The 115343-nt window shown below is 52.6% G+C and carries 93 protein-coding genes, 1 tRNA gene, 1 other RNA gene and 3 pseudogenes (1 of these 98 running past the window's edge); 65 read left to right on the top strand and 33 right to left on the bottom strand.

Annotated features, from left to right (window positions below):
- Nucleotides 1-298: pseudogene (locus tag BLU70_RS09140) on the top strand (RNA-guided endonuclease TnpB family protein) (its annotated part extends 59 nt beyond the left edge of the window); the annotation flags it as partial.
- Between the two features lie 256 nt (nt 299-554).
- Here BLU70_RS09140 and BLU70_RS14610 read toward each other — a convergent pair.
- On the bottom strand, nt 555-692 hold the full coding sequence (locus tag BLU70_RS14610; protein ID WP_176780869.1) for a hypothetical protein: 138 nt from the start codon (nt 690-692) through the stop codon (nt 555-557).
- Nucleotides 693-870: 178 nt separating this feature from the next.
- On the opposite strand from BLU70_RS14610, the gene BLU70_RS09135 reads away from it, so the two are divergent.
- The 4 genes from BLU70_RS09135 to BLU70_RS09120 are packed head-to-tail and all read left to right on the top strand — an operon-like array spanning nt 871 to nt 4435.
- Nucleotides 871-1803, top strand: a complete 933-nt coding sequence (locus BLU70_RS09135) for an ABC transporter ATP-binding protein (RefSeq protein WP_074693277.1) — start codon at nt 871-873, stop codon at nt 1801-1803.
- A complete protein-coding gene (locus tag BLU70_RS09130; protein ID WP_040288156.1) occupies nt 1800-2549 on the top strand; it encodes an ABC transporter permease in 750 nt (249 codons plus the stop codon). Before BLU70_RS09135 ends, BLU70_RS09130 begins: the two co-directional genes overlap by 4 nt.
- Nucleotides 2550-2594: 45 nt before the next feature.
- Entirely contained in the window at nt 2595-3836 is a 1242-nt protein-coding gene (locus BLU70_RS09125) for a sensor histidine kinase (protein ID WP_176780873.1), read from the top strand.
- On the top strand, nt 3833-4435 hold the full coding sequence (locus BLU70_RS09120; RefSeq protein ID WP_074693276.1) for a response regulator transcription factor: 603 nt from the start codon (nt 3833-3835) through the stop codon (nt 4433-4435). The genes BLU70_RS09125 and BLU70_RS09120 overlap by 4 nt, the downstream gene beginning before the upstream one ends.
- Before the next feature lie 8 nt (nt 4436-4443).
- Here BLU70_RS09120 and BLU70_RS09115 read toward each other — a convergent pair whose 3' ends face one another.
- The gene (locus BLU70_RS09115; protein ID WP_244885165.1) at nt 4444-5895 is read right to left on the bottom strand and encodes an MFS transporter; all 1452 of its coding nucleotides are present in this window, start codon (nt 5893-5895) and stop codon (nt 4444-4446) included.
- A gap of 126 nt (nt 5896-6021) precedes the next feature.
- Between BLU70_RS09115 and BLU70_RS09110 the strand changes: the two genes are divergently transcribed.
- The gene (locus BLU70_RS09110) at nt 6022-6750 is read left to right on the top strand and encodes a metallophosphoesterase family protein (RefSeq protein ID WP_006445378.1); all 729 of its coding nucleotides are present in this window, start codon (nt 6022-6024) and stop codon (nt 6748-6750) included.
- 2 nt (nt 6751-6752) lie between these two features.
- Here BLU70_RS09110 and BLU70_RS09105 read toward each other — a convergent pair whose 3' ends face one another.
- Complete coding sequence (locus BLU70_RS09105; RefSeq protein ID WP_040288161.1) at nt 6753-7436, bottom strand: hypothetical protein; 684 nt, start codon at nt 7434-7436, stop codon at nt 6753-6755.
- A 431-nt stretch (nt 7437-7867) separates the two neighbouring features.
- Here BLU70_RS09105 and coxB point away from each other — a divergent pair, with 431 nt between their 5' ends.
- The 6 genes from coxB (at nt 7868) to BLU70_RS09075 (ending at nt 14313) form a co-directional block, all read left to right on the top strand.
- Nucleotides 7868-8710: a cytochrome c oxidase subunit II gene (coxB, locus tag BLU70_RS09100; protein WP_074693274.1), complete on the top strand. Its 843-nt coding sequence runs from the start codon at nt 7868-7870 to the stop codon at nt 8708-8710.
- Nucleotides 8711-8795: 85 nt separating this feature from the next.
- Nucleotides 8796-10724 carry a cytochrome aa3 quinol oxidase subunit I gene (qoxB, locus tag BLU70_RS09095; RefSeq protein ID WP_074693287.1) on the top strand — a complete coding sequence of 643 codons (1929 nt, stop codon included), beginning with the start codon at nt 8796-8798 and terminating at the stop codon, nt 10722-10724.
- Between the two features lie 2 nt (nt 10725-10726).
- Nucleotides 10727-11362 carry a cytochrome aa3 quinol oxidase subunit III gene (gene qoxC / locus BLU70_RS09090; RefSeq protein WP_052012144.1) on the top strand — a complete coding sequence of 212 codons (636 nt, stop codon included), beginning with the start codon at nt 10727-10729 and terminating at the stop codon, nt 11360-11362.
- Between the two features lie 2 nt (nt 11363-11364).
- Entirely contained in the window at nt 11365-11685 is a 321-nt protein-coding gene (gene qoxD / locus BLU70_RS09085; RefSeq protein WP_006445383.1) for a cytochrome aa3 quinol oxidase subunit IV, read from the top strand.
- 40 nt (nt 11686-11725) lie between these two features.
- On the top strand, nt 11726-12721 hold the full coding sequence (locus BLU70_RS09080; RefSeq protein WP_006445384.1) for a COX15/CtaA family protein: 996 nt from the start codon (nt 11726-11728) through the stop codon (nt 12719-12721).
- A 218-nt stretch (nt 12722-12939) separates the two neighbouring features.
- The gene (locus tag BLU70_RS09075; protein WP_006445385.1) at nt 12940-14313 is read left to right on the top strand and encodes a D-alanyl-D-alanine carboxypeptidase family protein; all 1374 of its coding nucleotides are present in this window, start codon (nt 12940-12942) and stop codon (nt 14311-14313) included.
- Nucleotides 14314-14340: 27 nt separating this feature from the next.
- On the opposite strand, the gene BLU70_RS09070 is transcribed toward BLU70_RS09075, so the two are convergent.
- On the bottom strand, nt 14341-14982 hold the full coding sequence (locus tag BLU70_RS09070) for an O-methyltransferase (RefSeq protein ID WP_143027506.1): 642 nt from the start codon (nt 14980-14982) through the stop codon (nt 14341-14343).
- Between the two features lie 254 nt (nt 14983-15236).
- Between BLU70_RS09070 and BLU70_RS09065 the strand changes: the two genes are divergently transcribed.
- Complete coding sequence (locus BLU70_RS09065) at nt 15237-16292, top strand: phosphodiester glycosidase family protein (protein ID WP_074693273.1); 1056 nt, start codon at nt 15237-15239, stop codon at nt 16290-16292.
- Nucleotides 16285-17187, top strand: coding sequence for a hypothetical protein (locus BLU70_RS09060; RefSeq protein ID WP_040288166.1), 903 nt, complete (start codon nt 16285-16287; stop codon nt 17185-17187). The genes BLU70_RS09065 and BLU70_RS09060 overlap by 8 nt, the downstream gene beginning before the upstream one ends.
- Nucleotides 17188-17239: 52 nt before the next feature.
- Here the strand turns inward: BLU70_RS09060 and BLU70_RS09055 are convergent, their stop codons facing one another.
- From BLU70_RS09055 to BLU70_RS09040, 4 genes are all read right to left on the bottom strand, one after another.
- A complete protein-coding gene (locus BLU70_RS09055; RefSeq protein WP_006445389.1) occupies nt 17240-18148 on the bottom strand; it encodes an aldo/keto reductase in 909 nt (302 codons plus the stop codon).
- 23 nt (nt 18149-18171) lie between these two features.
- Entirely contained in the window at nt 18172-19332 is a 1161-nt protein-coding gene (locus tag BLU70_RS09050) for an iron-containing alcohol dehydrogenase (RefSeq protein ID WP_006445390.1), read from the bottom strand.
- The gene (locus BLU70_RS09045; RefSeq protein ID WP_074693272.1) at nt 19329-20114 is read right to left on the bottom strand and encodes a glucose 1-dehydrogenase; all 786 of its coding nucleotides are present in this window, start codon (nt 20112-20114) and stop codon (nt 19329-19331) included. Before BLU70_RS09045 ends, BLU70_RS09050 begins: the two co-directional genes overlap by 4 nt.
- 123 nt (nt 20115-20237) lie before the next feature.
- Nucleotides 20238-20696 (bottom strand): DUF420 domain-containing protein, encoded by a 459-nt coding sequence (locus BLU70_RS09040; protein ID WP_074693271.1) that lies wholly within the window; start codon nt 20694-20696, stop codon nt 20238-20240.
- A gap of 248 nt (nt 20697-20944) precedes the next feature.
- Between BLU70_RS09040 and pstS the strand changes: the two genes are divergently transcribed.
- The 4 genes from pstS (at nt 20945) to BLU70_RS09020 (ending at nt 26468) form a co-directional block, all read left to right on the top strand.
- Entirely contained in the window at nt 20945-22024 is a 1080-nt protein-coding gene (pstS, locus tag BLU70_RS09035) for a phosphate ABC transporter substrate-binding protein PstS (protein WP_074693270.1), read from the top strand.
- Nucleotides 22025-22180: 156 nt separating this feature from the next.
- Entirely contained in the window at nt 22181-22486 is a 306-nt protein-coding gene (locus BLU70_RS09030; RefSeq protein ID WP_074693269.1) for an antibiotic biosynthesis monooxygenase family protein, read from the top strand.
- On the top strand, nt 22483-22863 hold the full coding sequence (locus tag BLU70_RS09025) for a hypothetical protein (RefSeq protein WP_083341229.1): 381 nt from the start codon (nt 22483-22485) through the stop codon (nt 22861-22863). The genes BLU70_RS09030 and BLU70_RS09025 overlap by 4 nt, the downstream gene beginning before the upstream one ends.
- A gap of 5 nt (nt 22864-22868) precedes the next feature.
- Nucleotides 22869-26468 carry a chemotaxis protein CheB gene (locus BLU70_RS09020; protein WP_074693268.1) on the top strand — a complete coding sequence of 1200 codons (3600 nt, stop codon included), beginning with the start codon at nt 22869-22871 and terminating at the stop codon, nt 26466-26468.
- 33 nt (nt 26469-26501) lie between these two features.
- On the opposite strand, the gene BLU70_RS09015 is transcribed toward BLU70_RS09020, so the two are convergent.
- The 4 genes from BLU70_RS09015 to BLU70_RS09000 all read right to left on the bottom strand — a co-directional run bounded on the left by BLU70_RS09015 (nt 26502) and on the right by BLU70_RS09000 (nt 29320).
- Entirely contained in the window at nt 26502-27062 is a 561-nt protein-coding gene (locus tag BLU70_RS09015) for a hypothetical protein (protein ID WP_074693267.1), read from the bottom strand.
- A 13-nt stretch (nt 27063-27075) separates the two neighbouring features.
- On the bottom strand, nt 27076-27723 hold the full coding sequence (locus BLU70_RS09010) for a cobalamin B12-binding domain-containing protein (RefSeq protein WP_074693266.1): 648 nt from the start codon (nt 27721-27723) through the stop codon (nt 27076-27078).
- Between the two features lie 498 nt (nt 27724-28221).
- The gene (locus BLU70_RS09005; protein ID WP_074693265.1) at nt 28222-29082 is read right to left on the bottom strand and encodes a YihY/virulence factor BrkB family protein; all 861 of its coding nucleotides are present in this window, start codon (nt 29080-29082) and stop codon (nt 28222-28224) included.
- Between the two features lie 162 nt (nt 29083-29244).
- A tRNA-Pro gene (locus BLU70_RS09000) sits at nt 29245-29320 on the bottom strand.
- A gap of 213 nt (nt 29321-29533) precedes the next feature.
- On the opposite strand from BLU70_RS09000, the gene pcrA reads away from it, so the two are divergent.
- Both pcrA and ligA read left to right on the top strand, forming a co-directional pair.
- Complete coding sequence (gene pcrA / locus BLU70_RS08995; RefSeq protein ID WP_074693264.1) at nt 29534-31810, top strand: DNA helicase PcrA; 2277 nt, start codon at nt 29534-29536, stop codon at nt 31808-31810.
- A gap of 78 nt (nt 31811-31888) precedes the next feature.
- A complete protein-coding gene (gene ligA / locus BLU70_RS08990) occupies nt 31889-33919 on the top strand; it encodes an NAD-dependent DNA ligase LigA (RefSeq protein ID WP_074693284.1) in 2031 nt (676 codons plus the stop codon).
- Between the two features lie 47 nt (nt 33920-33966).
- On the opposite strand, the gene BLU70_RS14605 is transcribed toward ligA, so the two are convergent.
- Entirely contained in the window at nt 33967-34113 is a 147-nt protein-coding gene (locus BLU70_RS14605; RefSeq protein WP_006445404.1) for a hypothetical protein, read from the bottom strand.
- 154 nt (nt 34114-34267) lie between these two features.
- On the opposite strand from BLU70_RS14605, the gene BLU70_RS08985 reads away from it, so the two are divergent.
- The 5 genes from BLU70_RS08985 to rlmD all read left to right on the top strand — a co-directional run bounded on the left by BLU70_RS08985 (nt 34268) and on the right by rlmD (nt 39979).
- Nucleotides 34268-35248, top strand: a complete 981-nt coding sequence (locus BLU70_RS08985; RefSeq protein WP_006445405.1) for an MraY family glycosyltransferase — start codon at nt 34268-34270, stop codon at nt 35246-35248.
- Between the two features lie 146 nt (nt 35249-35394).
- Entirely contained in the window at nt 35395-35697 is a 303-nt protein-coding gene (gene gatC / locus BLU70_RS08980) for an Asp-tRNA(Asn)/Glu-tRNA(Gln) amidotransferase subunit GatC (RefSeq protein WP_040288172.1), read from the top strand.
- On the top strand, nt 35694-37151 hold the full coding sequence (gene gatA / locus BLU70_RS08975) for an Asp-tRNA(Asn)/Glu-tRNA(Gln) amidotransferase subunit GatA (protein WP_006445407.1): 1458 nt from the start codon (nt 35694-35696) through the stop codon (nt 37149-37151). The genes gatC and gatA overlap by 4 nt, the downstream gene beginning before the upstream one ends.
- The gene (gatB, locus tag BLU70_RS08970) at nt 37148-38581 is read left to right on the top strand and encodes an Asp-tRNA(Asn)/Glu-tRNA(Gln) amidotransferase subunit GatB (RefSeq protein ID WP_074693263.1); all 1434 of its coding nucleotides are present in this window, start codon (nt 37148-37150) and stop codon (nt 38579-38581) included. Before gatA ends, gatB begins: the two co-directional genes overlap by 4 nt.
- Before the next feature lie 30 nt (nt 38582-38611).
- Nucleotides 38612-39979, top strand: a complete 1368-nt coding sequence (gene rlmD, locus BLU70_RS08965; protein ID WP_074693262.1) for a 23S rRNA (uracil(1939)-C(5))-methyltransferase RlmD — start codon at nt 38612-38614, stop codon at nt 39977-39979.
- Between the two features lie 841 nt (nt 39980-40820).
- Here the strand turns inward: rlmD and BLU70_RS08960 are convergent.
- Together BLU70_RS08960 and BLU70_RS08955 are read right to left on the bottom strand one after the other, a co-directional pair.
- Complete coding sequence (locus BLU70_RS08960) at nt 40821-41351, bottom strand: hypothetical protein (protein ID WP_074693261.1); 531 nt, start codon at nt 41349-41351, stop codon at nt 40821-40823.
- A 32-nt stretch (nt 41352-41383) separates the two neighbouring features.
- Entirely contained in the window at nt 41384-41845 is a 462-nt protein-coding gene (locus BLU70_RS08955; protein WP_074693260.1) for a hypothetical protein, read from the bottom strand.
- A 300-nt stretch (nt 41846-42145) separates the two neighbouring features.
- Here BLU70_RS08955 and BLU70_RS08950 point away from each other — a divergent pair.
- Nucleotides 42146-42376, top strand: a pseudogene (locus tag BLU70_RS08950) (transposase); the annotation flags it as partial.
- Nucleotides 42377-42707: 331 nt separating this feature from the next.
- Nucleotides 42708-43559, top strand: a complete 852-nt coding sequence (locus BLU70_RS08945; RefSeq protein WP_074693259.1) for an aldo/keto reductase — start codon at nt 42708-42710, stop codon at nt 43557-43559.
- A gap of 694 nt (nt 43560-44253) precedes the next feature.
- Here BLU70_RS08945 and BLU70_RS08940 read toward each other — a convergent pair.
- Nucleotides 44254-45459 (bottom strand): iron-containing alcohol dehydrogenase, encoded by a 1206-nt coding sequence (locus BLU70_RS08940; RefSeq protein WP_074693258.1) that lies wholly within the window; start codon nt 45457-45459, stop codon nt 44254-44256.
- Nucleotides 45460-45584: 125 nt separating this feature from the next.
- The gene (locus BLU70_RS08935) at nt 45585-47105 is read right to left on the bottom strand and encodes an aldehyde dehydrogenase family protein (RefSeq protein WP_074693257.1); all 1521 of its coding nucleotides are present in this window, start codon (nt 47103-47105) and stop codon (nt 45585-45587) included.
- A gap of 1360 nt (nt 47106-48465) precedes the next feature.
- Here BLU70_RS08935 and BLU70_RS14975 point away from each other — a divergent pair.
- The 4 genes from BLU70_RS14975 to BLU70_RS08915 all read left to right on the top strand — a co-directional run bounded on the left by BLU70_RS14975 (nt 48466) and on the right by BLU70_RS08915 (nt 51284).
- Nucleotides 48466-48930, top strand: a complete 465-nt coding sequence (locus tag BLU70_RS14975; protein WP_074693255.1) for a CBO0543 family protein — start codon at nt 48466-48468, stop codon at nt 48928-48930.
- A gap of 269 nt (nt 48931-49199) precedes the next feature.
- On the top strand, nt 49200-49286 hold the full coding sequence (locus BLU70_RS14970) for a sensory rhodopsin transducer (protein ID WP_420168591.1): 87 nt from the start codon (nt 49200-49202) through the stop codon (nt 49284-49286).
- Nucleotides 49287-49363: 77 nt separating this feature from the next.
- Nucleotides 49364-50128, top strand: a complete 765-nt coding sequence (locus BLU70_RS08920) for a DeoR/GlpR family DNA-binding transcription regulator (RefSeq protein ID WP_040290805.1) — start codon at nt 49364-49366, stop codon at nt 50126-50128.
- A gap of 352 nt (nt 50129-50480) precedes the next feature.
- Nucleotides 50481-51284 (top strand): hypothetical protein, encoded by an 804-nt coding sequence (locus BLU70_RS08915; protein WP_074693254.1) that lies wholly within the window; start codon nt 50481-50483, stop codon nt 51282-51284.
- Nucleotides 51285-51391: 107 nt separating this feature from the next.
- Here BLU70_RS08915 and BLU70_RS08910 read toward each other — a convergent pair whose 3' ends face one another.
- From BLU70_RS08910 to BLU70_RS08895, 4 genes are all read right to left on the bottom strand, one after another.
- Complete coding sequence (locus tag BLU70_RS08910) at nt 51392-52069, bottom strand: LutC/YkgG family protein (RefSeq protein WP_074693253.1); 678 nt, start codon at nt 52067-52069, stop codon at nt 51392-51394.
- A complete protein-coding gene (locus BLU70_RS08905; RefSeq protein WP_074693252.1) occupies nt 52062-53492 on the bottom strand; it encodes a LutB/LldF family L-lactate oxidation iron-sulfur protein in 1431 nt (476 codons plus the stop codon). Before BLU70_RS08905 ends, BLU70_RS08910 begins: the two co-directional genes overlap by 8 nt.
- Complete coding sequence (locus BLU70_RS08900) at nt 53489-54235, bottom strand: (Fe-S)-binding protein (RefSeq protein WP_074693251.1); 747 nt, start codon at nt 54233-54235, stop codon at nt 53489-53491. Before BLU70_RS08900 ends, BLU70_RS08905 begins: the two co-directional genes overlap by 4 nt.
- A gap of 230 nt (nt 54236-54465) precedes the next feature.
- Nucleotides 54466-54897 (bottom strand): DUF2243 domain-containing protein, encoded by a 432-nt coding sequence (locus BLU70_RS08895; protein ID WP_074693250.1) that lies wholly within the window; start codon nt 54895-54897, stop codon nt 54466-54468.
- Nucleotides 54898-55033: 136 nt separating this feature from the next.
- On the opposite strand from BLU70_RS08895, the gene BLU70_RS08890 reads away from it, so the two are divergent.
- The 7 genes from BLU70_RS08890 to BLU70_RS08860 all read left to right on the top strand — a co-directional run bounded on the left by BLU70_RS08890 (nt 55034) and on the right by BLU70_RS08860 (nt 61191).
- Complete coding sequence (locus tag BLU70_RS08890) at nt 55034-55240, top strand: DUF1657 domain-containing protein (protein WP_006448173.1); 207 nt, start codon at nt 55034-55036, stop codon at nt 55238-55240.
- A 66-nt stretch (nt 55241-55306) separates the two neighbouring features.
- Complete coding sequence (locus BLU70_RS08885) at nt 55307-56167, top strand: DUF421 domain-containing protein (RefSeq protein ID WP_040290798.1); 861 nt, start codon at nt 55307-55309, stop codon at nt 56165-56167.
- Nucleotides 56168-56178: 11 nt separating this feature from the next.
- On the top strand, nt 56179-56652 hold the full coding sequence (spoVAC, locus tag BLU70_RS08880) for a stage V sporulation protein AC (RefSeq protein WP_006448171.1): 474 nt from the start codon (nt 56179-56181) through the stop codon (nt 56650-56652).
- A gap of 3 nt (nt 56653-56655) precedes the next feature.
- Nucleotides 56656-57687 carry a stage V sporulation protein AD gene (gene spoVAD, locus BLU70_RS08875; protein WP_074693249.1) on the top strand — a complete coding sequence of 344 codons (1032 nt, stop codon included), beginning with the start codon at nt 56656-56658 and terminating at the stop codon, nt 57685-57687.
- Entirely contained in the window at nt 57684-58034 is a 351-nt protein-coding gene (gene spoVAE, locus BLU70_RS08870; protein ID WP_006448169.1) for a stage V sporulation protein AE, read from the top strand. Before spoVAD ends, spoVAE begins: the two co-directional genes overlap by 4 nt.
- A 141-nt stretch (nt 58035-58175) precedes the next feature.
- Nucleotides 58176-60101, top strand: coding sequence for an acyltransferase family protein (locus BLU70_RS08865; RefSeq protein WP_074693248.1), 1926 nt, complete (start codon nt 58176-58178; stop codon nt 60099-60101).
- A 28-nt stretch (nt 60102-60129) separates the two neighbouring features.
- The gene (locus BLU70_RS08860; RefSeq protein ID WP_006448167.1) at nt 60130-61191 is read left to right on the top strand and encodes an Ldh family oxidoreductase; all 1062 of its coding nucleotides are present in this window, start codon (nt 60130-60132) and stop codon (nt 61189-61191) included.
- 19 nt (nt 61192-61210) lie between these two features.
- On the opposite strand, the gene BLU70_RS08855 is transcribed toward BLU70_RS08860, so the two are convergent.
- The gene (locus tag BLU70_RS08855) at nt 61211-62248 is read right to left on the bottom strand and encodes a glycoside hydrolase family 5 protein (RefSeq protein ID WP_074693247.1); all 1038 of its coding nucleotides are present in this window, start codon (nt 62246-62248) and stop codon (nt 61211-61213) included.
- 200 nt (nt 62249-62448) lie between these two features.
- Between BLU70_RS08855 and BLU70_RS08850 the strand changes: the two genes are divergently transcribed.
- Nucleotides 62449-64296, top strand: coding sequence for a bifunctional diguanylate cyclase/phosphohydrolase (locus BLU70_RS08850; RefSeq protein WP_074693246.1), 1848 nt, complete (start codon nt 62449-62451; stop codon nt 64294-64296).
- Nucleotides 64297-64317: 21 nt separating this feature from the next.
- Here BLU70_RS08850 and BLU70_RS08845 read toward each other — a convergent pair whose 3' ends face one another.
- Together BLU70_RS08845 and BLU70_RS08840 are read right to left on the bottom strand one after the other, a co-directional pair.
- Entirely contained in the window at nt 64318-65133 is an 816-nt protein-coding gene (locus BLU70_RS08845) for an SGNH/GDSL hydrolase family protein (protein WP_074693245.1), read from the bottom strand.
- 88 nt (nt 65134-65221) lie between these two features.
- Nucleotides 65222-66052 (bottom strand): SGNH/GDSL hydrolase family protein, encoded by an 831-nt coding sequence (locus BLU70_RS08840; RefSeq protein WP_052012421.1) that lies wholly within the window; start codon nt 66050-66052, stop codon nt 65222-65224.
- A 232-nt stretch (nt 66053-66284) separates the two neighbouring features.
- Between BLU70_RS08840 and BLU70_RS08835 the strand changes: the two genes are divergently transcribed.
- Both BLU70_RS08835 and BLU70_RS08830 read left to right on the top strand, forming a co-directional pair.
- On the top strand, nt 66285-67523 hold the full coding sequence (locus BLU70_RS08835; RefSeq protein ID WP_074693283.1) for an acyltransferase: 1239 nt from the start codon (nt 66285-66287) through the stop codon (nt 67521-67523).
- A 76-nt stretch (nt 67524-67599) separates the two neighbouring features.
- Nucleotides 67600-69135: an AMP-binding protein gene (locus tag BLU70_RS08830; RefSeq protein WP_074693244.1), complete on the top strand. Its 1536-nt coding sequence runs from the start codon at nt 67600-67602 to the stop codon at nt 69133-69135.
- A 4-nt stretch (nt 69136-69139) separates the two neighbouring features.
- On the opposite strand, the gene BLU70_RS08825 is transcribed toward BLU70_RS08830, so the two are convergent.
- Nucleotides 69140-69619, bottom strand: coding sequence for a hypothetical protein (locus BLU70_RS08825; protein ID WP_040290793.1), 480 nt, complete (start codon nt 69617-69619; stop codon nt 69140-69142).
- A gap of 186 nt (nt 69620-69805) precedes the next feature.
- Between BLU70_RS08825 and BLU70_RS08820 the strand changes: the two genes are divergently transcribed.
- Nucleotides 69806-70774: a peptidyl-prolyl cis-trans isomerase gene (locus tag BLU70_RS08820; protein ID WP_074693243.1), complete on the top strand. Its 969-nt coding sequence runs from the start codon at nt 69806-69808 to the stop codon at nt 70772-70774.
- 84 nt (nt 70775-70858) lie between these two features.
- Here the strand turns inward: BLU70_RS08820 and BLU70_RS08815 are convergent, their stop codons facing one another.
- Nucleotides 70859-71068: a DUF378 domain-containing protein gene (locus BLU70_RS08815; RefSeq protein WP_006448155.1), complete on the bottom strand. Its 210-nt coding sequence runs from the start codon at nt 71066-71068 to the stop codon at nt 70859-70861.
- Between the two features lie 197 nt (nt 71069-71265).
- On the opposite strand from BLU70_RS08815, the gene lysA reads away from it, so the two are divergent.
- From lysA to BLU70_RS08800, 3 genes are all read left to right on the top strand, one after another.
- On the top strand, nt 71266-72621 hold the full coding sequence (gene lysA / locus BLU70_RS08810) for a diaminopimelate decarboxylase (RefSeq protein ID WP_420865896.1): 1356 nt from the start codon (nt 71266-71268) through the stop codon (nt 72619-72621).
- A 108-nt stretch (nt 72622-72729) separates the two neighbouring features.
- Nucleotides 72730-74256: a fumarate hydratase gene (locus tag BLU70_RS08805; protein ID WP_058095385.1), complete on the top strand. Its 1527-nt coding sequence runs from the start codon at nt 72730-72732 to the stop codon at nt 74254-74256.
- Nucleotides 74257-74617: 361 nt separating this feature from the next.
- Entirely contained in the window at nt 74618-75913 is a 1296-nt protein-coding gene (locus tag BLU70_RS08800; RefSeq protein ID WP_074693242.1) for an Nramp family divalent metal transporter, read from the top strand.
- 23 nt (nt 75914-75936) lie between these two features.
- Here BLU70_RS08800 and BLU70_RS08795 read toward each other — a convergent pair whose 3' ends face one another.
- Nucleotides 75937-77256, bottom strand: a complete 1320-nt coding sequence (locus BLU70_RS08795; protein ID WP_074693241.1) for a lipopolysaccharide biosynthesis protein — start codon at nt 77254-77256, stop codon at nt 75937-75939.
- Nucleotides 77257-77432: 176 nt separating this feature from the next.
- On the opposite strand from BLU70_RS08795, the gene BLU70_RS08790 reads away from it, so the two are divergent.
- The gene (locus BLU70_RS08790) at nt 77433-79184 is read left to right on the top strand and encodes a pyrimidine-nucleoside phosphorylase (RefSeq protein WP_074693240.1); all 1752 of its coding nucleotides are present in this window, start codon (nt 77433-77435) and stop codon (nt 79182-79184) included.
- Complete coding sequence (pepF, locus tag BLU70_RS08785; RefSeq protein WP_083341224.1) at nt 79181-81037, top strand: oligoendopeptidase F; 1857 nt, start codon at nt 79181-79183, stop codon at nt 81035-81037. Before BLU70_RS08790 ends, pepF begins: the two co-directional genes overlap by 4 nt.
- Before the next feature lie 68 nt (nt 81038-81105).
- Here pepF and BLU70_RS08780 read toward each other — a convergent pair whose 3' ends face one another.
- Entirely contained in the window at nt 81106-82392 is a 1287-nt protein-coding gene (locus tag BLU70_RS08780) for a sensor histidine kinase (protein ID WP_176780872.1), read from the bottom strand.
- Between the two features lie 159 nt (nt 82393-82551).
- Nucleotides 82552-83400 carry a pyrroline-5-carboxylate reductase dimerization domain-containing protein gene (locus BLU70_RS08775; protein WP_006448145.1) on the bottom strand — a complete coding sequence of 283 codons (849 nt, stop codon included), beginning with the start codon at nt 83398-83400 and terminating at the stop codon, nt 82552-82554.
- Nucleotides 83401-83563: 163 nt separating this feature from the next.
- Between BLU70_RS08775 and BLU70_RS08770 the strand changes: the two genes are divergently transcribed.
- The 9 genes from BLU70_RS08770 to ssrA all read left to right on the top strand — a co-directional run bounded on the left by BLU70_RS08770 (nt 83564) and on the right by ssrA (nt 94216).
- Nucleotides 83564-84751: a phosphoglycerate kinase gene (locus BLU70_RS08770; RefSeq protein WP_074693239.1), complete on the top strand. Its 1188-nt coding sequence runs from the start codon at nt 83564-83566 to the stop codon at nt 84749-84751.
- Between the two features lie 30 nt (nt 84752-84781).
- Complete coding sequence (gene tpiA, locus BLU70_RS08765) at nt 84782-85549, top strand: triose-phosphate isomerase (protein ID WP_074693238.1); 768 nt, start codon at nt 84782-84784, stop codon at nt 85547-85549.
- Complete coding sequence (gene gpmI / locus BLU70_RS08760; protein WP_040290783.1) at nt 85549-87120, top strand: 2,3-bisphosphoglycerate-independent phosphoglycerate mutase; 1572 nt, start codon at nt 85549-85551, stop codon at nt 87118-87120. Before tpiA ends, gpmI begins: the two co-directional genes overlap by 1 nt.
- 118 nt (nt 87121-87238) lie before the next feature.
- Nucleotides 87239-88519 (top strand): phosphopyruvate hydratase, encoded by a 1281-nt coding sequence (gene eno / locus BLU70_RS08755; RefSeq protein WP_074693237.1) that lies wholly within the window; start codon nt 87239-87241, stop codon nt 88517-88519.
- 53 nt (nt 88520-88572) lie between these two features.
- A complete protein-coding gene (gene secG, locus BLU70_RS08750; RefSeq protein ID WP_006448140.1) occupies nt 88573-88815 on the top strand; it encodes a preprotein translocase subunit SecG in 243 nt (80 codons plus the stop codon).
- 142 nt (nt 88816-88957) lie between these two features.
- The gene (locus tag BLU70_RS08745; protein ID WP_074693236.1) at nt 88958-90097 is read left to right on the top strand and encodes an MFS transporter; all 1140 of its coding nucleotides are present in this window, start codon (nt 88958-88960) and stop codon (nt 90095-90097) included.
- Between the two features lie 120 nt (nt 90098-90217).
- Entirely contained in the window at nt 90218-93028 is a 2811-nt protein-coding gene (gene rnr, locus BLU70_RS08740) for a ribonuclease R (protein ID WP_074693235.1), read from the top strand.
- A gap of 155 nt (nt 93029-93183) precedes the next feature.
- Nucleotides 93184-93654: an SsrA-binding protein SmpB gene (smpB, locus tag BLU70_RS08735; protein WP_040290781.1), complete on the top strand. Its 471-nt coding sequence runs from the start codon at nt 93184-93186 to the stop codon at nt 93652-93654.
- Between the two features lie 191 nt (nt 93655-93845).
- Nucleotides 93846-94216: a transfer-messenger RNA gene (gene ssrA / locus BLU70_RS08730) on the top strand.
- A gap of 515 nt (nt 94217-94731) precedes the next feature.
- On the opposite strand, the pseudogene BLU70_RS14965 reads toward ssrA, so the two are convergent.
- From BLU70_RS14965 to BLU70_RS08715, 3 genes and pseudogenes are all read right to left on the bottom strand, one after another.
- A pseudogene (locus BLU70_RS14965) lies at nt 94732-95913 on the bottom strand (recombinase family protein); the annotation flags it as partial.
- Complete coding sequence (locus BLU70_RS14600) at nt 95891-96058, bottom strand: hypothetical protein (protein ID WP_176780871.1); 168 nt, start codon at nt 96056-96058, stop codon at nt 95891-95893. The pseudogene BLU70_RS14965 and the gene BLU70_RS14600, both read right to left, overlap by 23 nt.
- Nucleotides 96059-96245: 187 nt before the next feature.
- Nucleotides 96246-96722 (bottom strand): recombinase family protein, encoded by a 477-nt coding sequence (locus BLU70_RS08715; protein ID WP_074693234.1) that lies wholly within the window; start codon nt 96720-96722, stop codon nt 96246-96248.
- A gap of 266 nt (nt 96723-96988) precedes the next feature.
- Here BLU70_RS08715 and BLU70_RS14595 point away from each other — a divergent pair, with 266 nt between their 5' ends.
- From BLU70_RS14595 to BLU70_RS08700, 4 genes are all read left to right on the top strand, one after another.
- Entirely contained in the window at nt 96989-97156 is a 168-nt protein-coding gene (locus tag BLU70_RS14595) for a hypothetical protein (RefSeq protein WP_176780870.1), read from the top strand.
- Between the two features lie 185 nt (nt 97157-97341).
- A complete protein-coding gene (locus tag BLU70_RS08710; protein ID WP_074693233.1) occupies nt 97342-97527 on the top strand; it encodes a hypothetical protein in 186 nt (61 codons plus the stop codon).
- Nucleotides 97528-97530: 3 nt separating this feature from the next.
- Complete coding sequence (locus BLU70_RS08705) at nt 97531-98940, top strand: recombinase family protein (protein WP_074693232.1); 1410 nt, start codon at nt 97531-97533, stop codon at nt 98938-98940.
- Entirely contained in the window at nt 98891-100477 is a 1587-nt protein-coding gene (locus BLU70_RS08700) for a recombinase family protein (protein WP_083341222.1), read from the top strand. The genes BLU70_RS08705 and BLU70_RS08700 overlap by 50 nt, the downstream gene beginning before the upstream one ends.
- 216 nt (nt 100478-100693) lie before the next feature.
- Here the strand turns inward: BLU70_RS08700 and BLU70_RS14365 are convergent, their stop codons facing one another.
- Entirely contained in the window at nt 100694-101554 is an 861-nt protein-coding gene (locus BLU70_RS14365) for a hypothetical protein (protein WP_143027504.1), read from the bottom strand.
- Between the two features lie 1347 nt (nt 101555-102901).
- Between BLU70_RS14365 and BLU70_RS08690 the strand changes: the two genes are divergently transcribed.
- From BLU70_RS08690 to BLU70_RS08670, 5 genes are all read left to right on the top strand, one after another.
- Nucleotides 102902-105721, top strand: a complete 2820-nt coding sequence (locus BLU70_RS08690) for an SNF2-related protein (RefSeq protein WP_074693229.1) — start codon at nt 102902-102904, stop codon at nt 105719-105721.
- A 22-nt stretch (nt 105722-105743) separates the two neighbouring features.
- Nucleotides 105744-107615: a site-specific DNA-methyltransferase gene (locus BLU70_RS08685; RefSeq protein ID WP_083341221.1), complete on the top strand. Its 1872-nt coding sequence runs from the start codon at nt 105744-105746 to the stop codon at nt 107613-107615.
- A gap of 12 nt (nt 107616-107627) precedes the next feature.
- Nucleotides 107628-110267 carry a restriction endonuclease gene (locus tag BLU70_RS08680; protein WP_074693228.1) on the top strand — a complete coding sequence of 880 codons (2640 nt, stop codon included), beginning with the start codon at nt 107628-107630 and terminating at the stop codon, nt 110265-110267.
- A 484-nt stretch (nt 110268-110751) separates the two neighbouring features.
- Nucleotides 110752-113517: a TrlF family AAA-like ATPase gene (locus BLU70_RS08675; protein ID WP_074693227.1), complete on the top strand. Its 2766-nt coding sequence runs from the start codon at nt 110752-110754 to the stop codon at nt 113515-113517.
- Nucleotides 113518-113584: 67 nt separating this feature from the next.
- Nucleotides 113585-114253 (top strand): UPF0489 family protein, encoded by a 669-nt coding sequence (locus BLU70_RS08670; protein ID WP_074693226.1) that lies wholly within the window; start codon nt 113585-113587, stop codon nt 114251-114253.
- Nucleotides 114254-115343 lie beyond the last annotated feature (1090 nt).

Raw genomic sequence — 115343 nt, 5'->3', positions numbered from 1 at the left:
TCAAAACATGCAGAAGAACCACCGCTTAGCGAAAAGTATTTCAGATGCCAGTTTGTCTGAGTTTCGTCGGCAACTGGAGTACAAGGCGAAATGGTATGGAAGGCAAGTGGTGATTGTGGCGCTGAAATTTGCGTCCAGCCAACTTTGCTCCAATTGCGGATATCGAAACTCTGAGACAAAAAATATGTCTGTACGCGACTGGACGTGCGAAAGCTGCGGGAAACACCACGATCGCGACGTGAACGCAGCCAAAAACATTCTTTGCGAAGGTCTGCGACTGCTGAACACATCTGCGTAAAACGCTCAACCGTGGGACACACGGGGGTAGCTTGGAGCCATAAGGCAGAACTCTTGGTTGCGGGAGTGCTTCCAAGAATCCCACGGCTTTAGCCGTGTGGAGTGTCAAACAGAAACATCGATGGGCCAATTAAGAAGGGATTGACCCGGGATCTCCTCTTGGGAAGTGGTGAATATAACATAGTCGCCCAACTATCCTGTCTCGGCTGGCCGCGCTTGGCCGAATCGAGGTGGTTTAGTGTTTGACTTTCTTGTTTCTACGGATGTTGCTCGCCACAGGCCTGCTCATCCTGCTTAAATCCAGGCAGATCCTCCGCCATTTCCAGTAGTGCCTCGTCATTGTCCTCTTCGTCAAAGTGGGGCCGTACGTCTTCATGTTGCCTGCGGATATGCACAACCATCTGCCTCCCTTATTCATCTCTAAGTGTTTAGCATTATACATCTTCCACCAAGTCACCGTCACGATATGACAAATGTCATTGCAAATGAATGACAAACTCCACTGCAGACGGCAGTCGCACAATCTGTACAATAGAGCTAACTTTGGTTCACTAGAGTGGAGGAGATGGATGCGTGGCAACAGCCATTTCGTTTGAACACGTGATCAAGCGATACCACGACATTTATGCGGTGAATGATGTATCGTGCGAGATCGAAGCCGGTTCCATTGTCGCCTTGCTGGGGCCAAACGGCGCTGGCAAAACGACGGCGATTTCGATGATGCTGGGCTTGACAAAACCCACCTCGGGGCAGGTGCGGGCATTCGGAGAGGACCCGATGCGTCGAGTTGCGCGCCGACATTACGGAGTCATGTTGCAGCAGGTTGGCTTACCGCAGAAAGTGCGTGTTGGCGAACTTATTGACTGGTTTCGTAGCTTTTATGACGAACCAATTGCTAAAGACACCCTTCTAGACATGGCGGATTTGCGCGATCTCGCTCGCAAGGAAGCCGTAAAATTGAGTGGTGGCCAACAGCGACGACTACAGTTCGCAATGGCCATGGCAGGCAATCCACGCATTCTATTCCTCGATGAGCCGACAACTGGTATGGACATTGCATCGCGGCGGGGATTTTGGGATTATCTTCGCAACTTCGCGAAGGAACGGGATCGAACGATCATTCTTACGACTCACCACTTGGATGAGGCAGAAACGATAGCGGATCGAGTTTTGGTCATGCAAAAGGGACGCGTGATTGCCGACGGGTCTGTCGACGCACTCAAACGTCAAGCGGGCAATCGGTATGTAAGCTTTTGGGCAGGCGGTTCCGTGAGCGAAGACACCATCGCAGCCTTGCCCAACGTGAACGAGGTGCGCTGGAGCGGGCGGCACGTGCGCATTACAACCGACTCGCCAGACGAGGTATTGCGCGCAGTGATTCGCGCTGATTTGGATGTATCTGGGTTCGAGGTGTCGCAAGGACAGCTTGAGGATGCGTTTGTATCCTTGACGGCCAAGGATGGCGGGGAAGATGAAACAATAACTGATAGGAGGCGGGGGCGGTGAAGGCATGGCTGCTTCAGTGTAAGTTTGAGGTTTTGCGCAATTTGCGCAATCGACGATTTTTCTTCGTCAGTATCTTGTTGCCGGTAGGTTTTTACTTTCTCTATGTGCATCTGATTGGCAAGTCTATCGTGATCGATGGGGTGGCGTGGCCCAAATATTATATGGTCTCCATGGCGACCTTTGGCGTCGTCGGCACAGGGCTAAATGGACTGTCGTCACGCGTTGCCTACGAACGAACACAAGGTTGGGTCAAGTTGATGCAAACGACCCCACAACGCGCCAGTAACTACATCACGACGAAGATCGCGGCCAATCTCCTGCTCAATATCTTGGAAGTCGCCATTCTGTTTGTGGCCGGAGCCGCATTTGAGCATGTGACCATGAGTCTTGCTGCATGGATATTGGTGGCGATCACGACGATTCTAGGCGGTCTGGTCTTTATTGCGCTTGGCATTCTCGTTGGCCACTTGGCAGGCAGTGATGCGTCACAAATTGTGGCATCCATTCTATACTTCCTCATGTCTATAACCGGTGGACTCTGGATGCCAGTTTCTACGATGCCACCTGTCATGCGGCATATCGCCAATTTCATGCCGACGTATCACCTTGCGCATATCGCGTGGAGTGTGATGGGGAACAAAGGTGTTTCGATCACGGACGTTTGGGTGTTATTTCTATACCTTGTTGTCTTTACGGGGTTGGCTGTGTATCTTGCCAATCGCCGCAGTGACGTGCGGGTGGCATAGAAGATTTGACCAAGGGCGATGGGTCAGGGAAAGGAGAATATCCTGTTGCGACAAGGCCGAATAACATTGCAACTTGCGGGCGGGGGAATTACTCGCGTTTGGAGGAACGGCAACAACCGCATGCTGCTTTTTTTTCTCGCACAACTCCTGTATCCGGCCTCGTACCTCATTGGTTTGCCTATTCGCAGGGTTGGCCTTGGTCTGTTTATGATGCTCATCTTTGGCATCGCTTATGCCTGCACGTTCCGGGCCGAGGAAAGGCCGCGAGTCCGCCTTCTTGGCTGCTTTATCATGGTTGCACTGCTATGGACCATGATGGCGACTTTTAGTCTCAATTTTATATATCTCGCTTATTATCCGGTTGCTGGGCTAGCCACGTTTCCGTTGCGGAAAAGTCTATTACTCTACGTTGCTTGCCTGACGGGTACAATCGTGCTCATTGCGCTCGACATGTCGCTGGGCCAACCTCTTCCCGCTCATTTCGCCTATGCCCTTGCGGGTCTTGTGTTTATCACGTCGACGATGATCTTTATGCTCCGTTGGCATCATCAAGTGCGTGCGATGAACGAGCAGTTGGCCGTCGCACACGAGGAAATTGCGAGGCTTTCGAAACAAGCGGAACGAGCCAGAATTAGCCGCGATTTGCACGACGTCATGGGGCATCAATTGTCTCTCATTTCGCTTAAGGCGCAGGTTGCGGCACGAGTGCTTCGCAAAACGGGAGATGCGGATCGGGTTCTTATGGAAATCGAACTGATTGAACGATCCGCACGCGAGTCACTGGGCAAAGTGCGAGATTACGTAGCGAACATGCGCCAGCCTGATTTCTTCGAAGAGTGGCAAAGCGCGCGCACGCTTTTGGACGCGGCAGGCATCGTGGTTACGATGGAAGGTGTTCATGGCATCAAGGCTGACGCAGAGGTATGGCAGACGTTTGCGATGTGCTTGCGAGAAGCGGTGACCAACGTCGTGCGCCATAGCCAGGCTTCACGATGTGCCATTTTCTTGCGGCAAACTGGCGGAGTTGTCTGGATGGCGATCGCGGACGATGGCCGCGGACTCGTTCAGTATAGGGATTTGCGACCAGACGGCACGGGTTGCAACGGGATCGCAGGCATCAAGGCAAGAGTGGAAAGACTTGCGGGTACGTGTCATGTCTTCAGCCATACCGGTGGACCCATTCATCCATTTCCGTCGACGTGGCCGGGATTTCAGATCGGGTGCTGCGTCGTTGTCAGCGCCCCAACTTCAGAACGGACGCCACACGAAAGGAAGGCGATGTTGTGATTCGTATTTTGCTCGCCGAGGATCAAATGTTGGTTTGTGATGCCCTGGCCACATTGCTCGACTTTGAAGACGATATGACCGTGATCGCACGTGCATCCGACGGTCTCGCGGCCGTTCGCGAGGCGAAACGTGCACAACCGGACATTGCCTTACTGGATGTAGAAATGCCTCATCAGGGTGGGTTGGATGCCGCCGAGGAAATATTGCAGTCTGTGCCTGATTGCAAGGTCATTTTGCTCACGACATTCGCTCGCCCTGGCTATATGCAGCGCGCGATTCAGGCTGGTGCACATGGTTATTTGTTAAAGGACGGGGAGGTGGAGCAACTGGCGGCAGCTATCCGCGCCGTCATGCGCGGAGAGCGAATTTTCCACCCCGCATTGATGATGGCCGCCATTGCTTCCGAAAACCCATTGTCCATGCGCGAGCGCGACGTGCTGCGGGGCGTCAAGAATGGCTTGACGACGAAGGAACTCGCACGTGACTTATCTTTATCTGAAGGAACTGTGCGCAACTATTTGTCTGAGGCCATTTCCAAAATGAACTGTACATCGCGGCAAGATGCCGTTCGTCGAGCAGAGAGCATGGGCTGGTTGTGATGCTCGGGTTAAGGCGTCTGCGCTGGCCTTGGACCGCGTACCAGCGATGCGATGACACCAAGCAAAGTCGCGAGCAGCAAGGCTCCCAAAGACATGCGAAACCCACCTGTAAGTAACGGAAGATCATGTACAGGTAGGTCTGCTCCGTTTCCCTGGTAAATGGCACTTTGCAGTGTTGGAGGCAATTTAGCTGCGACAAGCGTGAGTGACAAGGCTGTACTCATGACCTGCCCCATGTTTTGCAGCATGGACCGCAGCCCATTGGCACTTCCCCGATACGCCGGATCGACCGTTGACATGATGGATGATGTGTTGGGTGTCATGAACAGTGCACTCCCGGCGCCAACGAAAAACATGCCCACTCCCTGCCAGAGATATGGACTTGTAGCTGCAGAATAAGGTATCAGCAACAGCACACCAACGCCTGATATGCCTAACCCAACACTGGAGAGCAAGCGCGCGTCAAAACGGCCAGCGAGCCAACCCGCCACCGGCGAGAGAAGGATCATGCCGATGGTTACCGGCAACACGGCGATACCTGCAAGAAATGGATTTCGTTGGTGTACTGTCTGCTCGAACAGCCCAAATAACAGTACGACGGCCGAGCGGGCGAAGGCATTCATAAAGGTTGCAGCGTACGCGGCCGCATACCTGCGTTGTCCGAACAGCCGCAACTGCATAACGGGAGATGAATGGTTCCACTCGTACGCGAGGAAAATTGGGGTCAACAAAATAAACGCCGCAAAACTCACGAGTACAGGTGTACTCGACCAACCAAGCGTTGCCCCTTCCGAGAGTCCGAAAATCAGTCCACTTAAGGCCACAAACAGCAACACATTGCCCCACCAATCGAGATGTTCCCCTGTTCCCGAGGTGGGCAGTGAACGGAGAGTGATGGCGGCCCAGATCACACCGGGAATGCCAATTGGAACATTGAACCAAAAGACCCACTGCCAACCAAGCGTTGCCGCAAAGAAGCCACCGATGACGGGCCCGAGCAATTGAGCGACAGATGCAACAAGCACATTGATACCCAGTCCTTTCGCCAAGGAACCCTCGGGAAACGCATCTGTAATGAGTGGCGTCGTGTTGGTAATGACAATGGCACCCCCTGCAGCCTGAATGGCCCGAAGTATCAAGATTACCCAAATGTTGGGTGATAGGCCAATCAACAAACTCACTATGGTAAATAGAGACAAGCCAATGATGTAGAGCTTACGCCTACCGAAGAGGTCCGCAATACGACCGAAGATCAGAATAAAGACGGTGTTAAACAACATGTACGAAAGTAAAATCCAATTTGCCGTTGTCGCAGTTGCATGAAAATGTTTCACAATGACAGGCAGAGCCACATTCAGCGAACCTACATTTAACATGGTTAACAGTACGCCCAGACTTGTCACGGAGAGTACCATCCAGCCGTAGTTCTCCGATTTCTGTTGCGTTGCGGTCACGGCCACGTAGAACACCCCTAGGCTTTGTATTTCGATACTAGAAATATAGCACAGCGAAGAGCTTTGCAGATTTGACCCTCCTGGGCGGTACAATAGAAAGTGTATCCAAATTGGAATAAAGGGGTAATTTTCGTGCGAGTTGCGTTTTTTTCAGACGTGCATGGCAACGAACTGGCACTGGATGCTGTTTTACATGACATCCGTGAGATGGGGTGCGACAAGGTCTATATGCTCGGGGACATCTGCTTTCGTGGATATGCACCGAAAGCTTGTCTGGACAAAGTGATGGATGTTGCGGACGTTGTAGTCCGTGGTAACGCGGACGAGTGGATAGTGCGCGGTGTGCGAGAGGGGGAGGTACCCCCTGAACGGTTGGATGTAATGAACGGGGAGCGGGCGTTTGCCTTGCATCAGCTTACGACCGAGGATGTGCGGCAACTCAACGATTTGCCCACAACGTGCGAAAGCCTGGACCCCGACCTCGATTCCACATGGCTTGCGTTTCATGCAACGCCTGACGATACGTTTGCCATCGTCCCGGAAGGGGTCTCGGACAGCGTGATCGAGCAGTCTATCATTGGGAGCTATCCGCACAAACTGTTTTTCTATGGCCATATTCACATTCCGTATGTTCGTCGAATAGGCGACAGAACCATCGTTAACATCGGCAGTGTCGGCATGCCATTTGACGGCATCGCACAAGCCTCTTATGCCATTGTCGACAACAGCCGTTTCGATACGCAAATCCATCTGCGCCGCATCCCGTACGATGTAGAGGCCGCCTGCAAACGGTACGATGAAGTGGGCTATCCACTGGCGACGGCGATGGCGAACGTGCTACGTACGGCCCGTCCGCTTTAACCTTACGTGAGCAGAGCGGCTGCCTGTTCGATCGCGCTGATTACAGCAGCCACTTGCGCTTGGTAGGCGGTCCGGTCCCAACTGTTATAGGACGGATGAGGCACGTCTTCGATGATATGCCATGCGGGATCGGACAGGCCCGTTAAGCGAAGGAATTTCTGGGCAAAGCGACCGCATGGAATCCATGTGATGGCCCGTCCCGCGTAGGTTTGCAGCTTCGTGCGCAGGGTGTCGATCAACCAGTTTTGGATGTCTTGTTGGCGCGGATTAGGGAATGACAGCCGCTGGTTTTGTGTGCGTACGACGTTCATGTCCGCGAGCCAGTCGGAAAACTGCCGTCGTGTGTCCGGATCGTACGCCTGTGCCTGCAGCGGGATGTTGCAGACGTTGATAAGACCGATTCGGCTAAGCCGCGGACGACCTGCATGGGCCTCGGCGTTCTTCTTGACCATGCGACCAAGTGGTATACGGGAGTATTCGGGTCCGAAAATATGCTTGCTCATCGTTGCTCCGGAAGCGCCCGCGACTGGTGCCCCAAACTTGAGTTCCTGAATATGGGGAGACTCAAGGATGAAGAGGCACGTAGACGTTTCTAACACGATGTCAGGGACTTGATACTTGGGGGACAAGAGTGCGACGACATCTGCGAACGACACGATAGAATGGGCCAACGATTTGGACGCCATCTGCAAACCCGCCTTATGAAAGGAATTGATGATATAGAATTACGTGATTCACACTGGTCGAATTGATTGTAACATGGTTTAAATTGCCTGCCTACAAGCAATACTAGTGCCGAAGTGGACCATGCTAATTGGCGTGCAACGAACCATGGGTTTCATGACGATGCTCAACTGACACTGTTGGCAGGCCGTTGACCGGGTGACCAATGAACCTTTTTCAAAATCGTCATATTGTGTGCGTGGGCAAGGGCGCGAAATCTGTCGGGACTTTGGTATTATCGAATGTGGCACGCTGGACCAAGCCGCTGAGGCCAAGCAGACAACGATTACGCGTAGTACCCAGGCTTAATTCTTGGTTTCGTTGTCGATCGGCGTCTGCTTGCAGGGGGCACCGTTCTACATATCTCAGAGACAGAAAGGAGACGTAAGCGACGATGAAGCCATCTGGGCGTCGAGTTCGCAGCCTGTTTTTCATTGTTGGGCTATCCATGCTCGCTATGGCAGGCTGTGACGACCCGAAGTACATGCCCGTGCTCAGTCCGCAGGGGCCGGTTGCAAGAAGTGAGTACTACCTGATTCTCTACTCCTTCATTGTGATGTTGCTTGTCGTCCTGGGCGTGTTTGTGATCTACTTCTACGTGATCACAAAATACCGCGCTCGCCCTGAAAACAAAGACTACGTTCCACCTGAAATCGAAGGCAACACGAAATGGGAGACCATTTGGACAGTCATCCCCATTATCATCGTCATTGCCCTTGCCATTCCGACGGTGGCTGTCACGTACAAGCTCGTCAAGCCGCCAAAGGTTGAAGCTGCAACGACGGCTGCTGTAGGCAAGTCGCTGACCATTGATGTCATCTCGGAACAGTGGAAATGGGTGTTTAAGTATCCGGGGCAAAACATTGAAACGGTCAACTACGTCAATATTCCTGCTGGTGTTCCGGTCAATTTCGAATTGACGGCAAGTGGCCCTATCAATGCGTTCTGGGTACCGGCACTTGGTGGTATGGAATACGCCATGCCTGGGATGAACCTCAAATTGTGGTTGGAGGCGGACCACCCAGGGACCTATCAAGGTCGCAGTGGCCAGTATTCAGGCCGTGGTTTCGCTCACATGACGTTTAATGTAAACGCGCAGTCGCCTGCGGACTTCGCCAAATGGGTGCAGACGACACAACGTACGGCACCTAAGTTGACGCAACAGGCACAAGACCAGATCCAAAAACCTGGTCTGTTGAACAAGCCGTTGACGTTCTCGTCGACGGAGCCACAGTAATGAAGTCGGTCTGTTAGATTCGGATCAAGCACTAAGGGAGGATGCGAGCGTGAACGGTTTTGCAAATTGGGCCGTACATTTTTTCATGCTCGATGAAGGTCCGCTGATTTGGCTGTCCGACTTTTTGATTGGATGTGCCACAATCGGTATTATTGTCGCCCTTACCTACTTCAAATTGTGGAAGTGGCTTTGGGACAATTGGTTGACGACGGTGGACCATAAAAAAATCGGGATTATGTATTTGGTTGCCGCTGTGTTGATGCTCTTCCGCGGCGGTACCGACGGTCTGTTGATGCGCGCACAGCTTTCATGGCCGAACCTGCATTTTCTGAATGCAGATCACTATGACCAAATCTTCACCACGCACGGCACCATCATGATTCTGTTCATGGCGATGCCGGCGATTATCGGTTTCTTCAATGTGGCGGTGCCATTGCAAATTGGGTGTCGCGACGTTGCGTTCCCGTATTTGAACGCCATTTCATTCTGGCTGTTCTTTGCTGCGGCGCTGTTGTTCAACCTATCGTTTGTCGTCGGTGGTTCGCCAGACGGCGGCTGGACCAGCTATCCACCGTATGTGGAAAACGCCTTTGATCCAGGACCGGGTGAAAACTACTTCCTCGTTGCCCTGCAGATTACGGGTATCGGTACCATTGCGACAGGTGTGAACTTCTTGCTCACCATCCTGCGCATGCGCGCACCTGGCATGACCATGATGCGCCTGCCGATGTTTACATGGTCGGTGTTCATTACGTCTATTATCATTGTCTTCGCCTTCCCGGTGTTGACAGTCGCCCTCGCACTGTTGCTGATTGACCGCGACTTCGGGTCACACTTCTTTACAGTAACAGGCGGCGGCATGCCGATGCAGTACATTAACCTATTCTGGATCTGGGGCCACCCAGAGGTGTACATCGTCATTTTGCCGGCGTTTGGTATTTTCTCGGAAGTGGTCAGCACGTTCTCGCATAAGCGTCTGTTTGGCTATTCAGCGATGGTCGTTTCCATGATCGCAATCGCCATCTTGAGCTTTATCGTTTGGGTGCACCACTTCTTCACGATGGGTGCAGGGCCTGGTGTTAACTCGTTCTTCGGCGTTTCGACTATGGCCATTGCCATCCCGACAGGTGTTAAGATTTTCAACTGGCTCTTTACAATGCATAAAGGCCGCGTCGAATTTACTTCGGCGATGCTATGGGCCGTAGGGTTTATTCCAAACTTCTTGATCGGTGGTTTGACGGGTGTCATGCTCGCCGTGCCGCCAGCGGACTACCAGTATCACAACTCGTACTTCCTGATTGCGCACTTCCACTATGTGCTTATCGGCGGTACGGTATTCGGTGTATTCGCTGCCATCTATTACTGGTGGCCAAAGATGTTTGGCGTGTTACTGGATGAGAAGCTTGGACGTTGGCATTTCTGGACGTTCATGATTGGCTTCAACATTTGTTTCTTCCCACAGTTCTTCCTCGGGTTCATGGGCATGCAACGCCGCATGTACACGTATCCCGCAGGCTATGGCTGGGGCATCATCAACTTGATTTCGACCGTCGGTGCAGTACTCATGGGCGTTGGTTTCCTCATCTTCGTGTGGAACGTGCTTTGGAGTGCGCGTTTCGGTCAGCGCGATACGACTGGCGATCCATGGGATGGCCGCTCGCTTGAGTGGGCGACGACGTCGCCGGCGCCGGAGTACAACTTCGCCATCATTCCGACCATCAAGGGTCGCGACGCTTGGTGGTTGATGAAGAAGACTGGCGAGTCCATCAATGGACCCAAGGGCGTTCCGTTCCGGCCTATTCATATGCCAAACAACTCTGGGCGTCCGATTATCATGAGCCTTTTCTTCTTCATTGCTGGCGCTGGATTCATTTTCCAGTGGTGGATTCTCGCGATCATTGGTTTGCTCGGCGTCTTGGTCACCATGGCCCAGCGCTCCTTTGAATACCATGACCACCACTACATCCCGGTCGAAGAAATTGAGAAGACCGAGGCTGCGGCAGGGAGGTTGTGAAGATGTCGAATGCACATACGGCCGTCCACGGGGATCACCACCCCGTGGATCCGTCCATCCCGGTCGAGTATCACGAGGAAGAAAACAGTCTGCGTATTGCGGGATTCTGGGTCTTCCTCGGTTCCGACTTGGTTTTGTTCTCGTGTCTGTTCGCGACCTATGTGGTCATGCACGGCCGTGTTGCCGGCGGTCCCACGTCGCAGCAACTATTTGACGTTACGGGCTTTACCATTGAAACGATTGCGCTGTTGTTCTCTTCCTTTACCTGCGGCCTTGCTACCTATGAGATGCGCCGCGGCAATCGCAACGCGATGGTCACTTGGCTTTTCATTACGGTTGCCCTTGGCCTCGTGTTCTTAGGCTTTGAAATTGACGAGTTTGTGCACAACGTCTCAATCGGTGCAACCATGCAACGTAGCGGCTTCTTGTCCGCGTTCTTCACGTTGGTCGGTACACACGGATGTCACGTGACAATGGGTACGTTGTGGATGCTTAGCGTCATCATTCAATTGATCCGCTACGGCATTACGCCGATCACGGCGCGCAAAGCGTTTATCGTCAGTATTTATTGGCACTTCCTCGACGCTGTCTGGATTTTCATCTTCACCGTCGTATATTTGACTGGGAAGGTGGTATAAGCGTGGAAACCAAAGAACACAAGTTTCACCAAGAGACCGGTTTTCCTTGGAAGCACGTTATCGGGTTGCTTTTGTCACTCGTTTTGACCGCCATCGCCTTCTGGCTCGCTTTAGCGACGCATCAGCCGCCGGCGGTCGTCATTACCATTATCGTCGTGTTGGGTTTCGGTCAATTGCTGGTTCAGTTGTATATGTTTATGCACTTTACAGAAAGTGACGATCGCGCCTGGCAGGTGCCCACCATCTACTTCGCGTTATTTATCGCGTTTACTGTCGTCGGCGGATCCATTTGGATTATGTCATTCCGTTCCATCGTTTCGTAGGTGAAGGGTTTGCGCTTCTAAGCTGAGGGGAGGTGAGGAGATGGTGAAAAGCCGCGGTTTTGGCGTGTTCGTCTTCGTCGTTTGCATTCTTGCGTCCGTTCAGAACTTCGTCGTGAACTCGATCGGATTCCTGGATGCGTACACGGGATCGGCATTTGGCTGCGGGCACCAGTGGTTTGAGTGCAATGGCCGCTGGATTCCCGTCATTCAATCGCTTCAGACATTCATTGAGTTTTCGCACCGTGTCGGTGTCCCGATTCTCACCATATTGCTGTTGGTGGCGGCGGTCAGCTCCATCATGCGGTATCGTCGGTGGCGGGAAATTTCGCTATTTGTCGGCTTAAGCATCTTTTTCGTCCTCCTCGAAGCGGTCTTAGGAGGGCTTGCCGTCGTCTACAATGAGCCTGCATCGGTTATTGCGACACACTTCGGCGTCTCCTTGCTCGCGTTTGCAAGCACCGTCTTGTTGACCATTTACGTCCGTCGTGCTGAGCGGGTGTATGGTACGTACCTTGCCAGTGGTGAGCGCAAACCGCTGCGCGATGCGGCGCCATCGCGTGGCTTTCAGTGGTTCGCGTGGCTCGGTTTACCGCTCATCTATTTGGCGATGTACGTCGGTGCGTATATTTCCAGCAGTGGTGCGGGAGACGCGTTCCGTGGGTTCCCATTTCCCGATGAGTCGGGGATCGATAATTTCCACCATGCTCGTCTGCTTGATTGGACGCACCGCTCCATTGCGATGATCTTGGTCATCTGGATGGTCGCGCTTGTCGCGCGCACATATCGGACGAGGCGCGACCGGCCCGATTTATATCGCGGTGCTTGGTTCGCCATGATTTTTGTGGTCTTGCAGGCGTTTAGTGGCGTTTATCTTGTGCTCTCACACGTGAGCATCCAAGCGTTTATGTTGCATGTGTCGATTGTCACAGGGCTATTCGTATCACTTTGTTACGTTGCTATCCAAAGCCTCCCTCCGTTTGTGCCTGTTCACAAAGGAGAAGCATATCCAGTAGGAGAGCGAAGCCCGGCACATTAAAGGGTAAACGCAAAAAGGGCCGTTCGGTGCGAATCGCGCATCGGATGGCTCTTTTTGCGTGGGGAGAGGGATCGCCCCTTATCAGAAATCGCATGATGGAGTGTTTCTCCTCTAGTCAACCGAGGGTTCGACATTCTATGATAGAAGAATAGGCTAAATCGACCTGCGTCGACAGCGCGTCGGCGTCATGCACGAAGATATGGAGGTGTCTGGCCGCAATGCCAGCAAATCGTCGCGCCGCGCGTGTCGCCGTGATCGGATGTCTGATTCCTGTTTTGACAAGCTTGTGTATTCCCAGTTGGGCTCACGCCGCCACTCAAAATGAGCCGGTGCACACGCATTCGCTCATACCTGACCAGGTTGTCCTCAATCAACGTCCGGGTAGTGTCCCATACATAGATGGCGTTGACAATGCAAAATGGCCTTCGATTGTCTCGCAAAGTGCAGTCGTCATGGACATGGATACTGGCACGGTGGTGTATGGTAAAAATCCGCTTGCACTTCATTACCCCGCAAGTATTACAAAGATCATGACGGCGTTGCTGGCACTCAAGTTAGGCCATCTCACTGACGTTTTGACGGCGAGTCAGAATGCCGTCAATCAACCTCCGGACAAGCTGTATCTTGAAGTTGGGGAGCAGGAGGAACTTGGGCCGCTGCTCACCGCCATGATGCTTGATTCTGCAAACGATGTGGCGGTGGAAATTGCCGAACACTACGGCGGCTCGGTCGCACGTTTTGCGCAAATGATGAACGCCGAAGCCAAGGCGCTTGGCGCAGATCATACACATTTCGTCAATCCAAACGGCTTGCCCAATCCGGACCATACGACGACCGCTTATGACATGGCCGTCATCACCCGGGCCGCGATGCAGGAACCGGAGTTCCGTAAAATTGTCGATACCAAATACGACAATTGGCAGGGCGAGGCCTGGCACGCCCGGCTCGTCAACCTCAATCGAATGCTTTTCACATATCCAGGGGCTATTGGTGTAAAAACGGGATTTACCAGCGTGGCGCACGAGACGTTGGTCGTTGCAGCTCGCCGCGGGACCACCACATTTCTTGCCGTGCTGATGGATTGTCCGACAGATACGCAAATTCGTGCGGACGCTACGGCGCTTTTGAATTACGCTTTTGCGCATTATGAAACCCAGACGGTTTTGCCCGCTGACAAGGTTGTAGGTTCTGTCATGGGGAAAGCCGGTGCTGATCCGGTTGTCACGGCTCTGCCCGTTCTTGGCACTGTTCCTCTCGAGGCACCCATGCAAGTGGCAAGCAAACCAGTGTATGAGGCACCGCAGACGCCCATGGCCGCGAGTGGGCGAATCGGGGAACTACGGTTGCTTTCGTCGTCAGGCCAGCAAATTGGCGAAGTACCCTTGGTTCTGGAGAAGCCGTATCAACCTGTGCCACAACCCGTCGTCTGGCCGCGCAACGCTGGTATCGCGGCAGGCATCCTTGTGGTGTTGTCAATTCTTCTCTACTGGCGTCGAAAAGTCGTTCGCCTCCGTCGTGCGCGAGCCGCATTGATCGCAAAGGCGCAACCCTGGAGGGTGGGATGGGAGTTGGCGAAGCGCGAACGGCGCTAGTCAACTCGTGTCTCAACAGGAAGGCGGTCAGCCGGAAGTGGGCCCTACACGGGCAAGTGCAATCCCGTCATATATCGGCAGAAGTGCGGACGTCAGTCGGGGATGGTGAAACAAGCCCTGATTAAATCTCCGCATGGCTGCCGGTGTTGGGTTCTGATCATTTGGATCAAGTACTCGATCACGTGCCAACACATTGTCACACACAATCCATGCACCTACCCGGCACAATGGCAGCACAGTCTCGAGATACTTGCCGTAGCGCGGTTTGTCCGCGTCGATAAAGACAAGATCAAACGGTTCTCCGCTTTCCTTCATTAACGATTCCAATTGCTCTAACGCATCCCCCACACGAATTTCCACCACCTCTGCCAATCCAGCATCCCGGAAGTTGCGAGCCGCGAGCTCGGCATGGTTCGCGCGTTGCTCGATAGTCACAAGTCGTCCTTCAGGCGTGAGGCCACGTGCAATACAAATTCCGCTGTAACCGGCATACGTTCCGATTTCAAGCGCCCGTTGACAGCCTTTGCTCAAGACGGTGAGCAATTGCCCGAGCATTGGGCGCACGGACATCTGTGGCAGGCCGTGCGCATCCAGTACGTGTAATACCTGCGTCAGATTAGGGTCCTTTGGAAGAAGCTGTTCTGCATAACTCGTCCGATCCATCCACATGTCTACCCTTCCTGCATCATATAGGATGAGTGTAACCCATCCGGAAACGCGTATCATGCCGGACACTCATGACAATTTGTGAACAATAGGTCTAAGACGTTCGTCTATGAGTTGTGTCCCACGGATTTGCGATTACAATGTATAGAGGGGAAATATGTCGACGCCCCTTCATGTTTGTGTGTGAATATTCGTGTCGAACACGAAATGTACGCGATGACCGGACAACCCTTGAACAAGTAGGTGTGAGAACAACTATGGACAATCCAAATCAACACCGTACTCGCCGGGAGAAGCGGAAGCAGGAGCAGCCGCCGCAAAAGCGGCGTGGGCTACGCGTATTGATATATATCGCCTTCACCTCCGTCTTTGCGTATGTGTCTACGGTATTGTGGATCTTCGTTGGGCCGTTTTCCAACTTGCGCAACTACTTAATTCAAAGTATTGATGAGACTCGGCATGCCTATCTATTGCGACCACTGTCCTTGTTTACTGTCTCGGAAGCCACCATTAAAAAGTATGCGCTTCCGAATAACTTAAGCGGTCCGACAATTCCCATTGCCGATTTACAACACCGCGACTTCAGCAAAATCAAGGACGGCACAATCAAGGAGATTACTCTGCAAGAACCGACGTTCAAGGCTTTTATCCTGCTCGTCAATGACCCAAAGCGGATCCGCGTCGTCGCGACGAAATACCTCCATGTTCGCGGCGAGACGGTGCAAGAAATGGTGAGTGACACAGGAGCGGTAGCCGGGATTAATGCGGGCGGATTTGTCGATACCAACTGGCAAGGAACAGGTGCGTACCCAGAGGGCATTACCATTACCGACGGTAAGCTCGTTTCGATGACCGGATCGGCAAGTGAACCACAGCCCGTGATCGCGTTTACGAAAGAGGGCCAGATGATCGCCGGAACGTACTCGTTGCGTCAGTTGCAGAGTCTCGGTATCGCACAATGCGTCGGCTTTGGTCCCGTTTTAGTTGAAAACGGAAAGGAAACGCCGGTTGCTGGTCAATATGACAGGAACCCGCGAACTGCCATTGGCCAAACCAAAGATGGCACCGTCATTTTAATTGTGACGGACGGCCGCTATGCAACTGGACCGAACGATGCAGGCGCGAGCTACCAAGACATCGCCGACTTGATGTTGAAGTATCATGCGGACATCGCGGCCAATCTCGATGGTGGGTCCTCGTCGACCATGGTTTACCAGGGGAAGGTTCTGAACCGACCTGTGGACATCCTCGGCGAGCGGAGCGTCGCGACTTCCATTGTCGTGATGCCGGAAGGCGGTGGCAGCCATGGCTAAAAAGATGGGCCGGAGAATGCTTTTGATCGCGTTGGTGATCACGGTTGTTCAAGTGCTTGTCTTTTATCACTACAATAAATTGTTCAGCAGCAACAATTTGTCGACACCTGATCGCATCTCGTCGTCGCCGTCCATGCAACGGTCGATTGCTCGGGAGATCGCGACGCTTAAACAGAAATACAAATTTGTTACGCCCTCGGCGGACGATCAGTACGTCGCATACCTGGGTAACAACAATGTCCTGCATGTGATGGACTTGCAGACAAAGCAGGACGTGTGCGAGGCCAACAATCCATATTCAGTGGAGTACGTCGAGTGGATTCAAGATGAACGCGTATTTGTTGGGGAACAGGTCATGCCGGGTGATCTCGAGCTCAAGACCGTCGACGTTCCGTCTGGCATGCAAACCATCGTCACGCGTTTCCAGGGCCTCGAACCAGACGCGGCGTTTGCCAAGATTACATTTAGTACGTTGACCAACGATATTTACATCTTGATCAACACCAGTTCGACCAGCGCACTGTATCATATCGGCACGATGAGCCACGTGACACAAGTGCCGATTGGCGGGCGATTCATCAAGAATATCGCGCTGACGGCCACTGGGGACAATCTGTACTTCGAGGACTATATGGGCGGGTCTTTCAACGTTTTATACTTCGATAGCCAGGACGTCGCGCATCTCGTCAAATTAAATGCGGCGCTCGTCGATGTTGTGGGAAACACGCTTTACTATGGCGACATCAACCGTGACGGGTTGGTAACTGCCGTGTATCGCTACAGCAATCAAAGCGGGCAATCGGCGTTGGTGAAGACACTCGCTACGCCGACTTTGGCCGCGAACATCGACATCACGGATGCAGGCGGGGTGACGGTCGATTCGTCGTCGACCTGAAAGCCCGAAGTCGCAAAGTCCGAACCAATTTGACCGCTAACGGAACACCGGCTCAAAACGGCCGGTGTTCTTTGTATTGTGCGGCGGGGAAGGCCTGTTTCAATTCACGAAGTGCATCATCAGTCAACCCGGACAGCTTACCAGCCTCCACATTTTCGGACAACTGATCTGGCGAACTCGCGCCAGGAATTGCGCATGCGACGACTTCCGGATGTAAAGAAAAGGCTAAGGCGGCTTGCCCGGGTGTTCGCTCCGGCGCAGCCTTTTGCAACAGGGCAATCGCACGCGTCAAATCCGCCGCAGACCACTCGAGGTATGTGTCGTCATCGTTCACCTCTTTACGTCCTGTCAACCATCCCCTGGCAACCGGTCCACGTGCGATGACGCTGACGTCGTATGACCGGATTTCAGCAAACCATTCCTCTGGCCGCCTATCCAGAAGGCTGTACTGCATCATGATGGAGTCAATGTTTGCGCCCTGCAGGTAACGTTGAATGACATTCGGCCGGATGGAAGATATGCCGTACGCCCGAATCCAACCTTTTTCCTTAAGACGTTCAAGGACATCGACGATCTCGTCAAACGGATCATCCATTGTGCCACCGTGCAGTTGGTACAAATCGATATAGTCGGTGCGCAGGCGGCGCAAGCTGGCCGCGATCGCCTGCTCGATGTATGCAGGCGAAGGGTCCCACTGCCAACCAGGTTTCCCTGGCTCAAAGCGATTTCCCACTTTCGTTGCGATCACGACCTCGCTGCGCATCCCGGCAAATGCTTGACCGACCAATTCTTCATTGCGGCCTTGACCATACAAATCCGCGGTGTCAAAAAACGTAATACCCGCCTCAAAAGCCTGACGCAACATAGGCAGGGAGACGGATGGATCAGGGGGTAAGGACATACAGCCCAAGCCGACGGCGCTAATCTGAATGCCACTTTTTCCGAGTTCGCGCGTTTTCAATAAAGTCCACCTTCCGGTTAGATTTACATTCGATACGCTTCTTCGAGAATTGACCGGTAGTCATCCGCGCTGAGTGTGCGTGGATTACTCGAGGTAGAGCCGTTCAAGAGGGCAAGGTTCACCAACCGCTCATCGTCTGCACGGCGAACTTCGGGAAGTTGCGAAAGAGTTGGGATGGATAGATCTCGCAACCATTCGGCAAGCGCGTCCAGAAGTGCCGCCACCGCGTCATCGTCACTCTGTTTTGCATCGGCAACACGCATATGACGCGCGACCTCGGCGTAGAGCCATCCGCATGTGGTTGCGTTGTAGCGGAGCACGGGCAACAGGAAAACGGCGTTAGCGAGGCCGTGTGGCGTATCATACAGACTGCCGAGCGCTTCTGCGAGGCAGTGCACCGCCGCCACGTCGCTGCTGCCAAAGCACATTCCGGCCAGCAAGCTGCCAAGTAGCATGTCGCTGCGGGCGGCGAGATCGTCAGGATGGTGGTACGCTTTTGGTAACGCTCGATAAATCCGCGGCATAGCGGATGCGCCGAACGCCTGCGATAGAGGCTGCGTCAAGGTACACGTGTAACCCTCAATCGCGTGCACCAGGGCGTCAACGCCAGTGGCCGCCGTGACGGCTGGAGGTAAGGAACGGGTGAGCAGCGGATCGAGCACGGCAAGTGCAGGGCGCAAACGTTCGTGCTTTAAGGTCAATTTGCGATGGCTTTTGCTTTCGGTGATTACTGCCGAGCGGGTGACTTCTGAGCCGGTCCCCGCGGTGGTAGGCACACATGCGATGGGCGCTGTCGCTCCATAGCTGCGGCGTCCATCCGCGTAATCCAAGGGGGCACCGCCTTGGCGCCCGAGAAGTGCGATGGCTTTTGCGGTGTCCATCGCACTACCGCCACCTACAGCGACAACCGCATCGGCGCGATAGCGCTGGAAGGCCTGTGCGCCACGCAAGCAATCTTCGTCGCGCGGGTTGGCTTTGACTTCCGTGAAAAGTTGCGGCAGAAAACCAGATGCTTGTAGATTTTTGACGATGGTTTGCGGAATGCCCGTCGCCATCAGGCCCTCATCGGTCACCAGCAACAAACGGCGCCCAAAGCCGAGGCGCAATAAGTGATGCGCCAACTGCTGGCTGACGCCTTCGCCAAATTGAATATCGGTGGCAATCGAGTAAGTAAACGATGTCATGCGTTCACCTCGTCATCGGGTTCATAAATCATCTTAATCGTCATGCCGCCGTCGATCACGAGATTTTGCCCGGTCATGAATGACGATGCGGAAGATGCGAGAAACAGGCAAGCTTGCGCGATATCGTCAGGAACGCCGACGCGCCCAACTGGATGTTGCTCGCGATCAACCGGACGGTGCACCGGGTGTGTGCGCCGACTTTGCTTCTGCCAGTCGCCAACTTCAATCCAACCTGGCGAGATGGCGTTGACACGGACATCGGGGCCGAGACTGACGGCAAGCGCGTGCGTCAGGGCGAGAATGCCTCCCTTTGACGCCGAGTATGGCTCCGTGTTTGCTTCTGACATCAGCGCGCGTGTTGATGCAATGTTGACAATACATCCCCGCGACTGACGTAGCCAGGGAGCCGTATGCTTCGCCATAAGAAAAGGCCCACGCAGATTGACGCCGAGAATTTCGTCCCAGACGGCGACAGGCAGTTCCTCCACCGGGACGTTGGGGGCCCCAAGCCCCGCATTGTTTACGACGACGTCGATCCGGCCGTAGCGGTGAGTCACATGTTGCACCAATGCAGAGACGGATTCCTCCACAGCGACATTTGTTTGTACAAACCATGCGTCACCCGGGCATTGACGCTTGGCTAATTCCATTTCCACCTCACGGCCGGCCTCTTCGTCAATTTCGGCGATCACGACATGATCGCCTACGTTGCTGAACGCTTCGACGAGACCACGGCCAATACCTTGGCCGCCACCGGTGACAATGACGACACGGTCGCCCATGCGATGCACCTCCACGTGAACAGGAGATGTCTCCTGTATATGTACCTTCTACCATAACGCAAATAAGGCCTGTCCCCAAGTGAGGGCAGGCCCTATGTTGGAACCGTCGCGAAGCTCGCGATATCAGTGTCCGAGATATGAGTGTAGCAAACTCGCCGCCTGTCCTGGTGTGTATAGTATATACAGGAGGATGAAGACGACGAGCCCTGTCGCCGCCGTCACGAACCAAGTGACGACGGTCCACGGGCCAATTTTGCGGTGCCTTGAAAACCGGCCGCGCAGAGCGAAGACGAGCGTCACGATACCAAGCACCGCCGCGACAGTTGCGAGGATGGAGTGTGCCTGCAAAAACGTGTAGTAAAAAACGCGCTGGGACTTTGGTCCGCCGAACTCGTTGTCGCCAATGATGAAGGTCTTTAGAGCGTAGATGATGAAGAACAACGCGGCAAATACGACTCCGGTCAGCATCCAGCGGCGATGTACCCGCACTCGATGCTTTCGGATTTGTACCCAGCCGATAGCAAAGCACAGTGCGCTCAGTAGAATACAAGCTTCATTCAGATAGGAAACAAATACGGCCAATCACCGCACCACCTTTCAAAGCCTTCGCAAATTGTAGCAGATGAATCTCGCAAATACATTCAACTTATCGCGTGCAGATGACAATGTCAGTCTTTGTTCGCAATTGGCGCAACCAAACCTGGATCAAGAAGAAAATAAAGAATTTCCATGCAGGAACTTCACAAAACGGTCACGGTATATTTACCAACTTTGTCTACTCTGTCTACGTCAAGCGTTACTGCAAAACACATTTCAGGAGGGTCATACAAATGCGCACGACGAAACAGATGTGGACTGTTGGCATGGTAACGGCAGGTATCCTTTTGAGTGGCACTGCGGCTCCTGTGTTCGCAAATCAATCGTTGACGGAGACAGGGTCATCTCTCATGTATCCACTTTTCCAACAAGAGTGGATTCCTGCCTACAGGGCCGTCGCGCCAAACGTATCGATAAGCGCTGCCGCAACCGGTAGCGGTACTGGCATTTCGGACGCCATCGCGGGCACGGTGAACATCGGTGCTTCCGATGCATACCTTGCTCCTTCAGAGGCCGCCTCTGCCCCGGGCGTAGAGAACATTCCAATGGCGATTTCTGCCCAAACCATTATGTACAATTTGCCGGGTTTGAAGCCATCTCAGCACTTGAAACTGTCAGGCAACGTGCTTGCTTTGATTTACGAAGGGAAAATTACGAAGTGGAATGACGCGCGTATTGCAGCTTTGAATCGGGGGCTTCCGCTGCCCAATAAGCCCATTGTGACCGTGCGTCGCTCAGACGGCAGTGGCGACACATTTCTCTTTACAACCTTGCTATGCGATACAAATCATTGGTGGGCGGCAAACGTGGGGTATGGCACGAGTGTGTCATGGCCAGCGGTGCAAGGGCAGATCGGTGCGAAAGGCAACAGCGGTATCGTCGACGCCTTGGCCAAAACGCCGTACTCCCTCTCCTATGTGGGCATTAGTTATCTGAAACAGGCGTTGGCAACGAGCCCGACCATGGGTGAAGCGGCTATGCAAAATCGTGCAGGCAAGTTTGTGTTGCCGACACCTGCAACGATTCAGGCAGCGGCAAAAGTTGGAGCCCAACACGTTCCGCAGAACGAGGCGATCTCGCTCATCTACGAGCCGGGAATCGATTCGTATCCGCTCATTAATTTCGAGTATGTCATCGTCAACCGCAAGCAGCCGGACACCGATACGGCGACTATGCTAAAGGATTTCTTGCAGTGGGCGATCAGCCCTAGTGGCGGCCAGCAGGCGAAGTACATGACGCCTGTCAATTTTTTGCCGTTACCACCCAGTATCAGCGCGCTGAGCAAAGCGCAAATCGACCATATTCATGGCTGATTTCCGTCATTTGGTCACTCTTTCAGGCCCATGCGAGTTGGCATGGGCCTTTTTTTGTGGCACAACGGGTATAGGCGTCCAGACAAAAGGTGACAACAGACGTTTCATATTTCATAATGATGCTCATGCAGTCAGGCCTGAGGAATGAGAGTGAATATGTATATCGTGCATTCAACCATTGTCGTGCCGTTGGAGAAGGTGAGCGAGGTTATTGCTATCTATCGCCACCGCACCGGAAGCGTCGACAAGTGGCCAGGTTTTCTTTCATTTCAATTGTTGCAGAACGAACGTCGCCCGGAAGAGCTGACCGTGCAATTGACCTGGCAAGACAAAGACTCGTATTTGGCGTGGGCGCGGAGCGACGATTTTCGCCGCGTGCACGAACTCGAGAAGCGTTATCCGGACGCCGAGTTAAGATCCGTGCGACCGACAGTCCGCAAGTATCAGGTGGTGGCGGAGTGATTGAACGAATTTGTGCAGCGTGGATAGATGACGTCGTGGCAAATTTGTATCGGGATCATCCCGAATGGTACGAGCGATACGGTGAAGTGGGTAGGATCAAGTGTCGCGAGGATAACGTTCATCACGTGCGCCATCTCGAGACTGCGTTTCAACTTGAGAACATGGACATATTCACGGATTATGCAATTTGGCTGAATGGGATATTAGAAGCGCATGGAATGTCCGTGGAGCATTTGATGGACAACCTGTGCAAGATGGTGGAAACTGTTTCTGAGAGGACAGAGTTGACGGCGGAAAGGCGGACGTTTTTCGCGAAAGCTTTATCGGTCGCCGTGGAAAGATTGAGGTCGCAATGCCGTTTTGCAGACAAGGGGTGAGACGCATGACTTCATCCGAACTGCGACCGTCCTACATCGTAGGGATTGGTGCATCTGCCGGGGGGCTGGAAGCGCTCACGGCTTTGTTTGAACATCTTGCACCGGATACAGGGATGGCATTCGTCGTAATTCAACACTTATCACCTAACTATCGAAGCTTTATGGCGGAGTTGCTTGGCACGCACACGTCGATGCGCATTGTTCAAGCCGAACACGATATGCCCATCGAACCCAACGTTGTCTATTTAAATCCACCGCGTAAAAATCTCTTTATTGAAAATGGACGTCTCGTTGTCCACGACCACACGGCAATCAAGGGAGAATTGCATCTTCCTATCGATGGCTTTTTTCATTCGCTTGGGCAGGATATTCGGGAGCGGGCAGTGGGTGTGGTGCTCTCCGGCACTGGCAGCGACGGTTCGCGCGGGATTGTCACCATCAAGCGCAACGGCGGCAAGGTCTTTGTTCAGAACGAGTCGGCGAAATTTGACGGTATGCCGCGCAGTGCGTTGGCCTCAGGCGTCGTCGATGCGGTACTGCCGCCAGACCAGTTGGCCGCTCAACTAGAAAGTCTCGGGCGCGGTGAGCAGATGGTCGGGACCACGCGATCGAATGAGCATGTATCCGGCGAGGATTATGACGATGAGGTGGATTCACAAAAATATCAGCGGATACTGGATCTGCTTTTTCAAAATACTGGTATAGACTACCAGGTGTACAAGCGCGATGGCGTCATTAGGCGTTTAAAACGAAGGATGGGCATCGAGAATATCCCGGACGTTGAGCAGTACCTTGAGCTATTGCAGACGCACCCCGAGTCGGTGCAGGATTTGCACAAAGACCTGCTCATTGGTGTAACGAGTTTTTTTCGCGATCCGAAGGCGTTTCAAATCATATATGAGCAAGTGTTGCCCCACATCTTTGCAAACCGGTCACGCGAGCGGGAAGTGCGTGTCTGGGTGGCCGGCTGTTCGACGGGTGAAGAGGCCTATTCCATCGCCATCTTAATGCAAGAATATATGGCGGCAACCGGGACGAAGTATAACGTGAAGATCTTTGCGACCGATTTGGATAGGGATGCTATTTCCTTCGCGGGGAATGGCGTGTATCCCGTCGAAATCGAAAAAGTCGTGAATCGGACACGACTACAAGCGTTTTTTACGCGCGTCGACGCAGGCTACCAGGTCAAGCCCGAGATTCGCAAAATGATTATCTTTGCGCCGCATAACATCACGAAAGATCCGCCGTTCATGAATACCGATTTGATTACGTGTCGCAACATGTTGATCTATTTACAATCGGACGTGCAGCATCGGATATTGTCACTGTTTCACTTCGCGCTGCATTCTCATGGGTTTTTGTTTCTGGGGCCCAGTGAAAGCATTGGCCGGTTGGCAAAACTGTTTGTGCCCGTGAATGCGAAATGGAACATCTTTCAGCACGCAGATGCGAGCGGTGCACTCGCATTGTATCAGCAGGCGCCATCCTTGCCCACGGGTATCAAAGGGGTGTCGACACACGTCGATTTAGCGCCGCGCGCGGAAGCCGTAAAGCAGCAAACACGGGCGGGTGGGTCATCGCACACGGACGAATTGTACCGGATTTTTGTTGAGGAGCACATGCCTCCTTGTGTCGTGATTGACGACAAACAGGACGTCGTGTCTTTACACGGGAATGTTAACAAGTATCTAGCTCTTGCCAATGGTAGACCCAGTAACAACGTTCACAAGATGTTCGATTCGTCGATTTCCGTGGCTATCGTGACGGCTATAAGTAAAATCAGAAAGGGCAGCCTGGAAGTCGTTTACGATGACGTACATATCAAAGATGGCAACGATGTGCGCATCACTTTGGTGGTTCGCCCACTTTCCCGCAATGTGGATCGCTTTCGCAATCACGTCTTGGTTCTCTTCAAAGAGGTGGAACGTAGGCCGCATTCGGTGTCTACCTATGGCGATATGGTGACAAGCGTCAACCAGCACGTGATTGAACTGGAACGGGAACTGCAGATGTATCAAGAAAAGTTGCAAGTGACGGTCGAGGAGTTAGAGACATCGAATGAAGAACTGCAGGCAACCAATGAAGAAATCGTTGCTGCCAACGAAGAGTTACAGAGTACAAACGAAGAATTACATTCCGTCAACGAAGAGCTACTGACGATCAATGCGGAATACCAACTCAACATTCAGCAGTTGACCGAATTGAACAATGACATGGACAACTTCCTCGCAAGCACGCAAATAGGAACGTTGTTCCTGGATCGAGAGATGAAGGTCAGACGGTTTACGCCAGCTATTACAAAAGAGATCAATTTGCTTGAAGTCGACATTGGGCGCCCCATCTCGCATATCTCGCACCATCTCAAGTACGATGAAATGATTCAGGATGCGGAAAAAGTATTGGCTACCAGCCTACCGATTGAACGCGAGATCGAGAGCAAGACAGGGTATTGGTACAGTGTCCGGATTTTGCCGTATCGCACGGCTGAGCAACCGATTAAGGGCATAGTGCTGACATTCGTCGATATCACAAGCATGAAGAAGATGAACGAAGAGCTGCGCAAGTTGTCCTATGCCATTGAGCAAAGTCCGAGCATCGTCGTCATTACCGACCCATCCGGCGCGATCGAATACGTGAATCCCAAGTTCTGTGAGTGCACGGGTTTTACACACGACGAGATAGTTGGCAAGGATATCGCGTCACTGCACGTATGGGGCAGTGGTGAGACAAGTTATGCGTCCATCTGGAACTCGGTGGCGGGCGAGAGTCGATGGGCAGGCGAGTTGCCAACCTTGCGCAAGGACGGTACGACATATTGGGAGTCGTTGTCGCTCGTTCCCATTCTGAGCGATCAGGGTGACACGATTCATTACTTGAAGGTTGCGGAGGATATTACGGAAATCAAGGAAACGGAAGAACTTCTGCGCAAGTCGGAAATGCTGTCCGCTGTCGGGGAGTTGGCGGCGGGCATCGCGCATGAAATTCGCAACCCGCTGACGGCGTTAAAGGGATTTACGAAGTTGATTCGCACTGGTTCGCACAGCGAATCATATTTGGAAATCATGCATCAGGAATTAGAGCGGATCGAGACGATTATTAACGAGTTGCTTGTGCTGTCCAAGCCACAGGCGTTACACTTCAAACCAGCCAACTTGGTCGACGTGATTCGAGATGTTGTGATGCTGTTAGAGACTCAGGCCTTGCTTAATCAGGTTGAGATTGTGTTTGAAACGGCGATGGAAGAGTTGATGATGGAGTGCGTGGAAAACCAGTTGAAGCAGGTGTTTATCAACCTCGTGAAAAATGCCATTGAGGCGATGCCAAATGGCGGCGTCGTATCCGTGCACTTAGCGTTGACTGCTGACGAAGACGTGCTTTTGACCGTGCAGGATCAAGGGGTAGGCATTCCTGAGGAGAAGCTGGCGCGACTCGGCGAGCCCTTCTACACGACGAAAGACAAGGGGACAGGCCTTGGCCTTATGGTGAGCTTCAAAATTGTTGAACAGCACGGTGGAACGATCCGCTATCGCAGTGCCCCCGGGCAGGGTACGACGGCAGAAATCCGCTTGCCATTGCACAAATCGCCGACTGCGGACGCCCCGTAAACGGGCGCTCACGGTCGGCGAGCGTCATGCCCATCACAATGGCACTTCTGCGTGTTCTTGAATCAATGTGCGCAGGCTATCCAGTTCTTTCAGAATCAGTTCAGCATAGATGCCTTTGCCGACTTCAATCAAGTCGCCATGGAAGATTCCCAACAATTCTTCAATAGTATGAATAGATTGGTCGATGTGGTTCCAAATCCCGTCCTGTAATTCCCGGGGCCTTTGTACAGATTCTCTGCTGATAAGATGCTGTTCCAGTCGCGCCACCGAGTGTAAGACTTCTTCCAAATCGGATTGCCGCGGTACGCAGGCAAGAAAGCCAATCGTATCTCCAACCTCGGTCGTGCGCCAACGGTGATACACATCGAACAGGCCAATGCCTTGCGGCATGCAGAAGTTTAACTCGACTTTAATTCCCGCCATCGATGGGCACAAAAAGCGGGACAACTTTGTGCGACTGCCGTGATCGATCACGTCAAGGATATTTGCTACTTTTTTGCCAAAGGTCGCTTTTGCCGTGTCGGACATTTGGATCACGTCATAGTTTTCAAAGACGAGGAATCCAGGAACAGGTAGATGTTCCAAGGCGTGCATTGTGTTCAGACTCCTATTGTGCGTGGGCTTTGGACTGTGCGCGTAGCGCCAGCCACTCTTGCAATCGTAAGATGTCGCTTATGATCAATGCGCTGTCACCAACATACGGGCGCAAATCATACATTTGTGTCAATCTGCCGCCGATTAAGAGCGTCGGATGATGGGCGAGGGAGCCCAGTTCTTGCACATATGTCTTCAGCTTCGGTAGATGATAGACGATCGACACAGACATGCCAATGATGTCTGGGTGCCAACGCAAGGCTGCCAGCAAGGCGTATTCGAGAGGAAGGTCTTTGCCGTACAGGCGCGTTTCCAATCCGCATTCTTCAAAACACGATGCTACCATTTTGATGCCGAGATCATGTTGTTCACCTTCAATACAAAATAACATAGCTTTACCTTGAGTCGGGGGGACCGCTCTGCTCGGTTTGCACCGCTTGAGTAGTGCATCGCAGACAGATGACGCCAGGTGCTCATCAGCCACAGAAATCAAATTTGCCTCCCAAAGTTCGCCGATGTGCCGCATCGCCTTGCACAGCAAAACGTCGTAGATATAGGCAAGGTTTGCACCGCCCTGCACGTACGTTTGAATGACTCCCCATGCGGCTGCCTCGTCGCCTTCTAGCAGAGGCTTTACCAGTTTGAGTGCGTCAAATACCATGGCGGTCTCCTTACTTATCCGAGTGCTCTATACGTCGGCATGCAAATTCATAAAGTAGGCATAGGTGTGAAAGGGATATAGCATCAATAGTTTAAGCATAGTCACCCAGTCCAACTGAAGCAACAGGAAGCTTCCGCTCACGGCGCGCGACGCGGTCGGTGACCTCGTCAAAGGTTTCATGGGGGGAGCCGACGATTTTTTGGTGAAACCATTTTGTTTTCAGGAACTGCTCGCTCGCATTTACACTCGCGTATGTAATCCGTTTCCACAACTTCTGATGCGCCGCTAGATTGGTCCCTTTGTCATCGACGACGCTCGTAAGGGAATCTGGTATCGCGACGAATTGTTGCGGCTATCGACGACAGAGTATGAACTTCTATACTATCTGGTACGCAACAACGGTATTGTGTTTTTTAGAAAAATATTCCTAGACGACGTAACCAGGAAATACCGGTCCGGGACAAAACAATTCGCTTTTAAGGTGAAAACAGGCATCTGTCAGGCTGGCGAGCGATGAAGTTTCCTCGTTTTCTGGTTACCCGGCTCCCTCATGAGTTCGTGTACTGTCACTGCAACCTCCGCCCCTATCAGTAGGATGATACAGACAATGTAAATCCAGAATGTAAGCAACATGACGAAAGTAAAGGCGCCGTACAGAATGGAATAGGATCCTAAATGGTGGGTATAAATCACATAGCCGAAGCGGCTCAGGTAGATAAAAACCGTTGCAATCAGCGCGCCCACGACTAAGGGTACATTGCGCAAACTACGGGAAGGTAGGATTCGGTAACAACAGTAACATGTGATAAACAGGACAATGGGAAATACTATCTGCCCGAGATGATGCAATACATGTGTTGCTGATGCGTTCGTTAGGTGCGTGATGGTAACCAGGAAGATTGGGGATATCCACGTTATGAGTGATGACGCGACGGTGAGTACGAGCAAAATCCCCATCATGACAAAACCAACGACGTACTGAATCCAAAATGAACGGCGTGTTTTCACTTCGTAAATTGTATCAAGCACCTGTTGAAGGGTTACAAATCCACCAATGGCACCCCATAATAATCCGATGATTCCAATGACTCGAATGTCTGCGCGATACATGGTGAGATGGTGAATGGTTGTCGCTGCGAATGTTGCCCCCGTGGGTATGGGCGGTATGTATGACTGCAAAACACCTTCGATGAACCGGGCAACTGTGGTATTTGGGACAAACAGCGAAGCAATGAATATCAGCAAGGCGCACACCGGCATGAGTGAAGAGAACCCGAAGAAAGCGATGATGGCAGCCAATGAGCCGATATTATGTTTGATCACGGCATGAATAAGCCTTATAAAAAATGTTTTTATCATATGTACAGTATTACCCAATCGCGTTTGGAAATTGTATGTAAGGCTCATGATGAAAATCCGTAGAACTTGTTTATGAACAGCAAAGTCCACTTACCTGTTAGGTAAGTGGACTTTAATCCGTGATACAGAGCTAGCAGGAAGACTTTCCGCAGCACTTGCATATGGTCGGAATGACAGGACTCGAACCTGCGACCTCACGGTCCCGAACCGTGCGCTCTACCACCTGAGCTACATTCCGTCGCATCCACGCTTATTTACGTCCTTCAAAAACGGACAAGTAGTAATATAGCAGATGGCCATTTCAGAGTCAACACATTTAATTCATACGGATTTGTCCAACGGCGTGTTCGAAAACCGACGGAATGAGGCGAACAAATGATCGCCTTGGGTGGACGAAACTGTTATACTCGTGTGTAGTATAGCGCAGCGGCGCGCGAAAGGTGATGCGTACGTGGCACGGACGGAGCTGGATACAAACTCGATTGTGCACGGTTTAAACGATGAACAAAAACGGGCGGTGCAAACCACAGACGGCCCGCTGTTGATTCTGGCGGGTGCTGGCAGTGGTAAAACAAGCGTATTGACGCGGCGAATTGCCTATTTAATTGCCGAACGACGGGTGCCGCCTTGGGCTATTCTCGCCATTACGTTCACAAACAAGGCTGCCCGCGAGATGCGCGAGCGGATCGAGCAGCTGGTGGGGGCAGTAGCGAGTGACATTTGGACGTCGACATTCCATGCGTTGTGTGCTCGTATTTTGCGCAGAGACATACAACATCTCGGCTACTCGACTGCCTTTACAGTGCTTGATGCGGCGGATCAGCTTTCCGTCGTCCGCCGCGTGATGCACGACATGAATATCGATGTGAAAAAGTATGATCCACGGGCGGTGCTTCACCAAATCAGCCAACATAAAAATGAATTGCGATCCGCCACGCGGGTTGTGGACCAAGCCGGATCGCCCTATGAAAAGCTGGTCGGTCAGGTTTATCAAGAGTATGAACGCAGACTCAGAGAGAATCAGTCGCTCGATTTCGATGATCTCTTGCTGAAAACCGTAGAACTTTTTCGATCCGTCCCGGATGTGCTGAACTACTACCAAAACCGCTTTACACACATCCACGTCGACGAATACCAGGATACGAACCATGCACAGTATGTGCTGGTCAAGATGCTTGCAGAGAAACGCAAGAATCTGTGTGTAGTCGGCGATTCGGATCAGTCCATTTACGGATGGCGAGGTGCGGATATCCGAAATATTCTCGATTTCGAGCGGGACTACCCGAATGCGACGGTCATTCGCCTTGAACAAAATTATCGTTCTACGGGACGGATACTGCGCATTGCCAACCAGGTGATTCAAAACAACCAGTTGCGGCGCTCGAAGAACTTGTGGACAAGCGCGGGTGAAGGCGAAAAAGCGCGCCTGTATCACGCCGCGGACGAACGGGCTGAGGCTCAATACGTCGCAGATCAGATCGAACGACTCGCGCAGAACGGACGTACTTATGCGGACTTTAGCGTCTTGTATCGGACAAATGCCCAATCGCGCGTGATCGAAGAAATGTTTCTGCAGAGGGGTATTCCATATCGGATTTATGGCGGCGTGCGGTTCTACGAACGCAAGGAAATCAAGGATGTCCTTGCGTATCTTCGGTTGGTCGCCAATCCAGACGACGACGTTTCGTTTTTGCGCGTGGTCAACGTGCCAAAGCGGGGAATCGGCGATACATCTTTAGAACGGCTCGAAACCTATGCACGTGAACACAGCACATCGCTCTTTCGGGCGGCAGAGCAAGCTGGCCAAGCGGGTATCGCGCGCAAGGCGGCGACGGCGTTGGCTCAATTTGTCGATCTCGTCCTCCTTTTGCAACAGCAGCGTGCATTTCTGCCGCTGACCGACTTGGCAGAGCAGTTGCTTGAACGATCGGGTTATCGCGATGCCTTGGCTGCGGAAAAAACGCTGGAAGCACAAAGCCGACTGGAGAACCTGGACGAGTTCCTGTCGCTGACGCGCGAGTTCGATGAGAATGGTGTCAGGGACGGAGAAGTCGGTGCACTTGAGCAGTTTCTAACGGAAGTTGCGCTCGTTTCGGATACGGATTTGGCAGGTGGCAAGCCGGACCTGAGTGAATCCGCAAACGAAGTGATCATGATGACCCTGCATGCCGCGAAGGGCTTAGAGTTTCCGGTGGTTTTTCTCGTCGGCATGGAGGAAGGTGTATTTCCGCACAAAAGAGCGCTTGATTCCCCGGAGGAGATGGAGGAAGAGCGACGTTTGTGCTATGTTGGCGTCACGCGGGCGAAGGAGCAATTGTTCCTTACGACCTGCAGCAATCGCATGATTTTTGGCGAGCGCCGCTTTTTCACGGCGTCCCGTTTTTTACGTGAAATGCCTTCGACGGATATCGATCACGACGGGCTGTCCACGTTCCGAGCCGCGGAGCCTGCGTCTGGAAAGGACGATGCATCGCGCAGGTTCAATCGAGACGGCGAACCAACGCGTCTTGGCTCCCGTGTCGTGGTTCCGCAGTCCTTTGGTGCCGATCTCACGGTGCCATACAATCCCGGCGATGTGGTGGAACATCGCAAATGGGGGCGGGGCGTCATTATATCCAAACAGGGCGAAGGCGAGCAGCTCGAGTTAGTGGTGCGGTTTGCAGATCCGATTGGCGAACGTAAACTGTTTGCGAAGTTTGCACCCATTCAGAAAGTCAGTGAATCGTAATTGAGCAGACAGGGTGTACGGTGTTTGGCGCGGCACCCACATATTATCGATTGCAGTTGGAGGATATCGATGATGAGCATGACGCTCGAAGTAGCGAAATCGCGTGTGAAAGAGCTGCGCGAGCAAATCGAGTATCACAATCGGAGGTACTACCTCGAGGATAAGCCGGAGATCACAGACGCAGAATGGGACTCGTTGATGCGGGAATTGCTGCAATTAGAGGCTATGTACCCAGAATTGGCTGATCCGACGTCGCCGACACAACGCGTTGGTGCTCCGGTGGCCGAGGGATTTACCAAGGTTGAACACGAAATTCCCATGCTATCCCTCGCAAACGCGTATTCCGCCGGAGATCTGCTCGAGTTTGACAAGCGTGTACGCCAGGTGGTGGGGGATGCGGTTCGCTATGTTTGCGAATTGAAGATCGATGGGCTGGCCGTCTCGTTGCGCTATGAAAACGGCGTTTTGGTGCAAGGGGCCACGCGCGGCGATGGCGAGGTTGGTGAGGACATCACCGCGAACATCCGCACCATTCGCAACGTACCTCTGCAACTCAGTGAACCCGTGAGTATTGAGGTGCGGGGCGAGGCGTATATGCCAAAGCGGGAATTTGCGCGTCTCAACGAGTTGCGTGAGGCGCAGGGCGAACCGTTGTTTGCGAATCCGCGCAACGCAGCGGCCGGATCATTGCGACAGTTGGATCCTGCTATTGCGGCCTCACGCAGGCTCGGTGTAATTGTATACCAATTGGCACAGCCGGGCGAACACGCGGTAGAGACACACAGCGAAGCCTTGACATACGTCGCGCGACTTGGACTGCCAGCCCACGGCGAGCGCAAACTGTGTCGGGACATTGAAGAAGTCGTGGCGTATATCGAGGAGTGGGCGGAGCGTCGCCACCAACTTCCGTATGCGACTGACGGCATGGTCATTAAGGTTGACGATCTCGCTCTGCAGGATGAGCTTGGCTTTACAGCAAAGAGTCCACGTTGGGCGATTGCTTATAAATATGCGGCGGAACAGGCAGAGACAACGCTGAGGAGCATTGAGCTCACCGTTGGTCGTACGGGTGCGGTCACGCCTACAGCCGTGTTTGATCCCGTGCAGTTGGCTGGTACTACCGTCTCGCGCGCCTCGCTACACAACGAGGATTTGATTCGGGAAAAGGATATTCGCGTCGGGGATGTCATTGTCGTGCAAAAGGCGGGGGACATCATCCCGGAGGTCATCCGCGCGCTGCCAGAGCGGCGCACAGAAGAATTGCCGATGTTTCGGATGCCAACCACCTGCCCGCAGTGCGGATCGCCCTTACAAAAACTAAATGGAGAAGTGGCATGGCGGTGCATGAACCCAGAGTGCCCTGCCATGCTTCGTGAGGGGCTGATCCATTTTGCGTCACGGGATGCTATGAACATTGAAGGGCTTGGCGAGCAGTGGATCGCCATCTTATTGGAACGCGGTCTGGTGCGCACGTACGCAGACTTGTATCGCTTGAAAAAAGGGGACCTTCTACAGCTTGAACGGATGGGCGATAAGTTGGCCGACAAGTTGTTGCGCGCGATTTCGGATAGCAAGCGCAACTCTTTGGAGCGCCTGTTGTTTGGCCTTGGTATCCGGCATGTTGGGGAAAAGGCGGCAAAGACATTGGCCGAGAAATTTGGAACCATGGACGCTTTGATGGTTGCCGATATGGATTCGTTGATGCAGGTATCCGATGTAGGACCAAAGATGGCGGAGAGCATTCGTCTGTATTTCGCCAATCCAAGCGTGCAACAGCTCATTGGGGAACTCAAAGAGCTCGGGTTGAATATGGAGTACCTTGGCGCACGTTCCGCGGCCGACGGGCCGTTTGCAGGAAAGACGGTCGTGCTGACGGGTGTTTTAGCAGAGGCGGATCGCAAACAGGCGGCGGCTTGGGTTGAACAATTGGGGGGTAAGGTCTCGTCAAGCGTCAGTGTCAAGACGGATATCCTGATTGCCGGGGAGAAAGCAGGCAGCAAACTCGCCAAGGCGCGGGAGATTCTCGCAACACATCCGAATGCGACACTGCAAATTCTTGATGAAGCTGAGTTTTTGCGGATTGTCGATGAGGCTGGAGTGCGGGGCTAAGCATGCAAAGGGGCTGGGAATACCCAGCCCCAGCTACCAGGTTGCGTTTACTGCCGCGACTTCAAAAATTCGGGTACCGTCAGCTTTTCTTCCGTTTGAGCATGAAAAAATGCGATTCGATTGGAGTAGCGACCGGCGATGAACGCGATCGGAAGAGCGATGAGAAGACCGATGATGACGTCATGGGTAGGCAAAGTCGTGCAGCCCCCTTGCGTAGAATGGTGTTAGCCTGTTCGCTTCATGTCTATGTCCCACATCAAGTGCCCATGACTGACCATCGCGAAATTCAAGCGGACAGCTATCGAACTTTGGTACAATCGGGTCGGTAAGGAGATTTGCCTCGTCAGGATGGGAGGTCGCATCGCCGACATGGTTCCTGGATGGTATCTGTTCGTTTGTTGCGCAGTTGCTGCGCTTATCTCCAACTTTTCAATCCCGTTTATCCGTACGTTTGCCTTGCGTACCGGGTTTGTGGATCGTCCAAACCAGCGCAAGATTCACCGTGAACCGATTCCGCTCCTTGGCGGACTCGCCATATACATATCATTTGTCGTCGCCGCGGGTGTCCTTGGGCATAGGCACTCGACCTACTGGGGCATTACGGCTGGCGGCTTCATCATCTTTGGCATTGGCGTTCTAGATGATTATTACAAGACGCGCGGTCGCGATTTTAAGGCTTGGCCGAAATTCCTTATGCAGATTGCCGCAGCCATCGTCCTGGTGCTCTTTCACGTGCGCATCAGTGGGGTCAACCTCCCATTTGGACATATGTATTACGCTTTCCCGGGCTGGTTGTCGGCCGTTGCCACCGTGTTCTGGGTTGTCGCCGTTACCAACATGATGAATTTTCTCGACGGCGTTGACGGCTTGGCCGCTGGCATTGCAGCCATTTCGGCTTTGACGCTTGTCTTTATCGCCCTGATGAAGGGCCAGGATATGATGGCCATGCTCGCCATTTCGCTGGTCGGTTCCGCTCTCGGCTTCCTCAAGTACAACTTTCATCCGGCCCGCATATTCATGGGGGATGCCGGAGCGACATTTCTCGGTTACGCCTTGTCAGCCATTGCGGTCGATGGCGCTTTTAAAAGTGCGACCATTGTCTCCTTGGCTGTGCCGATGCTCGCCTTAGGCGTGCCGATCCTCGATACGTTATGGGTCGTCTCGCGTCGATTTAAAGAACGCCGTCCCATTTACATCGCCGACAAAGGACATACGTTTCACTTATTGATGAAATCTGGATTGAATCAGGTGCAGACCGTCGCCATCCTGTACCTCGTCGGCGTCTGCTTTTCACTCGCCTCCATTCTGGTTGAAATTGTTTCGCACTAGGCCGCGCGCAGGCGAAGCTTTGCGCGGCTATGCTATAATCCCGAAAGGAACTGCGCGTGGACAAGCCAGTTAAACGGGGTCGCCGCAGGAATCTGTTTGCGACCCGTGAAGCTTGGGCTTGACGGCGAATTGAAGGAGGATACCCGTTGAAAATCACTGCAGAAACGGTCAGCCATGTCGCCCGGCTGGCGCGGCTCGCGATGCCTCCCGAGGATCTGAGGCAATTGGCGCCGCAGTTGAGCGATATTCTCGAATACGCAGAACAGTTACAACAAGTTCAGCTCGACGGCGTGGAACCGACGAGCCATCCTTTTCACGAGGTTAACGTCCTGCGCGACGATGTCGTGCGCCCGAGTCTCCCGCGCGATCTCGCTCTCGCCAACGCACCGGAGGCAGAGGCTGGGCAGGTTCGCGTACCGGCAGTGTTGGAAGGAGGCGGCGGTGCATGAGCGGGAAGACTGTCAAGGAGATTCTTACATCTATTCGCCAGGGCGAGACGAAGTCGCGCGATTGGGTGCAACAGTCTCTTTCGGCGATTGAGCAAATCGATGGCGAGCTAAAGTCGTTTTTGCTTGTCGATCCCGAAGCCGCGTTGCAGACGGCGGACCGAATCGATAACGGACAGGCGTCCGAGCGTGCGCTTTTGCGTGGCGTTCCGTATGCATTGAAGGACAACATTGTGACGAAAGGCGTTCGCACCACGGCAGCCTCACGCATACTTGAAAATTACATACCACCCTATAGCGCGACGAGCGCGCAAAAACTCGAAGCCGCAGGCGGCGTGATGGTTGGCAAGACCAATATGGACGAGTTTGCGATGGGTTCTTCGACAGAGACGTCCGCGTTTCAGAAGACAGCCAACCCGTATGGGAAGGAATACGTTCCCGGCGGCTCCAGCGGTGGGTCTGCAGCTGCCGTCGCGGCAGGGCTTGTCCCATTCGCACTCGGCTCGGACACAGGCGGTTCGATTCGTCAACCGGCCGCATTTTGCGGATGTTTCGGCCTCAAGCCGACATATGGGCGCGTTTCGCGCTACGGCTTGATCGCCTTTGCGTCATCACTCGATCAAATTGGTCCCTTCACGCGCACTGCAGAGGACGCGGCGATTGTCTTAAACGCCATCTGTGGACATGACCCGATGGATTCCACCTCGGCGCGCGGGCAGGGCGAGATCGACTTCACGGAAGGCATCGATGCAGGGGTTAAGGGGATGCGCATCGGTATTGTCCGCAATCTGCCCGAGGAGGGGCTGGATCCGGCCATCAAGGCTGCGGTCGAGGAAGCCATTCGCACTCTGGAACAGGCCGGTGCGCAAGTGGTCGAAGTCGAACTCCCGCATATGGAGTACGCCGTGGCCACGTACTATCTCATCGCGCCCGCCGAGGCGTCGTCCAACCTTGCGCGGTTTGACGGCGTGCGCTATGGGCGGCGTGCCGAAGCGAGCGGCGTCATCGACATGTTTGAGCGCTCTCGCAGTGAAGGTTTCGGTATGGAGGTAAAACGGCGCATTATCATCGGCACATACGCGCTGTCCTCCGGCTACTATGACGCGTACTACAAGCGGGCGCAGCAGATGCGCACCCTGATTCGCCAAGATTACGATCGCGCATTTGCCCATTGCGACGTCATTCTCATGCCGACGACGCCGACCACTGCGTTCAAGTTCGGGGAGAAGGCGGACAACCCGTTGCAAATGTACTTAAACGACATCTATACGATCCCGGCAAACCTCGCAGGGCTGCCAGGAGCCAGCGTGCCCTGTGGTTTTGCAGGCGGACTCCCGATTGGCTTGCAAATCCTTGCCAAGCCGTTTGACGAAAAGTCGATTTTGCGCGTCGCGCACGCCTATGAGCAATTGCGATCCTTTGCGTGGCAACGGCCGGTGTTGGGGGTGGCGGAATGAACTACGAAACGGTCATTGGCCTTGAAGTGCACGTTGAATTAAAGACGGCTTCGAAGATTTTCTGTGGTTGTAAAAATAACAGCAAGTCGGAGCCGAACACAAACGTCTGTCCGGTTTGCATGGGCCATCCTGGCGCCCTTCCGGTGCTGAACAAAAACGCGCTTGAGCTCGGCCTGCGGGCGGCGCTTGCGCTCAATTGCCAGATCAATCAGCATTCGAAATTTGACCGCAAAAACTATTTTTATCCGGATTCTCCCAAGGGGTATCAAATCTCGCAGTTTGATAAGCCGATCGGCGAGCACGGATACATCGAGATCGAAGTGGGGGGCGAGCGCAAACGCATTGGTATCACGCGTTTGCACCTCGAGGAAGATGCCGGCAAGTCGACGCATGCCGCAGATGGATCTCACACATTGGTCGACTTCAACCGCACTGGCGTGCCACTTATCGAGATCGTGTCAGAACCGGACATTCGATCCCCGGAAGAAGCGCGGTTATACCTAGAGGCTTTGAAGAGCATCATGGAATATTGTGATGTTTCTGATTGCAGGATGGAAGAGGGATCGCTGCGCTGTGACGCCAACATTTCCTTGCGTCCGGTCGGTTCGACGACGTTTGGTAACAAGGCCGAGCTTAAGAACATGAACTCATTCCGAAATGTTCAGCGCGGCCTGGAGTACGAGGTGGAACGCCAGCGCGAATTGTACGAAGCTGGTGAACCCGTTGTTCAGGAAACGCGCCGCTTTGATGAGGCTACGCAGACGACCATTTCCATGCGGTCAAAGGAGGAAGCGCACGACTATCGTTATTTCCCTGAGCCTGATTTGGTCGATCTCGATATTGATGACGCCTGGCTGGCGCAGATTCGGGCTTCCATCCCTGAGCTACCGGCAGCGAAGCGCCGTCGCTACGAGGAGGAACTTGGCCTGCCGGCATACGACGCTGGCGTTCTCACGGCAGATCCGAAGACAGCCGCGTACTACGAACAGGTGCTTGCGGCCGGTGCAGATGCCAAGGCGGCAAGCAACTGGGTCATGAGCGACATCTTGGGCGCCCTGAACAGCGAAGGAAAGACGTTTGCCGAATGCCCCATCACGCCTGAGAATCTCGCGGGTCTTATCGGCGAGATCGCGAGCGGGAAGATCTCGTCGAAACAGGGGCGTGAAGTATTCAAGGCGATGTGGGAAACGGGTAAGAGTGCCGCTGCCATCATCAAGGAACAGGGGATGGAGCAGATCAGCGATGTCGCCGTGCTGGGGCCGATTCTCGATGAGGTGATTGCCCATAATGAGAAGTCGGTCGCTGACTATAAGGGTGGTAAGGATCGTGCATTGGCGGCGTTGGTGGGCCAAGTGATGAAAGCGACGAAAGGCAAAGCCAACCCTGCGCTCGTCAACCAGTTGCTGATTGAAAAGATCAATGCCTTGTGATAGGCAAGTGGATATCAAGGGAGGGCGCGGATGGCGGACGTTGATCAACAAAAGGCCATTTCGGTTGGTGAAGAATTTGACGTGACGGCTATACGCCTTAACGACAACGGCGATGGTGTCGCCATCTGCAACGGGATGACGGTGTTCATCCCGTTTCTCCTTGTCGGCGAGGATGCAAGAATTCGCATTACATCCGTAGAGAAGCGATTCGCTCGCGGGCAAGTAGTGGAGCGCCGCACGGCATCGCTGGATCGGCAGGATGCACCGTGCCCAGTGTTCGGTGAATGCGGAGGATGCCAAGTCCAACACATGCTCTACGAGGCACAGACGATTTGGAAAGAAGGACGTATCCGCCGTATCGCGGAGCGGCTCGGCTTGGATGCCGATGCTGTCGTCCGCCCCATCATCGGATCGCATACGCCGTTTCGATACCGCAACCAAGTGCAAATGCCGGTGCGCTATAACGCAGATGAGAAGCGGGTTGAGATGGGGTTTTTTGCGGCTGAAACGCACGCAATGGCCGTGACCGACTCGTGTCACCTCATTTCGGAGACGATGCAAAGCACTCTTGTGCGGGCATGCCGCTTCCTGACAAGCATAGGACCAGCGGCTGCAGACGTGCACCACATAGTCCTGCGCGAGTCTGCGACGCACGCCGAACAGATGATTGTATTCTGCACCGCAAATGGCGATGATGAATTTGCGCGCACGCTCGCTCGCTTTCATGCGCCGTCCGTGAAAACGGTGGCCATCACAGTCCAACCGCGTCCGACGGGGCCCATTTGGGGTCGAACCGTCAACGTGCAGAAAGGCGACGGCTATCTCATGGAACGAATGGGTGGCCGGCGTTTCCGTGTGTCGCCCCGGTCATTCCTACAGGTACAGACGGGGATGGCGGATCGCATGTATCAAGTGGTGTTGCAACAGGCGCAGGTGTCATCGGAAGATGTCGTGATCGACGCGTATTGCGGAATTGGCACGCTAACCTTGTTGCTTGCGTCGCACGCTCGGCGGGTCGTTGGCGTCGAGGAAATCGCACAGGCAATTGAGGATGCCCGGGAAAATGCCGAACTGAATCGAATCGAAAATGCGGAGTTTCACGGAGCACGGGTCGAGGAGTGGCTGCCAAAGTGGATAGAATCTGGCGGTCAACCGGACGTGATCGTATTCGATCCGCCGCGCAAGGGTATTGATCGTGCGGCGTTGGATGCTGCGATTGCAGCGCATATTCCGCGCATCGTGTACGTTTCTTGCAATCCGGCGACGTTACAGCGCGATCTCGCCATTTTGTTGGACGCTGGTTATCGTGTGAAAGAGATGCAGCCGTTTGATATGTTTCCGCAAACGGAGCATGTGGAGTGTGTAGTGGCTACACATTATGTGGGTGTAACCACATAAAAAACCTCTGCTTCAAACAATAAACCCCTGCTTCAGACATAATAAACACCTGATACAAGCGGGAAAAGAGCGTGAGGCAAAACGGAGAAATCCTTGCCTGACAAGCCCTTTTCCCGTCTCTTTTGTCAGGACTTTATTTTCCCAAGAATAAAGTTGTGACAGGAAAAGACAGGGTTAAGGTGAGAAAAAAGGGAACTGCGTGCAAGACTTTATTATCACTGTTCACAATTGAGGACGGTAGAATGCGGGATGGAGGCGGGAAAAAAGCAGAGGATTTTTTGATGGGAACATAGTTAGAAACGCAAAAGAGGTAATTTGCAAATTTCAAAATCAAAATTGGGAAAAGGTTACAGAAGGGGCGGAGGGAAAGAACGGGCGGGAATGGAGCGTGAAGAAGCCCAGTAGCCGCGTGGTTTTCAGGACATAGGGGATGCCTGAACCGACCACCAGGCAGTCTCTAATCGCCATTTGTTAGTTGGTTTTGGTGAATAACATCGCCAAATACAGAACAGGTAATGTTCATTTTCGAAAGTGAAAATGGAATAAAATTGAAGGTGAAGAGGCTAATTATCCCGACGACAAGAATACGAACTTAGAAAGCGTTCGTTATTGAGGTCTTATCGAGCGTTCCGCCTCTACACTTCCATTATATGGTGTAAACGGTTTTGAAAATGCAAAATTTAAATTTGCGATTTCGATTTTGAAAATGGAACAATATTACGTATGGCTGTGAAGGACAATGAAGAGCTTCCTGGACTACTCATGCTTATGCTGACCAGTGAGTATTTGCTCCTTGGAGATTGGAGAATGAGGAGTATCGTGGTTTGAGCATCGCCTTTACCTACTTATCAGGCACAGATTTTGACTCTTGCTGGTTCAGTATCGTCAGCAAGGATTGAGGGATGTTTCGCACCACAGGCGGCTGTCCGTTGGATTGGATGATCTCCATAACATGTTGAGGATTGTATATCTGTACGGTTAGCAAGATTGGACTCGGTGGTCGTGGTGTTGGAAACACCTGTTGCCTCAGAACAATGTAGGACATGCCCGCGTTACCAAGCACCCTATGGTTGGGGTGTACCGAGGATGGAGTCGCACGTCGCAGGTCGGCAATCGCTTGGAGTATTTCACTGCGATTTGTCGTTACAGAGCGATACCAAACTGGGAGATAAGGGTTTGAACCTGGCTTCACAAAGTCAAATTCGATATACAATGGATTTCTGTAGTATTTGTACGGCAGATTGATTACGCTGTCTTGCCGAAACGTCAACGGGCTGAAGAAGTAGGTCTTACGATAATACACCGTGGCGGCGCTCAGAATTGCCAGCAGGAAGATGATGACAACGATTGAAGAAGCCACTCGCTTGGGCATGTCGCCACCTCCACCGACATTCTATTCCATAGTCAAGCTCGGATATCCTTCCGCTTAGGCCTTTCGAGCATTGACGGGAATCGCTCTTGCGGCTGAATGTCTTGTTGCTTTTTCTGTGAAGCGTCTACAACTGGATAAGCCTTCTTGCCGCAAGAGCACCATACAGATGGATACTTACCTTCGGAAATGTGAACCTCACCGCACTCGCATTTATAGCGAGGTGCTCGAATGAGTTCGACAATCGTCCTCGTATCAGGAACATAGAGATGAGTCAGGGTTCCGGGGAACCAGTCGTTAGCATGGACTCGGATTTGTCCCTGGTCACGCGGGAATGTAACAGAAACGGTGGTTCCATCAAAGTCCTTGCATTGTTTAGTTCCCCCGAATCGACGAATGACCTTTTTCCGTGATGTTGCCTCAACAATATGGACAAATATTGTGTCCGACTCGGATTGCCCCGAAATATCCCACCAACGCAGATGTTGTTTGTTCATGTTCCTCGCTCCTTTGTTTCCTGGTATACACTTAGACGTAGCAGTGGGCAGATTTGTCTCAAGAGCATAGAAGAAATATTGGATGGGTCTCTCTATATGTCCGACAAATAGGAATTATCCACAAATAGATGTGTATCGGTGGATAAGTTCCCTCCGATGGGACATAGCTCGGACTAGTTGAGTCCGTACAATTGGTGTAAATTCAGTGGAAGCACTGGGTGACATCATGTAGACGTGCCACCCCGTCCCTCTTTGGTAGAATCAGTGTGACGAACACAAATCTACTGGGAGGAATGCGAGATGGCACAGTACAACATTACCGTGGATGACGAGTTTTTGAAGGGGCTATTTACTGGGGATAAGGGGGTAGCGTTGTTGCTGGAGAAGGTGTTGAACCAGGTTCTGAATGCGCAGGCGTCTGAACAACTGCACGCTGAGCCATATGAGCGCTCGGAAGACCGCCAGGGCTATCGGAATGGTACCCGCCCCCATCCCCTGACGACCCGCGTAGGAACCCTTACCCTGCGTGTAGATGGCCACTAATGTCGATTCTATCGTGGCCATCTACAGCCCTTGCAGGGCAAGGAATGACAGAGCATAAAAAGGAATTCACCCCAACTTGGAGAAGTTTTCAAGTGACTAACCAGAAAACATCCGAGGGAGGAAGTCCACTTGTATCTTCTCCAAAAGTCTTTGTTTTCTTTTGAGTTGTGGTTGGAAATCGAACCTAGCGAGCGGTTGGCCCCTTTTGTCGCCCTTACGGGCTTTAAGCAACCAAACTGCCGAATCGGACATGAGTTTGCATAACGAAGTCAACAAGGTTTTGTGAACGCACTGACAACGGAACCATGGGAGGATTCATATGCAAAAGGTAACGCTAAACAATGGTGTGGAAATTCCGATTCTTGGTTTTGGCGTTTATCAGATTACGGATGCAACGGAATGTGAACAAAGTGTCTATGATGCGATTATGACAGGCTATCGTTTAATTGATACTGCCGCTTCGTATCTAAATGAAGAAGCGGTTGGCAGAGCAATCAAGCGAAGTGGTGTGCCCAGAGAGGAGCTATTCATCACGACAAAACTCTGGGTTCAGGACACTGGTTATGAGCGCACCAAGAAGGCTTTCGAAAAGTCACTGCAACGATTGCAATTGGATTATTTAGACTTGTATCTCATTCATCAGCCTTTTGGCGACATTTATGGCTCTTGGCGTGCAATGGAGGAATTATACCGAGAGGGAAAGATAAGAGCCATTGGGATCAGCAACTTCCAGATGGATCGTCTCATTGACTTGATCATACACAATGAAGTCGTTCCTGCAGTAAATCAGGTGGAAACACACCCGTTCTGTCAACAAATTGAAAGTGCCGAATTCATGAAGAAACACGGCGTACAAATTGAGTCATGGGGTCCTTTTGCCGAGGGGAGAAATGGCCTGTTTCACAATGCAGTTTTGGTATCCATCGCCGAGAAATACAATAAGTCCGTTGCACAGGTCGTATTACGCTGGCTGATACAACGAGGGGTGGTCGTGATTCCGAAGTCTGTTCATAAGGAACGCATCATCGAAAACTTCACTGTCTTTGACTTTGAATTAAGCCAAGAAGATATGGAGAAGATTGCTACCCTGGATACGAAGCAAAGTGCATTCTTTTCGCATAACGATCCAGAAATCGTAAAATGGATTGGTACTCGTAAGTTGGATATCTGAGATTGAAGACAAACCACGAAGTGGTGGGTTGGGGGGGCTTCCTTTAAACTTGTGCCCGTCTCTGCCTTACATGTAACCGCGCTGCGCCTCTTTAACCCGTTGGTTCGGAAGTCCGCCATACGGGCACGCCCAAGCTCGCGATGTTGTTCCAACTCCGCCTTCGTCACGATGCTCCCTCCATGGTAGCCGTGAAATGCTATTAATAGAGACAATGAGGAGTTTGAAGTCGAGAGCGTTTTCTATAGTCCTAAATCTGGACTGGTCTACCGAAGGTATTATCCAGACCGTCGAACGGATGACAACCTCAAAATTATATGGCCGATTGATGAGGTTGGAGAAATCCGGGGGTAACGGAGTATGTGTGGTACAACGAAGACTCCGGAGAAATTGTGTAAAGCGAGGAGGCTTACGTTTACACTCAGTACGGAGGTGGACGAACATTGCATTCTGGGAGAGTTTTAACAGTCAAGCCGTTACGGTTTCAGGTCTAGTTTCTCGGGGCCATTATAGTTGAAAGTGGCTACAAGTATCTTGTTCGCAATTCAGTATGTACTGTCCATTTGTAAGGTGCGGTTCGTTGGGGTTAGCGTCGGCGAGATTCCAATGGATCCACGAAAGGCCCTGCGATGACACGGGCCTTTCGTGTGGAAACAAACGTGTATGAGGCGGCATAGCTTATTTCATCGTGATCGCCTTATGCCACTGGTGTCGCGACACCTGCAACTTCTTGCGATACGCGCTCAATCACGGCGTCCGGAAGGCGAAACAGCAAACCTGAGGGATCGGATTGTACCAGTCCTACCATCTGCGCGAGATCGGCCTGTTGGATGCGAAACTCTGCAAAGGTGTCTGGGAGGCAGACTTTCGTTCGCAAATTGCGAAGAAATGTGATGACTGCGTCAAGGCAGGCTCGCGGATTGTCCGGGAGATCCCGAATGCCAAGTTCCTCTCCAAAACTCCGGGCGCGCGAGGTATAAAAATCAGGAAGTGCCGCCATTACATTAGGTAGTAGCACCGCATTCGCCAGTCCGTGCGGGATATTGAACTTTGCGCCAAACGCATGTGCCATATTGTGAACGGGTATTGCGTTGAGGGCGACGCTGAACGCTGAGATCGCCATGCAACTGGCGATCAGCATATTGGCTCGCGCTTCTACGTTATTGCCGTCATGCACCGCTGTCGGCAGGTGTTTCACGATCATTCTCGTCGCCTGAATGGCGTACGCGTCCGTCATCGGGTTTGCAACGGGTGAGAAATAGGCTTCCAGAGCATGTGTTAGCGCGTCGAAGCCTGTGAACGCCGTGATCCGTGGTGGAAGTCCTAGGGTCAGATCGGGATCTAATAAGGCAAAATCAGCAGCCACAAACGGATGAATCAGGTTGGTCTTCACGTTCAGCAACTCGTTGAAGACGACGGCGATGGGGGAGACTTCCGCGCCAGTGCCGGCTGTCGTGGGTAGCGCCACGTGTGGGATGGGAATATATTGTGCCTCCGGGAACGTCTCGATCGTGTTCGATACCAGACCCATGCGAATATCTGTGAGCCCTTTGTGCATCATCCATTTCATAGCTTTCACCGTGTCGAGCACGCTGCCGCCGCCAAGCGCAATCAGCGAATCGGCACCCACAGCCTTGAATCGTTCGACCGCTTTGCCGATCACGGCGCCTTTTGCGTCCTGTTCCACATCGTCAAACACGCCTACGAGGCGCACCGGTTGCGGCAAGCCGTCAAACAGGCTCGTCACACGCGCCGTCACGCCCGCCGTCGTCAATCCTTTGTCAGTTACCAGCAGGGCACGTTTGCCTCCCAGACCGCGGAGTAGTTCGGGTAGCAAAGTCCGACAGCCTGAGCCGCTGTGAACTGCCGTTCGCACGCCAAAAAGAAAGTGCGTTGTCGTCATTCCATTCCCGCCTTTCATTACGAATTCAGTCACCAGTAGGCACAGGTCTGCACGGTTCTATGCCTTTCACCGCGGCGATGACGAAATGTTTCGCTCGCACTGTGCCGTTTGCTGGCCGCTGGCGATCATCCGAATAGCATACTCAGCCACGGGCGCTTCTCCGGTTCCGGCACAAGCGACGCGTGCACATGCTTCACCTGTGTGTATTCGTCGAGCGCGTGACGACCTAGTTCGCGGCCGAATCCGCTTTGCTTATAGCCGCCAAATGGTGCGTCTGCGCGTAGCATATGCCAGTCGTTGATCCACACCGTCCCTGCCTTCAGTTCATGTGCGATGCGGTACGCTTCGTTGATGTCGCGCGTCCAGATACCCGCTGCCAAGCCATAAATCGTGTCGTTGGCCAACCGGATCGCTTCATCGAGTTGGCTGTACTTAATCACGGAGAGTACCGGGCCGAAAATCTCTTCTTGTGCGATCCGCATGTCGTTCGTCACGTCTGCGAAGATCGTGGGTTCGATAAAGTACCCGTTCTCGTATCCTTCTACGGTCGCCGGTTTGCCGCCGCAGACCAGGCGAGCGCCTTCTTGTTGGCCAATCTGGATGTAACGCATCACCGTATCAAACTGCTGTTTGGAGACAACAGGCCCCATACCCGTTTGGTCGTTCAGCGGATCGCCGATTTTGATTTCCTTGGTTTTTGCGACGAGTCGCTCGATCACCTCGTCGTAGATTGACTCGTGCACCAACAGCCGTGTGCCTGATTCGCAAATTTGACCGGAGTGCATGAACACCCCGAAGAGCGCTCCCGGGATCGCAATATCCAAGTCCGCGTCTGGTAGCACAATACTTGGCGACTTACCGCCAAGTTCCAGGCTGACCTTTTTGACTGACGTGGAGGCAAGCTGCATAATGCGGCGGCCGACTTCCGTGGAGCCCGTGAACGCCACCTTATCCACCTGTGGGTGTGTTACAAGCGCTTCACCGATGCTCGCGCCAGGTCCTGCGATCACGTTGAATGCCCCAGCCGGAATGCCCGCTTGCACAGCCAGTTCCGCGAGTTTGAGCGTCGACAGTGGCGTATTGGATGCGGGCTTGACGACGATGGTGTTGCCCATTGCTAGTGCCGGGATCACCTTCCACATAGCGAGGATCATCGGGAAGTTCCACGGCGTCACCGCAGCGCACACACCGTACGGTTCACGCCACACCTGGCCATTCGCGGGGCCTGGGAACGGGGGGATGGGCAGGTATTCAACGTACTTGTATTCTTGGATAAACTTTGCCGTTTGCTGAATTAAATCGGTGATCTGGAGGATATCGGACGAGCCAATTCGCCGCACCGTGCCGCCTGAACTGATGGCCTCCAGATAAATCAGTTCCTTGGCATTCTCCATAATCTTCTGGGCAAACAACATGAGGATGGCAGCCCGCGCCTCCGGTGTCTGCTTCGCCCAACGGCCGCTGTCAAACAATTTGCGAGCAGCCTGTACTGCCGCATCCACATCCGTGTGGCCAGCTTTCGCCACTCTCGCCACCACCCGGCCAGTCGCGGGGTTGACAACGTCAAATGTTTCTCCTGACTGCGCCGGTGTCCACTGGCCGCCGATGAACAGCAGAAATTCCTGTACATCCAAAACCGTCGCCACATTAATACCTCCTTGTAAACTAGGATCTGTAGACCGAGACCTGAGGCTGCGGTGCGCACAACATCCATCAAGGAGTCGATCAAGGTATCCGCAAAGCGCTGTTGTATGTTCTTCATCCAGATCATATAGCTGAGGTGGCTGTTGACATTCCTATCTCGTCTCATCTTGTATCAATGCGTCCGCTTCAGTACACTGGGGGATAGACCGACAGTCAGCATGACTACGATGTGCACTGGTAAGCATAGTTTTTGGTGATGATCAAAAAAGCGCCGGAGTTAGTGCCTCCGACGCTCTAAGCATCATCGCCTGGGTAGTGACCTCGGCCCACTATCGAATTTGATAGCTCGAAGCAGTGACCGCCCCCAAGGGCTCTTCTCCTATGGAGGCGGTCACTTGCGTGTGATGGCAAGCACCAAGGTCCCGATGAGCGAAAGCAAGGCGATGGTGACTAAGACCGATTGCAGTAATAGTCTCAGCACAGTCGCTACGCTCAAATGGCTTCACTCCCTTCTCGCTTCGCGGGCAGAGAGTGAACCCCCAAGGTAACATTCGATGCTATTATACCTGTGCTGCTAGATTTTTGCGGTGTACAGTGCAAACGAGGCATGCTACGAAACGTTCTCGTAATGTGGTGAATTTTGGATTTGGACGGCGAAATGGAACGAAATGTGGTTAAGAATGGCAGATCGGACGGCAGGGTGCTAGGGATTATAGAATTGGCCTTTCCTGACGCAATCGGGAACGACGGGTATTCAAGCCGGATTCAAGAGATGCCGAACCACCCGAAAGATCGACATGTGCTCGTGACTGCCATCCCATGCGAGGCAGACATCTTGGTTACTGCCAACCTCAAAGACTTTCAGGAATTACCGATGAATTGTAAAACCGCAAGTCAACACCCAGACGATTTTCTTCTCGACCAACGTAATGATTCTCCCCATAAGTGCTCGATGACTTGATCGGCATGGCCGCGTATCGACATTTCCCGCTAGACACAATTCCGAGAATCTTGAATGCTCTACACAAAACAGCCCCCAACTTCGTCATGCAGGCTTTTGCGATTCTTCCTCGATGCCAAAAAGGCGGCCACCGTGTTATTACCAGCAGCTATGGCCTGCTCAACGACTTGGCGTTTGAACTCAGGTGTAAATTCCCGGGCGCTCCACTTAAACAACCTCCTGAACCCATGGTCTCACTATTTATTGGAGATTGTCCAATCCGATTCTGGACTTAAGAGGAACGCGGTGCGTGGAGCCTTTATAAGATATCTCGTTGCATCAGAATGGGATATAAAGGGGAGCCTGATTATGGACGGAAAACGCGCGCTTGAAGAATTCACATGGGGCAAGGATGATAGTCGATGGCCTTTCTTACGATTTCCCTTATTGTGTTCTACATCGTTGCTATCTTTATGCCCAAACACATCTCCAAGCTTCAGATTTGGTCGGCCTCACTGTTTTCCTTGGTGACAGAGTGCCTGTCAGATATGATATTAGATATGAAATTAGACCTGTTTGGCTATTTCGCCCCCGGATATCAATGGGCGGGTTTCCTTCCAATCTTGCTGTATCCCCCGGTTAACACGATTTTCTTGAACTACTATCCGTACCAAGCGAGTAAATGGGCAAGGTTGCTCTACATGGCTGGCTGGACTGCGTTTTGTCTACTTTACGAAGTCGCAGCACTAAAATCGAAGTTCTTTTATTATCATCACTGGAAACTATGGTATTCCGGATTATGCTACCCCGTTCTATTGTTCATGGTCCTCTGGAATTTCAAGTTTACAGATTGGCTTCAGCGACGAGATCGTCCGAATTTCCACTGATACACTCATTGCCATCCCACCAAGATTTCGATGTCAACTACTTCTTATAGTTGTATATCCCTATAACCATCATAATTCAGACATGAACAAAAAAATACTCAGTGGACTCATGCACTCCGCCGCACAAGTTGGTGGCATAGCAGCCGTTGGCATAGACAGTTGGGCTGTGGATTTCGGTCTTATTGATCGATCCGGTAGCCTAATCGATCAACCCCGACATTATCGCGACGAACATCACGCCAAAGCGATGCAAGTCGTCGTGGAACGTATTGGCACCCATCGTTGTTCAGCACTCGCGCATGGATACGTCTCAGGCTTCTTTAGCCTTGTTTACGACCATGGGGTTTCCAGGCTAATATGATGTGGATATCTGTTGATTTGCGTTTGCAAGGAGAGACTGGATCTCTCCTTGCTCACAAGAGGAAGTGAGAATATGTTGCCTGCGGAACGCCACCGTGCAATTTTGCAACATCTTCATGCACGCGGGAGTATTCGTGTCAAAGAGTTGAGTCAATTATTTGATGTCACGGAAGAAACCGTTCGGCGGGACCTGCACATGCTCGAAGAGGAAGGAAAACTTCGGCGAAGCCATGGCGGTGCAGTGCGTGTCGATGAAGATATGACAAACGAGATTTCATACCTGATTCGCGAATCTGAACACGTACCCGAAAAAGAAGTGATTGCAAAGACGGCTTTGCAGTTTATCGGTATCGGTGATCGAATTGTCCTTGATGCGAGCACTACGGCACTGCATCTGGCAAATGCATTGCCAGATATGCCTTTGACAGTTCTGACCAATTCACTTAAGGTGGCTCTCGAATTGTCAGGGAAGGAAAAAATCGAGGTAATCTCCACCGGTGGCATTTTGCGATCCAGTTCGTTGTCTTACGTCGGACCCATGGCGGAAGATTCGTTGTCGAAGTTTCACGTCAACAAAGCCTTCCTTTCATGTAAAGGCATTCATACGCAGCACGGTTTCACCGAGTCAAACGCGTTGCAAGCGTTAGTCAAACGTAAAATGATTGACATTGCCGACACCGTCATCGTGCTGGCGGATCACAGTAAAATTCAAGTTCAGGACTTCACGCATGTCGCAGATGCACGGGAAGTTGATATGTTGATCACGGACAGTGAAACGAACGAGGCAGATCTTACGGCATTCGAACAGCTTGGCCTACGGGTTCTGCGCGCTGATTGAACGCATACTTGATACTTGCAAAAAGACCGTAAAAAACTCGGTATTTCCGGGCATCCCGCACGGTGAAGACCACATCTCGCAAATACCCTATCGTGTAACAGTGCAACAAAACGCGGCGTTCGGTGATACCGCGTTTTGTTGCCACATGAAACTTCGGGATCCAGTAACTCTCGCGGCGTTTTCGTCCCTCTGCATTGTGTCGCGCACTTCATTCCTCGCGGTTCATCCGAATCCACTACAAATCGATTTTTCACAGATTTACATACAAAAAATACGTCACGCGATACGGGCTAGCTTCGTCTCTCATGTTGAACATCGAGAATTGACAAGTTGCTTGGAGAGGATGAACGGATTGAAGTACAAGTTAGGTCTGATAGGGTTTATCACCGTAACGACAGTTTCCCTGCAGGCGTTGGAACCAAAGGTTGCTGATGCTTCTACGCAAGTCGAATATGCTGCTACAAACGTTCAAGTATCGGGTAAGGAATCTATTTCGGTACAGCACATCCTTGCAAATGACCCGTGGACAGGCAAAACAACGAGTTGGTACCCGATTTACTATCTACAAAAAGATCTACAGTTGGACGGCGTGCAAACGACATGGAACGGCAACACTTTGAATGTAACTTCGATACCTTCAGGTTGGCATGTCAATGTGAGCGGGGCGCCACAACCTGGAACGCCTCCTGAAGGCCAGATGCAGTTTGCCATTGGAAGCGATCAGGATGGCTTCTTACGTGCTCCGAAACTCGTTGCAAACGACCCTGAGACGGGCAAACCAACCACATACGTGCCTATTTATTATCTTGACTTATTTTTGCAACAGCGCTTGCTGATGGGGGTTTCTTGGCGTGGAGCAACATGGGTGATTGCGGCGCCCCAGGATGTGAACCGCATTGAATTGATTGTGGCACCAACCACGGTGAATGTTGGGGAAACGGTAACCTTCTCTGGCAAGTTGGTTCTGGTAGGAGGCGTCGGCGCTCCGCATGCGGAACTCAGTGTGCTTGGACTACCCAGTCAAAATCAGAAAACCATCTTTACTAATTCGCAAGGGTTGTTCTCCTTTACGACAACCTTTGCGAGGTCAGGGTTCTATACCATTGCGGTGGGAGACGGATTGGCCAGTTGGCAAGTTCATGTCACGGTGAAGTAAACTAGGAGAGCTTGCCGTAACGCGACACGCATGGGACTGTCGTATCTCGTAACATCATCATGTCGTACAGAGGCGGCTGGCGACCGCCAGTCGCCTTTGCTCCGTCATCATGTCATATCTTGCAACATCAGTGCGATCACGCGTGCCGGTCCGTGAACGCCAATCGTCTGGTCGTTTTCGATGTCGGAAGACCTACTGGCACCGCTGATAAAGTGATTTGACGCGGCTACATCGCCGCGTTCATGCGCTTGTGCAAGTTCCCTCAAGGCTTCGCCGAGACTTTGTACCAGTTGTGACGCGCGGAGGATGATGATGTGGATAAGCGGAACCTGGTGGACTGTGCGGCCTGCTTCCGGCCCGCTGGCAATCACGATGGTTCCAGTGTCGGCGATGGCGCAGACACAACTGGTAACTCCGACCTCGATATCGTCAAACGCGCGCCTCTCCGTTTGCGCATGCCAACGCAATGCCTGCCAACGCTCAAGCACCTCCTCCACGTCTACAGACCAAGGCGCCTCCTTGCCCCATGCGCCAATTTTGGTGGCGCCAATGTCCTTTAGCACATGATTAAGGCCGATGCGAAGTTCTTCAATGCTCGCGTACTGTACGATCTCGCCAGCCAGCCCTGTGAACCGTTCGATAAACGATGCAGTGCGCGAGGCAGGCGTAGACGGCCGATCCGCCCAAAACGAGGGCACGCCAACCACGGTTCGAGGTGAGGGGGGTTCGCCAGGCATGCGTCCGAGAGGCTTTGCAATTCGCTCGAGAAATGTTGCTTTATCCACGCCCATTCCCCTTTCTTGTAAGCTCAGGCCAAAGCTCGCGGAATGTTCGTTTTGGCAGGACAGGGAAGTCACGGCTCATCGTCCATCCGGCAAGCGGACCAATTTTAGCGCGAATATACCCATCATGGGCAATCGGGAATTGTAGTCTGCGTGCGATCCGGATCGTCGTCTGGTAGCGTCCAGCTTTGCCAAACAGTTGCCGAAATGCCTGGAATGCTGCCCTCTCCGCGGGTTTGACACGGCCCGATGCGACAAATCGCTGGCGCTCGCGCACGAGCATGTCATGGAGTGGAATCTTGACAGGACATGCTTCGTAACAAGCCCCGCACAAACTTGAGGCGTAGGGCAAGTCTTGATACTGTTCACCATTGTTTAACAGGGGGGAAAGGACAGCACCAATGGGACCAGGGTAGACCGATCCGTACGCATGGCCACCAATTTGGCGATATACGGGACACACGTTCAGGCATGCGCCGCATCGAATGCAATGAAGCACCGCTTGAAAATCGGGATCGCCGAGTTGGCGAGAGCGGCCGTTGTCGAGAATGATGACATGCATATCTCGTGCGCCGTCTGCCTCGTGTTGGCGGCGGGGGCCCGTGATGACGGACATGTACGTGATCACATTCTGTCCGGTTGCGCTTTTAGGCAGAAGGTGTGCGAAAACCTCGAGATCTTCCATGGTGGGCAGGATGCGTTCCATGCCCATGAAAACGATATGTGTTTTGGGCATGTTCATGACGAGATCGGCATTGCCTTCGTTGGTGAATAGCGCGATAGAGCCGGTCTCCGCAATACCGAAATTGCATCCCGTGATTCCGATATCGGCGGCTAGATACGCTCGGCGGAGCGTCCTCCGTGCGAATGCCGCCAGATCCCGCGTTTCCGTAGTAAGTCGTTCGCCACCAGCGGCTTCAAACAGGTCGCGAATTTGTTCGCGATTTTTGTGAATGGCCGGAATGATGATGTGCGACGGCGTCTCGCCGGAGAGTTGAACAATGTATTCGCCGAGATCAGTCTCGACGACATGGATCCCCATCTCCTCAAGATGATGGTTTACGTGAATTTCTTCGGTGACCATCGACTTGGATTTGACAATACGTTTGGCGTTTTGAGCCGTTGCAATTTCTCGCAGCGCGTGGATCGCGTCATCAGCAGTTGCAGCGAAATGTACGTGTGCACCGTGTGCCTCCAGGTTGCGTGTAAACAGATCCAAGTAATAGTCAAGGTTGGCAATGGTGTGCTGACGGATCTGTCGTCCGCGCTCGCGCCATGCCTCCCAATTGCCGAATTCTCCAGTAACGGCTTGTTTTTTGTAGCGCAGACGATCCGTCGTGAAGTGGACGGCTTGCCGCAGAAAGTCGTCTGCCAAAGCGTGCTGTGCGCGATCGTGCACGTTTGTTGAGCCATGTGTTGTGCTCATGCTTTCACCCCTCTTCCCAGTTGCATCCCTTCCAGCAGAAGTTCCGTGAGATGCATCACGCGTATAGGCCGATTTGTGCGTCGTAGTCGCCCGCCGATGTTCATCAAACACCCCATGTCCGTTCCGACGAGTACTTCCGCAAGGGTGTCCGCGACATTTGCTGCCTTTTCCTCGACTATTGCACTTGAAATTTCCCCCATTTTAGCGGCGAACGTGCCGCCGAAGCCACAGCAATCGGTCGCATAGGGCAAATCGACGAGTTCAATCTCACGAACCCCTCGTAACAATTGCATGGGCTCGTCCTTGACGCCGAGTAACCTTGAACCGTGACAGGATGGATGATAAGTCACGCGATGCGGAAAACGGGCACCGAGATCCGTCATCTGTAATTTCTGCACCATAAATTGCGAGAACTCATAGGTTTTATTCGCCAAATCGATAGCAGCTTGATGCAAGTGCGGATCATCGGCAAACAACTGAGGGTAGTAGTGATGAATCATACCGACACAAGAGCCTGAGGGGCTGACAACGACATCACTTTCCTGGAACGCTTCCAGTAGCGTCTTGCCGACATCTCGTGCTTCATCGGTATAGCCGCTGTTAAACGCGGGCTGTCCACAGCATGTCTGCTGCGGCGGGAATGAGACCTCGCAACCGCACGCCTGCAATATACGTGTCATCGAGATGCCAACATTCAGGAAAACGCTGTCGACAATACAAGTGATGAACAGACTGACCTTCATCGGACAGACCTCCAAGCATGTAGGTGCGTCGATAAGGCAAAAAGAATGACAAACGCGGCACCTGTTGAGTGACCTGACAAGAGTAGAGATAACGTTTTCATCATATCGCAAAATGCAGAAGAATTTATGGAAAGTTCAGTGCAAGCGAATCATAACAAATAAAAACATGAAAATCAACACAAACGCAGATTTCTAGATGTTTAATTAGTATGTCTTTCTGGGGATTAGATTTAGTCTGTCGTGAGTCGATGCATTCGCGAGAGTGCGATGCCCAGAATCACGAGACAGCATGCAGCGAGATCGAATGCGATATCATACTCTGCTTGCAGTGGTCCAGGACGCACGTGATGGATCTGCAGGACGTGGTGATTGATGACGCCCTCGAATAGATTGAAAATTCCACCTCCAAGGAGAAGTGCTCCCCAAAAACTGCGGTTGCGAAAAGTTTTGTTGGGTGTGTCATCCAGCCATAGGACAGAAGTACCTGCCACCATGAATGCCGTGGTGATCACATGCAATAAACCATCGCTGACGATCTGATTATGCCGCGTAGTCCACATGTATGTACTGTGCCACTGTAATAACTGGTGAAAGACGATTCCATCGATCATGCCGGTAAGCCCCATGCCAAAGAGGAATGCCCCAAGTCGCGTTCGTTTCATCGTCCACTCTCCTTATCGCTACCACGAGTATGGCGGTTGTCGTGCCGTCGTATACACGAATTTCCACGCGGGCTGGGGCATAGCAAGGGGAGCCAAACGCCACATTACTCTCATCACGCATGGAGGTGAGTGGTTCATGACCATCGCACAGCAGGTCAAGACGACGTTGGCAAATCTAAAGAGTGCGCAAGCGAACCTTGAGTCGTTTGCGCTCGCGACCCAAAACAAACAGGCAAAGCAGGTCTACACGCAGGCGGCGCAAACGACGCAGTCGGTCGTCGATCAACTGCAGCAGCGCGTTGGCCAGCTCGAGAAGGAAGAGCCGACGTACAAAGGTTTCTAAAATCACAAAAACACAACGTAAATGTAGCCAGGAGGCATTGCCTCCTGGCTCGAAGGGGTTATCGAAGTGCCGGAATGGGTTCACATTATTATTCGAACACTAATATCGTTTTGCGCTATGTTCGTATTTGCAAGGTTGATCGGTAAGCGTCAGCTGTCGCAAATTACGTTTTTTGAATACATAGTCGGCATTGCTATAGGCGATATGGCTGCAATTATCCCTGATGAACTGGATGCGCCTTTATACCATGGCCTGCTGCCGATGGCGGTTTACACCGCTTTGCCGATAGCACTCAGTTGGGTGGCATTGAAAAGTAAATCGGCACGTGACTTTTTGGAAGGTCACGCGCGCGTATTGATTCGGGACGGAAAAATTTTAGAGGACAATCTGAAGAAAGAGCGCATGTCGACGGATGAGTTGCTGGAGCACCTTCGAAGCAAAAATGTGTTCAAAGTTGCCGACGTTGAATTTGCACTCATGGAATCCAATGGCACGGTCAATGTCCTGGTGAAGTCGGAGCAACAACCGTTGACGCCAAAACGCATGGGGCTGCAGGTCCCACCAGAAGTCGAGCCGCAAGCCGTGATTATGGATGGGCAGATTATGGACGAGGCCTTGGCGACCATCGGATTTAATCGTGCATGGCTGAAAACGGAGTTAGAAAAGCAAGGCGTGGCAGTCGAAAACGTCTTTCTCGCACAGGTCGATGCCACTGGCCAACTGTATATCGATGTGTACGAGGACAAGCTTAAAATTCCTGAGCCGCAAATCTTGCCACTCACGAATATCACGCTCAAAAAGGTACAGGCCGATCTGGAGTCGTTCGCACTTGCGACCGCGGATGTACAGGCCAAACGTATGTATACGGAGGCTGCCGAACGTATTCAGCAAGTGATTGACAAGGTCGGTCCATACCTCACGCGGTAGGGGGGACGACGATGGCAAATCAAAAGCTAAAAAAGGCCACGCCTACGATGCAAAAGTATCAGCAGTTTGCCAAAGCGCGCGAACCTGCACGCCCTATCTTGCGCAACTTGACTGTAGCTTTTGTTGTGGGCGGATTGATTTGTGTGTTGGGACAAGCAATACAGGATTTGTTTATCCACGTGTTTGGATTTAGTCAAAAGGATGCTGGGAATCCAACAGTCGCCGTTCTCATAGCATTGACGGCCATGGCCACGGGGTTAGGGGTGTTTGACAAGTTCGCCCGTTGGGCGGGAGCGGGGACTGCGGTACCTGTGACGGGGTTCGCAAACTCAATGGTGTCGGCTGCGATGGAATATCGCACGGAAGGCTTTGTGCTTGGCGTGGCCGGGAATATGTTTAAACTCGCCGGATCTGTAATCGTCTGGGGGGTTGTCTCCGCGTTTTTCATCGCGCTCATTCGCACGCTTCTGGTCATAGGGAGGTAAATCATGCTTGTCGGTTATCAGAGTTGGGCATTTCCGAAGAATCCCATGATCCTATCCACCGCTGTCATCGGAGGGCCGATGGAGGGCAGGGGGCCGTTAGCGGACGATTTCGATCTCTTGCACAGTGATCTACGCATGCAACAAAAAAGCTGGGAGCAAGCGGAGCGCATGCTGCTTGATGAAACGTGCGCAAAGGCCATTGAAAAAGCGGGGCTGTCCAAGGACAATATCACTTTTTTTATTGCTGGGGATCTCATGAATCAAATTATTTCGTCCTCGTTCGCGGCACGCACGCTGTCGATGCCTTACCTGGGCATTTTCGGGGCTTGCTCGACTTCCATGGAAGGCCTCGCGTTGGCTTCATTGATGATCGACGCAGATTCCGCGCTCTATGTTATGACGGGTACGGTTAGCCACAACGCGGCGGCTGAGAAGCACTATCGGTACCCAACGGAGTATGGAGCGCAAAAGCCGCCGACTGCCCAATGGACAGTGACGGCGGGGGGCGCGGCGATTATTGCGGCCAATGATGGTTCCGGAAACCATCCGGTGGTAACGCGCGCTACGGTCGGCCGCGTGGTTGACATGGGACTGACAGATCCCTTTAATATGGGCGCTGCGATGGCACCTGCAGCCTTCGACACCTTGGTCAGTCATTTTCGCGATTTCGATCTTCCTTACGATTATTATGACTTGATTATCACTGGGGATTTGGGGAAAGTAGGGCACCGCATTCTGCTTGATCTTTGCGAGCAACATGACGTTCCCATTCCACGCGATCGTTTTGCCGACGCAGGCATGATGGTCTATGGAGATATACCGGACGTCTGGTCGGGTGGGAGTGGATGTGGGTGTTCCGCTTCTGTGGCGTATGGTTATGTTCAGCGTCGCTTGCGCGAGGGTAGCTTGAAGCGAGTATTGATGGTCGCAACCGGGGCACTGCTGTCTCCAATTTCTTACCAGCAAAAGGATACTATTCCCTGTATTGCGCATGCGGCGGCAATGGAACGTATTGAGGGGAGTCAATCGTCATGATTTATCTTTGGGCTTTTCTCGTAGGTGGATTTATTTGTTTAATTGGACAATTTCTTATGGACGTCGTGAAATTGCCACCCGCCAATGTTGTTTCGTCGCTTGTCGTCGCTGGCGCCATTGTCAGTGGGTTTGACCTTTATGAACCGATTGTTCGCTTTGCCGGCGCCGGGGCCACGGTGCCCATCACTTCATTTGGCAACGCATTGGTGCAAGGGGCCATTGCGGAAGGCAAGGTACATGGTCTGCTCGGGGTCATCACAGGCATATTTGAGTTAACGAGTGCTGGTATCTCGGCAGCGATTGTCTTCGCCTTTTTGGCAGCTGTCATTTTTCGACCGAAAGGGTGATGGTCGACAAACGTAATTTATATGAGATTCATGGCATATCCACAGAATTTCCATGAAACATCACGCCCACGAGAATCGTCAGCTAGGTATAATCTTGAGAGGGATTTCGACACGAACAGCGCCGACAGGGGGAGTTTCGACATGCCGAAGCCAATGGGTGGCAACGGCCGCTATATGCCAGGTCTCGATGGGTTGCGGGCACTCGCGGTGCTCGCCGTTATTGCGTATCATTTGAACCTTAGTTGGGCCCCCGGCGGTCTTTTGGGTGTGCAAGTCTTTTTCGTCTTGTCGGGCTATCTCATTACTGATCTATTAATTGCACAATGGAAGCGAAATGGACGAATTCTGCTCGGAGATTTTTGGCTGAGACGGGCGCGACGCTTGTTGCCAGCGATGTTCTCCATGCTCGTCGCTGTCATGGTTTGGGTTTGGTTTGAGGATAAAACACAGTTCACGCAATTTTGGCAGGATGCCGTTGCGTCGATTTGCTACGTAAGCAATTGGTGGTTTATCTTTCATAAGGTGTCCTACTTCGCTAGCTTTGGGCGTCAGACACCGCTTGGCCATCTTTGGTCGCTGGCAGTTGAAGAACAGTTTTACCTACTTTGGCCGCTTGTGCTCATGCTTGGTCTACGCTTTTTGCGTCGGCGTGGAAGTATGCTGATTGCGACGTTCGTACTCGTCCTGGCGTCCGCAGCTTGGATGGGCATCTTGTACCAGCCTGGTATGGACCCCAGCCGCGTTTATTATGGTACTGATACCCGGGCATTTGGCTTGCTCATCGGCGCATGTGTCGCATTTGTCTGGCCGAGCAGCCAATTTTCGCGGGGGCTGTCTGTATCCGCACGGCGCTGGCTCGACATCATTGGATTTCTCGGTTTACTAGCAATCCTATGGATGATTTGGCAGACGAATGAGTACGAGAACTTTTTATATCGCGGTGGATTGCTTCTTCTATCGATCGCGACGGCCGTTCTCGTGGCCTGTCTCGCCCATCCGGATACGCGCCTTGGCCGCTTATTTGGCTTGCATCCGTTGCGGTGGCTCGGCGTGCGTTCCTATGGTATCTATTTGTGGCACTTTCCAATTATCGTGTTGACAACTCCGCTCATGGACGCAAACCAGTTTAATGCTGGTCGAGCTGCACTTCAGGTGATTGCCAGCATCGTGATTGCTGCGTTGTCATGGAGGATATTGGAGGAACCGATTCGACGTCTAGGCAGCCGTAAAGGAACGGACGCCCCGGACAGGACGGTGCGCGTTCGGCGACGCCATCCCAGCCGATGGGCGTTGGCGGGCAGCGGCGTGGCAGTGGTGGTACTGTTTTGTGCAGGGATGACGGCATATGCTCCAACGGTTGTCGCGACCTTAGGGAACGATGTGCGGGAATTGGGTCAGCAAGGCGGGGCACATACGGATAAGCGTAGCACGCAACCGGTGAAATCTGCCGTTGGGAATGGCGCGGACGCTTCGGGGAAAGCTATCAACCGTGCCGCACATGGTAGCACCGGAGTCGGAACTGCGGTCGACAAGACGACGGCCGCTGCCACCGAACATGAAAAAACGCGGCCGATTTCGGCGAGAGTGCCGAAAGTAGAAAGCGGTGTCGGAGTCAGTGCGATTGGCGATTCCGTCATGGTTGACGCTACGCCGTATTTGCAGAAATTGCTTCCCGGTATTGTGTGTGATGGTATGGTAGGCAGGCAGATGTATGAAGCACCGGAGGCGGTTGCACAGCTGAAGGCAAAAGGTGAACTGGGCGACGTCGTCATTATCGAGTTGGGCACCAATGGTCCCTTTAGCAAATCACAACTCGTCTCGTTGCTACAGTCGCTAGGCCCAGTGAAGCGCATCATTTTGGTGAATACGCGCGTTCCCAGACCGTGGCAAAATGTGGTCAATCAGACGTTGGCGCAAGTTGCACAGACGTTTCCTCATACGGTCTTGGTCAATTGGTATCAAGCGAGTGCGGGTCACAACGCGTACTTTTATCCGGATGGGGTGCATTTAAACCCACAGGGCGCGGCCTTTTATGCGTCACTGCTGGCCAAAGCGGTCGAGCAATGAGCCGAAGTGGCACAGGAGATGATGCACGTTGCAGTTGTCCGTGTCGCCAATTGCGTTGCGGCACTTTGCTCGCGCGTGTTTTTCGGCAGTCGGCGTTGTCCACGACGATGCAGATTGGGCAGCCACTGCGATGGTAGAAGCTGATTTGCAAGGCTTGAGCACGCATGGGACCATGCGTCTCAAGGCCTACATCGAGGGGTTACAGAGCGGGAAAATCAATGCTCGACCACACATGACGTGGAACCGAACAGGGCCGGTGACTGCCATCCTAAATGGCGACAACGGCCTTGGCTGTGTCAGTGCAAAACTGGCAGCTAACTTCGCAGTCGATCTCGCGCGCACCGCAGGCCTAGGTGCCGTTGCGGTGTATCGAGGCAATCACGCGGGAGCACTCTCTCTTTACGCAGAATGGGCGACACATTACGGCATGATTGGGCTATGCTGTTGCAATACGCATCCCGCTGTTCCACCTACAGGTGGGCGCAAACCGTTTTTTGGAACGAATCCCATCGCCTTTGCGGCTCCGACGAATGCCGAATACTCGCTTTCGGTCGATCTCGCCACCAGCGTCGTCGCTCGCGGCCACATCATCCAGGCGGCTCGGCGCGGCGAGGCCATCCCAGAGGGATGGGCCGTTGACCGTGAAGGGCGTGCCACGATCGATCCGAAGGCCGCTCTGGATGGTTCGCTCTTGCCCATGGCGGGAGCGAAAGGCTACGCCCTGGCGATGATGATTGAAGTGTTGGCGGGCGTTTTATCTGGTGCCCGTGTTGGTGACGAAGTAGGGTCGATGTTCGGGGAGGGCGACGAGCCTCCTGGTAATGGATTTTTTTATTTGGCCATCAACCCTGAACATTTTGTTGGTCAAGCGGCGTTTGTTGAGCGCATACAGACGCTGATGGATGATGTGCACGCTGTGCCGCTGGCGGAAGGCAGCGAACGGATATACGTACCCGGCGAGCGTCGATTTCTTTCCAAACAGCTTCGGCGTGCAACAGGCATCCCGATTTCGGAAGAAGTGTGGGACGATTTTTCTGCACTCGCCCAGGCGTTGGGCGTTCATCTCCCTGAATGTACACAGGCCCGGTGATTGCCACCGGGCCTCGAACCTATTCGCGGGTGCTCACGATACGCACTAATTCTGGATCGATAACGCGACCGGCCTTGTTGACCAGACCAAAATTCATCTCTTTGTACGACCAGCACGCTCGGCCAATTCCCAACTTGCGTAAAAGGTCAACAACATCTCGGTGCCAACCTATTCGACTGGTTAACGGTGCCTCGTCGATCACGCCATATTCTCCGCAGTATAGCTTGCGTCCCGATTGTTCCATAAACTCCGCAGCAGGCTGCAGATACCGCTCTAGTAACGCTTTGTCCATAAAGGTGTTTGCCAAGTCATTTTCGCCCCCTCCGAATTCGGGGTGGCCGTCAAGAAATTCGGAGAGACCGGGAAAGCGACCTGGATAGCTGATGGTTCGATTGTACAACTTGGTCACTTCCGACCAACTTGCTTTTTGGTGTGTGAATAAGTGTGGCTTATAGAAATGAAACGTATAGATGATGCGCTCATCGCGGGAAACGAGTTCGATGTGGCGCAATTCGTCGATTGAATTGTAATGATTTCCGCCATACACAATGATGCGCTCGGGATCGATCGCGCGAATGGCCTCAATCGCCCGGTGAGCGAGTCGATTCCAACGTTCGCTGGTCGCATCGACTACTTCGTTCATCAATTCAAACCAGAGTTGGTCACGTTTACCTCGATACCGTTTTGAAAACATTTCCCAGATAGCGACGAAACGCTGTTGATCCGTTTCATCGTCAAACAACGTATTGGTGTCAAGAGTTCCGAAGCTATAGCCAGGCGCGCGGTGCAAATCAAGCACAAGACCCAACCCGTACTTTTCACACCACTCCAGGCACTTATCGATATAGTGCAAGCCTTCTTCCAGGTAGACGCCAGGGTGAAGGTCGCTTTCAATCACTGGATAGTCGAGAGGCAAGCGAACATGATCCATGCCCCACGACGCGATGCGTTCAATGTCCTCCTCGCGGATAAAGGTATCAAAATGCTCTTTGCTTGCTTGCCAGTATTGCGAGATCCATCCTCCAAGGTTGACGCCAGACATGAATTCTGAGGGCATGAACTCCCTTCCTTTCACGTTGAGACTCGAGGTTGGAATGTTCTGATGATGACGCTTACAAACACAATACCACAGGACCTTGCCAAGTGGGGATTGCCATTGGCAAATGAATCTTGCTCGTCTATCATATCATTTGGGAGACAAGTCAAGTTGAAATGCGGTTTTGTGGATTATCCGGCCGCTCGCTGGGAGGGCTGGGCATGCAGAACATTGCTCGTCGCCGACGACCGTTGTTCTGGTTTTTGTTGGCCATCGTGATCGTCGGTAACTTGCTCATCGTAGACAACCTGTTAGACGCGCTACACATTCACCGCATGGCGGATCCCGTCGCATATTTCGAGTTGATGATCATATCGATGTTCATTGCGCCTTGGGTGGTGAAAATGCCAAGCGGTGCTTCATGGCGCCCGGGACTCCCGTTTTTAATGCTTAGCATTTTTATGGCCAACCCCGTGTTTACGGCGCTTGTCGCGTTGCCGAGCCTGACAATGATCACAGCACGCGAGCGGGCGAAGTGGTGGAAGTACCCGCAGACGTACGCACATGTCGGCCTTGGCCTCTATGTTGCTGCACAGGTCTATTGGGGACTGGCTGACGCCTTGGCCCCGTCGATATTCGGCCGGGCTTTGGCGGCGTTCCTCGCACTGGCGGTACACCTTGCCGTCAATCGCCTAGTATCGGCGATGATTGTAGCACTGCGCGAAGGGCGCACACTTTGGGAACAACTTGGCAAAGTCGTTCGCGAGTTGCACTGGGGATACTTCAGTACATACCTCATGATATTCATTGTCGCACTCATTCCCCAGGGTTTACGCACCGTCGGAATTGCGCTGGCAGCCGTCCTCCAGCTCTCCAGCTTTGCAGCGGTTGCACGCTATACAAGGATTGAAAAGTTGCAAAAGTCCTTGACGACTGACGGGTTAACTGGGGCAGAAAATCGTTATGCTTGGGAATGGCTTTGTAGCCATGCAGGTGATGCTCCTTTTGTCGGTTGCGTGGCCGTGATCGATCTCGACAACTTTAAGCTGATCAATGACAAATATGGCCACTTTAAAGGAGATCAGATTCTGCAAGCGCTCGCTGAGGCGTTAGGGCAGACGCTTGCCAAGTCGGCTAGGTTATTCCGGGTCGGTGGGGACGAATGGGTGATTGTCGATACGCGAGTGGGCGATCCTGACGTTCTTATGCAGTCTGTGCGGAGGGCAGAGACACAGCTGGCGCTTGTGGCAAAGCCGGGAGATCCGGTTGTCGAGTTAAGCGTGGGCATCGCGGTGGGACCTACCGACGGGACGGATCTGCCCGCCCTCTTCCGCACGGCCGATGCTCGCATGTATGAAGCGAAGCGAGCGCGGCGCGTTGCGATGACTGGTGTTGAGGTCACGGTGCCAGAAGCCGTGCTGAGCCTGGTCATCGCCATTGAATCGAAAGATTCCTATACGGCTGGCCATAGCTTGCGAGTTGCGTTTTACGCGCTAAAGCTGGCCGAGTCATTGGGCGTTGATTCGAGGGGGCGCAAAGCGGTGTTTCGGGCTGGCCTCGTGCATGATGTTGGTAAGATTGCAATACCGGACGCCGTGTTGAACAAACCGGATCGTTTAGAGCCTGAAGAGTTGCTCATCATTCGTAAACATCCGGAGATTGGACATAGCATGTGTGCCAAGCTGGCGTTTCGAGAGGAAGAACTGCAGGTCATAAGGCATCATCACGAACGATGGGATGGTACGGGATACCCGGACGGTTTAGCCGGAGAACAGATTCCGTTTTTCGCGCGCCTTACGGCAGTGGCCGACGTGTACGACGCCTTGACGTCAGCGAGATCGTACCGTCGCGCTTGGACACATCAGGAAGCCATGAACTATCTTGCAGATAATCGGGGGCTTGCCTTTGATCCGGTGTGTGTCGACGCCTGGTTGCAGCTATGTAAAGATGGCCCTCTGCACGAACAGTTCCCTGATTGGGTGGGAAGCGGTGGCATTGACGTGCTCTCGCGTTATGCTATGGTGCAGTCCGCAAAAGAAGCGGGGGCGGCGCAATCGGCCCATGTGTAAAGCCGGCTGGCCGCCCCTCGATTACGGGGAGGTTGCAGAATTCGACTTTGCACTCTTGACAAACTGGGTTGCCAAATCGCCTGCGAGGATTTCTCCCGCCAGTTCATGCCCCAGTGTGTTCGGATGCCAAGCGTCGGCACTGTACTGATTGATGGATTGGTGGTGCGATGCGAGGTATTGTTTCATTTGCGTAAACAGGTCGAATACGTAGACATGTTGACTGTGGAAGCTTCGCGCGAGTGAAACCTCGATGTTGATCAAGTTGGCCTCGGATTTGACATCATGACCGTACGACGCGCCTGTCGGCGGCGGTGTCACGACGATCACGTCCGCATTTGCCTTAAGCGCTAGGCTAATTTCGTCTTGAATGGCCTTTTTAAAGGCTGGTATCGGCGTCTTGTTCGCGATGTCGTCCAGCATTCCCCACGATATCACAACCACGCGCGGTCGCAACGCCGCAAGGAAACCAGGGTACTTCGCAGCCATTTGTGTTGGGCCGTCTCCTTCAATTGATTTATTGACGAATGCAAAGGAGACAGGGCCTTCGTCAGTCAACGTTTGAAACGCCCTGGCGAGGTATCCACCACCCGTTTTGTCGTCCCATCCGTGCGCGACCGATCCACCCACCGCCATGACGGTGATTGGCTGGGCAGTTGGACCGGTGAAGGCTGGTTTTGGATTGCCTGTTGTGTTCAGCGTTGTAGTCGGTTGCGTCGCGTGCACGCGCGTTGATGGCGCCGCCTGCTGCGAAGTCCCACAACCCGTCAAAGACGCACAGATAACCCCTGTCAACGCGACTACAACGGCCGTAAAGCGCGCGTTATGCCGTTGTTTCATTGGCTTCGTCCCATCTGTTGGATTTCCATCTATTATAACGCGCTGGTCGGAAATCGATCTTCGTTTTCGATAAAAAATGTTGTACGATTTACGCGGTTGTCGTTTGTGAAGGTTTCGATGGAATGAAGACAGGGGACGCAACAGGTAGCTTCGACATCATATCTTGGACGAGCAGTTGTGCAGCGAGAGCGTGGCCGTTCGCATTTGGATGCCAACCGTCGCCCATGTACGAGACAATGCTTTCATGATGAGCCGACAGATACTGCTTCATCTGATCGAATACGTTAAATACGTACACGTTGGGATTATGGAAGCTGTCTGCCACTTGTATCTCGCTGTTCATCAGGTTTTGTTGTGCCACGCGGTAGGTAGTATACGAGGCCTTTGAAACTGGTGTCGTGACAAGTATCACGCTTGCATGATGCGCAAGTGCTTCGCTGATTTGCCAGCGAATCTCACCGTCGTACACGGCGAACGGGGTTTTTTGCGCCAAGTCGTCGAGTCCTCCCCATGCGATCACGACAAAATTCGGCTGGTATGTGTCCAACCAGTCGACGTATGAGTCGCGGATGGTCAGGACGCCGCGGCCCGGTTGCGCCTTATCGATGACTTCGTAGGTGGTTGGCGTCAGGACGGACATGGCGTCAAACGCGCGTTGGAGGTAGCCGCCCTCTTGTGGATTATCTTTCCACCCGCGTGCGACGGATGATCCAATGATGAGCACGCGTATGGCCTCCGCGTTGTTAAGGCCAACAGGTGCCATTGCATTTGATGCGGAAGGACCTGATGGGAGGGATGCCGACGCATGCTCAGGCGGCGTCGACGAAGGCTCGGCAGCATGCACAAGACGCATGGGCGCCAGAATTGCGAAAGCCATGAGGCCAGTGGTCAATGCCCAATTCCGAAATGACTGCTTCATGCTCTAGTGCCTCCTGCATAGCGGGATCGCGCTTAGGTTACCGTACCTAAGCATTAGGTTGACACAACTGTCTCAAATTCGGATTAAAATTGTGTTTTTACGTCCAAAGTTCATCTTGCGAATTTCGATTTAATCTTGCCTGCACGTCGTATTGTGGCACTTGGACCTGGATCGCATGTAAACTAGGTGTATCGTTTTTGATAAAACTTTGATGTTTTTCAACGGCAATTCAATGTCCATCCCATATACTCGGTTCGTCATACGTCTCGGCAGGCGGAAGGAGGGGGTTCAACTGAAAAAGCCACATCTGTATGAGATCGATTTGATGCGTGCATGTATTATTCTGGGGGTCATCTGTGTTCACGTCTTGTCTGGTTTTAACGTAAAAACACCAACGGATTCAGGCCTGAATATCGCCTCAGGCATTCTGATCATGACGTTTCACTTTACCCGTGAAGCTTTTATGTTTATCACCGGTCTCGTATTGTTTTACACCTATTACGATCGTTCGTTTTCGGTCTTGTCCTTTTGGCGCAAGCGTCTGCTCCTGATTGCCATTCCGTATGTGGCGTGGACCACCATTTATATTTTGTTTGAGGGTACGTATCTGACAAAGTTCCAATGGACGCGCTCGTACTTGATACATGAATTTACCGGCGGTTTGCTTACCGCCAATCAGTTCTTCATGTATTTTCTGCTTGTGTCCATGCAACTCTATGTTCTGTTTCCTTTGATGGTGCGCTTCATGCGTCGTTTTGAGCGTTTCCACGTGTGGATATTCGCTGTCAGCTTTGCAGTTGAAATCGCCATTATGATTTGGAATCAGGCGTCATTGCAGTTTGTGAATATTTATCAATTGCCTGCGTGGCTTGGCGACCTTGTCCGCTATCGCGACCGCATCATCTTTACGTATGAATTCTGGTTTATAGCGGGTGCCTTGATGGCTATTCATTATACGAAAATTAAGGCTTGGGCTCTCAGCCATGCGCGGATGGTTGTTGTCGTGCTGTGCGGCGCTTGGCTCGCGTTGTTTGGATTCTACTTTCTCAATCGTTTTGCGTTTGCTCTCGTCGGTCAGCGCGTTCTTGATACGTTGCAACCCATCATGGTTCCCTATAGTCTCGTGGTCGCGCTCGTTCTTTGGCTGCTTGGACTCAAGTGGCAGAACGTGAGTAAAGAGCCGAATATGCACGCCGTGAGCAAAGTGATCCGCTTCTTTGGCGGCGTCAGCTTTGGCATCTTCTTAATTCACCCTATTGCTTTGCACTTTGTCGATAAGTTGAGCCAGCTCGTCCACGGGCCCTTGGCTGTACACTTTGCATTCGTCCCGCTGTGGATTGCTTTGACGTATGTGTTATCGGGCGGGGCAGCGTACTGTATCGGCAAGATTCCGTATCTCGGGTATATCGTCGGTGAAAAGGCCAATTGGCCGCGAGTGCAAAAGAGTCATCCAGTATCTAATGTCGTTTGATTTGACCTTATTTTTAGCCGCATCGAATCGGCAGATTTCACGTTTGCCACCGGCAAACAGAATGAGGTGTTCCATCATGTCCAGACTACTACGAGCTTTAGATGACGCACTGCAAAGCGACAGTGTGGCAAAAGTATTTGACCTAGAGCGTTGGCACGACGCAGGTCAATTAAAGGCAGACATCGCAGCGGTAAGGGCAACCCTGTTTCGCATGGGAGTCACCTCTGGCGAACAGGTGATGGTTGCTGTGCCCAACTCGTACGCGTTCGTCGTTAGCTATTTAGCCTGTTTGTACCATGGCGCGGTGGTGGTGCCCATCAATCCGGAGACCCCAGCAGCCGAACTGTCACGTGTCATGGAACGGTTCTCAGCGCAGGCGGCGCTCGTCGTGGCAGGAGCGAGCGACGCCTGGGCTGGCGAACTTGAAGCCTCCGGCTTCGTAAAGTGCGAAACCAATCATACAGACGGTCTATCCGGGCTTTCGGTTCAATCTTGGTCTTTACAAGAAGCAAAGCCTGGTCTGAGCGCTAAGGGGGAGCCGTCCGACGACACGCCAGCTGTGCTGATGTTTACGTCCGGCACGACCGGCAAGCCCAAAGGTGTGTTGTTACAACACCGTCATTTGTTCGCCGCCGCAAACAACGTGATCGGCAGTCACGAATTGACCGAACGAGATGTGGCGTACTGCATCTTGCCATTGTTCCACATCAATGCACAGGTCATTGTTCTGCTCTCGACAATCCTGTCGGGGGGACGCGTGGTGATGTGTGACAAGTTTCACGCGTCATCGTTCTGGGAAGATATTCGACGGCATGGCGTGACATGGGTGTCGTGCGTACCAACGATTCTCTCCATCCTTACAAAGTTGAATGCGCCGAAGGAAGCGGCGAAGGGCCTGCGCTTTTTCCGATCCGCATCGGCGCCGCTCACGCCGGCGATTGGGGCGAGGATCGAAGCAATGTACGACGTGCCGGTAATCGAGTCGTATGGCATGACCGAGGCAGCAGGACAAATTTGCGTAAATCCTCTTCCCCCAGGCGTCCGTAAGTCCGGATCGGTTGGCAAGCCCTATGGGCTGTCACTCGCGATTGTCGATGCAGACCATCGGCCGCTACCGGCATATGAGTTGGGCGAGATTGCGATTCGAGGCAACAACGTCATCGAAGCGTATGTCGGGATGGAGCCTTCCCCAGACGAAGGATATGGCGAAGGATGGATCTACACAGGCGATCTCGGATATCAGGATGATGACGGGTATGTCTATATCACAGGCCGCGCGAAAGAAATTATCAATCGTGCCGGTGAGAAGCTCAGTCCGCGGGAGATTGAGGATGTGCTCAATGCGCATGAGGACGTGGCGAGATCGGCCGTCGTAGGATTACCTGACGCGATGTACGGGGAGCGTGTTGTCGCTTGGGTCGTGCCACAAGATCCGGATCGAGTGCAGGCCGAGGCGTTGCGGGAGAGTTTGCATGAAATTTGCGCAACACATTTGGCAAAGCACAAGTGCCCGTCGCAAATCGTGATCGCGCGATCGCTCCCAGTCAACGCGACGGGAAAGGTACAAAAGCACATCTTGCGCGAGATTGAACCACGCGATATGCTGGCATAGTCGTTTAGAGCCACGTCTGGGGAGGACGAGGCGGAGACTGTTCAAGGGCGTTAAGTGGCTTTGCATTCGCTCGTTCAGTGCGATCCGCCTCTGACCGGAGAGCCTCTATCTTTCGATTGACATCCTCCATGGCGGCACCGATGCTCTCTAGTTGGCGCTGCATGGCGGCGAGTTCCTCCAATCGCCGATTTGCCTCTTTCAATTCCCTATAGAGTTGGGCAGTAGCATTGGGCACTGCCGCCGGTTTGCGAGAAGGACGCACTGGCGGTTTGGATGGCGGCTTCTGCACTGTCGGTGCTTGTTGGATCTTGTTTTTTCTTGCGGTTGCAGGCTGGCGAAGCAGTTGGCGACCGCTGTTTTTTTCAGAATGCGTCGCGGTGGTGGTTTGCTCACTTGGTTGTGCCTTCACTGTGCGTTCTGCCTCGTAGTAGGCGCGCAAAAGCATCGGCAGCCAGCGCAGCCGTTCCAGTCTGATTCGCCTCATACGTCTCCCTCCTCTGTACACCGTATGCAGAGTCCGCGTATGATGCATGGGCCGCCGTCGCTTACAGATTGAAGGTTCCGTTGTTTTGCAACGTTCAACGTATGAATATGGGACGAGCTTCAAGCAAATTTAGAATCATCCTTGCTACCGTATTGGTGATGAATGGTCAGTCTGAGGAGGAAGTAGATGAAGAACGCAAGAAAGTGGATATCACCGGCCATCGGCGCAGCTGCAGGTGCGGTCATCGTCGGGGGCGTCTGGTTTGGAACATATATCGTCCACGGATCTGGTTCCGTGATCGCGATGGTAGGTGGGAAACCCATCACGCGTTCCGCATTGCTTGCCGAGACGCAAGCTTACGCCGGCGCATCCATGTTGGAGGAGTTGATTTCGAACCAACTGATTCAGGATGCGGCTGCGAAGAAGAACATCACGGCCACGCAATCGGAAATTAACCAGCAATTGGCCGCCCTCGAAGCTCAAAATGGCATTACTTCCGATTCCGAATTGACGTCGGTTCTCGCGCAGAATCATATGACAAAAGCCCAATTGCTTGATCAGATTCGCGTTTCGGTTCTCGAACAGAAGCTGGCCGAATCCAAGGTCAATGTAACGGACGAAGAGATCCAGAATTACTACAAGCAGAACAAGTCGTCGTTTGCCGTTCCCGAGACACGCGCGCTGTCTGATATCGTCGTGGCGACGAAGGCGAAGGCAGAGCAGATTGAAAATGATTTGCGGCAAGGAAAGTCATTTGCACAACTTGCCAAAGCGTATTCCACCGACTCATCGACAAAGGCCAAGGGAGGAGCTATGGGGACGTTTTCCGAAGCTGAACTCTCGGCTTCGGAACCGGCCATCGCGACGGCCGCTTTTAAGCTGGCCAAGGGTCAGGTCAGTCAGCCCATCGCGGTAAGCGGTAGTTATGAGATTGTGCAATGTACGGCCGTAAACCCGGCGCATACGCCGTCATTAGCAGAAGAGCGTTCGGCCATCATTCAGGCCATCAAGCAACAGAACGCGGAGTCCGAACCTCAATTGGTCGCTCAGCTCATCAAGTCGGACAAGGTGAATATTCTCGATCCGACTTATTCAAGTGTATTGACCCAGTTGGAGAATCCCACCACGACTTCGACTTCGTCGTCAGGGTACTAAAGGATACGCCAAAGCTATGAAGCATAAGGGGCTGTTCCAAACCGATACCTGGAACAGCCCCTCTCGATTTTGCCGCAAAAATAGTCAGGCCCTTGGCGTTTGACTTTTCGCGAGCACCGAAAACAGCTGCCAGAGTGCTCCGAGGCCTACCACGCCATAGACGAAACGCGAAAGGGTGGTGGTTCCAAACAATGCGTCAACGACGTTCATGTTTGCAAACCCGATGAGTCCCCAGTTCAATCCGCCAATGATGATAAGCGCCCAAGCGATCCAGTCGATCGCGCTCCAACGCATGGGTACACCCCCCAACTAGTTCAGCGCCGCATAAGCATAGCGTGATCGAGACCGTTCGTTTGTATGCAATGGGAATCTTCGGATAGCACGACTTGGCTATGGCGGTTGCACGAAGATGCGACTATACTTATGTCTGAATCTTTATGCAGAGTTTCGAACCGTGGCGGGGGTTTTATAGAGAAATAAGAAAGACATCCATGACAGGAGTGGAGAATGTGGCTCAGGACATGACAACGATACCGACGCGGGTCGATGCGCACGTCGAGATCGATGCCCTACATCATCTGCGTATCGGCGGCTGCGATGCCGTGGAATTGGTCAACAGCTACGGAACACCGCTTATTGTCTACGACGAGGACGTCATGCGTCGCACGATTCGCGCATTCCATAACGTCTTTCGCGCGGCGGGGGTACCGTATCAAATTTCGTATGCGAGTAAAGCGTTCTGCACGTTGGCCATGTGTCAATTGGTCTACGAGGAAGGGTGTGGTATCGACGTCGTGTCCGGCGGCGAGTTACACACGGCGCTGAGCGCAGGCGTACCCGCAAAGGCTATTCACATGCACGGCAACAACAAGACCGTCGAAGAATTGCGCTACGCACTCGAGGCGGAAATTGGGGCCATCATCGTCGACAACTTCTACGAACTCAATTTGCTCGATGAGCTGACCCGCGAGTACGGGCGCGAAGTCGACGTCTTACTCCGCGTGGCGCCTGGCGTCGAAGCGCATACGCACGATTTTATTGCGACTGGTCGGCAGGACAGCAAGTTTGGTTTCGATCTCGCAAGCGGGCAAGTGCAAACGGCGCTTCGCCAGTTGACAGACTTACCATTTCTGCGCTGTGTCGGTGTGCATGCGCACATCGGCTCACAAATCTTCGATATCGAAGGCTTTCAGTTGATGATTGAACGTCTGGCGGAAGTTTATCAGTACGGGCTGCAAAAGCTGGGGTTGCCTTTCCGCATTCTCAATGTCGGCGGGGGCTTTGGCATTCAGTATACCGACGAGGATGCGCCGCCGACGACCGAGATATTGGCGGCCGTGATCGAAGCCGTCAAGATGGCCTTTAGCAGCCGCCGTATGCCATTGCCCACCATCTGGATTGAGCCAGGGCGGAGCATTGCGGGTCCGGCGGGAGTGACTCTTTACCGCGTGGGCAGCCAAAAGCAGATCCCTGGTGTTCGCAATTATCTCGCGATCGACGGTGGTATGACCGACAATCCCCGGCTGGCCTTATACGGTGCGAAATATCATGCGGTCTATGCCAACCGCGCCGATGCTGCACCGGAAGACACTTGGTCGATTGCAGGGAAGTGTTGTGAAAGCGGCGATATGCTCATTTGGGATGCAGCGTTACCCAATCCGCAGCCGGGAGATATCCTCGCCGTCTTTGCGACGGGAGCATACACCTACTCGATGGCGAGCCATTATAACCGCATTCCCAAACCCGCGGTCGTATTTGTTCGCGACGGTAGCGCGGAACTCGTCGTCCAACGCGAGACTTGGGCTGACTTGATGCGTCGGGACTTGCCGTTACCAAAGCGTACGTGACAGGATTTCCGGCTTTTGCATACGGGCGATCCCGCTGTCTCTGTCCGCAAGTGATATACTTGTGGGTGGAGATAAGGTTCGCGCCGTTTGCGAAAGGGGATATTTCTGGTGACTACGAAAGCGTTTGAAAGCCTCCTTGCATTGATTACAGAGACCTCAACCAATTTGCCCCCAGACGTTCGCCGCGCCATTAAACGAGCGCAGCTCGAAGAAGAACTTGGTACCCGTGCATCCATCGCGCTCAATACCATCGTCGACAACATCGTGTCGGCGGAGGAAGATGTCCAACCCATTTGTCAGGATACAGGCATGCCCACGTTTATCGTGCATTGCCCTGTGGGATTCAACCAGATTGCATTTGAGCGCGAGATCGAAGCTGCGGTGCGCGAAGCGACAAAACTCGGGAAATTGCGCCCAAATTCGGTGGATCCGCTGACCGGAAAGAATACGGGTGATAACCTTGGCGAGGGCACTCCGGTCGTTCACTTTCACCAATGGGAGCGCGACGAGGTAGAAGTGAAGTTAATTCTCAAAGGCGGCGGTTGTGAAAATAAAAACATTCAATACGCCTTGCCGACAGAATTGCCAGGCCTTGGACGTGCCGGGCGGGATCTCGATGGCATTCGCAAGTGTATACTGCACGCAGTGTACCAAGCGCAAGGACAGGGTTGCAGTGCTGGTTTCATCGGCGTCGGTATCGGCGGCGACCGGACAACCGGATACGAGTTGGCGAAGGAGCAGCTGTTCCGCTCACTTGATGACGTCAATCCGAATCCCCAGCTTGCTGAGCTCGAGGATTACATTCTGGACAAGGCAAATCAGCTTGAGATTGGTACGATGGGCTTTGGCGGTAAGGTGACGTTGCTTGGTTGCAAAATTGGCGTGCGCAATCGCATTCCAGCGAGCTTCTACGTCTCTGTGGCCTATAACTGTTGGGCATTCCGTCGGTTGGGCGTCGTTCTGGATCCGGCGACAGGCGAGATTCGGCACTGGTTGTACAGGGATAACGAAGAGAAGTTGGAGCGGCCGACCCATGCGTTCGCCACGGACAGCGCGATTGTCCTTGAAGCGCCCATTAGTGAGGAGCAAATCCGCAAGTTAAAGGTCGGCGACGTCGTGTTGATCCGCGGCGAAATGCATACTGGCCGCGACGAGATTCACAAGTACTTGATGAAGCACGATGCACCTGTCGATCTTAGCGGCGGTGTCTTGTACCATTGTGGTCCCGTGATGCTGAAGGACGATGATGGTACGTGGCATGTTAAGGCGGCCGGGCCGACGACGAGTTCCCGCGAGGAGCCTTATCAGGCGGACATCATTGAGAAGTTCGGCATTCGCGCCGTCATTGGCAAAGGCGGTATGGGGGAAAAGACCTTGCAGGGGCTCAAAAAGTCCGGTGCCGTCTACCTCAATGCGATCGGCGGTGCGGCACAGTACTACGCGAAGTGTGTCAAACGGGTCAATGGCGTCGACTTTCTGGAGCAATTTGGGGTGCCGGAGGCGATGTGGCATTTGGAAGTTGAAGGCTTCCCAGCCATCGTCACAATGGATGCCCATGGCAACAGCTTGCATAAAGACGTTGCGGATGAATCGCTTGTGAAACTGGAGGACCTTAAGGAGCCAGTATTCGTATAAGTCCTTTGCTTCGATATCTCTTACATCGGCAAGGCGGACGATATCTCTCGTTCGCCTTGCCGTTCATTTGTTAAGGCGAAAGATTCACATTGATTGGCGGAGAATATCGACAGTCGGGCATCTTCAGCCATACTGACGGATAAGACACGTAACGACGTGGCTATAACGGAAATGATCCTCGTATTCAAAAAACAAAAAGAGTTTCCCTCGCGAAAAATTTTTACCCATATCCAAAATGTTGAGGCACGTTTTCGGTGGAAGGGTATATAATATAACCAGAAAGTTTCCCGAGACTAAAACTGTTGCACATATACAACAAGCGTGGCTCATCAGACCCATTCGGGGAGAAGGAGGAATATCCGTGAGCGTATCGACTTCGCATGTGGAACGGGAGAGCAAGGCGGTTTCTGCAGCAAGGGCGTCTCTCGATCAGCGGCGACGAGGATTGCGCGCGTTGCTCCCGTTCTTGGGACCGGCGTTCGTCGCGGCCGTTGCCTATGTGGATCCTGGTAACTATGCGACCAATATACAAAGCGGGTCCGAATTCGGCTACAAATTGCTATGGGTCGTGATTCTCGCCAATCTTATGGCGATGTTAATTCAGAACATGTCAGCAAAGCTTGGCATTGCAACGGGTAGGAGCTTGCCGGAGATGTGCCGGGATCATTTTCCTGCTTGGCTAACCTACGTCATGTGGGGATTTTCTGAAGTTGCAGCCATGGCAACAGATATTGCTGAGTTTTTGGGGGCAACGCTGGGCTTGAATTTACTGTTTCATATTCCGATGATTATCGGAACCCTTTTAACCGGTGTTGTCACGTATTTCATCCTCATGCTTGAACGTTTTGGCTTTCGGCCGCTCGAAAAGTTTATCACGGCCTTCGTCGTCGTCATTGCGCTGTGCTATGTCGTCGAGACGGCATTTGCACGGCCCAACTGGGGAGCCATTGCGTATCACAGCTTGGTACCGTGGCTCGGCAATCAAAATGCCGTTCTGTTGTGCGTTGGCGTGATTGGCGCAACCGTGATGCCACATGCGGTCTACCTGCACTCAGGTTTAACGCAACGCCGCATTGTTGCACGCAACGCAGATGAAAAGCGAAAGATTGCGCGATTTAACACGAAAGAAGTCGTTATCGCGATGTCGCTCGCAGGGTTCGTCAACTTGTCCATGATGTTTATGGCGGCATCCGTATTTCATGGCACAGGTCATGTTGGTGTTGCAGACATCGGGACGGCATACAAGACGCTGACACCGCTACTTGGTTCGGCTGCCGCAGCCGTCTTTCTCATTTCCTTGCTGGCGTCCGGGTTTTCCAGTTCTGCCGTCGGCACGATGGCTGGCCAGGTGATTATGCAAGGTTTTGTCGGATTCTCCATCCCTCTCTGGGTGAGGCGCGTGGTGACCATGTTGCCAACCGTCATCATCGTTGCCCTCGGTGTCAATCCGACGCAGACTCTCGTGTTGAGCCAAGTCATCTTGAGTGTCGTGTTGCCAATGCCCATTGTCGCGCTCGTCTATTTCACAAGCAAGCCGTCCATCATGGGCAATCTCGTCAACCGTCGCCTAACGAGCGTACTCGCCGTCGTGTGCGCCGTTGTGATTGTCGTGCTTAATGCGATTCTGCTCTATTTGTCCTTTGGCGGCGCGTTGTAATAGCTAATGCGTCCAATCGCCGCCTATGCCCGGCGCAGTACGCGACGGCGCAAGGCGCGGGCGATGTCACGATATGGTGCGAAGTCCTCGCGGCGCAATTGCCAAAGAGCGCGACTATCCCGTTTGGCTGTACGGTGGTACCAAGACACGTACAGCGCAAGCTCGAAGATATACGAAATGGTCGACGCGATGGAAGCTCCATACATGCCTAACAGTGGGATTAAGCCAAGGCAGATGAGCGCGTTTGCCCCGATCACGCAAAGATTCACCCACATCAGTGTCAAGGGCTTGCCTTGGGCATTCGTGAAATACTGCGAGATCACATTTGCTGTCGCCTTCAAGACGAGGCCTGGCAGCAGTACATAAAACGGCCCGATGGCATGGCCGTATTTGCTCCAACTGTAAATTGCCACGAGTACAGGCATACCGACTGCTAAAACGATGGCTCCGAGCGTCGAAGTGATCAAGGTCTGGCGCGCTGCGCGTTCGGTGATGGCGCCTGCGTCGTCGGTTGTCGCCGCGGTAACGCGGTGAAACACCATGGTTGAAATGGTTTGCGTCAGTGTGTTCAGAATCTCTGCGGCCGCCACGGCCACACCGTAAATGGAGATGATGGTTGCACTGTGCGTCGTCAAAAGCATCCAAAAGTCTGTTCGATAATTTACATAACCTGTGACAATGGCCAGCGACGATGCCGTGCCATAACTGTATAAGCCACGCCACTCCACGCTTGACCATCGCCACTTGAGAACGTCTCGGAATCCCAGTGCACGATAGGCGACAAACAACGTCATGACGACGCAAACAATCCACGACAGTAGCCAAATGCGGAATGTCCATAACAGTCGTAGGCTGTCCTTTAAATGTGGCTGAAAGCCAATGAAGACAAGGTAACAAACGAGAAAAACGACCGCCTGAGCGATGTTTGCCCGGTTTAACCACGAGATTTCGCCGAGGGAGTTCAGTAGTTTCGAACTATAGCCGAAAAGAAATGTCAGTGGCATTCCGAAGAGTGCAAATGTGACGGTCAGGGATGGATGGCATAACCAAGCCACCAAGGCCGCCGCAATCCACACGAGAACACTAAAGGCGTACATGACGAGATTGCCCATTTGCACGATACGAGCTTTATCATCGGGGCGCCTAGGCAATGCGTAAGAAAAGTAGTTCGTATAGCCGCCAGAGAAGGACTGCCCGAGCGTTGCGATGGTGGTCGACAACTGGAATTCACCGCGGCTGGCTGTCGGCAAGTAACGAGCGGCAATCGCGCTGTTGAGAAACGTTAGGGCGGATGAAGCCCCGCGGTAGACAAAGCTGTATAGGGTCAACTTCCGTTCGCTCACGGTTTTGCACTCCGTCCATCTGTCGTTTGTTTCGACAATCTTCCACAACCAGTTTACTGTACCATGAAACCTGCCGAGAATGGTGATTTTCGAGCCGTCGCAAACGTTGGATTGTTATGGTAGGATGGTGTTCAAGTTTTCGCAAAAGGTACGGCGGATAAGGAGGAGCGCACGCGATGCTGCGGGCTGTAGATTTAATTGACAAAAAGCGCAGAGGCTCGGCCTTATCGGACGAGGAACTTGCATTCCTGGTAAAAGGCTATCTGGCCGGAGACGTTCCCGATTATCAAATGAGTGCGTGGCTTATGGCGGTCGCGTTTCACGGCATGAGTGACGCTGAGCTGAGCGCGTTTACCGCATGTCTGGCACAATCCGGCGAAACCCTCGACCTGTCGCTCGTCCCCGGTGTGAAGGTCGATAAACACAGCACTGGCGGGGTTGGCGATAAGACTACCATCGTCATTGCGCCGCTGCTTGCCGCATTGGGTGTGCCGATGATCAAAATGTCGGGACGCGGTCTTGGCCATACGGGCGGTACCATCGACAAGCTCGAATCCATCCCAGGCTTTCGCACCGATTTGACCATCCCAGAAATGATTGCACAAGTGGAGCGTATTGGTGTGGCGCTGGCAGGACAGACCGCGGAACTGGCGCCAGCCGACAAGCGAATCTACGCATTGCGCGATGTGACAGCCACTGTAGAGTCGTTGCCACTCATCGCAAGCTCCGTCATGAGCAAGAAGCTGGCGAGCGGTGCCGACGCCATCGTTCTCGACGTCAAGGTGGGTGACGGCGCGTTTATGAAAACGCTGGCAGATGCGAAACGCCTGGCGCGAACGATGGTTGAGATTGGAAATCGTGCTGGACGGCGCACCGTTGCCGTGCTGTCCAGTATGGAACAGCCTTTGGGGCAGGCCATCGGCAACGCGCTCGAGATCGCCGAAGCCATTGCCGTCTTGCGGGGCGAGGGACCGCAGGATCTCACTGAGGTCTGCCTTGCGCTGGCTTCCGAAATGGCTGTGCTCGCTGGTGTGGCGGACGATGCAGCGCAGGCCAGGGAGATGTTGCAGGACGCTATCGCCGACGGGCGCGCCTTGGCCAAGTTGCGGGCGTGGGTTGCAGCCCAAGGCGGCGATGCAAAGATCGTGGACGATCCGGCGCGATTGCCGCAGGCCCCGGTCAAACAAGCGTGGACCGCGCCTTACGACGGGTTTGTCAAGGAACTGCCGGCACTCGCCTTCGGCTCGGCGGCGATGCGCCTTGGTGCAGGCCGATCGAAAAAGGACGACATCATTCATCCTGCCGTCGGCATCGTCGTCCACAAAAAAGTCGGGGATCGGGTCAATACAGGTGAGCCCGTGTTCACCGTTCACGCCATCGACCAGCCGTCGGCACAAGCGTGTATCGACGAATTGACGCAAATCATTCGTCTCGTGGAGCAGCCTGTATCCTCGTTGCCACTCTTGCTAGGCCGTGTGCAGGGTGGCGATGAAGACGCCGACGAGTTGCTTGCGGCGGCTCAGAGGGCGCGTAAGAACGCCTATGTGCCGTATTCCGGCTTTGCTGTCGGCGCGGCATTGCGGCTTACAGACGGGCGAATCATCGAAGGAGCAAACATTGAAAATGCGTCGTATGGTCTGACAAACTGCGCCGAGCGCACCGCCATCTTTGCGGCTTTGGCCGCCGGCCGGGAAACCCAAGAACGGCCCGGCATTGCCGAAATCGCCGTGGTTGCGGATGCACCCGAGCCCGTCTCGCCATGTGGCGCCTGTCGGCAGGTGATGGCAGAGTTTTGCCCACCGGAGACCCCGGTTGTCCTTGCCAATTTGCAGGGGGATGTCTTGCGAACCACCGTCGGTTCATTGTTACCAGGCGCCTTTGGGGCGGCGCAAATGGTCTACACACGTGTGGAGGAGGCGGATGTATGAGTAGAGAAAGGGATATGAGCAAGCGCGTTCGGGAGTTCGGAGCGAGCCTTAGGGCGAGTGAAGTTCGGGGCAAGCCCCGCGTTGAGATCGATCCGGCGTATCGCTGGAATCTTGAAGACATCTATGCCAGCGAGGCGGATTGGCAAAAGGACGCACAGCGCCTCCAGGCGTTGGTCCAAGCGTTCGCAAGTCGACAGGGCACGCTGGGAAGATCCGCCGCCGATCTCTTGGCCGCGTTACAGAACCACGACGAGATCGGCATGGTCGCGGGAAAGCTATATGTGTATGCGAAGATGAAGCTCGACGAAGACACGGCGAACGGCGCGGCGCAGACCTTGTTCAATCAGGCTATGTCCCTGCTCGTTCAGGCGAACGCCGCAACGTCGTTTTTTGTACCGGAGATTTTAAGCGTGGACGCGCATCAGCTGCAGGCGTTTGTCGACGCCACGCCCGAACTGCACGTGTATCGGTTTGCACTCGAGGAAATTACGCGCCAGCGCGATCACGTCCTGTCCCCAGAAGCTGAGCAATTGCTTGCGCAGTTTGGCGAAGTGCTGGGTGCGCCTTCCGACATCTTTGAAATGTACAACAACGCCGACATGGTGTTTCCGACCATCGAGGATGAGCATGGGCAACCTGTCGAGATTACGCACGCGGTGTATCACGAGCTTTTGGAGCGAAAAGATCGCGACGTGCGCGAACGAGCCTTCACGGCGGTCTACGACACATACAAGCGGCATCGCAACACGATTGCGGCGGTGTATGCGGCAAACGTCAAGCGCAACGCGATCAACGCGCGCATTCGTAACTTCCCGTCGGCTCGTGCTGCATCGCTCGATGCGGAGAACATCCCTGTCGCCGTGTATGACAACCTGATTCAGGCCGTCGGCGAGTCACTGCCTGCCCTGACGAAATATCTGGAACTGCGCAAGCGCGTGCTCGGGGTCGACGAGTTGCAGATGTGGGACTTGTACGTGCCCCTTGTCGCGGACGTCGATTGGAAAATCCCTTATGACGAAGCAAAGGCCATCGTACTTGATGCCGTAAAAGTCTTTGGCGACACGTATCACGACGCTGCCATGCACGGGCTGAACAGCCGCTGGGTCGACGTTTACGAGACGCGCGGCAAGCGCTCAGGAGGCTATTCCTGGGGCACGTATGGCACGCATCCCTACATTCTGTTGAATCACACCGACACAGTGCAGGATATGTTCACGCTTGCGCATGAGTTGGGCCATTCCATGCATAGCTACTTTTCGCGCAAGACGCAACCGTACGTGTACAGCGATTACACATTGTTCGTCGCCGAAGTCGCGTCAACGTGCAATGAGGCGATTCTCTACGACTATCTTGGGCGCATCATCGAAGATCCGGCGAAGCGCGCTTATCTCCTCAATCAGCAACTCGAAACCATCCGCGGTACGCTGTTGACTCAGACGTTGTTTGCGGAGTTCGAAAAGATGACGCACGATCACGTTGAACAAGGCGGGGCCTTGACTGCCGACTGGCTCGACGAGACGTTTTACCAGCTCAACGTGAAGTATTACGGAGACGCCGTCCATGTCACCGACATCATGGCGCACGGTTGGATGCGCATTCCGCATTTCTATTCGGCGTTTTACGTCTACAAGTACGCGACAGGCATTTCCGCCGCCATCGCGCTCTCGCGCAAAATCCTCGGCGAGGGACAACCTGCCGTGACGGCCTACTTAAACTTTTTGTCTGCGGGGAGTTCGGACACATCCATCGAATTGCTACGCAAGGCTGGCGTGGATATGACATCCCCGGAGCCAGTGCGCCAAGCTTTGCTACAGTTTGAACAACTCGTGGATGAACTTGGGGAAGTGTTGTAAGAGGCAGAATGTCGAGAGGGGCACACAGATGGGGCGCCCCTCTTTTTTCGTATATTTGGTTTGCTGAATTATGTAACGGGTTGCGTTTTCGGCAGATGAATGGAGACCACGGTCCCGCAATTGAGTTCAGAGTTAACCGTGATACGACCGCGGTGTGCCTCGACGATGTGTTTGCTGACAAACATGCCAAGCCCTGTGCCAGACGGCTTTGTCGTATGGAATGGGCGAAACAGTTGGCGCGTATCGGCGATCCCGCAACCGTTGTCGACAATCGAGATGTCGATATCGGCGCCGCGGTCTACCAGAACCAGGTTGACCGTGCCGTTTGTGCGTCCTTCACAGGCGTGTACAGCGTTTTGAACTAAATTGATGAGCACTTGTTTAATGCGGCCTGGACGAACCGTTGCAAATACAGACTCGGAGGGAACTGAACAGGTCAGCTCAACCCCGCATAAACTCGCCTCGGGTTGAAGAAAATGGCACACGGATTGTAACAGATGACAAACGTCGATGGATTGAAGCCATTCGTGATCGGGCCGCGACAGCCCCATGAAGTCCTCAAGAAGTTCCTGGATCCTATCCAATTCGCGAATGGTTAACTGCAAGTACGCCTTGTCTGTCTGCTCGCAACGTTCGCCAAACAACTGCAAAAAACCGCGGGCGGTCGTTAGCGGGTTGCGAATCTCGTGTGCGATGCCGGCACTGAGTTGCGCCAAGGCCGACACCTTTTCGAACTCCTGAAGTTTCGTTCGTAGGCGGTCGATCAAGGATCTTCCACGGTCGATAGGAGGTTGGCTTTGTAGGCTTGTCCAGATTTGCGCAACGCTGTATGCTATAGCGCTTGCCGTCTGCCTGACAAAGAGATTCGGCACGGCCGTCCGCGTCACCAACACAATGTTGCGAAGTCCGGAACCGTTCCCATCCGACACGCTGACCATTGCCACTTGCCAACTATCCCGCCAAGGGTGTTCTTCTAGCCATACGACTTCGTTGCGCTGCAAACCCCGCCCTTTGTCCAGCGCTCCGGTCACGCAGGGAAATAGGCTGCCAGGTGTCAACGACTCAAGTCGTTCGTCGACGGAGGCGGTCCGTTGTCCGCTTTCATTGACGGTTCGGTCAAGGATCACGCCATCCGCATCGAGCACCAGGCAGACGAGCGACTCGGGAAATGGGAAGTCTACGACAAAGTCACGTACGACACCACAAAACGCCTCGTGTTCCACAAGTCTGCGCTCGAAGTCGAGAACGCGCGGGCGTCTGTTCCCCTCGTCTGTACAAGCGTGGTCGGACGTCTGCAGGACGTGCGTGTTCAATGCGACGTCTTCGAATCTGATACTTGCCGAAGCATAGCTCACCTTGAGTAACCACCTTTTTGGATCGCACGCTCGTGTCAACAAATGTTTTGAAAACATTATGCTTTCCGTTCAATTTTTTGACAAGTGTATCGTGTGGAATTCATGCATATTCGACAAAGGTTGTCAGAATTCGCCTTGATACTCGGCCGAAATCCCGGTCTAGCGAGCGTCGCGCGCGGGCAGCGGTGTAATGGATCGACTGGGCTGCGCATGTCGAGCTGTCACTTCATGGAGCTTAACAAACATCTCTTCGGCTCCCGCCAGCGCTTCTAAACCCGCTTCCGTAACGCCGCCTGGCACGCAGATTTGTTCGAGAACCCGCCCAAAGTCCATGCCTTGCTCAAGCATGGCTGCAAGACCAATCAACGTGTTGGTCACAAGCGACTGCGTTTCAGCATAGGGGATACCACTGACGCGACTGGCAGCCATGGCCCACGTTTGGCACAGATAAGCTAGGAACGCAGGACCGCAACTTGTGAGATCCGAACAGACGCGTACATCTGTATCGCGCACGACATAAGGTTGACCGATACGTGCAAGCCTACGTTCAACTGCTTGCGAAACGGCGCGCTCCACGTTATCGGGGTAGGTAATCAGCACCACACCCTTTTGCACCGATTGGGTCAGACTTGGCACAATTTTAATTGGCGTGGCTGTGGTGAGCCGCTGCCAGCGGGCGAGATCGACCGTGCTAATTGTCGTGAGCAGCAACTGCTCCGCGGTCAGGTAACGTCCCAGTTGCTCGGCGACGCGTTCGCCGTCGACAGCTTTTGTGCAGACGACGATCACGTCGGATAGCGCGGCGATTTGCTGCAATGTGTCACAAATGACAATCTGCGGACAGCTCGCTGCAACGGCCTCAGCCTTTGCGCGCGATCGGTTATATACGTAAACGGTCTCGTCGGACGTCTTTGCGAACGCCCTCGCCAACATGCCGCCCATGTGGCCTGTGCCGATGATTCCGATGGTCATGTGCCGCCACCTCCGATGCGATCTCGCTTTTGTCATTCATATTCAGCAAGCTCGGCCGATAGTCCGGACGGCCCTGCGAGGGGCACCTGGTCCACCGAAACAGCTAAAGTACTTTTGGCATAGGAAGTGGTCTGGTACAATACAACTGCGAACACAACACCCGTGCAAAGAGACAAGCAGGAGATGGGAGGTCTTTTCTGTGCCAAAACGAACGATTGAGGACGTCGCATGGCGCGGTAAGCGCGCGTTAGTTCGTGTCGATTTCAACGTCCCGATGAACGATGGGGGCGAAATCACGGACGATACGCGCATTCGCGCCGCACTGCCGACGATTACATACCTATCTGATCACGGCGCTCGCGTCATCCTCATGAGCCACCTTGGCCGGCCGAAGGGCGAGCGCAGCGAAAAGTATTCCTTGGCTCCCGTGGCTCGTCACTTACAATCGCTGTTGCCAGATAAATCGGTGTCGTTCTGCCCGGATGCGATTGGCGAGACTGCGGAACAAGCGGTCGCCGCGTTGGCCGACGGCGCCATTCTCGTTTTGGAGAATGTCCGTTTTTACGCTGGCGAAGAGAAGAACGACAGGGACCTCGCGAAGCAGTTGGCAGAACTCGGCGACGTGTTTGTGAACGACGCGTTTGGTACTGCGCATCGCGCACATGCGTCTACGGCGGGTATCGCGGATTATTTGCCGTGTGTTGCGGGCTTCTTGATGGAAAAAGAGGTTGGCGTGATGGGCGAGGCGCTCGCCAATCCGGAACACCCGTTTGTTGCCATCATTGGTGGTGCCAAGGTATCGGATAAAATCAGTGTGATTGAAAACCTTTTGCCCAAGGTCGATGCATTGCTCATCGGTGGGGGCATGGCGAACACGTTCCTCTCCGTGCAGGGTTATGACATGGGCAAGTCGCTTGTCGAGGCGGATGCGAAAGGGACGGCAGCGCGTCTGCTTGAACTTGCCAAACAGCACAACAGCCGTCTGTTGCTTCCGGTCGATGTCGTCGCCGCCAAGGCGTTTTCTGCTGATGCGGAGCATGCGGTGCGCAACGTGGATGCCGTCCAACCTGACGAGATGGCGCTCGATATTGGCCCGGAGACGGTAAAACAGTATCAGGCGGAAATTCGCAACGCGAAAACGGTGATCTGGAACGGCCCGATGGGCGTGTTCGAGATGCCAGCCTTTGCGAAGGGCACGTTTGCGATTGCAGAAGCGATGACCGAAGCAGACGCAACGACCATCGTTGGTGGTGGCGACTCTGTGGCAGCCGTGGAACAGGCGGGGGTGGCGGACAAGATGTCGCACGTGTCGACGGGCGGCGGCGCTTCACTCGAATTTCTTGAAGGCAAGTTGTTGCCTGGGGTTGCGGTTATCGCAGAGAAGTGACTTCGCCCAGTTGAGGAAGGAGGCGCGTCCATGGCAAGAACACCTTTGCTCATGGGCAATTGGAAGATGTATAAAACGGTCGCTGAGGCGCGATCGTTTGCGGAATCGCTTGGGCAGCAATCGGCGGCCCTGGTCGACGGTGTCGAATATGCCATCTGTGCGCCATATACAAGCTTGCACGTTTTGCGCGTGATGTTGCCCGCAAACGTGAAGGTTGGGGCGCAAAACGTGTATCCTCAGAAAGAAGGGGCGTATACGGGCGAGATCGCGCCGGGCATGCTTGCCGAATTCGGGACGCGTTTCGTCCTGGCTGGACATTCTGAGCGCCGCATGTTGTTTAACGAGTCGGATCAGATGGTCAACCACAAGGTTCGGGCCATCGCGGAAGCTGGCATGATCCCGGTGCTGTGTGTCGGCGAGAATTCTTCGCAGAAGCAGGACGGTATTACGAAGGAAGTCGTGACGGGTCAGGTGCAACAAGGCCTGGATGGCCTGTCACAAGAACAAGTCGCACAGGCCGTGATTGCCTACGAGCCCGTCTGGGCGATTGGCTCGGGCAAGACGGCGACCCCAGAGGACGCGCAGTACGTGGCGAGCGAGATTCGCGCACTGGTTGCTGATCTGTTCGGAGCAGAGGCGGCTGCTTCGGTGCGCATTCTTTACGGCGGCAGTGTGAAGCCTGACAATATTGCGTCTTTTGTTCGCGAGGCAGATATCGACGGCGCGTTGGTCGGAGGAGCGAGCCTTGAACCGTCCTCGTTCGTCGAGATGGCGCAGGCACTGAAGGGGGTTATCTGATGGCGGATGCGGCTTTTGCACGTCGATCCCGCCCGAGTGGCAAGGGACCGGTGGCGCTGATCATTTTGGATGGCTTCGGTCTCAATCCAGTGCACGAAGGTAACGCGGTGTATCTGGCCAAGACGCCAACGTTTGATCATCTTTGGCAGACATACCCTCATACGCAGCTACAGGCAAGCGGCGAAGCAGTCGGGCTACCGGAAGGCCAGTTCGGCAATTCGGAAGTCGGTCACTCAAACATTGGGGCTGGTCGCGTCCTGTATCAAGATTTGACCAAGATCACCAAGGCCATTCGCGATGGCGACTTTTATCAGAACGAGGTTCTAAAGCGGGCGATGAATGCCGCCGTTCGCAAGAACAAGACTCTGCATCTTTGTGGTCTGGTTTCGGATGGCGGTGTACACAGCCATATCGACCATCTACTTGCGCTTTTGCGCATGGCTGCTGGCTTGAACGTCCAGAAAGTCGCAGTTCATGCGTTTCTGGATGGACGCGACACGTCGCCCAAGACTGGTGCAGGCTTCATCCGCCAAGTCGAATCGTTGATGGCCGATCTCGGCATCGGGCAGATTGCGACCGTCGTCGGCCGCTACTATGCGATGGATCGCGATCGCCGGTGGGAGCGCGTCGCAAAGGCCTACAACGCGATGGTGCATGCAGAAGGCGAGCAAGTTACAGACCTGGTGCAGGCTGTGGAAAAGAGTTATGCCAATGATGTCACTGACGAGTTCGTGTTGCCCATTGTCCACGTCGATGCGCAAGGCAAACCGGTTGCGACCGTGGAGGACGGAGATTCGCTGATTTTCTTCAACTTCCGGCCGGACCGTGCCATTCAATTGTCGCAGGCGTTTACAGACAGCGAGTTTCATGGGTTCGATCGCGGTGCCAATCCACCGTCTGTGCACTTCGTTTCGATGACCAAGTACAGTGATACGGTGGGTGGCGAGATCGCATTCCCGCCTGACAGTCCGCATGACACATATGGCGAAGTGGTCTCGCGGGCAGGACTTACGCAACTGCGCATTGCCGAGACCGAGAAATTCCCACATGTGACGTTTTTCTTCTCTGGTGGCCAAGAGGCTGAATTTCCCGGCGAAGAGCGGATTCTCATTCCGTCGCCGAAGGTTGCAACCTACGACCTGAAACCGGAGATGAGCGCGTACGAAGTCGCGGAAGCAGCAGCCAATCGGATGCGATCCGGCGAGATCGACACAATGATCTTGAACTTTGCCAACCCGGACATGGTCGGGCACACAGGATCACTTGAGGCAGCCATTAAGGCCTGTGAAGCGGTCGACGAGTGTCTTAAGACTGTGCTCGATGCCATCGCTGCGGTCGACGGGGTGGCGATTGTCACGGCCGATCACGGCAATGCGGACGTGATGGTGTTCCCGGACACGCATGAAGTGTGCACCACGCACACGACCAATCCGGTGCCATGCATTGTCACTTTGCCGGGTGTAAAGCTTCGCGCTGATGGCATTTTGGCCGATTTGGCACCGACTTTGCTCGATTTGCTCGGCGTACAGCAGCCGCCGGCAATGACAGGTAAGTCGCTCATCGTCAAGTGATTGGCCACGTCGATAGGATAACGGTACGGCTGGAGGTTGAACCTTCGGTTGACATAGGCATGACCGCGGCGGGGAATACAACCCGCGTGGGATTTCAAATTTGAGGGAGTGGATCGGAATGTCTGAGATCTTTGACGTACATGCTCGCGAGGTACTTGATTCGCGCGGCAATCCGACGGTGGAAGTGGAAGTGGAACTGGAGAGTGGCGCAATGGGTCGCGCCATCGTTCCATCCGGCGCATCGACTGGCGCACACGAGGCCGTGGAACTGCGCGATGGCGACAAGGGGCGTTATTTGGGCAAGGGCGTGTTGAACGCCGTCAAAAACGTCAACGAAGTGATCACGCCGGAACTCATCGGCGAGGAAGCGCTGGATCAAGTCGCGATCGACGAACTGTTGATTGGTCTCGACGGTACGCCAAACAAGGGCAAACTCGGCGCCAACGCCATCCTGACCGTGTCGATGGCGGTTGCGAAAGCCGCGGCTGCTGAGCTTGGTTTGCCGCTGTATCGCTATCTTGGCGGCTTCTATGCGCGCACGCTGCCGACGCCGATGATGAACATTTTGAACGGCGGTAAGCATGCGGATAACACGGTGGACATTCAAGAGTTCATGGTCGTGCCGCATGGGGCGCAAACGTTCCGTGAAGCGTTGCGGATGGGCGCAGAGATCTTCCATAACCTGAAAAAGGTGCTCTCCGATAAAGGCTTGGCCACAACCGTTGGCGATGAGGGTGGTTTTGCGCCCAACCTGAAGACCAACGAAGAGGCCATTCAGATTATCGTCGAGGCCATCGAGAAAGCTGGTTACAAGCCGGGTGAGCAGGCTTCCATCGCGCTCGATGTCGCATCGACCGAGTTGTACAAAGATGGCGTCTACCACTTTGAAGGAGAAGGCGTGACGCGCTCGGCAGACGAGTTGATTGCGTACTACGAGTCCCTTCTCGGCAAGTATCCTATCGTGTCCATTGAAGATGGTTTGTCGGAAGACGACTGGGAAGGTTGGGCGAAGCTGACGAAAGCCCTTGGCGGTAAACTCCAACTGGTGGGCGACGATCTGTTCGTAACAAACGTACAACGCCTCCAGCAAGGCATTGAGCACCATGTCGGGAACTCGATTCTTGTTAAGGTCAATCAGATTGGCACATTGACGGAGACGTTCGCGGCCATTGAAATGGCGAAGCGCGCTCGTTACACGTCCATCATCTCGCACCGTTCGGGCGAAAGCGAGGACACGACCATCGCCGATATCGCGGTGGCGACCAATGCTGGCCAAATCAAGACTGGGGCGCCAAGCCGCACCGATCGTGTGGCGAAGTACAACCAATTGCTGCGAATTGAAGAAGAACTTGGTGGTGCTGCGCAGTACGCAGGCAAAAGTGCGTTTTTGCACGCTTGACAGCCATGATAGACTAAGACTGGAAAACGACGTGGAGCGGAGGTGACAAGCAGATGATGTTAGCAGCGAAAATCGTCCTCGTGGCGTTGTGCGCGTTGCTCGTCCTTGTCATCCTGCTCCAATCGGGTAGAAGTGCGGGCTTGTCGGGCGTCATTACAGGCGGTTCCAACCAAATGTCAAATCGGCGCTCCAAGGGACTCGATTCGTTTCTCGGCAAAGTGACGGTCGTGCTGGCGATTTTGTTGTTCTTGGTGACCATGCTGATTGCGGCCTTTTACCACTACAACATTCATTGAACCGTCTGCGGCCAGATTTTTGTATGTCAAGGGGCTGCTCGCTGTGCATCCTAGTGATGACAGAGGGCGGGCCCCTTTTTCGCGCGAAGACGCGACTTTGATCGGAGTGATAGAGTTGGGAAAGAGATTAGGATTCTTAATTATGGCGATTTTTATTGTGTCGCTCGATTTGCGTCCTCCCATTACGTCAATAGGCCCGCTGATGACGCAAATTCAGCACGCATTGCACATGAACTCCCTGACCGCAAGCCTGTTGACCGCGATTCCGGTTTTTTGCATGGGGATTTTCGCCCCGCTCACAGGTACGCTCGGTGACAAAATGGGCATTGATCGAGCGATTTTCGCTTGTATGGTGCTCATTGGCCTTTCCACGCTGTTGCGCTTTTTCGTTCACGCGTCTGCGCTCTTGCTCGTATCGGCCTTTTTGGCGGGCGTCGGCATTGCGGTGATTGGACCTTTGCTCTCCGGTTTCATCAAGGAGCACTTTGCCGAGCGTGCGGCGGCCATCATTGGCATTTACTCGGTCGGCATCGGCGTTGGCGCCACTGTCAGTGCTGGCTTGTCGATCCCGCTTGGCTCCGCGCTTCACTCATGGCAAGCATCTTTGGGAACGTGGACGGTACTCGCCGCACTTGGACTCGCGGTGTGGGTGCCGGTGCTTGTGGCGGATCGCGGATTCCGCGACGAAAAGCAGGCAAAGGGCAGGCTGCCGTGGAATGTCGGTCGGGCTTGGCTGTTGTTGATTGCGTTCGGTTTGCAGTCAGGCATATATTATTCAGTCACGACATGGCTCGCGCCACAAGCCGAGCAAACAGGGTATTCGGCTGCTGGGGCGGGGGTGGTGCTGACGACGTTCTCCGTCATCCAAATGTTTTCGAGTCTCGTCATTCCCATGCTCGTGCATCGCAGCAACAAGCGGACGCCTTGGCTCATGGCGTGTGCCGTGTTTTCCGTGATCGGTTTGGCCCTGTGTGCAATGCCGCTCGGTATGACTGGCCCCTGGATTGCCGACGTCTTTTTGGGAATCGGACTTGGCGGCCTGTTTCCCATCCTGCTCATACTGCCCCTCGATGAGGCTTCGACAGGCGACGAGGCGAGTCGCTGGACGGCCATGATGCAGTGCGGCGGCTACATCATGTCCGGCGTGGTACCGATGCTGGCAGGAGCCATTGAAGACGCAACCGGAAGTTATCATCAATCGTTTTGGCTCCTTGTCGCACTGGCAGCAGCCCTGTTTGTCTGTTCCTACTTTTTAAAACCGCAGCGGCAGGCAAGTCACTGATCGTCTACGGCAAAACTTTCTACGGCAAGGGGTGGCGATCTCGCCTGTTTGTGTCCATACTAGTACAGACATTACGTATCGGTTCGCGCCAAGGCGAGTCTGACGATGGAGTGAGTTCCCTTGCAAAGAGAACAACTGCTCGACTATATGGCCAGCGACATCTACACGCCGCTGACCGCACAAGAATTGTGTGAAGTCTTCGACGTCGAGCGGGCGTCGGAGTTTCGGGACTTTGTGAAGTTGTTAAATCAAATGGAAGACAGCGGCGAGATCATGCGCACGAAAAATAACCGCTACGCTTTGCCTGAGCAGATGAACTTGATTGTGGGCAGGCTTCAGATGAAGGCGCGCGGATTTGGTTTCGTGATTCCTGAGCAGGAGTCGGAAGCGGATATTTATATTCCCGCGACGGAGCTTAACGGCGCCATGAGCGGCGACAAGGTATTGGCCCGCGTTCGCGACGTACGTGGCAAAACGGGGGCGCATCGCGAGGGCGTGATTGTGAAGGTTGTGGATCGGGCTAACGAGCGAATCGTCGGGAAAATTGCGTTGTACGCGCACCATGCGTTCGTCACGCCGCTCGACAAACGTTTTGCCGATGATATTTTCGTGCCGAAAGAGGACGCGCACGGTGCGCATGATGGGTACGTCGTGGTCGTCGAATTGACGTCGTATCCGTCCGCGACGCACGGGCCAGTGGGGCGCGTCGTCGAGGTGCTTGGGCATCCGGATGAGCCCGGCGTGGACATCCTCTCGGTCATTCGCAAATACGGGTTGCCGGAGCAGTTTCCGGAGCAAGTTTTACGTGCCGCAGAGGCCATTCCCATCGAGATCGATCCGGCCGAGATTGCCAAGCGGCGCGATTTGCGCGGTGAAGTGATCGTCACCATCGACGGCGACGATGCCAAGGATCTCGACGACGCGGTGCACGTGAAAGTGCTGGAAAATGGCCACTATGAACTCGGTGTACACATTGCCGACGTCGGGTATTACGTGCAAGAGGGCAGCGTGATCGATAAAGAGGCGTTTCGACGGGGGACAAGCGTGTACCTGGTGGATCGCGTCATTCCGATGTTGCCTCAGCGCTTGTCGAACAACATCTGCTCGCTCAATCCACAAGTCGACCGGCTCACGATGTCCTGCGTGATGGAGATTGATGAACAGGGTCGCGTCGTTCATCACGACATCTTCCCAAGCGTCATCCGCACGGCCGCGCGTATGACGTACAACAACGTGCGGCGGATTTTGGTGGATCAGGATCCTGAATTGCGCCGCGAATATGAATCGCTCGTACCGATGTTCGAGTTGATGGAGCAACTGGCGCTTATCCTGCGTGAGAAGCGCATGCGCCGCGGGGCTGTCGACTTTGACTTCGACGAAATCTACGTCAAGGTGAACGATCTCGGCGAGCCCGTCGACATTGTGCCGCGCCAGCGCTCAATTGCGGAGCGGTTGATCGAGGAATTCATGCTTGCGGCCAACGAGACGGTCGCGGAGCATTTTCACTGGCTTGGTGTGCCGTTCGTCTACCGTATTCACGAGGAGCCGGACGCGGCCAAAATGCTGGACTTGAACGCGTTTTTACACAACTTTGGGTATCACCTGAAGGGTGTCGGCGGTAGCAAAGTACATCCTCGCGCACTGCAGGAAGTGTTGAACGAAGTGGAAGGCACGCGGGAAGCCCGCATGATTTCCACAGTCATGCTCCGGTCGATGCAACAGGCGAAATACAGGCCGGAATGCACGGGGCACTTTGGGCTTGCGGCAGATTATTACACACACTTTACCTCACCCATCCGCCGTTATCCGGATTTGACCATCCATCGCATCATGCGTGAGGTCTTAAGTGGTGGACTTTCGCCGGAGCGCGAGGAGAAGTTGCGCGAGTTCGTCGCTGAAGCCAGCCGTCAGTCGAGTGAACGTGAGCGGATTGCGCAAGACGCGGAACGGGAAGTCGACCAACTTAAGATGGTCGAGTACATGCAGGCGCACCTCGACGAAGAATTTGACGGCATCATCACGAGCGCGACCCAGTTTGGGTTATTTGTGCAACTCGACAATGGCGTTGAGGGCTTGATTCATATTAGTGCGCTCGACGACGATTACTACGTTCTTAACGAACGCCAAATGGCGCTCATCGGCGAGCGCACGCGCCGCGTGTTTCGCATTGGCGATCCTGTTCGCGTCGTGGTGACGCGTGCGAGCAAGGAAGATTTGCGTATCGACTTCGGACTCGTCGCACATCTGCGCGAAGCGACGTATGTCGGCGGCGCAGGCGGCGAGGCCATCGTGTACGATGAGGATCTGTCGCCCAAGGAGCGGCGCGAGAGCATCCGTCGTCGCGAATCGATGTCCAGTGAGCGTGGTGGGCGCCAACAGCGCGATCGCGGTATAGGTGGGCGTGGCAAGCGCGATAGGCTGCGTGGGAAGACGGTGCGCGGTGGTTATGACCGCGCCGGACGTCGGCGGGACGCGGTGCCAAGCGCGGATCACGAAGACCCCATCATCGACGTTCGGCATGCGGCTTCGCCGCCGGATATGCCATATGACGAGTGGGACGCGGAATTCCCGGATCCGCGTGCCCTGCGTGAAGCTGAAGGTGGACGTGGGAAACGCCAGCGGCAAAGTGCAGACGAGCGGTTTGCCAAGTGGGATCGGGAAACAGGTGGAGTTGGCGATCGCGCACGTGGAGAGCGGCGAACTGGCGGTTACCGTACGTGGCCCACGAGAGGCGAACCGGGCGTTGCGAAAAAGGGCCCAGGTAAGGCCAAGGGCCGCAAGCATAGCGAGCGAGCAGCGATGGAGTCGGCGGATCGGCCAAGGCGAGCGAAATCTGCCAAAGCGGTAGTCGGTGCCGCTGCGCAATCAGGTGGTCGGGGCAAGGCGAAGAAGGCCAAGGGGAAGCCAACTGGCAAACGTGGCCGCAGATGACACAGGGATGGATGCCGTAGTGACAGGCACCCTGTGTCCATCATCCGTGAAGTCTCCAGAGGTTGCCGCTTGGGCCAACGCCTTGCTCGTGCTGGTGAGCCATGGTATGATGAAATATACGCAATATATCTGCTGGTGGCTCTGGAGTGACACGCATGGCAAAGTCCGGTGAGGGGAAGATCCTCGCGCAAAACCGAAAAGCGTACCACGATTATTTTATCGAGGAGACGTTCGAGGCAGGCCTTGTGCTCACCGGAACGGAGATCAAGTCGATGCGCAAAGGCTCAGTCAGTCTGCGCGATGCGTATGCCCGCGTAGAGAAGGGCGAGGTGTTTATTCACAATATGCACATCGCCCCATATGAGCAGGGCAACCGATTTAATCACGATCCGCTGCGAACCCGAAAGTGCTTGCTCCATCGCAAGGAGATCAATTATCTGTTCGGGGCCGTTCGCGAACGTGGAGTCACGCTCGTGCCGACGAAGATTTACTTGAAGAACGGCTTCGCGAAAGTGGAACTTGGTCTCGCGAAGGGTAAAAAGTTGCATGACAAGCGCGAGACGATGAAGAAGCGTGACGCCAATCGTGAAATTGAGCGCGCCTTGCGGGATCGACAGCGCGGGTAAGGTTTGCTTAAACCACGGTTGCTGATGGGGCTGAGCAGGGTTTGCATAAGTTCCTGCCGTTTGCTTCGGTTGTGAGCGGCTGGCCGGATCGCCAAAAACATGCCGTTGTCAGAAACTGTGGATCGTGATAGACTGAGTTTCGTCAGCCAAGCAAGAACACCTCAGCGATTAGCGAGACATTCCCAAAACGCGGGGGCGTTTTGGATTCGACGGGGATTGTTCGAGCATGGACGGCGGGTCGTGGGGCTGCGCACACGTTAATCACGCAGGTCTAAGTTTAACTGGCAAAGCTAATCGCTTTACCTCACAAAGCAAGATCGCTCTCGCTGCCTAATCGCGCGAGACCGTTACATGACGCGTTGCCTGTGCGCGCCCTGTAACGTCACCTGAGCAGGCTAGTCGATGCCTTTGTTCGCGGGGCACCGGCGAAACCATAGCGAACTTGCCTGTGCACCAGCGTGATCGTCCGCGGGTGGCAGGGACTGTAGTAGACGGTCTACGCCCGTAGATGTGCATGTAGCGAGATCTTCGGACGCGGGTTCGATTCCCGTCGCCTCCACCATCCGAAATCCGGGCGAAGCACAGAAAAATGTGCTTCGCTCTTTTCATGTAAGGATCCGGGCCCATCAAGGGGCTCGGCCAGAAATAAACCTGCATCTGGCGGGTTTCCGGATCAAAGATCATATGTGACACGAAAGCACGTATCATCTCACGACGCTGCTTGTTCGTCCCCGCTTGCATCACGTTAGAGAAGTCTTCGAGCAAAGTCCGCAACTCCAATTCGGTAATGGGACGGATGGGCTGTACTTCGACCAGCAAAGCCGCCTTCTTACGTTCCAACCGCTCCTTCTCGGCTTCAACGGTCTTAAACGCTTCAGCCAAGGTTGTTGAAGGGCCGGTCATTTGAATCGTTGCGAGGAGGTTGTTCATCTTTCTCTGGGCTTGCTCAATGGCCTTATCAAGTGACTTGAGCTCGTTACTGCCGTGGCTGTTGATGTCTTGGATGATGACGTTGACTCGCTCTAAAACCTGAGAAACAAACTCGTGACTGGAATACCTGGACATCACGGCTTGGATGATGTCGTTCTCAACGGTCTCTTTAGAAACCTTTACAATCGGCCCACAACGACCATGTTGTCCCTCGTTACTCGCATGACTGCAAGCGTAGAAGCTCTTGTTCTTGGACTTCTGGTAACTCACCATGTGCCCGCCACAACGGGCGCACACGAACATGATTTCTCCCTCAGCATTGGTGCCAGAAAAGAGATATGGACTAGCGTCTGTCCGTGGAGTGAAGGTGCGAGGCCCCCTTTGTTCTCCCAAAGCAGTAGCCAAGTCGACTTCCTCCATGGTTAGGATGGCTGGATGTGCATTCTCGACCTTAATCCACTGATCTTCCGGCTTGAACTTTCCTTGCTCCTGGCGCAACATTTTGTCTTTCTTGTTTTCCCTGTTCCAGATGGCGACGCCCGCTGCACCTAGCAGTCGGTCACGACGGAAAATTTCGTGCATTGTCGATTTGGTCCAAAGACCGCCCTCCGGGCTTGGGATTCCTTCAGCGTTGAGTTCGTCACGGATTTCCTCATAGCTCATGTTGCGCCCGATGCGCATGTCAACAACAATTCGCCGCAAGACCTGTGCTGCGTGCTCGTCAACTTCCCAAATGCTGCGATACCTCGTCTTCGCCCCGGTGTAATATTTCACACGAACGATTTTATAGCCGTACTGTGGACGACCACCGTTCTTTAATTGCCATCCAGTCTCAGGATCCCGTTGCACGAAATTGCTCAGCATTCGGCTATAAGTCTTTTGAGCAATTTGCATGGAGTGTGCCGCCGATAAACCCGTGTTGACTTGCTGCATGATCATTCCATCTGGTTGAGAAGTGTCGTAGGTTTGAATGGCATAGTGCAACCGAACATTACGGTTTTTCAGCTCCTGTCGAATCCAGCCAACGTGATCCGGCTCCCGACCCAACCGGTCATGTTGTTCAACCAGCACATCCTTGACCTCGGGATGGTTGTCCAGTTCCCGCAGGAGCCGAGTAATACCGTCACGACCGGCTGAGTTCCGGAAGGCACTATGCTCGTCGACGAACCACTGGACGATTTCGAATCCCTCAGGCTCGAAGCGTTCACGGATAGCCTTTTCTTGTGCAGCCATACTGTTGCCCGTCTCGTCTTCCTTGCTACGGCGTTTGTATGCGAAGGCCGGCCGTTGCTGAGCGTAGGTCTGCCTACGCAATTCGTTGTGTGCCACTGACAATCACCTCACGATTCAAAACCAACCACCGTTCGATCATGGTGGCGACCACACTGATTTGTTTGTCTGTGAGATTGGCTGGACAGGAGTCAACAATTTCAAAGCGGTACTCCAGTTTTTCTTGCTCATGTGCAGTTTGCACAAAATCTCCTCCTCTCAAACCTCCCAAATTTTTGCGAGACAAAGCATGGAACAACTTGTTTTGTTCAAACAAGGCACCAGACTGTTCTCGCAATGTATTTTGTTTTTCAATATGTGAGGAGGGCGGCGAGCCAGTGTCTCAGTGCCAACTCGCCAGAAACGGAATTACCAGTTACCCGATTGTCGCTTTACTTGCCGAGCATCAACTCAACGCCATGGTCTTTGAGGTGCGACTTGACGTGGGACAGATATGTCCTTGACCGACCAATACGGGTCAGGTCAACAGCCAATACTATTGAAACAGTGGGAATCGCCCGTACGGCCTTCATGAGCTGCGAGAATCCAGGCCTGGCGAATGGATCTGTTATGCCGGTGCAACTGTCGTAGAACACTTGCGTGCATTGAAGATCGAGCTTTGCCGCTTTGTCTTTCAGAAGAGATTCTTGTAATTGAAAATCGTCAGCATTTGTTGAACGCACATAAATGAATGCTTCGTCGTGCGAAGCACGAAATAACCTCTCCCGCCTACGTTGCCAGGCTGCCTTTGCCTTACGAGACCGCTTCTGACGTTCGGGCTCATTGACCGCATGCAGAACACGTTCCATCAGCACAGTGGATGGCTCTTGTCCACTGCTTATTGGGTTGACATGTGTAGTTTGTGACATATGACATTTCCCCTTTCGGTTTTGGACTCTGACAAGCACCTTATGCGATCCGCCAGAGGTTTGTCCAAATTTACAACATCGTACATTTTTAGGAATCCCCACATGACCCCGGCGGAACAAGATTTAGTGCTGTTGATGGGGATACCTTACAAGGCGAACGGGCCAAAAGTCCAAAATTACGACACGTAAACTGCAAATGATTTTGGAAGACTTGCAACATCTCACAAAGATTCGATGATATGGCATCAGTTGAAGGGGGTGATGTCATGCATGAGACGAAACTGGGAGACCAGTGGTGGACAAATTTGGTCGAGGCGGCACGTGCTTCAGGGGTGTCGAAGTTTGTCATCGATCAATTCGTTTTGAAAAATCCGAGAGTAGCAGAGGTGATTATGGATGATACAGATACTCCAGGATCTGAAGATGCCAGGTAGTGAAGCGGAGGTGATCATCGTCCCTCGTCACGACGACGTAAATGTGCAGTTGTCACTCTTTCTTGAGATGCCAGGTTCCAATGAAGGGGTCCCACAAATTCTCACGACACAGATGAATGCACACGTTTAGCCAGTTTCCAAATCGGGAATTCTAGGAGAAATGCTAGATTCCCGGAGGTGTACATATGACTGACGTGCGTGTTGTACGAGTGGAGTATGAAAATGAAAATTCCTTGGCAGACGAGTGGATACAGCGGCTCGTAGAGCACCTCCTGATTGTAAAACTTGAGCTTGCGCCCAAAGATGTCGCAAACTTCCTCATGAGCACCAGGGTTCAAGAGGGTGACCCAATGTCTGGTGAGGAGGTGTAAGTTATGAATCTGGAGGGTGGCAAGTATTGTGCCTTTTATGTCCGAGTGAGTACAGATGCACAAGATGAAAGGATGCAGCATTCCGCTGCTGAACCCATCTTGCGGCAAGTACCACCGGACCGGCTGCTCACTTTTGTCGATCACGGAGTGTCAGCAGCGAAGGTCCCGATGGCTAAACGGCAAGAGCTACAACGCATGTTGGCTCTCATTCGTGGTGGTCAGATCGGAACACTGATCTGTTATGAGCGAGATCGGCTGGCACGGGATGCCTATGAGTACGTGGAGATTGCGAAGCTGCTGATTTCCCGTAAAGTGGAGGTCGTCTTCACCGCCGCTTCGGCAAGGACTTTCGACGGAAACATCTTGGTGGAAGGTATTTCCGACATTGCTGCGGCGTACGAGGCGCAGGCCATACAGCGAAGGGTATCGGATGCGGTGAAAGAATATCCGGCACAACTCTTCGGATACAAACGTATCCGGGGAGACGATGGATTTGTTCGTTACTACAGGGATTCCAAGCGTGCGGATGGCATAGCTGAGCTGTTTGACGATATTTCGTCGGTACGGGGATTCGATGAATTCATGCTGAAGTTCGAGTCTCACCGCAGAATTTTGCATCGCACCGAGGCGCAGATGCTAAAGGTGCTTCAGACGCCGTTCTATGCAGGTCATGTCCAGCGGTTTGGGACTTATCATGCGCTCCCACACGTTGAACCCATCACATCGTTGCAAACATTCAAGGCCGTACAAGTTAGCATCTCAAACCTTGCACAATGGACTGGTAGAGCGTTGGACAATGCAATTGAGGGAATCATGCAACCGATTTGTGGCCTGTGCGGGTCTCCAATGGCGCAGAAATCGTCAATCAGTTATGAGCCTCGTTACGAGTGTCGCCGTGGAGGACATCGGGTAAATGTTATTGATATCTCGTTGCTCAATGCCGTTGTCATGGAGCAAATTTCAAAACGGATTACAAACCTCGATGTTGAGGCGTTCCACCAAACATGCTCCGAATTCATCCGGAGGCACGTTCGTAGGCTCGAATCCGAGAGGGCTAGGGTGATAAAAGAATACGAAGATAAGTCCCTGGCTTTTGCACGGCGCTTCGAACCAGGTGTCAACAATAGAGTGGCCGAACTGGCACTGCAAGAGATTGAGTCGCTCGAGGAACAAAGTTCATCTTTGTCTGACAAGATTCGGCAGCTTCAGGCTGGTTATTCGCTGGATGTTAGGGGACTTATTGATTTGGTACAACACACGCTGGTGACAAGAATGCAGGATAAAGGTGCGGTACGATCCCTCGCTTCACTGTTATTCAGTAGAGTCATCGTCTTCCCGGAACGAATTGACTTTCTAGCGTATTATGGCAAGTTTTTGCGAAACGGAGGTGAAAGTCATGAAGCAACGGCGTAACGGGGTTGCGTATTTGCGTCGATCAAGCGAGCGGCAGCGGCAAAACCACTCGTTAGAAATTCAACGTAGTCAGGTCTTGCGGTGCGCAGAGTTGAACGGATACGAAATCATCGAATGGTTTATCGATGACGCAGTGAGTGCATATCGAAAACCGGCGCTCAAGCGAGATGCCATGAAGGCGCTTCTGACAACTGTGCTAGAACATGACGCCGTGAACGGAGTCTTCTTTTATGATGAAAGTCGTGTAAGTCGGCAAATGTCGGACTTCGTATTGCAGGTTTTCAATCCAATTAAAGAGCGAAAACCACAATGCGAATTTTTCAATGCAACGACAGGTTTGTGGGATCCAAAGTCACCGGTAGTGCAGGCACAGCTCTTGATGGCGCAATATGATTCGACCGTAAAATCCACTCGTGCCATTGACGCACAAAGTATGTTGCTTCATGATCCTCGAGGTCCTCGACGACCGGGTGCGCCTGCGCCATATGGATATCAATGGCACAACGGTGTGCTGGTTCCTGGCGAGACCGCCGGCGTGGCCCTGTTCATTTTCTATCTCGCCTCATGGGGATATGCAGACGCTCAGATCGCCGTCATCTTGAATAAAGCTGGAATCCCCTCCCCGAGGTCGGGTGAGTGGCGTACGAGCACCATTGATGTGGTTTTGAATAATCCAGTTTATTGCGGAAACCTTGCGTGGAACCGGCGCAAAGGCTATTCAAATAGCGCTCGGAAACCGATTGGACAGTACGATTTGTTTGAAGGGCAAATTGATGCCATTGTTCCCAGACCGCTCTGGGATATTGTTCACGAACTGCGAACCGTCAAAAAGGAAACCGGGATGAAATTTAACACACCAAACCTTCTTCAAGGATTGGCTCACTGCAAAAAGTGCGGCGTTGGTTTGCTTGTCAAGGACAGCACACCTGCTCGCTCTTCAAAGAGATACGTTCATTATGTATGTCCATCGTGTGGGCAGAAAATCGCAACATCCAAGCTTGATGAGGTCGTCTTGAAACAGATCGCTCGAGAATGGCCCGGACGAATCAGTCTTTTCAAAAGCCAGGCACGAAACACACTTGTTCGGTGGAAAAAGGAGATCCTTGTGGCGCAACGAAATGCAAATGCCGAACTCGAGGAGGCGAGATATCAGCGGGCAACGTTATCTACTTCAACGCCGTATGCAGAGAAGTGGGAACAACTTATTTCGTTGCGGGAGACTGCTTCCAAGGAAAAAGTCCAGAGGTCGATTTCTCTTTTGGAGGAGGTATCGGCACTTTCTCAAAATTCTACGTTCGATGATTGGATAGCAAGATTCATGGAAACCGACTGGGTAAACCTTTTAAGCGATACCGAGCGTCGCACATTTTGTTTCTTCGTCATCCAGCAGGTGGATGTGGATTTTACAACCGTAGCCAAGGTATCAATCTGCTTCCGTTTGTCGCCGTTTGTGAACCTGGCAAAAAGCATTGGGTGCTTAACCGAATTTGATGCAGACACTGTGGGTGAAAAACCGAATGAACAGCAGGGAGCATGACCAGCTATCCGAGTTAAAGGAGGGATATCCCGCAGTAGTGCGGTATTTTCACGGGTTTCATTCGGTTATTTACACGTCGAGGTATCCCTAGACGGGTGCAAAGCCGAACATAAAATATGACTGGTGGGTAAAAAACCGAATCAGGATGGGGGGAGTTCGCTTGGATGTATGGAAGAAACGCAGATGCGTTTCTTCTACATAGGGTGTGTGAATCACTCAAGCGGTGGAGCGCCCGAGAAGAATTGGCTCAACCCGGCAGATGCGATGGTAAGCGAAAGGATACCAGTTCTTCAACTGTTCCTTAGTGAAAAGTGAGACTAACAGGCGGAACCACAAGGTTGGGTCCCATTGTTCCTTGGTCAAAATCAAGAGAACGGCTTGATGTGAGGACTTTCCAGGCGGGTTGCCGAAACAATATTTTCTCGTTTTTGACGGAAAAATACCGTCTCTTCCATTAAAATATTCTTCCTGAACAACCAAAATACCCTTGTCTCGAAGCCCCTTCATAGCCCGATCTAGACTATCCTTCGCTAAATGGGTCATGTCCCGCACCTGTTCATATCCCAGATGGAAGCATCCCCCTACATTCGACATTTGGAACCACGCAGCGAACATCACTTGCTGTTCGGCAAGCACTGTAGTTTGGCCACGAATCCAGTGTACAATAGCCGCCGTCACTTTTATGACTCTCGGTACGCCAGAAGTCAAAGGATGTGTCCACGCATATTTTGCCACTCGATGCACGTCTCTCATGTGTTCCGTCCAAGTCGTTCCAATGTTCTCTCGATGTTGTTCGTATTGCTTACGAGACCATGATATCAGAACATCGATGAACTCAGCGAGGGAATCGGGGCAAAGCGACGGTGTGTTTCGAATATACGCTGCAACCCGGACAAGCGTATCATGCCGTGTGCTTGGTGCAATGACTCCCAATTTGAATGCCGCTTCTGTTTGATCCTCGCTCCAGGATTTCTCCAAAATGACAGTGCGCTTGCGCTTGCGCTTGTGTTGTCGTTGGCTCAACCCTTCATCCTCAATTTCGTACAGAACCGTAGGGTCGTCAGGAACGATGTTCAAGAGATACTCATACGGGTTTGCAATTGGATCCAGGGTATAGGGATCCACGAAACCGCAATACCTTTCGGCACTCCAGTTGATTCCGAGTGGCAGCTTGTTTCCACGCTGAATCGGCAAGCATTCTACTTTAAGACCTGTTCCAATTTGCGGACCTTCTCGATGTTGGAGCACAGCCTGAAACAATTGCATTGCAATTTTGATTGAGACTCCACGCCTAAAGTAGACCGTCACATGATAACCTTTTCTCCCACTGATGATGATGTGAGGGTGAAGCCCCCATTTCCTAAGGAGCTCGGAGATAGCCGTTGCAGCCCTTCGAGCTTCCAGAGCAGCGTCCCATAAAGGATTGTCATACAATCGCATCGCATCGATATCCCATGACAAAAAGTGCGTCTCGTACTGACTCTTAGAAAAAACCCCCACAGTACACTTCAGCGTTAAATGTTCCTTCAAGATACTCACGCACAACCGATTCGGTTTGAAAGCTGGGTCATTGTCCGACACTTGATACCACGTGGCGTACATGGGCAATACGGGCTTGTCCATGAGCAACCACTTGCCTCGATGCGGTTGATATAGATCAAACAACTTCTTGATGCAAGCAGTAAGCCGATCCTTTGAACCGAATAAGCGCTGGTACGTTTCCATGAACGTCTCGGGACGTGATTTCCACGGACTCGGCTCGTGCTCGTTATCTGGCGAGAAATGTGCTTCTGCGTCGTCGTTCTCTTCCTTACGTTCTGGTTTTGGCCGAAACCATTTCACCCCTCTTTTGGAGCGCAAATATTGTTCATGCGTTTTGAGGTGCCCAGGTGTGATCCGGTCAAAAACACGTCCACACAGAGCACACTGTACTGGTGGCCCCTTCAACACAGGAAGCATCCGGTCCTGCGCTTGTAATATAGTTAAGGCTTTGGCGTACATTTTCATCCCCCCTTTTGATTGAGGGAAAACCTATCAAGCCTCAAATGGATGATGCAAGTGTCAGGCCCGAAAGTTGTTTGGACCGGTATTGAGGAGTAGGGGTAATAAAGAATCGGATACAAAAGTCCGATGGTTACTGGACAATCCGTGTTTACATGCCATCTGAGAATCCCTTTCAAAATTCATGTCTGCTGCGGTTTTCCGAGGGCTGCCTCCAATGCAGAAATCGGGGCTTAAGAGGACTAGGGGAAATAAGAAAGAAAAATCCCTCTTCATAGATGAGGCGGGATGCTCTCCTCATAGCCTCTCATTTTAGGGATGCTTGTCCTGTGTACCATCCATCACTATCGTAGATTTTGGTAGCCTGTAGTAAAATGTAAGAAGGCAAACTATACGGGATCTTCATTTGAGAGGGAAAATGCAATGTCGACGCCATATCATTCAAAACTATGGGCGCATCTGCTAACGATGCGTGCTGCTACAGACGACTTTGATAGAATCACAAGAGCCGCTGCAAACGCAAGGGTGGATGTGAACCCTCATCAGATAGATGCGGCTTTATTTGCATTGCGGTCACCACTGTCACAAGGCGCCATTCTCGCCGACGAAGTTGGGCTCGGCAAGACGATTGAAGCAGGTCTGGTGTTATCACAGCGCTGGGCGGAGCGCCGTCGAAAGCTGATTGTCGTCGTTCCAGCCACATTGCGTAAGCAGTGGGCGATGGAGCTGGAGGAGAAATTCCATCTGCCGTCTGTCATCCTGGAAGCGAAGTCTTTCAACAGCCTGTTGCGTCAAGGCCATTCGAACCCGTTTGATCTGCGCAATCAGGTAGTCATCTGCTCATATCACTTTGCGGCCGCAAAGTCGGAATTTATATCACAGGTATCTTGGGATCTTGCAGTTCTGGATGAAGCCCACCGCCTGCGGAACGTATACAAGTCCACCAACAAATTAGCGAAGAACATTCAGGCGACGTTGGCCCGTACGAAAAAGCTTTTGCTTACGGCTACGCCGCTGCAAAATAGTCTGATGGAGCTTTATGGGCTTGTCAGTATCGTGGATCCGAATGTCTTTGGAGATGACAAATCGTTTCAGGCACAGTTTACGAGACAATCGTCGGAGGACAGAAATCAGCTATTGCGGGAAAGGTTGGCTCCTATTTGCACTCGAACCCTGCGGAAACAAGTGCTGGAATATATACGGTACACGAACCGGATCCCTATCACACAGGAGTTTACTCCAAGTGATGATGAACACCGGCTCTATGAAGAGGTAACAGAATACCTCCGCCGAGAAGTCCTCTTGGCATTGCCAGCCAGTCAACGTAGCCTGATGACGCTTGTATTGCGCAAACTGCTTGCGTCATCGACTTTTGCGATTGCGGGAACGCTTCGTGGTCTCATCCGGCGCCTGGAAAATCTTCAGCCGATAAACGTTGAAGAAGTGGCAGATGACTACGAGGGAATGGATGAACTGGAAGATGAATGGGATGACACAACGGAGGAAGAACGTGTCGATCCGCAACTTCTGGCGGAGGAGTTATCGCTTTTACGACGGTACGCTGATTTGGCAGAAAGCATCCGGAACAATGCGAAGGGCGATGCGCTTCTCACTGTGCTGGACAAAGCGATGGATAAGGCAAAATCCCTTGGTGCGAGGGAGAAAGCGGTCATCTTTACAGAATCTCGACGTACGCAGCAATACCTGTTCCAACTCCTGACGGATAACGGCTATGAAGGCAAAATCGTACTCTTCAACGGGATGAACAACGATCCCCTGTCGACACACATATACCAAGAGTGGTTGAAGCGACACGAGGGTGAATCCGTCATCACCGGGTCCCGGAGCGCAGACATTCGTGCGGCACTCATCGAGGAATTTCGGGATAGAGCGACCATCCTCATCGCCACGGAGTCCGCTGCTGAAGGTGTGAATCTCCAGTTTTGTTCATTAATTGTCAATTACGACCTGCCGTGGAACCCGCAGCGTGTTGAACAACGAATTGGCCGTTGTCACCGGTATGGACAGAAACATGATGTAGTTGTTGTAAACTTTTTGAACAAGAGAAACGAAGCCGATCAACGGGTATACGAATTATTGGCGGAAAAATTTCAGTTGTTTAGTGGGATTTTTGGCGCCAGCGATGAAGTCCTTGGAGCGCTGGAATCTGGAGTCGACCTCGAAAAGAGAATCGCTCAAGTGTACCAAGAGTGCCGAACGGTCGAGGAAATCAATGCTGCCTTTGACGCCCTGCAAAAGGAATTGGAGTCGTCGATTGAAAGCCGTTTGACTGAAACCCGGCGGGCGCTACTGGACAATTTCGATGAGGATGTACATGCCCGACTCAAGGTGTATGAGGGGCAAGCGACCGAACGGTTGTCGGAACAGCAACAATACCTGCTGTCACTTGCTAAAGTAGAACTCGCAAATGATGCGTTGTTCGATGACTCGACACCACGGTTCAGGTACTCGGGAAATGATGCACCGTCTGGGATTTATCATCTTGACTGGAAAGCCGCAGAGGTAAATGGCGATAACTTCTTTCGGATAGACCATCCGTTGGCCCAAGCCCTTGTGGATCGGGCCGTTACGAGGGAGTTGCCACCCGCTGAACTGGCCATTCATTATTCTGACTATGAAGGCCTGATTAGCACCGTGCAGGCGTTAAAGGGCAAATCAGGGTGGCTCCAAGTCACCGAATTGGCAGTAGAATCGCTCGAACTCGAAGAGTTTCTTGTTTTCTCCGGGATCACTGATGACGGAGGAATAGTGGACGAAGAGACCTGTCTGAAACTATTTAAACCAAAGGCCATGGTGAGGCAGATAGATCCTTCTGCCATACCACCAGCCTCGGTTGAGCAATTTGAAGCGAAAATCGTCAAGGAGAAGCTACATCTTGTGGAGGAAAAGAACGGGAGATTCTTTGATGAGGAAGTTGCCAAGCTGGACCGATGGGCGGATGATCTGAAGTTTGGATTGGAACAGGAAATTAAAGACCTCGATAAGCAAATTCGAGAATTGCGTCGTGCTTCCACCACTGCGGTTTCTCTCGCAGATAAGCTGGCGGCGCAGAAGGCACAACGTGACATAGAGACGCAGCGAAATAAGAAACGGCGGGAATTGTACGAAGCACAAGATGCGATTGATGCGAAGCGCAACGAGTTAATCGAAAATATTGAGCGTCAATTGAAGCAGACTCATCGTTTGAAACCGTTGTTTACTATTCGCTGGACTGTTGTATGAAATAGGAAGGGGAGAACGTATCGTGGACAAACTTCCACTCACATCGAAAGACATTTTGGCTGAAAAGATTGAACGTATACGTGAAGAGTTTCCAGAGGTATTTTCGGAGGGGAAAATCGATTTTGAACGACTGAAGATGGCCCTTGGGGATTTTGTAGACAATGGTCGTGAACGTTACAGATTGACATGGGCTGGTAAGAGTGAAGCAATTCGAAACATCCAAACGCCGAGCGTTGGAACCCTACTCCCGGTTCCAGAGGAATCCGTAAACTTTGAAACTAGCGAGAACCTCATTATTGAAGGGGACAACCTTGAGGTCTTGAAGCTGCTCCAGAAATCCTACCACGGAAAGATAAAGATGATTTACATCGATCCGCCATACAACACTGGGAATGAGTTCATATATCCGGACAATTTCCGTGAAGGACTCGACGATTACCTGCGATATTCTGGGCAGGTCGACGGCGATGGGATCAAGCTCTCGACAAATACCGAGACCGATGGGCGCTTTCACTCAAAGTGGCTCAACATGATGTATCCGAGGTTGTTTTTAGCAAGGAATTTGTTGCGAGAAGATGGAGTTATTTTTGTATCTATCGACGACAACGAAATACACAATTTAAGAATCCTGATGAACGAGCTGTTTGGCGAAGAAAATTTTATAGCCACGTTCGTATGGAAAAGACGGACAGGCTCAAATGACTCAAAGAATTTTGTTTCAAGCGATCATGAGTATTTGGTGGCTTATGCAAGAACTGAGTTCACCAAACTAAATGGCATCCTGAAGGATTTCGCAAACTACTCGAATCCAGACAATGATCCTCGTGGACCATGGGCTGTTGATAATTTAACATGCAACAAAACCGCTGACGAGCGACCAAACTTGTTCTATCCAATCACTGATCCCGCTACCGGTATCACCTACCAATGTAATCCAAACAGAGTTTGGGCATACGAAAAGGAGCGGATGCTTAGATTGATAGATGAAGGCAAAGTGATTTTCCCCAAGAATGGGCAAGGAACACCCTATTATAAGCGCCATAAATCCGAATTGAGATCGGAGAGGAAACCTGTGAGCACTTGGATTGAGGGATCTTCTCGATCACAAAACGACGTGGCGGCAGAGCAATTTGATGATGACGCTAGTATTCTTCAAGCCCCATTGAACTCTCACGGAACGAAGGAATTACGGGCGATCTTTGATTCGCAAGTCTTCAATTACCCCAAGTCTTCACGATTGATAAGGACACTTATCGAACAGGCTACGTCGGACAATGACATAGTATTGGATTTCTTCGCAGGTTCCGGGACGACTGCACATGCCGTTCTTGATCTCAACCATGAAGATGGAGGGAATCGGAAGTTTATCCTAATTCAACTACCGGAGCCAACAGGGATAGAGGAGTTCCCCACCATTGCAGATGTTGCCAAGGAAAGAGTACGGAGAGTGATTCGTGGGACAGAGCAGCTTGAAGCCCTTGGCGGGGATTTCAAGGTGTTTAGGTTAAGCGATAGCAACTTCAAGGTATGGAATGGTACTGGTGAGGGGAATGTCGAAAACCTTGCAAGGCAATTGAAATTATTCGCCGACAACATAAGACCTGGACGTGAATCTCTTGACTTATTGTACGAAATACTGTTGAAGTCTGGGTTACCTTTGAGTGCTACTATCGAGCAGATCGATATCAGTGGACAACGGACGTTCTCCATCGCCAACGGTGCGTTGCTAATCTGTCTCGGTGATAGCGTGAATGAACAGTACATTCAGGGAGTTTTGGGTATGTATCCTCGAGGCTTTGTATGTCTTGATGCGTCCTTCAACGGTAATGACAATCTGAAGACCAACACCAAACTTCTGATGGAATCACATGGCATCGAATTCCACACGGTATAAGGAGGTGGCGCCATGAAGATACAATTTGAACGAAACCAACAATATCAATTGGACGCCATCCAATCCGTAGTTGATATTTTTGACGGTCAACCGCAGGCTGCCGGGCAATTTGAAACACGTTTGGACGCCGGATTTGGCGGCCTTATGACAGAGCTTGGCTTTGGAAACGAGCTCTTGATTGACTGGGAAACCGTTGTTAAGAACGTGAAGCGGATCCAAACAAGAAATGGGATCAATCAAGCGGAAACCTATAGTGGAATGGACTTTTCCCTGGAGATGGAGACAGGGACGGGTAAAACGTACGTCTATCTACGTACGATTCATGAGCTGCACGCCAAGTACGGCTTCACAAAATTCATCATTGTTGTGCCTAGCGTTGCCATTCGTGAAGGTGTCCTGAAAAACCTTGAGATCACCCGTGAACATTTTGAGGACATCTATGGTAGGCAGCCATTCGACTATTGGGTGTATGATTCCAAATTGGTTTCGTCATTGCGGCAGTTTGCGACATCCAACCAACTACAGATTCTTGTGATCAACATCGACGCTTTCAATAAGAAGACGAACAATGTCATTCACCGGGAGAACGACCGCCTGTCTGGGCATAAACCCATTGAGTTCATCCAAAGCACTCGTCCCGTCGTTATTTTGGATGAGCCGCAAAATATGGAGAGTACCCAGGCAAAGGAAGCTATCGCCAGCCTGAATCCGTTATGCACGCTTCGGTACAGTGCAACGCACCGTAAAATGTATAATCTTTTGTATCGTCTTGGCCCTGTTAAGGCGTACGAAATGAAGCTGGTCAAGCGTATCGAGGTGGATTCAGTAATCGACGATCCGGATTTCAACCGACCTTTCATTCGTGTAGAATCCATCACGCCGACCAAAACGAAGATTACGGCGAAACTGACGATTGATGTCCAGGGTGAAGAAGGTCCATCACGCAAGACCGTTAGCGTCAGCCAAAATGGAACGGATTTGTTTGATGTGTCAAACGGTCGTGCTGCCTATCAAGGGTACATCGTGGATCATATCGACGCCGGCAACGGTTATATTGCCTTCACGAATGGAGTCACCCTTCATGTTGGACAGGCAATCGGCGCACACCAGGACGATGTGATGCGGGTACAAGTACAAGAGACGGTCAAAGAACATCTGGAAAAGGAACTTAGAGTCTACAAGGAGTTCCCCGAAGGCAAGCGTCTCAAGGTTCTTTCGCTATTTTTCATAGATCGGGTGGCTAACTATGCCGATGAAGACGGCAAGATTCGAAAATGGTTTGAGGAAGCCTACACGGAACTGGCCCGGAACCCGAGATATTCAGTATTGGGACTACCACCTGTCGAGAAAGTGCATAATGGCTACTTTGCAACTGATAGGAAAGGCAACGCCAAGGATACGTCAGGGAATACGCAGGCGGATGATGAGGCGTATGAACTCATCATGAAAGACAAGGAGCGTCTCCTTTCGAGAGAAGAGCCTCTCCGGTTTATTTTCAGTCACTCCGCTTTGCGTGAAGGATGGGACAACCCAAATGTGTTTCAGATTTGCACGCTCAATGAAACCAAATCCGAGATCAAAAAGAGGCAGGAAATCGGTCGAGGCCTTCGTCTTCCGGTGGACGAAACGGGTCAACGCATCTTGGATCATCCCATCAATCGCCTGACGGTGATCGCAAACGAGAGTTATGATGACTTCGCACGCTCGTTGCAAACTGAGATCGAGGAAGAGACAGGTGACAAATTCCCGAAACCGGACAACAAGCGGGAAAGAAGGACCGTGCGCCGTCGAGAAGACCTCCGTGATAACAAAGATTTCGTTGAACTTTGGAACCGCATCAAACACAAGACTCGGTACTCCGTTGAATACGACACGAAGGTACTCATTGAACAGGCAGCTTCAGCAGTCAAGAAAATGCCGGCGATCAGCACGCCTTCCATATATGCTGTAAAGAGTGGAATTGACATTACGGAGCAAGGTGTCACCACGAAGATGCTGGGTGTTCGGCAGCAATCCGTTACTTCCAGCAGTGAAGTTCCGGATCTGATTGGGTACATTCAGCGACAAACAGAGTTGACACGTGGCACCATTGCGGAAATTCTGATTCAATCCGGGCGACTGAGCGATGTGTTTGTGAATCCACAGCAGTTTCTTGATTTTGCAACCCGTGCCATCCGTGAGACGTTGCAAAGTCTGATGATTGAAGGCATCAGGTATGAGCTGACGGGCCAGGAATATGAGATGCTGAAAAAATTCCGTGAAGATGATGGTGGGTTCGAAGAGGAATTGAGCCTCTATGAGAGCCGAATCGTGAGAGTGAATAAATCGGTGTACGATCACATTGAGGTTGATTCGAACGTTGAGCTTGAATTTGCAAAGGCGCTTGATACGAGGGAGGATATACGTTTCTTCGTTAAGCTGCCGGGCTGGTTCAAGATTGAGACCCCGGTCGGATCGTATAACCCGGACTGGGCGATTGTGAAGCAGTCAAGGGACGAGGCTACCAAGCTGTATCTGGTTCGGGAGACCAAGGGTTCGACTTATCTAGGCGATCTTCGGGACAGCGAACAGGCGAAAATCAAGTGTGGTGAAGCCCATTTCGACACTCTCAACGTCGATTATCGTGTGGTCAAGAGTGCGCAGGAGGTATGATGAAAGGGGCTCTTTGCGCCCCTTTCCTTCGTCAATGATAACTGCATATCTTATTACCATGGAGGTGTTGTACTGAAAATATCTACGATTCTGGATCAAATCGATCTAGGCCATATTGCTCTATCTGAATTTCAGCGAGGATACGTGTGGAACCGAGACCAGGTACGCAAAGTTTGGTTCCACCTGAAGACTGAAAGTCAACTTCGATCCGAATGTGTCACGGCTGGAACTAAAATGGTCAGTTTCCGTGCTTAGCTCGTAGAGAGTGATATTTTGATGTCTTAGCTCCCAGTGTACCTGCATCTTCAAATCCGCTCCCTGCGCCATTAACTGTTTTGTTCTAGGGGGACACTACCATATCCACAATGGGATAACCTTCAAAATCTCCAATGTTATCATAACAAATTTGTCGTTGGGGGTTGGCCATAGGCGGAAGAATATGTAGAATTTTGTTTGGATTTATAATTCGTTGGGAGGTTACATTGTGCGTGACAACGGAGCTCACTTTCATCGTTGTGATTTCCAGGTTCATTCACCTCGTGATATCAACTGGAATGGAACTCGAGCGGTCACTGAAAGCGAACGGAAGTCCTATGCCGAAGATTTTATAAGACATTGTATTGATACGGGGCTTCACGCTGTGGCGATTACGGATCATCATGATGTCGTGTTTTTCCAGTACATAAAGGAAGCTGCTCTGGAAGCAGAACAAACCGATGGAGTGCTTGTAACGGTTTTTCCCGGTGTCGAAGTTTCCATTGCCAGGCCATCAGCGCAGCTACTTCTTCTATTTGATCCCGACATAGATATTACTGCGTATAGGAGTGTGCTTCCAAAGCTAGGTATTACACCGTCCCTGGATTCAGAAGCTCAGACCTGTGCGATTACACAATTGGACCTTTCGGTACAAGATATTGTCAGCAGATTGAATGAGACTCCTGAGCTCGTAGAGCGCTATATCGTACTTCCGAATGTTAAGCCCGATGGTCACAAAACTTTTATGCGTCGTGGAAATCACACGATTTTCTCAAAATTACCTTGCGTCGGTGGCTATGTTGAGGGGGTCACCTACGAATCGATTCGAGCGAGTGACAGACGTATTCTTGAAGGAAAGATTCCTGAGTGGTCCAGTCGTGCATACGGTGTATTTCAAACATCCGACGCCAGAGATGCAGATTTCTCAGAGCTAGGCCGATTCAGTACATGGGTCAAATGGACAAGACCTTCCACTGAAGCGATCCGTCAAGCATGCCTATCCCAAGATTGTCGCATTTCACATGACACACCCTCGCTTCCAAAGGTCCATATCGACGGTATTGAGGTTTCAGCAAGTCGCTTCCTCGGTCCTGTGGATGTAAAAATGAATCCCCAATTTAATGCTCTTATTGGGGGACGTGGTACAGGCAAATCCAGCCTCCTTGAATATATTAGGTGGGGACTTTGCGACCAACCTGTTGAATTTGAAACGGATTTGCCTACCTTTGAGAAAAAACGGACGGATCTAGTGAAAAACACCCTGGAGAATGTACGAGGTGTTGTCACAGTTCGTTGGAGTATCAACGGAGTTCCGCACGCCGTTGTGCGGTCTACGGTCGATCATTCAATCCAATTGTCTATTGCAGACAGCACACCGAGATTAGCCACTGCCGATGAGGTTCGATCGCTGTTACCAATCCAAGCATATAGCCAAAAACAATTGAGTACAGTGGGCGTAAATGTGCAAGAACTAAGGAGGTTCATTGAACTTCCCATTCAGGAGAAGCTCCGGAGTCTGAAAGACAAATTCGAAGGGACTTCCACAGGGGTACGGCAAGACTTGGTGGCGGACAGAGAGTATAAGCGTTACCTCCGATCACTCAGTGAGCACCGCTCCTCTCTCGCCTCGTTGAGGGAACAGAGCAAGGCGCTGCGGGAACAGATGGTCGATTTGTCTCCCGAAGACCAGCAGACCTTAAAATTGCATCAGCAGTTTATGCAAGACAGGACCTTTGTCGAAAAAGTATACGCCTATGTTAATCGGGTGCGGGAGCAACAACGGCTGCTACTAGAGGTATGTGAAGAAGTTGATGGATTGGAACCGATGGCACCATCCGGATCCTCGAATGAGGTATTGATTAGGCTCGTAATCCAGCAGGTAGGCAAAAAGGTTCTTGATTTCAAAGAGAAACTATCGACAATTAACAGTCTTTCAATGCCAGATCCTGATTGGCAGGAAACGTTGGCAACCATCAAAGACTCATGTGATGAACATGATGTGAAATACCAGAGTGCCTTAGCAAGAAATAAAGCCTACCACGAGACCTTGAAGCAGCTTTCAGATATAGAAGATCGTATCGTCCAAACCGAAAGCTTAATTGAAACGACAGAAGATAAGCTTAAAGCACTCGGTAACCCATCAGAGGACTTAAAAAGGAAGTTGTACGATCTGAAGCAGATTTATGCTGAGGAAAGAGAACTGTATCAGCACCAATGTGCGTCTCTGACAGCTTTGTCTGGGGGACAAATTGAAGCTGCACTGGCACCTGTTGCCGACATGAGTGACTTGTCTACGTTCATCCGTGAGACATTTCAGGGAGCAAATATTACATCTGAGAAGATAAATTCACTTTGCAATATACTGCTTGAATCGGAAGATCCCTTCGCCAAGTGGTTATCTGTTTTAGCCGAGCTCCGAACCGTTTGCGAGTTGACCTCCGAAAATATCGAATCCCACGGCCTTCCCGACCTAGAGCATCTAAGGGGGGTATTTATCGAAACAGAAATTCGCCGTTTAGCGCTGAGGCTGGACTTAGACAAGTATTCTTCCCTTCTGTTGTACCGTCTAAAGCAAAAGCCGATATTTAAGTACAGGGTGCCGGGTGGGGAGGCGATTGATTTCACGGACGCTTCCGCAGGACAACAGGCAAGTGCCTTGCTTGGAGTATTGCTCTCGATTGAGGGACCTCCGCTCATCATTGACCAACCTGAGGATGACCTTGATAACGCTGTGATATCTCAAATAGCCAATAAGATATGGGATGCGAAACGAAAAAGGCAACTGATTTTTTCAAGCCACAACGCCAATCTTGTAGTGAATGGTGACGCTGAATTGGTTGTTCAGTTCGGATATTCTAATAGTGCCGATCACTCCAAGGGTACTGTTCTGAGCGAAGGTTCTATTGATGTACCCGTAGTTAAAGATGCAATCACGACCGTAATGGAGGGCGGCGACTCCGCTTTCAAACTGCGTCAGGAGAAGTACGGTTTTTAAGTGGCCGAGGTGTGGCTCTGTGGATATATCAAAGCGGATATGCTTTCCAGACCGAAGAATCTTCATAATGCCCGATCATAATTGGGTTTTTTACCGTTGGGAGATTGCTCGGGAACGAGGTTGGATTCGGCCATTAGCCACATTGGTTCACCTCGATGCACACCTTGATGATCTTTACGACGGGGTTGAAGTTGCGGGATTTTACGACATTCAGGGGTTGGAAGATGCTTATTTTGCGGCCGAGAGGATGGACATTGCAAATTTCATTTGGCCGGGCTTTGCTCGAGGAACCATAGACCAAATCTTTTTTGTTGCACGATACCCAGAGGATGCAGACCCATTTGAAGCTCGCCGGTTGGCAATGCGCCACATCGCTAGGCACATTCCGCCAGGACGTGAATTTAGCGGCATCCATGTGCCATATCTCGAGGATTTCAAGCGAATGTATTCCAGTGGGAAATTGGATCGATATCTCACCCGGTCAGTAATATTGGATCTCGATTTAGACTATTTCAACGCCAGCAACAACGTATTCGAGCCGATGTTGTTTTCGGATGAAGAGATCCTGAAGTCACTACAATATCTCCGAGATATAAGGCAGTGGGACTTTGTAACGGTGGCGTTGTCCCCAATGTATTGCGGCGGCGATGAGCAGTGTGAGCACATCTATCAGCTGTTTTCGGGTGTCTTCCAGTTGGACGTAAACACGGCGGAGGAATGGCCGATCCCGGAGTGAAGCAGAAATCACTAAAGGTATTTGGGTTCTGATGGGGGCCCACTGTCCGCCACTACAAGTTTCTGATCAATGGGTGTCCAATCGCCTATAGGCACCTGTTTTACCGCATATACCGGCATACGTATGCAGTCATTTTCTGATACCAGCTATCCTCCTTGCGGTTCGGTGGGCACTTCGATAGTACAGGTTTCTCTTATTGGGATTTCCAACGTAATGCACACTCAAAGTATATTGGGTGAACTGCTTGTTGAAATGTTTCACAGTCCGTCTCAGCCGACGAATCGATTTGCGAATCGATTCATGTGCTCGCTTTGAATTGACACGGAGAAGATGTTCAATATGATCGACATCGGAAAACACGCATATTGACTGTATCTCCTTGTCCGCACCACCAGCAGCCAGAAAATCCCGTACGCAACCGATAGCAAACCGGAGGGCATGGATTTCACCCAGAACGGTGTACTGCGGGAACTGTGTGATTATGGATGCGCCATATAAACGGCACGTACCAACACCAACGATACAAACACCAAGGTGAAAGCCTTCATTTATAACGCTACAATCACAGTAAACGGATACCGTCTCTTCGCTTTGTAGAAGATGATTCACTTCCATCCAGGTGTGAGAGTTGTAATTCTGGTGCTGTAACACTGTGCTCTTGATTGAACGCTCAAGGTCTGAAATACTGTACTGCGAGTGGGTTTTCACGGCCATCAATCCCCCGTCACACATATATCGTGTACCTGAGGATTTCAGGCCGAGGAGCCTCGCCTCCACCAAAACCGGATGCAGCGCCCATAAGGGCGCTGTTTTTGCATTTTCTTGGGGGATGGAAGAGGCATTCGTGAGGTGAAGCACTAAGGGGTAAGTTTTGACTTACCTGATATGTAATATTGGGTGTCCTATGGTGCGGGCCTTATAACCTTACTTATAGTAGATTTTCATAGCATGTAGTAATATGGAACGTGGATTCCTTGCAAGGTATTCTGTTTCAGAGGGAAAATACTAATGTCAAGTTGAGTCCGTACAATTGGTGTAAATTCAGTGGAAGCACTGGGTGACATCATGTAGACGTGCCACCCCGTCCCTC

This window comes from Alicyclobacillus hesperidum, assembly GCF_900107035.1.
Lineage (GTDB): Bacteria > Bacillota > Bacilli > Alicyclobacillales > Alicyclobacillaceae > Alicyclobacillus > Alicyclobacillus hesperidum.
This window is presented reverse-complemented; position numbering and strand designations above follow the sequence as displayed.

Coding starts and splice junctions, on each gene's coding strand:
- lysA (WP_420865896.1), top strand. CDS start 71,266: ATGACAGGAGTGGAGAATGTGGCTCAGGACATGACAACGATACCGACG.
- BLU70_RS08945 (WP_074693259.1), top strand. CDS start 42,708: ATGCAAAAGGTAACGCTAAACAATGGTGTGGAAATTCCGATTCTTGGT.
- BLU70_RS08705 (WP_074693232.1), top strand. CDS start 97,531: ATGAATCTGGAGGGTGGCAAGTATTGTGCCTTTTATGTCCGAGTGAGT.
- pstS (WP_074693270.1), top strand. CDS start 20,945: ATGCGCACGACGAAACAGATGTGGACTGTTGGCATGGTAACGGCAGGT.
- coxB (WP_074693274.1), top strand. CDS start 7,868: ATGAAGCCATCTGGGCGTCGAGTTCGCAGCCTGTTTTTCATTGTTGGG.
- BLU70_RS08900 (WP_074693251.1), bottom strand. CDS start 54,235: ATGAAGGTCAGTCTGTTCATCACTTGTATTGTCGACAGCGTTTTCCTG.
- BLU70_RS09020 (WP_074693268.1), top strand. CDS start 22,869: ATGACTTCATCCGAACTGCGACCGTCCTACATCGTAGGGATTGGTGCA.
- eno (WP_074693237.1), top strand. CDS start 87,239: ATGTCTGAGATCTTTGACGTACATGCTCGCGAGGTACTTGATTCGCGC.
- BLU70_RS08670 (WP_074693226.1), top strand. CDS start 113,585: ATGCCCGATCATAATTGGGTTTTTTACCGTTGGGAGATTGCTCGGGAA.
- BLU70_RS08825 (WP_040290793.1), bottom strand. CDS start 69,619: ATGAGGCGAATCAGACTGGAACGGCTGCGCTGGCTGCCGATGCTTTTG.
- BLU70_RS09060 (WP_040288166.1), top strand. CDS start 16,285: ATGGCTAAAAAGATGGGCCGGAGAATGCTTTTGATCGCGTTGGTGATC.
- BLU70_RS08840 (WP_052012421.1), bottom strand. CDS start 66,052: ATGAAGCAGTCATTTCGGAATTGGGCATTGACCACTGGCCTCATGGCT.
- BLU70_RS08680 (WP_074693228.1), top strand. CDS start 107,628: ATGAAGATACAATTTGAACGAAACCAACAATATCAATTGGACGCCATC.
- BLU70_RS09080 (WP_006445384.1), top strand. CDS start 11,726: ATGGTGAAAAGCCGCGGTTTTGGCGTGTTCGTCTTCGTCGTTTGCATT.
- BLU70_RS09030 (WP_074693269.1), top strand. CDS start 22,181: ATGTATATCGTGCATTCAACCATTGTCGTGCCGTTGGAGAAGGTGAGC.
- BLU70_RS08690 (WP_074693229.1), top strand. CDS start 102,902: ATGTCGACGCCATATCATTCAAAACTATGGGCGCATCTGCTAACGATG.
- BLU70_RS08700 (WP_083341222.1), top strand. CDS start 98,891: ATGGCAAGTTTTTGCGAAACGGAGGTGAAAGTCATGAAGCAACGGCGT.
- spoVAD (WP_074693249.1), top strand. CDS start 56,656: ATGCTTGTCGGTTATCAGAGTTGGGCATTTCCGAAGAATCCCATGATC.
- BLU70_RS08775 (WP_006448145.1), bottom strand. CDS start 83,400: ATGACAAAAGCGAGATCGCATCGGAGGTGGCGGCACATGACCATCGGA.
- BLU70_RS09005 (WP_074693265.1), bottom strand. CDS start 29,082: ATGATAAAAACATTTTTTATAAGGCTTATTCATGCCGTGATCAAACAT.
- spoVAC (WP_006448171.1), top strand. CDS start 56,179: ATGGCAAATCAAAAGCTAAAAAAGGCCACGCCTACGATGCAAAAGTAT.
- rlmD (WP_074693262.1), top strand. CDS start 38,612: ATGGCGGACGTTGATCAACAAAAGGCCATTTCGGTTGGTGAAGAATTT.
- pepF (WP_083341224.1), top strand. CDS start 79,181: ATGAGTAGAGAAAGGGATATGAGCAAGCGCGTTCGGGAGTTCGGAGCG.
- BLU70_RS08855 (WP_074693247.1), bottom strand. CDS start 62,248: ATGCCCTCAGAATTCATGTCTGGCGTCAACCTTGGAGGATGGATCTCG.
- BLU70_RS14595 (WP_176780870.1), top strand. CDS start 96,989: ATGCATGAGACGAAACTGGGAGACCAGTGGTGGACAAATTTGGTCGAG.
- BLU70_RS08835 (WP_074693283.1), top strand. CDS start 66,285: ATGTCCATCCCATATACTCGGTTCGTCATACGTCTCGGCAGGCGGAAG.
- BLU70_RS08715 (WP_074693234.1), bottom strand. CDS start 96,722: ATGTCACAAACTACACATGTCAACCCAATAAGCAGTGGACAAGAGCCA.
- spoVAE (WP_006448169.1), top strand. CDS start 57,684: ATGATTTATCTTTGGGCTTTTCTCGTAGGTGGATTTATTTGTTTAATT.
- BLU70_RS08815 (WP_006448155.1), bottom strand. CDS start 71,068: ATGCGTTGGAGCGCGATCGACTGGATCGCTTGGGCGCTTATCATCATT.
- BLU70_RS09010 (WP_074693266.1), bottom strand. CDS start 27,723: ATGGTATTTGACGCACTCAAACTGGTAAAGCCTCTGCTAGAAGGCGAC.
- ligA (WP_074693284.1), top strand. CDS start 31,889: ATGACGCTCGAAGTAGCGAAATCGCGTGTGAAAGAGCTGCGCGAGCAA.
- BLU70_RS09050 (WP_006445390.1), bottom strand. CDS start 19,332: ATGACATCGTTTACTTACTCGATTGCCACCGATATTCAATTTGGCGAA.
- BLU70_RS08895 (WP_074693250.1), bottom strand. CDS start 54,897: ATGAAACGAACGCGACTTGGGGCATTCCTCTTTGGCATGGGGCTTACC.
- BLU70_RS14975 (WP_074693255.1), top strand. CDS start 48,466: ATGGCCTTTCTTACGATTTCCCTTATTGTGTTCTACATCGTTGCTATC.
- qoxB (WP_074693287.1), top strand. CDS start 8,796: ATGCTCGATGAAGGTCCGCTGATTTGGCTGTCCGACTTTTTGATTGGA.
- BLU70_RS09015 (WP_074693267.1), bottom strand. CDS start 27,062: ATGCACGCCTTGGAACATCTACCTGTTCCTGGATTCCTCGTCTTTGAA.
- BLU70_RS08940 (WP_074693258.1), bottom strand. CDS start 45,459: ATGACGACAACGCACTTTCTTTTTGGCGTGCGAACGGCAGTTCACAGC.
- BLU70_RS08790 (WP_074693240.1), top strand. CDS start 77,433: ATGCTGCGGGCTGTAGATTTAATTGACAAAAAGCGCAGAGGCTCGGCC.
- tpiA (WP_074693238.1), top strand. CDS start 84,782: ATGGCAAGAACACCTTTGCTCATGGGCAATTGGAAGATGTATAAAACG.
- gatB (WP_074693263.1), top strand. CDS start 37,148: ATGAACTACGAAACGGTCATTGGCCTTGAAGTGCACGTTGAATTAAAG.
- qoxC (WP_052012144.1), top strand. CDS start 10,727: ATGTCGAATGCACATACGGCCGTCCACGGGGATCACCACCCCGTGGAT.
- BLU70_RS09065 (WP_074693273.1), top strand. CDS start 15,237: ATGGACAATCCAAATCAACACCGTACTCGCCGGGAGAAGCGGAAGCAG.
- BLU70_RS08920 (WP_040290805.1), top strand. CDS start 49,364: ATGTTGCCTGCGGAACGCCACCGTGCAATTTTGCAACATCTTCATGCA.
- BLU70_RS08905 (WP_074693252.1), bottom strand. CDS start 53,492: ATGAGCACAACACATGGCTCAACAAACGTGCACGATCGCGCACAGCAC.
- BLU70_RS08890 (WP_006448173.1), top strand. CDS start 55,034: ATGACCATCGCACAGCAGGTCAAGACGACGTTGGCAAATCTAAAGAGT.
- BLU70_RS09045 (WP_074693272.1), bottom strand. CDS start 20,114: ATGGGCGACCGTGTCGTCATTGTCACCGGTGGCGGCCAAGGTATTGGC.
- BLU70_RS08850 (WP_074693246.1), top strand. CDS start 62,449: ATGCAGAACATTGCTCGTCGCCGACGACCGTTGTTCTGGTTTTTGTTG.
- BLU70_RS08845 (WP_074693245.1), bottom strand. CDS start 65,133: ATGAAACAACGGCATAACGCGCGCTTTACGGCCGTTGTAGTCGCGTTG.
- gpmI (WP_040290783.1), top strand. CDS start 85,549: ATGGCGGATGCGGCTTTTGCACGTCGATCCCGCCCGAGTGGCAAGGGA.
- BLU70_RS09075 (WP_006445385.1), top strand. CDS start 12,940: ATGCCAGCAAATCGTCGCGCCGCGCGTGTCGCCGTGATCGGATGTCTG.
- BLU70_RS08710 (WP_074693233.1), top strand. CDS start 97,342: ATGACTGACGTGCGTGTTGTACGAGTGGAGTATGAAAATGAAAATTCC.
- BLU70_RS08820 (WP_074693243.1), top strand. CDS start 69,806: ATGAAGAACGCAAGAAAGTGGATATCACCGGCCATCGGCGCAGCTGCA.
- secG (WP_006448140.1), top strand. CDS start 88,573: ATGATGTTAGCAGCGAAAATCGTCCTCGTGGCGTTGTGCGCGTTGCTC.
- BLU70_RS08955 (WP_074693260.1), bottom strand. CDS start 41,845: ATGAACAAACAACATCTGCGTTGGTGGGATATTTCGGGGCAATCCGAG.
- gatA (WP_006445407.1), top strand. CDS start 35,694: ATGAGCGGGAAGACTGTCAAGGAGATTCTTACATCTATTCGCCAGGGC.
- BLU70_RS08985 (WP_006445405.1), top strand. CDS start 34,268: ATGGGAGGTCGCATCGCCGACATGGTTCCTGGATGGTATCTGTTCGTT.
- BLU70_RS09070 (WP_143027506.1), bottom strand. CDS start 14,982: ATGTGGATGGATCGGACGAGTTATGCAGAACAGCTTCTTCCAAAGGAC.
- BLU70_RS09105 (WP_040288161.1), bottom strand. CDS start 7,436: ATGGCGTCCAAATCGTTGGCCCATTCTATCGTGTCGTTCGCAGATGTC.
- BLU70_RS08865 (WP_074693248.1), top strand. CDS start 58,176: ATGCCGAAGCCAATGGGTGGCAACGGCCGCTATATGCCAGGTCTCGAT.
- BLU70_RS08960 (WP_074693261.1), bottom strand. CDS start 41,351: ATGCCCAAGCGAGTGGCTTCTTCAATCGTTGTCATCATCTTCCTGCTG.
- smpB (WP_040290781.1), top strand. CDS start 93,184: ATGGCAAAGTCCGGTGAGGGGAAGATCCTCGCGCAAAACCGAAAAGCG.
- BLU70_RS08745 (WP_074693236.1), top strand. CDS start 88,958: ATGGCGATTTTTATTGTGTCGCTCGATTTGCGTCCTCCCATTACGTCA.
- BLU70_RS08830 (WP_074693244.1), top strand. CDS start 67,600: ATGTCCAGACTACTACGAGCTTTAGATGACGCACTGCAAAGCGACAGT.